Source organism: Ktedonobacterales bacterium, from assembly GCA_036557285.1.
Lineage (GTDB): Bacteria > Chloroflexota > Ktedonobacteria > Ktedonobacterales > DATBGS01 > DATBHW01.
Window position 1 is genome coordinate 1 of the sequence record DATBHW010000034.1, and the last position, 85,860, is coordinate 85,860.

The 85,860-nt window shown below is 62.6% G+C and carries 80 protein-coding genes; 47 read left to right on the forward strand and 33 right to left on the reverse strand.

Annotated features, from left to right (window positions below):
- Positions 1-250: 250 nt before the first annotated feature.
- The 3 genes from VH599_09800 (at position 251) to VH599_09810 (ending at position 4,769) form a co-directional block, all read left to right on the forward strand.
- Positions 251-1,462 (forward strand): hypothetical protein, encoded by a 1,212-nt coding sequence (locus VH599_09800; GenBank protein ID HEY7348594.1) that lies wholly within the window; start codon positions 251-253, stop codon positions 1,460-1,462.
- Between the two features lie 3 nt (positions 1,463-1,465).
- Complete coding sequence (locus VH599_09805) at positions 1,466-1,690, forward strand: hypothetical protein (GenBank protein HEY7348595.1); 225 nt, start codon at positions 1,466-1,468, stop codon at positions 1,688-1,690.
- 853 nt (positions 1,691-2,543) lie between these two features.
- Positions 2,544-4,769: a hypothetical protein gene (locus VH599_09810; protein HEY7348596.1), complete on the forward strand. Its 2,226-nt coding sequence runs from the start codon at positions 2,544-2,546 to the stop codon at positions 4,767-4,769.
- On the opposite strand, the gene VH599_09815 is transcribed toward VH599_09810, so the two are convergent.
- Positions 4,747-6,438 (reverse strand): hypothetical protein, encoded by a 1,692-nt coding sequence (locus VH599_09815; protein ID HEY7348597.1) that lies wholly within the window; start codon positions 6,436-6,438, stop codon positions 4,747-4,749. The two genes, VH599_09810 and VH599_09815, sit on opposite strands and share 23 nt — an antisense overlap.
- Before the next feature lie 368 nt (positions 6,439-6,806).
- Here VH599_09815 and VH599_09820 point away from each other — a divergent pair, with 368 nt between their 5' ends.
- Positions 6,807-8,003, forward strand: coding sequence for a crosslink repair DNA glycosylase YcaQ family protein (locus VH599_09820; protein ID HEY7348598.1), 1,197 nt, complete (start codon positions 6,807-6,809; stop codon positions 8,001-8,003).
- A gap of 142 nt (positions 8,004-8,145) precedes the next feature.
- Here VH599_09820 and VH599_09825 read toward each other — a convergent pair whose 3' ends face one another.
- Positions 8,146-8,580 carry a PaaI family thioesterase gene (locus VH599_09825; protein ID HEY7348599.1) on the reverse strand — a complete coding sequence of 145 codons (435 nt, stop codon included), beginning with the start codon at positions 8,578-8,580 and terminating at the stop codon, positions 8,146-8,148.
- Positions 8,581-8,710: 130 nt separating this feature from the next.
- Here VH599_09825 and VH599_09830 point away from each other — a divergent pair, with 130 nt between their 5' ends.
- Positions 8,711-9,970: a hypothetical protein gene (locus VH599_09830; GenBank protein ID HEY7348600.1), complete on the forward strand. Its 1,260-nt coding sequence runs from the start codon at positions 8,711-8,713 to the stop codon at positions 9,968-9,970.
- Between the two features lie 232 nt (positions 9,971-10,202).
- Here the strand turns inward: VH599_09830 and chrA are convergent, their stop codons facing one another.
- The 4 genes from chrA to VH599_09850 form a co-directional block, all read right to left on the reverse strand.
- The gene (gene chrA / locus VH599_09835) at positions 10,203-11,441 is read right to left on the reverse strand and encodes a chromate efflux transporter (GenBank protein HEY7348601.1); all 1,239 of its coding nucleotides are present in this window, start codon (positions 11,439-11,441) and stop codon (positions 10,203-10,205) included.
- 81 nt (positions 11,442-11,522) lie between these two features.
- A complete protein-coding gene (locus VH599_09840; protein HEY7348602.1) occupies positions 11,523-12,371 on the reverse strand; it encodes a nucleotidyltransferase domain-containing protein in 849 nt (282 codons plus the stop codon).
- 140 nt (positions 12,372-12,511) lie between these two features.
- The gene (locus VH599_09845; protein HEY7348603.1) at positions 12,512-12,847 is read right to left on the reverse strand and encodes a rhodanese-like domain-containing protein; all 336 of its coding nucleotides are present in this window, start codon (positions 12,845-12,847) and stop codon (positions 12,512-12,514) included.
- Positions 12,848-13,014: 167 nt separating this feature from the next.
- Positions 13,015-14,226 (reverse strand): LLM class flavin-dependent oxidoreductase, encoded by a 1,212-nt coding sequence (locus tag VH599_09850; GenBank protein ID HEY7348604.1) that lies wholly within the window; start codon positions 14,224-14,226, stop codon positions 13,015-13,017.
- Positions 14,227-14,301: 75 nt separating this feature from the next.
- Here VH599_09850 and VH599_09855 point away from each other — a divergent pair, with 75 nt between their 5' ends.
- Positions 14,302-15,276, forward strand: a complete 975-nt coding sequence (locus tag VH599_09855) for a WYL domain-containing protein (GenBank protein ID HEY7348605.1) — start codon at positions 14,302-14,304, stop codon at positions 15,274-15,276.
- 131 nt (positions 15,277-15,407) lie between these two features.
- Here the strand turns inward: VH599_09855 and VH599_09860 are convergent, their stop codons facing one another.
- The 4 genes from VH599_09860 to VH599_09875 form a co-directional block, all read right to left on the reverse strand.
- Positions 15,408-16,121: a hypothetical protein gene (locus VH599_09860; GenBank protein HEY7348606.1), complete on the reverse strand. Its 714-nt coding sequence runs from the start codon at positions 16,119-16,121 to the stop codon at positions 15,408-15,410.
- Between the two features lie 215 nt (positions 16,122-16,336).
- Entirely contained in the window at positions 16,337-17,608 is a 1,272-nt protein-coding gene (locus VH599_09865) for an MFS transporter (GenBank protein ID HEY7348607.1), read from the reverse strand.
- Between the two features lie 224 nt (positions 17,609-17,832).
- Positions 17,833-18,039: a hypothetical protein gene (locus VH599_09870; GenBank protein ID HEY7348608.1), complete on the reverse strand. Its 207-nt coding sequence runs from the start codon at positions 18,037-18,039 to the stop codon at positions 17,833-17,835.
- Positions 18,040-18,222: 183 nt separating this feature from the next.
- On the reverse strand, positions 18,223-18,777 hold the full coding sequence (locus tag VH599_09875) for an AAA family ATPase (GenBank protein ID HEY7348609.1): 555 nt from the start codon (positions 18,775-18,777) through the stop codon (positions 18,223-18,225).
- Positions 18,778-19,530: 753 nt separating this feature from the next.
- On the opposite strand from VH599_09875, the gene VH599_09880 reads away from it, so the two are divergent.
- The 3 genes from VH599_09880 to VH599_09890 all read left to right on the forward strand — a co-directional run bounded on the left by VH599_09880 (position 19,531) and on the right by VH599_09890 (position 22,233).
- Positions 19,531-20,370 carry a methyltransferase domain-containing protein gene (locus tag VH599_09880; protein HEY7348610.1) on the forward strand — a complete coding sequence of 280 codons (840 nt, stop codon included), beginning with the start codon at positions 19,531-19,533 and terminating at the stop codon, positions 20,368-20,370.
- 163 nt (positions 20,371-20,533) lie between these two features.
- Positions 20,534-20,854, forward strand: a complete 321-nt coding sequence (locus tag VH599_09885) for a DUF2752 domain-containing protein (protein ID HEY7348611.1) — start codon at positions 20,534-20,536, stop codon at positions 20,852-20,854.
- A 377-nt stretch (positions 20,855-21,231) separates the two neighbouring features.
- Positions 21,232-22,233, forward strand: a complete 1,002-nt coding sequence (locus tag VH599_09890) for an alpha/beta hydrolase (protein HEY7348612.1) — start codon at positions 21,232-21,234, stop codon at positions 22,231-22,233.
- A 159-nt stretch (positions 22,234-22,392) separates the two neighbouring features.
- On the opposite strand, the gene VH599_09895 is transcribed toward VH599_09890, so the two are convergent.
- The 9 genes from VH599_09895 to VH599_09935 all read right to left on the reverse strand — a co-directional run bounded on the left by VH599_09895 (position 22,393) and on the right by VH599_09935 (position 28,961).
- Entirely contained in the window at positions 22,393-22,950 is a 558-nt protein-coding gene (locus VH599_09895; GenBank protein HEY7348613.1) for a methyltransferase domain-containing protein, read from the reverse strand.
- A 127-nt stretch (positions 22,951-23,077) separates the two neighbouring features.
- Positions 23,078-23,416 carry a hypothetical protein gene (locus tag VH599_09900; protein HEY7348614.1) on the reverse strand — a complete coding sequence of 113 codons (339 nt, stop codon included), beginning with the start codon at positions 23,414-23,416 and terminating at the stop codon, positions 23,078-23,080.
- 51 nt (positions 23,417-23,467) lie between these two features.
- Positions 23,468-24,331, reverse strand: coding sequence for a HEAT repeat domain-containing protein (locus VH599_09905; protein HEY7348615.1), 864 nt, complete (start codon positions 24,329-24,331; stop codon positions 23,468-23,470).
- A complete protein-coding gene (locus VH599_09910; protein HEY7348616.1) occupies positions 24,321-24,911 on the reverse strand; it encodes a sigma-70 family RNA polymerase sigma factor in 591 nt (196 codons plus the stop codon). Before VH599_09910 ends, VH599_09905 begins: the two co-directional genes overlap by 11 nt.
- Before the next feature lie 218 nt (positions 24,912-25,129).
- The gene (locus VH599_09915) at positions 25,130-26,101 is read right to left on the reverse strand and encodes a hypothetical protein (protein HEY7348617.1); all 972 of its coding nucleotides are present in this window, start codon (positions 26,099-26,101) and stop codon (positions 25,130-25,132) included.
- Positions 26,098-27,015, reverse strand: a complete 918-nt coding sequence (locus VH599_09920; GenBank protein ID HEY7348618.1) for an ABC transporter ATP-binding protein — start codon at positions 27,013-27,015, stop codon at positions 26,098-26,100. Before VH599_09920 ends, VH599_09915 begins: the two co-directional genes overlap by 4 nt.
- Positions 27,012-27,410 (reverse strand): GntR family transcriptional regulator, encoded by a 399-nt coding sequence (locus VH599_09925; protein ID HEY7348619.1) that lies wholly within the window; start codon positions 27,408-27,410, stop codon positions 27,012-27,014. Before VH599_09925 ends, VH599_09920 begins: the two co-directional genes overlap by 4 nt.
- A 289-nt stretch (positions 27,411-27,699) precedes the next feature.
- Positions 27,700-28,296, reverse strand: a complete 597-nt coding sequence (locus tag VH599_09930; GenBank protein ID HEY7348620.1) for a manganese efflux pump — start codon at positions 28,294-28,296, stop codon at positions 27,700-27,702.
- A 362-nt stretch (positions 28,297-28,658) separates the two neighbouring features.
- Positions 28,659-28,961 carry a hypothetical protein gene (locus VH599_09935; protein ID HEY7348621.1) on the reverse strand — a complete coding sequence of 101 codons (303 nt, stop codon included), beginning with the start codon at positions 28,959-28,961 and terminating at the stop codon, positions 28,659-28,661.
- A gap of 53 nt (positions 28,962-29,014) precedes the next feature.
- On the opposite strand from VH599_09935, the gene VH599_09940 reads away from it, so the two are divergent.
- From VH599_09940 to VH599_09970, 7 genes are all read left to right on the forward strand, one after another.
- Positions 29,015-29,464, forward strand: coding sequence for an SRPBCC family protein (locus tag VH599_09940; protein HEY7348622.1), 450 nt, complete (start codon positions 29,015-29,017; stop codon positions 29,462-29,464).
- Positions 29,465-29,483: 19 nt separating this feature from the next.
- Positions 29,484-30,299, forward strand: coding sequence for a hypothetical protein (locus tag VH599_09945; GenBank protein ID HEY7348623.1), 816 nt, complete (start codon positions 29,484-29,486; stop codon positions 30,297-30,299).
- 99 nt (positions 30,300-30,398) lie between these two features.
- Positions 30,399-31,400, forward strand: coding sequence for a hypothetical protein (locus VH599_09950; GenBank protein HEY7348624.1), 1,002 nt, complete (start codon positions 30,399-30,401; stop codon positions 31,398-31,400).
- Between the two features lie 89 nt (positions 31,401-31,489).
- Positions 31,490-32,140 (forward strand): hypothetical protein, encoded by a 651-nt coding sequence (locus VH599_09955; GenBank protein HEY7348625.1) that lies wholly within the window; start codon positions 31,490-31,492, stop codon positions 32,138-32,140.
- An 86-nt stretch (positions 32,141-32,226) separates the two neighbouring features.
- Positions 32,227-33,684: a hypothetical protein gene (locus VH599_09960; protein ID HEY7348626.1), complete on the forward strand. Its 1,458-nt coding sequence runs from the start codon at positions 32,227-32,229 to the stop codon at positions 33,682-33,684.
- Between the two features lie 152 nt (positions 33,685-33,836).
- On the forward strand, positions 33,837-36,074 hold the full coding sequence (locus tag VH599_09965; GenBank protein ID HEY7348627.1) for a histidine kinase: 2,238 nt from the start codon (positions 33,837-33,839) through the stop codon (positions 36,072-36,074).
- A 6-nt stretch (positions 36,075-36,080) separates the two neighbouring features.
- Entirely contained in the window at positions 36,081-36,725 is a 645-nt protein-coding gene (locus tag VH599_09970) for a response regulator transcription factor (protein HEY7348628.1), read from the forward strand.
- A 481-nt stretch (positions 36,726-37,206) separates the two neighbouring features.
- Here VH599_09970 and VH599_09975 read toward each other — a convergent pair whose 3' ends face one another.
- Entirely contained in the window at positions 37,207-38,190 is a 984-nt protein-coding gene (locus tag VH599_09975) for an alpha/beta hydrolase (GenBank protein ID HEY7348629.1), read from the reverse strand.
- Positions 38,191-38,517: 327 nt separating this feature from the next.
- On the opposite strand from VH599_09975, the gene VH599_09980 reads away from it, so the two are divergent.
- Complete coding sequence (locus VH599_09980) at positions 38,518-39,273, forward strand: methyltransferase domain-containing protein (GenBank protein ID HEY7348630.1); 756 nt, start codon at positions 38,518-38,520, stop codon at positions 39,271-39,273.
- 138 nt (positions 39,274-39,411) lie between these two features.
- Here the strand turns inward: VH599_09980 and VH599_09985 are convergent, their stop codons facing one another.
- A complete protein-coding gene (locus tag VH599_09985; protein HEY7348631.1) occupies positions 39,412-39,963 on the reverse strand; it encodes a hypothetical protein in 552 nt (183 codons plus the stop codon).
- A 555-nt stretch (positions 39,964-40,518) separates the two neighbouring features.
- Here VH599_09985 and VH599_09990 point away from each other — a divergent pair.
- Positions 40,519-43,098 (forward strand): TIM-barrel domain-containing protein, encoded by a 2,580-nt coding sequence (locus VH599_09990; protein ID HEY7348632.1) that lies wholly within the window; start codon positions 40,519-40,521, stop codon positions 43,096-43,098.
- 71 nt (positions 43,099-43,169) lie between these two features.
- Here the strand turns inward: VH599_09990 and VH599_09995 are convergent, their stop codons facing one another.
- Together VH599_09995 and VH599_10000 are read right to left on the reverse strand one after the other, a co-directional pair.
- On the reverse strand, positions 43,170-44,000 hold the full coding sequence (locus VH599_09995; GenBank protein ID HEY7348633.1) for a TPM domain-containing protein: 831 nt from the start codon (positions 43,998-44,000) through the stop codon (positions 43,170-43,172).
- A gap of 214 nt (positions 44,001-44,214) precedes the next feature.
- Positions 44,215-44,784, reverse strand: a complete 570-nt coding sequence (locus tag VH599_10000; protein HEY7348634.1) for an AAA family ATPase — start codon at positions 44,782-44,784, stop codon at positions 44,215-44,217.
- A 615-nt stretch (positions 44,785-45,399) separates the two neighbouring features.
- On the opposite strand from VH599_10000, the gene VH599_10005 reads away from it, so the two are divergent.
- Positions 45,400-45,858 carry a hypothetical protein gene (locus VH599_10005; GenBank protein HEY7348635.1) on the forward strand — a complete coding sequence of 153 codons (459 nt, stop codon included), beginning with the start codon at positions 45,400-45,402 and terminating at the stop codon, positions 45,856-45,858.
- Here the strand turns inward: VH599_10005 and VH599_10010 are convergent.
- The gene (locus VH599_10010) at positions 45,807-46,106 is read right to left on the reverse strand and encodes a hypothetical protein (protein HEY7348636.1); all 300 of its coding nucleotides are present in this window, start codon (positions 46,104-46,106) and stop codon (positions 45,807-45,809) included. The genes VH599_10005 and VH599_10010 overlap by 52 nt on opposite strands.
- Before the next feature lie 55 nt (positions 46,107-46,161).
- On the opposite strand from VH599_10010, the gene VH599_10015 reads away from it, so the two are divergent.
- From VH599_10015 to VH599_10080, 14 genes are all read left to right on the forward strand, one after another.
- Positions 46,162-46,464: a hypothetical protein gene (locus VH599_10015; protein ID HEY7348637.1), complete on the forward strand. Its 303-nt coding sequence runs from the start codon at positions 46,162-46,164 to the stop codon at positions 46,462-46,464.
- Between the two features lie 89 nt (positions 46,465-46,553).
- Positions 46,554-48,362 carry an NAD-binding protein gene (locus VH599_10020; GenBank protein ID HEY7348638.1) on the forward strand — a complete coding sequence of 603 codons (1,809 nt, stop codon included), beginning with the start codon at positions 46,554-46,556 and terminating at the stop codon, positions 48,360-48,362.
- A gap of 271 nt (positions 48,363-48,633) precedes the next feature.
- Positions 48,634-49,209, forward strand: a complete 576-nt coding sequence (locus VH599_10025; protein HEY7348639.1) for a peptidoglycan recognition family protein — start codon at positions 48,634-48,636, stop codon at positions 49,207-49,209.
- Positions 49,210-49,230: 21 nt separating this feature from the next.
- Positions 49,231-50,142, forward strand: a complete 912-nt coding sequence (locus tag VH599_10030) for a methyltransferase domain-containing protein (protein HEY7348640.1) — start codon at positions 49,231-49,233, stop codon at positions 50,140-50,142.
- Positions 50,143-50,617: 475 nt separating this feature from the next.
- A complete protein-coding gene (locus tag VH599_10035; GenBank protein HEY7348641.1) occupies positions 50,618-51,313 on the forward strand; it encodes a phage antirepressor N-terminal domain-containing protein in 696 nt (231 codons plus the stop codon).
- Positions 51,314-51,904: 591 nt separating this feature from the next.
- Positions 51,905-52,972, forward strand: coding sequence for an SPFH domain-containing protein (locus VH599_10040; GenBank protein ID HEY7348642.1), 1,068 nt, complete (start codon positions 51,905-51,907; stop codon positions 52,970-52,972).
- A 367-nt stretch (positions 52,973-53,339) separates the two neighbouring features.
- On the forward strand, positions 53,340-53,603 hold the full coding sequence (locus tag VH599_10045) for a twin-arginine translocation signal domain-containing protein (GenBank protein HEY7348643.1): 264 nt from the start codon (positions 53,340-53,342) through the stop codon (positions 53,601-53,603).
- Between the two features lie 52 nt (positions 53,604-53,655).
- Positions 53,656-55,032: a DUF4331 domain-containing protein gene (locus VH599_10050; protein ID HEY7348644.1), complete on the forward strand. Its 1,377-nt coding sequence runs from the start codon at positions 53,656-53,658 to the stop codon at positions 55,030-55,032.
- A 144-nt stretch (positions 55,033-55,176) separates the two neighbouring features.
- On the forward strand, positions 55,177-55,512 hold the full coding sequence (locus VH599_10055; GenBank protein HEY7348645.1) for a hypothetical protein: 336 nt from the start codon (positions 55,177-55,179) through the stop codon (positions 55,510-55,512).
- Positions 55,509-55,793 (forward strand): hypothetical protein, encoded by a 285-nt coding sequence (locus VH599_10060; protein ID HEY7348646.1) that lies wholly within the window; start codon positions 55,509-55,511, stop codon positions 55,791-55,793. Before VH599_10055 ends, VH599_10060 begins: the two co-directional genes overlap by 4 nt.
- Positions 55,794-56,147: 354 nt before the next feature.
- A complete protein-coding gene (rplJ, locus tag VH599_10065) occupies positions 56,148-56,675 on the forward strand; it encodes a 50S ribosomal protein L10 (protein ID HEY7348647.1) in 528 nt (175 codons plus the stop codon).
- A gap of 81 nt (positions 56,676-56,756) precedes the next feature.
- Positions 56,757-57,143, forward strand: coding sequence for a 50S ribosomal protein L7/L12 (gene rplL, locus VH599_10070; protein ID HEY7348648.1), 387 nt, complete (start codon positions 56,757-56,759; stop codon positions 57,141-57,143).
- A 289-nt stretch (positions 57,144-57,432) separates the two neighbouring features.
- A complete protein-coding gene (locus VH599_10075; protein ID HEY7348649.1) occupies positions 57,433-58,095 on the forward strand; it encodes a glycerol-3-phosphate acyltransferase in 663 nt (220 codons plus the stop codon).
- A 284-nt stretch (positions 58,096-58,379) separates the two neighbouring features.
- A complete protein-coding gene (locus VH599_10080) occupies positions 58,380-60,038 on the forward strand; it encodes a glycosyltransferase (GenBank protein ID HEY7348650.1) in 1,659 nt (552 codons plus the stop codon).
- 314 nt (positions 60,039-60,352) lie between these two features.
- Here VH599_10080 and VH599_10085 read toward each other — a convergent pair whose 3' ends face one another.
- Entirely contained in the window at positions 60,353-61,129 is a 777-nt protein-coding gene (locus VH599_10085) for a hypothetical protein (GenBank protein HEY7348651.1), read from the reverse strand.
- 501 nt (positions 61,130-61,630) lie between these two features.
- Here VH599_10085 and VH599_10090 point away from each other — a divergent pair.
- Entirely contained in the window at positions 61,631-62,242 is a 612-nt protein-coding gene (locus tag VH599_10090) for a hypothetical protein (protein ID HEY7348652.1), read from the forward strand.
- A gap of 25 nt (positions 62,243-62,267) precedes the next feature.
- Here the strand turns inward: VH599_10090 and VH599_10095 are convergent, their stop codons facing one another.
- From VH599_10095 to VH599_10105, 3 genes are all read right to left on the reverse strand, one after another.
- On the reverse strand, positions 62,268-62,723 hold the full coding sequence (locus tag VH599_10095) for a PaaI family thioesterase (GenBank protein ID HEY7348653.1): 456 nt from the start codon (positions 62,721-62,723) through the stop codon (positions 62,268-62,270).
- Between the two features lie 78 nt (positions 62,724-62,801).
- Complete coding sequence (locus VH599_10100; protein ID HEY7348654.1) at positions 62,802-63,206, reverse strand: GntR family transcriptional regulator; 405 nt, start codon at positions 63,204-63,206, stop codon at positions 62,802-62,804.
- Positions 63,203-64,252, reverse strand: coding sequence for a hypothetical protein (locus VH599_10105; protein HEY7348655.1), 1,050 nt, complete (start codon positions 64,250-64,252; stop codon positions 63,203-63,205). The genes VH599_10100 and VH599_10105 overlap by 4 nt, the downstream gene beginning before the upstream one ends.
- Before the next feature lie 644 nt (positions 64,253-64,896).
- On the opposite strand from VH599_10105, the gene VH599_10110 reads away from it, so the two are divergent.
- The 4 genes from VH599_10110 to VH599_10125 all read left to right on the forward strand — a co-directional run bounded on the left by VH599_10110 (position 64,897) and on the right by VH599_10125 (position 70,890).
- On the forward strand, positions 64,897-67,101 hold the full coding sequence (locus VH599_10110) for a tetratricopeptide repeat protein (GenBank protein HEY7348656.1): 2,205 nt from the start codon (positions 64,897-64,899) through the stop codon (positions 67,099-67,101).
- A 93-nt stretch (positions 67,102-67,194) separates the two neighbouring features.
- The gene (locus tag VH599_10115) at positions 67,195-68,211 is read left to right on the forward strand and encodes a zinc ribbon domain-containing protein (protein ID HEY7348657.1); all 1,017 of its coding nucleotides are present in this window, start codon (positions 67,195-67,197) and stop codon (positions 68,209-68,211) included.
- A 271-nt stretch (positions 68,212-68,482) separates the two neighbouring features.
- A complete protein-coding gene (locus VH599_10120) occupies positions 68,483-70,564 on the forward strand; it encodes a CHAT domain-containing protein (GenBank protein HEY7348658.1) in 2,082 nt (693 codons plus the stop codon).
- 95 nt (positions 70,565-70,659) lie between these two features.
- Positions 70,660-70,890 carry a hypothetical protein gene (locus tag VH599_10125; protein HEY7348659.1) on the forward strand — a complete coding sequence of 77 codons (231 nt, stop codon included), beginning with the start codon at positions 70,660-70,662 and terminating at the stop codon, positions 70,888-70,890.
- A gap of 265 nt (positions 70,891-71,155) precedes the next feature.
- Here the strand turns inward: VH599_10125 and VH599_10130 are convergent, their stop codons facing one another.
- Entirely contained in the window at positions 71,156-73,714 is a 2,559-nt protein-coding gene (locus VH599_10130; protein HEY7348660.1) for a hypothetical protein, read from the reverse strand.
- A gap of 264 nt (positions 73,715-73,978) precedes the next feature.
- On the opposite strand from VH599_10130, the gene VH599_10135 reads away from it, so the two are divergent.
- Positions 73,979-74,251 carry a hypothetical protein gene (locus tag VH599_10135; GenBank protein ID HEY7348661.1) on the forward strand — a complete coding sequence of 91 codons (273 nt, stop codon included), beginning with the start codon at positions 73,979-73,981 and terminating at the stop codon, positions 74,249-74,251.
- Positions 74,252-74,312: 61 nt separating this feature from the next.
- Here the strand turns inward: VH599_10135 and VH599_10140 are convergent, their stop codons facing one another.
- On the reverse strand, positions 74,313-74,798 hold the full coding sequence (locus tag VH599_10140) for a YbaK/EbsC family protein (GenBank protein ID HEY7348662.1): 486 nt from the start codon (positions 74,796-74,798) through the stop codon (positions 74,313-74,315).
- A 171-nt stretch (positions 74,799-74,969) separates the two neighbouring features.
- Between VH599_10140 and VH599_10145 the strand changes: the two genes are divergently transcribed.
- Positions 74,970-75,599, forward strand: coding sequence for an RNA polymerase sigma factor (locus VH599_10145; GenBank protein ID HEY7348663.1), 630 nt, complete (start codon positions 74,970-74,972; stop codon positions 75,597-75,599).
- Positions 75,592-76,695, forward strand: coding sequence for a zf-HC2 domain-containing protein (locus VH599_10150; protein ID HEY7348664.1), 1,104 nt, complete (start codon positions 75,592-75,594; stop codon positions 76,693-76,695). Before VH599_10145 ends, VH599_10150 begins: the two co-directional genes overlap by 8 nt.
- A 79-nt stretch (positions 76,696-76,774) precedes the next feature.
- Here the strand turns inward: VH599_10150 and VH599_10155 are convergent, their stop codons facing one another.
- Positions 76,775-77,488 (reverse strand): phage antirepressor N-terminal domain-containing protein, encoded by a 714-nt coding sequence (locus VH599_10155; protein HEY7348665.1) that lies wholly within the window; start codon positions 77,486-77,488, stop codon positions 76,775-76,777.
- Positions 77,489-77,960: 472 nt separating this feature from the next.
- Here VH599_10155 and VH599_10160 point away from each other — a divergent pair, with 472 nt between their 5' ends.
- The 5 genes from VH599_10160 (at position 77,961) to VH599_10180 (ending at position 83,208) form a co-directional block, all read left to right on the forward strand.
- On the forward strand, positions 77,961-78,104 hold the full coding sequence (locus VH599_10160) for a hypothetical protein (protein ID HEY7348666.1): 144 nt from the start codon (positions 77,961-77,963) through the stop codon (positions 78,102-78,104).
- 309 nt (positions 78,105-78,413) lie between these two features.
- Complete coding sequence (locus VH599_10165; GenBank protein ID HEY7348667.1) at positions 78,414-79,634, forward strand: aspartate aminotransferase family protein; 1,221 nt, start codon at positions 78,414-78,416, stop codon at positions 79,632-79,634.
- Positions 79,634-80,134, forward strand: coding sequence for a signal peptidase I (lepB, locus tag VH599_10170; protein ID HEY7348668.1), 501 nt, complete (start codon positions 79,634-79,636; stop codon positions 80,132-80,134). Before VH599_10165 ends, lepB begins: the two co-directional genes overlap by 1 nt.
- A 1,138-nt stretch (positions 80,135-81,272) precedes the next feature.
- Positions 81,273-82,616, forward strand: a complete 1,344-nt coding sequence (locus VH599_10175) for a serine/threonine-protein kinase (protein HEY7348669.1) — start codon at positions 81,273-81,275, stop codon at positions 82,614-82,616.
- Positions 82,617-82,713: 97 nt separating this feature from the next.
- Positions 82,714-83,208 (forward strand): DinB family protein, encoded by a 495-nt coding sequence (locus tag VH599_10180; GenBank protein ID HEY7348670.1) that lies wholly within the window; start codon positions 82,714-82,716, stop codon positions 83,206-83,208.
- Here VH599_10180 and VH599_10185 read toward each other — a convergent pair.
- Both VH599_10185 and VH599_10190 read right to left on the reverse strand, forming a co-directional pair.
- The gene (locus tag VH599_10185; protein ID HEY7348671.1) at positions 83,205-83,405 is read right to left on the reverse strand and encodes a hypothetical protein; all 201 of its coding nucleotides are present in this window, start codon (positions 83,403-83,405) and stop codon (positions 83,205-83,207) included. The genes VH599_10180 and VH599_10185 overlap by 4 nt on opposite strands.
- 27 nt (positions 83,406-83,432) lie before the next feature.
- Positions 83,433-84,197 (reverse strand): hypothetical protein, encoded by a 765-nt coding sequence (locus VH599_10190; GenBank protein ID HEY7348672.1) that lies wholly within the window; start codon positions 84,195-84,197, stop codon positions 83,433-83,435.
- A 749-nt stretch (positions 84,198-84,946) separates the two neighbouring features.
- Here VH599_10190 and VH599_10195 point away from each other — a divergent pair.
- On the forward strand, positions 84,947-85,600 hold the full coding sequence (locus tag VH599_10195; GenBank protein ID HEY7348673.1) for a phage antirepressor N-terminal domain-containing protein: 654 nt from the start codon (positions 84,947-84,949) through the stop codon (positions 85,598-85,600).
- The last annotated feature ends 260 nt before the right edge of the window (positions 85,601-85,860 follow it).

Below are 85,860 nucleotides of genomic sequence, written 5' to 3' on the forward strand. Positions count from 1 at the left end.
TTCATCGAGGCGGTGTACAATACCAAGCGGCTTCATTCAAGCTTAGGCTATCTGCCTCCGGCTGAGTTTGAAGCCGCTCAGATGGTATGTATTGCTGAGTTGACTTGATCCACTGGTCCGGTGGATGGGGTGCAGTCCAGAACGCTTCTTCCTCTTCCCCACCTGCTGCCGGGAAGTATGAGCAGGAGTCCGTGGATCGACACCGCGCCAAAGAAAGACCTGATGAAACAGAAGGCCCAGGGAAGCCGGGATGAGCGACCAGAATCCTTTCTTGCAACAGAGCGCCTTGAATGGCCCGCTCGAACTGGCGTTCTGCCAGCAGATCTACTATCTGGCGTTGCATCGAGCGGTACGGGGGCGAGCTTCTGAGGTCCTTCCGGCGGGCCTGCCCATGGCCGAGTTGCGTCATTTTGCATGCCGCTATGGTGCTACGAGCCTGGTAAGCGACCTGGCAACGGTCGAGCAGGTCTTTCAAGGAGTCACGCTAGCGGTCTATCAGGCTATTGAGGCGATCTATTGCTGTCGTCCAAGTCGCAGCGCGCGCGTGGTCTGGCAGATCTTACAGGCAATGGCCAGCGATGCGGGTGTGGCGGGGCTGACCTACGAGGCTGTGTGGGCCATGTGCGAGTACCTGCAGGCCAAGCGGGAGGCTGCAGTTGCCGTCACCTGCGAGGTCAGCCCCGAGCCGTGGTGGTTGATTGAATTGCGTCCGGCGGTGCTGCTCCAGGATGAGGAGTTGGATCGCTATGCCCCTTCCCTCATGTGTATCCTGGAAGCCCACCCGCCACGGATCCTCGCTTTCTGCGTTGTGCGTCCGGAGGCCGTACAGGAAGGCGCAGCACTGGCGCTCTTCCAGGCCCTGATTGTCCAGCGCGTCCCAGCCCGCACTGCCGCTGCCGGATTACGCTGGCGGCTGCCCAGCCAGCTTCGGAGTGAAGTAGCGCTCAGCGCCCAGTGCCGACAGGCGTGTGCTACTCTTCCCCTCGCCATTGAGGAGATGGGAGCCCAGCGGTGCCCCTTGCCGACAGAACTCCAACGGCCGTGGGAGCGAGATCTGAGCGGGCGCAACCTTTCGCGGCAGCAGTTTGCCCTGCTGTTTGATAGCTACCTGGCGAAGTTTCTGGGTGGCGGACCGTTACGAACCCAACGGGCATGCGATCTCCAGTTTGTCCGGCTGAAAGGCTATTCCAGAGAACCGACCTGGCAGTTTCCTGCACTGCGCCAGCTACTTCCGCATCGCTCAGCCCACATTGGCGCAGATGGGAGCATTGTCTATGATGGACTGCATTATGTCGATGATTTGCTGACCTGCTGGCTGGAGCAAGACGTCACGTTGGTGCAATTCCCCACCGCGGAGGCGTGGGCCTGGGTCTATCAGAATGATGAGTTCCTCTGTCAAGTCGGAGCACGGGAATTGCGTCGACGGGATGGTTCCTATCGGCCGAATCGACCAGGGAGGTGAAAGGTGTACTTTGTAGCGATGCTCCTGAAGCTCCATCCAGTCGGCGAGGCACCACCTCTTTCGGTGTCTGACGGAGTTTATGCCCACGCCGCGCTCCTGCATACCATCAGCACTGCTGACGCCAAGGCAGGACGCGTGCTGCATGAGATGCACCACCAGAAGTGGATGACACTTGCGCTCTTAGAGCGTGTTATGCACTTTTACGAAGGCAGTTCACGTCCGGGCTAACAGCAATGGATCGCAGTTTGACATGGTTGCTGCAAAGCTTGGTGAAAAGCGAGTCCGCGCAAAAGTGCATAACAGACTCTAGTGGACTTCCCGCCCAATAGGCGCGGCGTTCGCCCTGGCGCAGCGGTGGCCGCCAGGATGGCGGCGCTACAGGTGCAGACGCCGCGCCGACGCGAGTGGGGGGAGCCTGCACAGGCAGGCTTGGTGGCGTAGCCTTCAGGCGCGGCCTTTAGCCGCCAGCCTCCAGGCGCGATTTCAATCGCCGGGGCGGGCGACCGCCATCACAGCACAGCCTTGACGCAGCCCAAAGCAAGCATTATACTGTTTGCAAGTGCTTTCACATGGTAAGCACGTCTCGTCGAGGCAACGGCACGGCGGCGCCAGTGCATCATCCACCGGCGACGCCGCTCATCCCCGGTCCTGATTGAGACAGGAGTTGGGGCTGAGGGCATTCTACCATTCCACTGGCAGAGACCTCTCAGCAGCCACCTTCTGGATCGGCTGAACGCCAGATGCCGAACGTTGGAGAGGCAGGAACCAGCTTGAAGTCACGCTCAAGCCAGCCGCTGGTCCTCCTCCCTTCGGCAGCGGGCATGCGGCCAGGCGCGAGGCAGAGCGGCTTCACCCATTCCACAGGTGGCTGCTCTGCTTCAGCCTGTAAGCAGAAAGGAGCGTCTCACATGCCAGCTTCCCATCCCTCTTCGATCTTCCTCCTCACCGCTTTGCAGGCGGGGCGCGACCCCCGACTTTTGCATAGCCCAATCTCTTCCTTTGGACTGGTTGACTCTCTGCTCCAGCTATGGTACGCTGCTCAAGCAACGCAGCAAGAAGTAGATCGCTGTGAGGGTAGGGCATGTACAACGATCAACTAAGCGTACTCACCAACCGGCGCGAGGCCATTGCGCTCTTTAACATGCTGCGCGGACGCGACCCCCGGCGACCCTGGCCTATCCTGCCTCTGTTTGTCCTCATGGCCCCTGGCGGCGGCGGCAAAAGCGCGCTCATGGACTATCTACGGGATCACCGATGCTGCTCGGATGGCTGCTCCGCGCTGCCCTACGCCTCCCTCGACTTCACCCAACCGCACACGCCCAAAAGCATCCTACATATCCTTGTCGCCCTGCGCAACCAGCTTCAAGGACACACCGATGGCAGCGGCAGAAACCTCGTCTTTCCCCGCTTCGACCTGGGCGCGGCCATTGCCCTGGCTGCCCCCGCCATCGAAACACTGCCACCCACCAACCTCCACGAGCTAGAAATCTGCCTGAGCGAAAGCGTCCCTTTCTTCACCGCCTTGCATCGGCTCAAGACACCGCTAGAAAGCGTTGTCCCCTCCATCCCCTACCTGCTCGAAGGCATCATCTGGCCCGCCGAACTCAAACCCTTGCAGACCATCCTCCAGCGCCTGGACAAAGAGCCGGGCTGGCGCTGGTATCGTGATTGCGCCAACGACAGCGGCCTGCACAGCGCCAGAAGCCTGCATGATGTCCTGCTGCGCCTCCAGGTCTTGAGCGCCCTCGAAGGCCAGGAACGCGAATACCTCATCGAAGAAATCCTCGCCGCCGCCTTGATCGCCGATCTGCTTGATGGCCTGGTCACGCGCACCAACCTCTACTGCTGGGATAAAGCCACTAACGCCGTCATCTTTCTCGATGGCTTCGAAGCCCTGCTCGAAAAATCCAACAATCGCGCCTATCGCCTGCTCGAAATCCTCGCCCTGGCCGAACAGCGCCTCAGCAGCGAAAGCGACCCCCTCTTGCTCGTCATAGGCACGCGCAAGCGCCTCTTTTCCGATGAGGAAGAAGGGCCGGACGCCTCGCCAGAGGAGCAGGCTGCCCCCCTTCTCGCCCGGCGCTATGCCCTGCGACGGCTTCAGGACTGGCTCTCCCTGCTGCCAGAAGACAAAAGCGCCATTCGGCTGAGCCAGTTAGCCCTGACCCTCCAACTGCCAGAGCTTGGCGCGCGCGGCACGCGCGACTATCTGGCGAAGCTCGACGAACAGCGCGGCACGCAGGTCTTTGTTGAAGAAGAACTGGTCAGCGCCATTTGCCAGCTCACCTACGGCCAGCCGCTCTGCCTGGCGCTGGCCGCCGCTGCTGCCCTGGAGGCAGAGGCGCGCGGCCATCCGCTGGACCCCGCCGAACTCAAGGAAGCCCTGCAATCCGACGCCCTCGCCTTCGGCCAGGCCGACGACTTGCTCTGCTATCTGCTTGATCTCTTTTTGCGCCAGCTTCCCGAAGGCGAGCGCCGCCAGTTCACCCTCTGCGCCGCCCCGCGCACCCTGGACGCCGCCACGCTGGGCGCGGTCCTGCAACTCCCCAGCGACGACGAAGCCGCCCGGCAGTGGGAACACTATCGCAGCCTGCCCTTCATGCGGAGCCTCAACGCGCAGCAAATCACCTTCCATCCCCTGCTGCGCGCCCTCCTGCTAAAGCGGCTGGTTCCGCAGAGAAACCCGCAGAGCGACTATTATCAGGCGCACAGTCGCCTGCGCGCCCATTTTATTCGCTTCGCCAGCATCGCCGACCTGCACCCCGGCGGCCTGAACAGCGAGCAAGCCCAGATCGAAGCCGCTCATCACGCCCTGGCCCTCGGCCAGCCCGAACTCGCCATCGCGCTCGGCCTCGCTGCCCAGCAAAGCCAATCCGCCTACTGGTCGCCCCTGCTCGAAGCCGTCTCCCAGGCTCCTGGCGACCTCATGGCCCCCGAAACCGAACAGCGCGCCTCCAGCGCCGTCAATCGCGCCAGGCAAAATCACGAAATCCAGGATACCGTCACGGCCCTGATCCTCTACCGCTGGCTGCTCACCTCCGACCCCAGGAACAAGCTGCACGTCGCCCGCATACGCCACAAGATGGCCGTTGCCTACAGCACCTTGCCGGGCGGCGAACGCCACGCCAACCTGAAGCGCGCCATCGCTTACTATCAAGCCGCGCTCAAAGTCTATCAAGCAATGCGGATGGACTTCGACATAGAGCGGGCGCAAAAAAGCCTGGAAATCGCCCAGGACGAATTGCAAAGCCTGAGCAATGGACGGGGCAGACAGCGCGACGTAATTAGCGTAGCGCCAGGTAGGTGACAACCAGCGTTGCCCCGCCCAGCAGGAACGCCATGACAAAGCAGGCCCAGACCAGCCCCCACAGCAGACGCCGCCCGTGATCTGGCTGCTCGCGTGGGGGCGCGGTTGGGCGGCGCAGCGGCGCCAGCGTTCGCGCCTCTGCTGTGGCCTGGCGGCCAGGAGCCGGGCGAGAGCGTCGTGGGCGCGTCGGCGCGGCCTCCATCTCATCTTCGCCCCATGCCGCCCAGCCCGATTCATCCAGCCTGCGCGTCGGGCGCGCCCGGCGGCGCGGCTCCGACGGATAGCCTCGCCCGCGCTGATCGGCAAGCGTTGGCTGGCGCGCCCCACACACCCGGCAGAGCCGCGCGCCCGGCGTGTTATGCCCGCCGCAGCGCCAGCAGGTAGCCGTCCGTGATCCGGCTGAGACAGCACTTTCGAGCCAAAAGTGCCGGGTTGCCAGCTTCTCATGCTGGCGCGCGGCCTCAGCCTCCGGCGCCTCCAACTCCAGCGCCGTCGCCGCCAGGTCTTCCTCCTCACTCTCCAGACGAGCCGCGCCACCATCGCCCCGGCTCTGTTCGGCCTGACGCACAATGCGGCGCTCGATCACCCAGGCGCGCATCAGCGCCGTTTCCATCGCGGCGGCTTGTTGAAAGCGCCGCCCCGGCTCGTCATGCGCCGCAATCTGAATCACCCCCGCCAGCGTCAGCGAAATCGGCGGCGCGTCACCCGCATCATCCGCCTGCAAGACTTCATCCGGGCGGCGCAGCCGATCCATCACACGCTCCACCACCTCAGCGCCGCCCGCCAGTTCGCGCAGCAGCACCCCCAGGCTGTACAGATCATCCCCTGGGCAGGGGCTGGCTGGCGCGGTGGGCAGATCGTCCATCGTTGTAATCTTCGTAATCGGCTCTGGACCCCCCAGTGTGGGCAGCGAGGTAAGACCCGGCAGCGACACCGACGACAGCGACGCCACCATGCTGAGCGCGCTCAGACTCATTAACTGCGCCGGGCCATCCGCTGGCAGCGCAATATCTTCAGGGCGCAGCCCTCCTAACGCCAGCGGCGGGCGCTGCTGATGCAGATAGCCCAGCGCGCGGACCAGTTCCAGCCCCAGTTGAGCAATCATCACCGGCGGCAGGGCAGGCACGCGCCCCTCCTGGGCCGCATCCGCCAGCGCATCCGCCAGCGTGCGCTCGGACACTTCATCCATCACCACATAGCAAGCCGCGCCTTCGCAAAAATAATCATGCACACGCGGCAGGCTGGGATGGTCCAGCTTTGCCAGCACGCGCACCTCGCGCAGAAACTGCGCCGTCGTCTCCTCGCGCTCCTCCGCAGAAGCATCAAGGTCCAGCGGCAGATAGCGTAGGGTCAGTCGTTTTTGCAGGTCCGTATGCAGTGCCGTATAGGACACGCCAACCAGCGACAACCCCGCCAGCGCGCCCGGACGCAGCGCCAGCACGCGATACTTCCCCTCCTGTAGCTCGCAGCCAACCAGCGTTTCTCCGGCCAGGTCACGCAGATCAAGCGTCTCCTCGCCCGCGCTCGCCTCGCCTGGCGCCTCATCGGCCAGCATCATATCAGCCGACCCTGGCTCTTCCAGATCAAGCGTCACATCATCCTCTGGAGAAACCGGCTGCTCGCCGTAGGGGGGTTCTGCTTCCGTGGTTGAAATCGAAGGATGGCTCATATCAGACGCTCCTGCTCCCTGCGTATAGACGTATCCCTATCTATTATATCGTTGCTGCCTACCCGAATGTGACATCGTTCATGTGGCAGAGTTGGGAAGCCAAACACTTCAGCCGCCGTACAAACGCTCCCAAGAGAACTACGTTCGTTTCGGGCAAGAAATCCCACACAACTCCATACCATCGCTCGCCTGACGTATCGTAGCAAAGCAGAACGTTTGGAACTGTGAACTACTTCACAGACTGACCTGGCTCCTGATGCTCTCCAGATGTTTCCTCTCTCTTTCAAGACTCGCGTAAAAAGGATGTATTCTGTCCTCTTTTCGTGATAGACTCGGACCAGAGCAACCGTAGAGGAGGACCAGACCATATGACACTCGCGCTCTCTCGCGCAGAAGCCCGGCGTTTTCTTGCCAACTATCACTTTACACCAACCGACATACCCGGCGTCTTTCACCGCCTGGGAACGGTACAATATGACCCGCTCAACCCCGTAGGCCGCAACCCTGATCTCGTCTTCCAGGCCCGAACCCCTGGCTATCAGGTGGACGACTGGCAGCAAACCGCCTACACAGACCGCCTCGTTTATGACGCCTGGGACAAGATGGCGTGCCTCGTACCGATCAGCGACTGGTCGAAACGCGCCTCCATCCGCGCCAATCGCTCCACCTGGAGTCCCCTGCTCCTGGCCGAAGAGGCCGAAGCCACCGCCGCCGCGCTCGCCGAGCTTGACGCGCGCGGCCCGCTCTCCAGCCTGGAGTTTGAGGACCAATCCCACTTCACCGACCGCAGCGCCTGGTATGGCCCCAAACGCATCAAACACATTCTGCGCGCCCTTTGGGATCGCGGGCTGATCGCCACCCATCACCGCCAGGGTGGCCGCCATTACTATGATCGCGCCGAGCGCGTCATCCCACCCGAACACTTCAACGCCCCGCCCCTGCTCGACCAGGCCGAGTTCACCCGCTGGATCATCGCCCGCCGCGCCCAGGCATTGGGCCTCATGCGCCCAGCAGGCGAAGTCAGCATCTGGTACGGCTGCGGCACGCCTGCTGAGCGCGCCGTCGCCCTCCAAGAACTCGTAGAGACAGGCGACCTGACGCCCGCGCAGATCAGCGAAAACGGCTCCAAAGCCTGGGCCGCCTACCTGCCCACCAGCGCCCTCCCCTTACTGGACGCCTCCGCCCCCGCGCCGCGCGTCATCTTCATCGCGCCGCTGGACAGCCTGCTCTGGGATCGCAAGGCCGTCGCGCAGCTCTTCGATTTCGATTACGTCTGGGAAGTCTATAAGCCCGAACCGCAGCGGCGCTGGGGCTATTATGTCTTGCCCGTCTTCTACGGTGATCGCTTCGTAGCCCGCCTGGACAGCCGCCTGGCTTCCTCACAGGGCGGCGGCGTCTGGACCATTTCTCGCTGGTGGTGGGAGCCAGACATCACCCCCACACCAGACCTGCTGGCCGCCCTGCGCACCGCCGCCGAAGCCTTCGCCCACTATCTGCGCGCCACCAGCGTGCGCGCCGAGGCAGGCGTCCCCCCCGAAGTGCGCCAGGCGTTCACCATCGCCTGAGAACGCCCACGCCACCCGTACCGCCGCCGTCCCTGGCGGCCACCCGTACCGCCGCCGTCCCTGGCGGCCCACTGCTGGCCCATCGCGCTGCTGGCCCTGGCCGACAACGCTTCCCGCGGAGCGCCGCCGTCTCGGCGGCCAGCTAGCCCAGCTTATACGTCACCAGACCCTTCGCCACCAGCGTCCCCGACGCGCCCGACACCTCCACATCAAGATAGACCAGATTCTTCCCACGCCGCAAAACCCTCGCCGTCGCCTGGAGGTCTTCGCTGCTCGCCGCCGACAGATAATTGACTGTCAGCCCCACCGTCGTCCCACGCGCGTTCTCCGGCAGCGCCGCGCCCGACCACGCCGCCACCATCGCCGTCGTATCAATCAACGACGCAATCGCCCCGCCGTGAACAATGCTCCCAATCGTCACCACAGACTCCGCGAACGGCAGCGTCAGCGTCGCCAGGTCCGGCTGAAGATCGGTCAGGCGCATGCCCAGATGCCCCACATAGGGCGAACGCGGCAAAAACTGGCGGATAAAATCCGCCCCCGACGTGGGGGCGCTGCTGTCGTCAGATGTACTCACGCTGTTCCTCCTTACGCTGCTCAAACTGCCCTGCATCATACGACGCGCCGCCTCAGCAGAGCAACCCTCTTGCCTTCTTGCTCAGCTTATGCTATCCTGGAGCCGGAAAGCGCAGACAAAGGAGAACGGCATGGCGCAGCACACGGACGAACCAGCGCCCGACCCTGCTGAAGACGGGACCAGCGAAAACTTACCCCTTGTCGAGCTAGAAACCATCCTCAACCGCCCCCCTTCCCGGCGCAAGCGGCTGATGCAGATCAGCTTTGTACTGCTGGCCGCCCTCATCGCGCTGGTAATCTTCTGGGGAGACATCGCGCCCGCCCGGCCAGCGGCTCCGTTGGCTGTCCCGCAGCCAGCCAACCCTCCGCCCGCGCTGCTCATCGTCAGCAACATCAACTACGGCGCCGTCACCATCAATGGCAAAAAGCAGGCAGGCCCGCTCCCGATCCTTGTCGCCATCCACGGCAATACCTACGACATCAGCCTGGACGCGCCGCCTTTTCGCCCCATATCCTGCCATGTGGCGCTCTCTCATGTCACAGCCGCAGGCGTCCAGTCTGGCGACAAACGTTGTCTCGCCTTCGCCGCTCCCAATGGCTCGATGCTGGGACTCAATGACGTGGAAGGCGTCCTGAAGTTCGAGATACTTATCTCCCTGACACCGGACAACCTGCCGCCAGGCCAGCAGAGCCAGCTTACGGCCATGCTCACCCAGGCGCTGACCACACGGCAAGCTATGACCGTTCCCGCCGGTTCCTACTTCGCCACCGGCTTCGACGCGCCCAGCGTGACCAGCCAGCGCGCCAGCGCCCCCCTGCGCGCCAGCGCCACCGTTGCCCCCGTCGTCCCCCAGAATCAAGACATCGGGCTGCCCTGCGTTGGATTTATCTGTCCGGGGATCATGTCTCCGCAGCTCCCTCTCTCCCTCACAGGCCATCAATGGGGAATTGTAGTCTTGTTAGCCTCGCGCTGGCGCTTCAGCACGCCATCCGGCGCACTGGTCAGCGATGTGGCCTTCCAGGGATTCACCGAAGTCCGTCGGACAGAAAACACCGTCCAACTCTTCCTCTCCCTCGGTGCGAACGGAAACTGGGTCATCTCACCAAACGCGACGGTGAATGACGCTGCCAGCCAGGTGAAAGATACCTTCTGCGCAGCCGGAGAAAACATCCTCCAGCAAGCCATAGGCTCTACTATCAACCTGAGTATAGCCCCCACCAGGGATCAGGGCGCGCGGGGCTGCGAACTCCAGCTTCTGGTGGATAACGCCTTCCAGGGGATGTTTCTCTGGCGCTTTGGCGTCCTGCTGGCCGTAGATCAGCAGGCGCACACCACGCGCCCCGAACTTCCGATAGCCCCGCCAGCAGAGATCGCCGCCCTTGCTGGATAATACCGAATCCGCCTGTACCGCCGCCGTCCCTGGCGGCCACTTGTACCGCCGCCTTCCAGGCGGCCCACCGCCGCGCTATTGCTACCGCCGCCCCTCCACGCGCCCGCCACTTGTAGCGCCGCCTTCCAGGCGGCCCACCGCCGCGCGCCCGCCGCTCTTACAAACGAACGCCGCGCCCATGCGGGCGGGGAGCCTGCACAGGCAGGCTTGGCGGCTCAGCCCCATCCCTACCCTAGATGCCCAGCAGCGCCCGCAGCAAACCCAGCGCCGCCGCCCCGCCTATAAGAAACACCGTGTTCACATTCCAGCGCAGCAGCAGCGCGAGGCTGGCGAGCGCGATCACCGCCGTAAAGGGATCGCTAATCGTTGCGCGCCCAAACAAAATCGCCGCCGCCGCAATCGCCCCCAGCGCGCCCGCCGTAATCCCCCGCAGAAACGCTTTGGCAACCGGCGCGTTGCGCACCCGCACCAGCAGCGGCGTCAGGCTCAGCACCAGCAGAAACGACGGCGCAAACACCGCCACCGTAGCCACCACCCCACCCGCGAAGCCATCCACCGCGTAGCCCGCAAACGTCGCAACCGTCGTCACCGGCCCCGGCGTAAGCTGACCCACCGCCAGCCCATCCACCAGTTGCCGCGTCGTCAGCCAGTGTGGCCCATCCACCAACTCTTGCTGCAAGAGCGGCGCAACCACCAGCCCACCGCCAAACATCAGCAGCCCGATCTTAAAGAACACCAGCCCCAGCGTCAGCAGCCCCGCAGCGGGCGCTGCCGCAGCCGCGAACGCCTTCGCCCCCAGCAACGGCGCGGCCAGCACACTTTTCACGCTGCCATCAGTCCTGGGCGCGTCTGGCGGAAGCGATGCAGCCTCCTCCTTCCCCGTCGCGGGCTGGTGCTGGATCGAGCGCGTAAAGAGCAGCGCGCCCGCCAGCCCCGCAGCCATCAGAATCGTGAGCAGATTGACCGAAGGCGGCAGCAGCGGGACCACCACCAGCGCGCAGGCCACCAGAGCAATAACCCAGCCTGGCACAGTCGTCAGCGTCGTCTTGCCCATGCGATACAGCGTATTCACAATAATGCCGATCACCACCGGCCCGATAGCCACAAACAGCGCGCTCACCTGCGGCAGCGCCCCATACTGGATATACGCCCAGGCCAGCAGCAGCACCAGCACAAACGCCGGGAAAATGAAACACGCGCCGCTCACCAGACCGCCTAGCGGCCCCGCGCGCAGATAGCCCAGGTAAATCGAAAGCTGCGTAGAAGTCGGGCCGGGCAGCAGATTACAGATCGCCAGTCCCTCCAGAAACTGCTGGCGCGTCACCCACTGGCGGCGCGTCACACACTGATCTTCCATCAGCCCAAGGTGCGCCAGCGGCCCGCCAAACCCCACCACACCCAGCCGCAAAAAAAGCGCCACAAGCGCCCGCAAGCGCGGCCCCAGGCCAGGCGTCTCTGAACGCATACGCATCTCTGTCCGTCCTCGCTCTGCCTACGCGGGTAGGGAGTCCACCTGCGTGGACCTGGCGGCTTACCGCTTCCAGTCGCGGTTTTAACCCCCTGCTGGATGGGGTGTCCCCTCGACGGTAGTATCGCTTTGCCCCAGCCGCAGCCGCTCAAGCCGACCAGAAACCTGGCGCGCCAGGTCAGCCGGATAGATCACCCCATGCGCCGCCGCCAGCGGAACAGCCAGCTCTTCATAGCACCGGAGCAGCCGCCCTGCCGCCTCGAACAGCGCCGCTCGTTCCAGCAGGCAAAAGGTCGCCTGCAAAGACCGCAGGCGCTCCCCTGGTACAGCCGCCTCCAATTTCTCATACCCTTCTGCGCCCTCAGTGAAATCCACGCTCAGGCGTGCCAGATTCACACATCTGACCCGCGCCCGCTCCACCTGTCCATAAGCGTACCAGAACTGCCCACGCCCCATCGCCTTAATAAACACTGACATGTCGCGCCAGAACCAGAAGATCAGCCCATGCAAGTTTTCCCCTTGTTCTGCCGGTGTTGGCCGGTACCACGGAAAAACCACCTCAGCCAGAACGCCCTGCTTATCCACCAGCGGCGTGAACGGGCCGCCATGAATATGCGTAAAGCGGCTCGCCCGCGCCAGCGCCAGTTCTCCCTCTACCCCCCCGACATACTGAAAGTTCAGCATATCGAAGCCAAAGGCATTGAAATCTTCCAGAAAAAGCGGCTCGCCCAGCCCCCGCATGAACGCCCGCCGCTCAGCAAAAAAGCCATCATACGCCTCGTCGTCAATAATCGCATACACATCAAGGTCAGAATACGCATCAGCGGTCCCCGCCGCGTGCGACCCGCCAAGAAACGCCGCCACAACGCGCGCATCTGCCTGACACATCTCCGTGAAGCGTCCGACGAAACTCTGCTGCTGGTCAGAAGTCATAAGCCCTCCCCTTTGCTGGCTCTTCGCCGCTAAAAATCAACCCCATCCAGCCGCGTGTACCGCCGCCTTCCAGGCGGCCAACCGCTCGCCAGTACAAAGGTCGGCGCTGCGTTCGTGCGCAGCGCCGATACGCCCTCTCCTCAAGCCGACGCCGCCGCCTCCACCGGCAGACCAACCTCTTTCCAGCGCGGATAGCCGCCATCCAACGCCTGCGCCTGATAGCCCTGCTCGCGCAAGAGCGCAGCCGCCTGCTCACCGCGAGAAGAGCCGCGATGGTGCATATTGCAATACGTCACCACAAGCTGATCGCGCCTCAGCTTCCCAAGCTTTTTGGGAAGCTGGCCCAGCGGAATATTCAACGCCCCCAGCACATGCCCGGCAGCATACTCCTTTGGCCCACGCACGTCAACGACCAGCGGCTTCGCATCAGCGCCCTGCGCCGCATACACCTCTTTTGGACAGATCAAATCGCCCAACGTCCTGCTCCTTTGCTCTTTCTCTCTCGCCAGGAACATCCCGGCGTATGGTCCTGTCCTCCTATCGCCCGCTCCTCGTCCTGCCTTGCGCATTTTTTCTGAAGCAGCAGTACGCCCCCCTTGCAGGCTGCAAGGGGGGCGTACAAGCATCCAACCAGATTCAGACACTATATCGCGCGCGGCGGTCCCTGCTTGACGCGAGCGCGCATCCCCTCCACCCCACCCTCAGTCTCCGGCGTCTGCCACACGCTTTCCAGCCACCACGTCACGCCAGCCTCCGCCCACGGGCGCACGATCTCAATTGCCCGCTCCTGATCGTCGCCAGGCGTCTCACCTTCCCAGACAATATCGAACGGCGTCGTCAACGTGCGCCGTTCCGCCACAAACGCCGTGATCGCCCGCACGTCATCAGGCGTCATATTCGTGTGCGCGAAGGAGCCATCAGCCCCCATCTTACAGGGCATAATGCCATCGCAGCGCAGCACCCGCCGCATAGACTTCATGCGCGGCCACGCCCCCACCACCCAGATAGGCACGCGCGGCGCTTGCACTGGCTTTGGCTCAAACCTCACATCCCGCAGATGATAGTGCTTACCCTCGTAGCTGAACGGCTGCCTGCTCCACAGCCCATCCAGAATATCCAGGCTCTCATCCAGCATCTCCGCCCGAACCTTCCGATCAACCTCCTCGCCCACCTTCGGAAAGCCGCTGTCTACATGCTCAGGGCCAGCGGCCCCCAACCCCACCGGCAGCACCACGCGACCATCGGACAAATGATCCAGCGTCACCACCTCGCTGGCAACCTTCCAGGGACGCCGCCGCGACAGCGGCGTCAGCATCGTCCCAAACTGCACCCGCGTTGTCGCCATCGCCACCGCCGCCAGCGACACCCACGGATCGATCCCCCAGATCAAATCCCACACAAACACACCATCCCAGCCCGCCGCCTCCGCATCCCGCGCCAGCCCAACCAGGGTTCGCGCATCCACAGCCGGAAAAGTCACACCATAGCGCATACCCGCCTCCTCTTTGCAAAACGCCAGCGATTGCCATCGCACCTTACTCGCACCATCACTTGTACCGCCGCCGTCTCTGGCGGCCCAACGCCGCGCTATTGCTACCGCTGCCCCTCCAGGCGAACGCCACTTGTAGCGCCGCCGTCTCTGGCGGCCCACCGCAGCGCCCGCGCGCACGCCGCCATCATAAACGAACGCCGCGCCTATAAGGAGTGGGGAGCCTCCGCAGGGAGGCTTGGCGGCGTCCGCAGACGCCTCTAGCCGCGATTTCAATCGCCAGGGCGGCTGAGCAGGCCCGATGAACAGAGAAACTCCATCAACCACCAGGCTGCCCGCTAGAGAAAAGTATAGAAGGAACTTCATGACACCTGTTGTCATATTTCCCGGGTACAATACTTACAGGCACTGCGAGCGACTACACGAAAGCGAGGGTACCCCATGCGCGCTGACCGGCTCCTCTCCATCCTCCTCCTCTTACAAACCAACCACCGCCTCACCGCCCGTCATCTGGCGCAGCGCCTCGAAGTCTCCCAGCGCACCATCCACCGCGACATGGAAGCCCTTGGCATCGCTGGCGTCCCCATCACCGCCGAACGCGGCACACACGGTGGCTGGAGCCTCCTGGAAGGCTATCGCACCAACCTCACCGGACTCAGCGAGCCTGAGATTCAGGCGCTCTTGCTCGCCAGACCCTCGCGCCTGCTCGCCGACCTCGGCTTGCGCCAGGCCGCCGATGCCGCCCTCATCAAACTGCTGGCCGCCCTCCCGGCCATATCGCGCAGCAACGCCGAATACGCCCGCCAGCGCCTGCACATAGATGGCGCGGGCTGGCACGAAGCCCCCGAAGCCGTTCCCTACCTCCTGCCCATTCAGGAAGCCATCTGGCAGGAGCGCAAGCTCCAACTCACCTACCAGCGCGGCGACGGCGCAACCGTCGAACGCCTGGCCGACCCGCTCGGCCTCGTCGCAAAGGGCAGCGTCTGGTATCTCATCGCCGCCGTCGAAGGCGAACTGCGCAGCTATCGCGTCTCGCGCGTGCAGAGCGTCCAGGTCACAGAGCAGTCCTTCGTTCGCCCGCCAACCTTCGACCTCGCCGCCTATTGGGCGCAGTCCACCGCCGACTTCAAAGCCAATCTCCCCCGCTATCCCGCCACCTTGCGCGCCGATCCCGCCATCGTCCCCTCCATGCGCCACGCAGATCGCTACGCCCGCATCGAACACATCAGCCCCCCGGCGGATACAGACGACTGGCTCACCCTCTCCATGCGCTTCGAAGAAGAACACACCGCCTGCGAGTACGTCTTACGCTTCGGCCCCCAGGTAGAAGTCATCGAACCGCCCGCCCTGCGCCAGCGCGTCATCCACGCCGCAGAAGGCATCATAGCCCGCTACGCCCACCCCAACCCCTCCTGAATGCTTGCGCGACCCGTACCGCCGCCTTCCAGGCGGCCCATCGCCGCGCCCACGCAAACGCCACCCACCTGTACCACTTGTAGCGCCGCCTTCCAGGCGGCCCGCCTCCGCGCCCACGCGCACGCTCGCCCTCAGCGCGTCCACTCCACCTCGACACTCGCAAGTGAAACATACGTCACTTCCATACGAGCGAACGCGCTGGGCAGATTCTGCCATATACACGTTCTGGTCAAAAATACATCTCCCTCCCCACGCAATCCGCTGGTGCTTGGGCCAGAGTACACGCCTAGATTGCTTGGCACCTGCTTCCCCTGGACAGGCGGGTCTTGCGCTTTATCCTCAGCCTTCCCCAGGAGCGTACACATGCCATCCGAGTCAGGCGTGTATTCGATACTGAAGCCATCCCGCGTCACAGTGGGAAGCTGCGGAGAAAGCTCGCTTCTCGCCCGAATAACGAACATTCTCACATAGGGCAGAGCGACCCCATTCTTATTGCCGCTGTACACACAGCTATAATCCCCACGCGGGACATGCAGTACATGCGACACCGAGACAGCCAACTGCTGCTTCACCGTATTACAAATCACCTCCTCGTTCGGGTTATTAAAGAGCGCCGTATTCTGCTCATCAATCGCCGTCGTACTGAACGACAGCGTAATAGTGGTCTTGTGATCGGTCGCATCCTGATTTTCCAGAATCGTAACCTCGACATCCAATGTTCCCGACGATGTATCTGCCGGCGTGACTTTGATGGGATCGGGAGGATCTGTGGCGGCTTGCACAGTGCACGCGAACAGCGCCACACAGCAAAGCGCCAGAACCAGAGCGCGCGGTTTCCTTCGCATGGCACACCCCTTCTTTTTCGTCACAGTGAGGCGCTGATGACCCAATCACAACAGGGGTAGTAATGCCCAAAGTGTAATGTGCCTGTGAACCCGACTCTGAAATGCGAGAAACAATGGTACAGGTAATGCAGCCCTAGACCACAATTTTTCTCATAAGTCTATATATACATTACCAGAAAACGATGACATTGACGAATTACCCCACCCTAACTCTCTCACCCCTTGCGCAGTTCCGTCCCCAGCGCCACCAGACCGCTCAGCGCCAGTCCCCCCGCAATCAGCCCCAGCACAGGACGCGGGCCAAGCGCCGTCAGCAGCGCGCCCCCCAGCGCCGCCCCCAGCGGCTCGCTCCCATAGGACAAAAACCGAAACGCGCTGTTGACGCGCCCCTGCAACGCGTCTGGTGTCACCTCCAGCCGATACGAAACCAGCGTCACTCCATAGACCGGCCACAACAGACTCACCAGCCCGGAGCCAACCGCCAGCACAACCGCCGAAGGCGCAGCCATCAGCGCCAGCGCCGCAGCAGACCATAGCAGCACCGATCCGATAATAATTTGTCCAAAGCGCAGCCGCCCCCGCAGCCAGGGAGCCATCAACGCGCCAAGAGCGCCGCCAACGCCGCCCGCGCTCACCACCAGCCCCAACGTCTGCACATCCAGATGCAGTTCCCTGCCAGCCAGCACAATCACCGCCAGCGTAACCGGGCTTTGCAGAAAATTGATGATCGTCGTCAGCAGCACCATCAGCCGCAGCCGCCGCTGCCCCCACAGAAAGCGCAGCCCCTCGGCAATCTCCGCCCACAGGCTGCGCTGGCTCACGGCTGCGCGCCCGCCGCCACAGGCGCGGGCGCGCTCCTTCTGAAACGAGACGCGCATAAAACGCAGCGAAACCACCGAGAACAGATACGAAACGCTGTCCGCCAGATACGCCAGCATCGACCCCAACTCAATCGCCGGAGCCAGCCCGATGAGAAAAGCGCCCAGCGCCGGGCCAAGCAAAGCGCCCACATACTCGTTCGCATTATCCAGCGCGTAAGCCCGCGACAGATGCGCGGGCACTACCACCTGCGGCAGGGCCGCGATCTGAGCCAGGCTGAAAAACACATACGCCGTCCCCTCCGCAAAGCCCACCACATACAACTGCGCCAGCGTCAGATGTCCCAGCGCAAAGGCCAGCGGAACCGACCCCAGCGCCAGCCAGCGCCCTACATCGCAGAAGATCATTACACGCTTGCGGTCCCAGCGATCAACCAGCGCCCCCGCTGGCAGACTGAAAAGCAGATAGGGAGCCTGACGCACTGCCGCCAGCGATCCAGCCAGCGCGGGCGAATGCGTCAGCGCCAGCGCCAGCAGCGGCAGGGCAAACGTCGAAATACCTGTACCCAGCGTCGAAACACTTTGCCCGCTCCACAGCAGCAGAAAATCGCGGTTGCGCCACAGCGAACGCCCAGGCTGTGTGTCCTGAGAGGGGTGAGTCTGACTCATAAAAGAGGATGCTCCTTCCACCGAATGCGATCACAAACAAACGCAGTTCCAGTGGAAAGAACCGGAGGAGCGCGCGCGCAACCCGGCGCGCCATTGAGGGTAAGCGCGTCCAGGCGCCAGTATTGAGCGAGGGTTGCCGACCAGCATTGGAAGATGCTAAATCAGCAGTCAGCAGAGCGCGTACATAATGTTCCTCTCTGAACCAGCAATGCAGAATAACACCCCTAGTATGACACAAACAGCCCGCGCCCGTCAAAATCCAAAACCCCGGCAACAACACCAGCCGTCCCTTCCAGGCGAACGCCACCTGTACCGCCGCCTTCCAGGCGAACGCCACCTGTACCGCCGCCGTCTCTGGCGGCCCAACGCCGCCCCTCCAGGCGAACGCCACTTGTAGCGCCGCCTTCCAGGCGGCTCAACGCAGCGCCCACGCACACGCTGCCCCTCTGAACAGAACGCCGCGCCTATACGGGCGGGGAGCCTGTGCAGGCAGGCTTGGTGGCGCAGCCTCCAGGCGCGGGCGCTTGCCTCGGCTGAGCCTCGGCATTCTCGCTCGCTGCGCTCGCTCGCGCGCCCGCCGCCGCAGGCGCGGTTTTAACCGCCAGACCGCTTCATCAACCCCTAGTCGGATAGAGCCGCTGAAGAACCTCCTCAACCGTCTCGTCTGGCGTCTGCTCCGAGCTATCAATCCAGCACCCGATCCCCATCATCGTCGCACGGAAAGCCTCGTCAAGATACACCGCCCAGGCTTCGCCCAAAGGCCGCTTTGCTCGCTGCTGATCGCGCTGCCGGGCCACCACCTCAACGCGCGGAGCCAGCACCACCAGCGAACAAGAAACCCCCTCCAACTGCTCCTGAACGTAGCGCCAGCTCTCCCCAAGCATAATATCATCCAGAACCACCGTAAAACCCGCCTCAAAAAACGAACGCCCCAGCGCACACATATGCTTCAGCCGCAGCCTATATTGCACAGCAGCCTCTCCCTGCGGCTCTCCTGGTTCTTGCACCCCCTCGCCCCCCGACACAATCATATGCTGAAGCACATCCGCCTCGACATGCACGCCGCGCTCAAAGCGTTGAGCAAGCAAGCGCGAAACCGTAGACTTTCCCGCAGCCTGTATGCCCGTAACAGCAATGAGCGCGCGCCGCTCCAATAAACCGCTGCTCACCAATCGCACTCCTTACCAACACGGCAGCGCCGCGCCAACCGCTCCCGCCGTCCCTTCCAGGCGAACGCCACCTGTACCGCCGTCCCTTCCAGGCGAACGCCACTTGTAGCGCCGCCTTCCAGGCGGCCAAGGCTGCGCCAGGGCGAGCGGTCGCCCTCCCATCCATCGTAGCGGCGGGCCAACGTTGAGCCGCCAGGATGGCGGCGCTACAAGTGGCGTGCGCCCTCCAGGTCAGCGTACCAGCAGGCCGGCGTTGAGCCTCCAGGCGCGGGAGCGAGAGGACGGGGCACCAGCGGCGGCCCGCGACCGAGCGCAGCGAGGGAGAATGCGGGAACTGGGCTGCGCGAGCGACCAACGGGAGCGAGAGGACGGGGCAACAGCCGAGGCCAGCAGCCCAGGCCGCAGGCCCAGGTCCCGCAAGGGGAGGCAAGCGCCCGCCGCCGCAGGCGCGGCCTTCAGCCGCCAGCCCACGCTTGCCCCCCAAATAACGCAAAACCGCTTGACACATGGACCGAAGCAGACTATACTCTCAGCATACCCGCTCGCTTGACCCACATCTCACTCTGGAGGGTCGTTCACACCCAACAACTCAAACATCTGAAGAACGACTAGCGCCAGCCGGTGACTAACACCACCGGCAGCGCCATAACCCTACATTCGGCTCATCCAGATATGGGACTGGGACTCATTGTACCATCGAGACCCCCAGCGACCATATCTGCTCCGAACTCTCCGGCCTCGTAAGGAGCCTTCATGGACACCCCCGAAACCCAAAAACAACAGATCGCCGGTCTTTATGATCGCGTAGCCGCCGCCTATGGCAGCGTCGGCCCGAACTTCTTCGCCCATGTCGGCGCGCACCTCATCGAACACATCGGCATAACTCCAGGCGCGCGCGTCCTTGATGTCGCCGCTGGCAGAGGGGCCAACCTCTTCCCCGCCGCCCGGCAAGTCGGCCCGCGCGGCCAGGTCATCGGCATTGATCTGGCTCCAGGCATGGTCCAGGAAACCACCGCCGAGCTTGCCCGTCGCGGCATCTCCCACGCCAGCATGCTCCACATGGACGCCGAACACCTCACCTTCCCCGACGCCTCCTTCGACTACCTCCTCTGTGGATTCGCCATCTTCCTCTTCCCCCATCTGGAGCAGGCGCTCGCCCACTTCTTCCGCGTCGTGCGCCCCGGCGGGAAAATCGGCATCAGCGTCGCCAGCGACCTCCACGCCCTCTCCCACTGGTTCGGCCAGCGCCTCACCGACTATCACCAGCGCCATCAGTTCCCCATACGCGCGGGCGGCGGCCAGGGCAGCAACTATGCTCAACTCCCCCAACACCTCAGCCTGGCTGGCTTTACCGCCATAGAAGTGCGCCAGGAGCAGGCCGATTTCACCTACGCCGACCCCCAGGAATGGTGGAGCGCCCGCTGGACACACGGCCCGCGCTACGCCCTCGAACACATGCCGCCCGCCGTCCTCGCGCAGTTCCAGGCCGAAGTCCTCGCCAGACTCGCCCAGGAAGCAGCATCCGGCGGCATTCACGAAACCCTCAACATCCAATATATACTCGCAAGCAAAGATGGTTCTACCAAAAAATGAGGTGTTGGCAAGCGAGACCTGTTACTGGTAGCGCCGCCATCTTGGCGGCTCAACGCTGGCCGCCTCCCAGGCGGCGCTACAAGTGGCAACCCCCGATAGTTGGTGGAACCAGCAAAGATGAAATCCTTGACACAGACCCGGCGTGCCGCTAATATAAGCATCTATGAAAAACGAATCGCTCACAGCCTTGGTGAAAGTCAGCGCCTACATCCTCCTACCCCTCCTGCTCATCCTCGTCCCCACCCCCTGGCTGGAGCGGCGGCGCTCTCTCTGCCTCTTTAAGAACCTCACCGGCAGACCCTGCCCCGGCTGCGGCATGACCAGAGCCATCTCCTCAGCCGCGCATGGCGACTTCAAGCAAGCATTCCGCCATAACAAACTCGTCATCATCGTCCTCCCCATCCTCTCCTACGAATGGCTCCAATCCCTCACCAGAGCCTACCGCCGCTACCGCGCCCTCCCCAAAAGCACCCCTCAGCCATAGACCACTTGTAGCGCCACTTGTAGCGCCGCCTTCCAGGCGGCTCAACGTCGCGCCCCCACAAACCCCGCCCTTCCAGGCAAACGCCACCCGCCTGTACCGCCGCCGTCCCTGGCGGCCCAACGCCGCGCCCGCGCACACGCTGCCCCTCTGAACAGAACGCCGCGCCAATACGGGCGGGGAGCCTGTGCAGACAGGCTTGGCGGCGCCGCCTTCCAGGCGGCTAACCGCCTGTACCGCCGCCGTCCCTGGCGGCGCACCCGTTCGCGCTGACGAACACCCGCTCCAGATACCATTTTCACAGGTACGATTTCTGCCGCATCCCCAGAGTATGCTCGAACTATCGTCGAAATTAGCCAGCAAACGAACAGGAGGCTCTCATGAGTCCCGAAAACAATACCCCCCTCATGAACCTTGACCCCGGCGTCGCAGCCTTTCTCCAGGCGCTTGCTGCTCAGGGAGGCCAGCCGCTCTACACCCTCGTGCCAACCGACGCCCGGAACATACTCCTCAACGTCCAGCGGTCCATCGCAGTTACACCGCCGCCCGCTGACATCCAGGACCGCATCATCAGCGGCGGCCCAACCGGCCAGATACCATTGCGCATCGTCCGGCCACAGGGCATCAGCAGCCCCCTGCCAGTAGTCATCTACCTGCATGGTGGCGGCTGGGTGCTTGGCGACACAACCACCCATGACCGTCTCATCCGCGAGCTTGCCAACGGCGCGCAGGCCGCCATCGTCTTCGTAGACTACGCCCGCTCTCCCGAAGCGCGCTACCCCGTCGCCCTCGAACAAATATACGCCGCAGCCCGCTGGATCGCCGATCACGGCGCATCCCTCAACCTCGACCCCTCACACCTCGCCCTCGCGGGTGACAGCGTTGGCGGCAACATGGCATCCGCCTGCGCCATACTCGCCAAAATTCGTGGTGGCCCCCGGATCGACTTCCAGGCGCTCTTCTACCCCGTCACCGACATCACCAGCTTCGACACCCCTTCCTATCGCCAGTTCGGAACCGGAGAGTATTGGCTCGCCCGCAAGGGCATGGAATGGTTCGCAGACAGCTACGCCCCCGACGCCGCCACCCGCACCGAGCCAACCGCATCGCCCCTGCGCGCCACCCGCGAACACCTTCAGGGATTGCCCCCCGCGCTCCTCATCACCGGCGAATGCGACGTACTGCGCGACGAAGGCGAAGCCTACGCCCACAAACTCATGACAGCAGGCGTCCACGTCACCGCAGCCCGCTACCTGGGAACCATCCACGATTTCGTCATGCTCAACCCCATCACCCACACCCCCGCCCCGCGCGCCGCCATCGCCCAGGCCAGCGCCGCCCTCCGCCACGCGCTCACGCGCCCATCGCCCGCCGCCGTCTAAACACACAGGCCAGAGCCTCATCGCTGAGACTCTGGCCTGATCACGCGCATCCACCCGTACCGCCGTCTCGGCGGCCCAACGCCACCCGGACCGCCGCCGTCTCGGCGGCCCAACGCCGTCCAGCGCAGACATTGCCCCGGATCAGCCGCTCCCTTCCCGTCAGGAAGCTTTGCGGCAGCAGTACACAAAGGCCGGAGGCACATTCAAAGGGACATACCTCACCTTCATCTGGTCAAAATGGCTACAAAACCGCGCGCGCATATGCAGCGAATACTGAAAGGCAATGAAGAATCCTCCCGGCTTCAGCGCCTGAAGAACGCCCGCCAGAATTGCCTGCCTGGTCTGTTCTGGCAAAGTCGTAAACGGCAGCCCTGACACCACACAATCTACCTGCTCTGTACCAGCGTTCTTGATCACCGCATACAGATGCTCCGCATTCGCCTCAACCGTGAACCCGGGATAATCCTCCCGCAGTGTTGCTCGCAGCCTGGCGTCTTGCTCAAAAATAAAGGCTTTTCCCCCCGGCGGCAGCCGTCTGAGAATTTCACGGGTGATAACTCCCGTTCCCGCGCCAAGCTCGACAATCGCGCCGGTACTGCTCCAGGGAATCGGCGCAAGCATCGCCGCGACAAGCCACGCCGAACTCGGAGTGACACTCCCTATTTTCAACGGAGCTTGCAGAAACTTCCCAAAAAAGAGAACCCGCTCTTGAACCACTACCCTGCTCCTGACCTTCTCCGGCTCTGAAGAGCCAGCAATTCCCATCCCAACGTCCTCAAAACCGATCAATAACGGTTTTAAGGACGCTTGCCAAAAGTCAATAACCACTGCTAGCCTCACAACCTCAGCGCCGCAGATTAAACGCCACATTGATAGCCACAATCGTCGTGCAGACCATCGCAAGCGCAATCAGGGCAGACACAATATAAGTGCCGCCGTAATAAGAATCCAGCGCCACCACCAGGACGATCACCGAGATCACCACCGCCGCCAATGAGCAAATGGCAAGGATCAGACGGTGACGCATCATCGTATGCTCACTCAGATTCCCCTGAACAAACAACGGCCCAAACGTCCCGCCAGCCCCCCTCGCAAACCCCTGCTGCCCCTGATACAGCGCGCCATAATACTGACTGGGAGCCTGATACCCGCTTTGCTCCCCAGCATCTATTCGCTGTGACATACAAACGTTCCTTTCATCTCATCGCACAAACCAGGCACACGCCTGCCGTGACTATCTGAAACGCACCAGCCAGTTCAGCAGACAGATCGTCAAACACACCAGCCCCAGCGCCACCAGCTTCACCACCACCAGTGATACATCATATGCGCTCGTCGCCAGAATAATCGTCACCAGCCCCAGCGTCACCAGCGAACTCAGCGCCAGCGCCAGCCGCGCCCGCGACACCGACACCTCATCAGCCATCCCCTGCCTACCAAAACGCCCCCCAAGCGCCCAGCCCACCGCCTCGCGCACCTGGCTATCCTGATCCACCTGCGCCGCCAGCAAAGGCCCAGCCGGAGCCTGCTTTCCCAACGCTCCCAACGCCAGCGCCGCCGCCTCGCGCACCGCCCACGCCCCATCGCCCAGCGCCGCCACCAGCGGCCCCACCGGCGCGCGCCTGCCAGCCGTCCCCAGCGCCCACACCGCCGCCGCCCGCACCGACTCATCCGCATCGCCCAATGCCGCCACCAGCGGCCCCACCGGCGTCCGCTGCCTCAACTTCCCCAGCGCCAGCGCCGCCGCCGTTCGCACCGGCCACGCGCTGTCACCCAATGCCGTCACCAGCGGCCCCACCGGCGTCCGCTGGCCCAGCCTGCCCAGCGCCCGCGCCGCCGCCTCGCGCACCGGCCACGCCTCATCGCCCAGCGCCGCCACCAGCGGCCCCACCGGCGCACGTTCCCCGCGCTCCGTCAGCGCCTGCACCGCCGCCGTCCGCACCGCCCACGCCGGATTACTCAGCGCCGCCTCCGCCTCCTGCCCCTGCGCCCCAGGAAAAGCACCCGACCCGCGCAGACCCACCCGCCCCAGAATCGCCGACGCCAGAGGGTCTGAAGCCTCTCCCTGATCTCGTTGCCCCTCGCTCTTATCCCGCATCGCTGCGCGCACCCCCTTTCGTCTCTAATCCCAGCCCCTTGCGCAGCAAGCCTATCCCTCGATGCGCCTGAACCCTGATCGTCCCAATCGGCTGATTGAGCATCTCAGCGATCTCCTGGTGGCTCAACTCCTCAAAATAATAGAGGCGCACCACCTCTCGATAGCGCGGCGGCAACGTCGCCACCAGCGCCTCAAGCTCGCGCCTGCGCTCCGCGCTCTCAAATACCAGCTCTGGCTGCTCCTGCGCCGCGTCCTCAGACTCCAGCCACGCCTCATCATCCCCAGCATCAAGCGAAACCGAACCAGTCGGCTGAGCGCGCCGCGCATAATTGCAATAGCAATTCCACGCGATCTTATACAGCCAGGCGCGCGCCCTCAGCGTCCGCACCCGTTCGGCGGGATAGCGATCCAGCGCGTAATAAGCGCGGATAAACGCCTCCTGCACAATATCCTCCGCATCCTGCGGATTGCCCGTCTGGCGCGAGATAAAAGCCTTGAGCGGCTGACTATAAAGCAGCGCCAGCCGCTCAAAATACCGATCTCGCTCGCTTGCCAGCCACGCCCCATCGCCGTAATCCATAGCGCCGTGCGCCTCCCTCCTCTCGCTCCTTCTGCCACATAAAACACCAGAACGCCAGAAAAAGTTACAAGAACGCAGCGCCAGGTAAAAGCCCGCTGCCTGTACCGCCACTTGTAGCGCCGCCTTCCAGGCGGCAAGCCGCCGCGCACGCGCGCACGCCGCCCTTCCAGACAACCGCTGCCTGTACCGCCGCCGTCCCCGGCGGCCAACCGCCAAAATCAACTCAGCCGACGCCGCACCAGCCAGACCGTCGCCAGCAGCGCCAGCGCCGCAACGCCTACATAAATGCCCGTCTCCATCCATTGGAATGTCCAGAAGCGGTCTGCTGGCTGATAGGTCAGGTAGTACGCTTGAAACCCCTGGCTCTGGGCGCATTGGGCGAAAGACTCCGGGTTGTCGCAATAGCTCAAGACAGCACCCTTGTACGGTTTGCTCTGGGCATCAATCAACCCGCTGTCAATGAGCCAATCCTGGACACTCACCGTCACCGGTGGGGTCGTTTGCTCAATCGGCCACGTCACGGTGATGGGCGGCAGGAAGTGGGGACGCCACCCCATCTCGACAGGCAGCCGGATTGCCAGGAAGAGGGCGAGCGTCAGAAAGATCGCCAGCACCGTCCGGCGCGTCAGCGCCCCCGCAAATACCCCCAGCGAGAGCGCCAGCAGCGCGGCTGCCGGCAACACCGGCCCGGTGAAGTCAAAAGCAGCATTGCCGCTAAAGCTGCCCTGGTACTGCGCGAACGGACCCCACCACCAGATCACCTCCGCCAGCAGCACGCCAAAGAGCAGCACCCCCGCCCCCAGCACCAGCGCCAACTTCACCCCCAGCCAGCGCACACGGCTGATGCTCTGCGTCCAGGCCAGCACAAACGTGCGCTGCTCCACCTCGCGGGCCACCAGCGGCGCACCCACCAGCGCGCCCAACAAGACCGGCAGCGGCAACAGAAAAATGGGGAACCCCACAAGCCACTGGTATTGGTCCCAAAACTCGCTCGGCAGCCCCCCCTGCACAAATCCGCAGCCGCCGGGGCGTTCCTGGAGATGGGCCATACAGTCAGCAAAACTCTCTTGATGCTGAAAGGTGTAATGCATCTCCAGCCCGGTAATCAGCAGAAAGACCGCCAGCGCCGCCAGCACGCCCAGCGTAATCAGGCTCTCAGCGCGATGCTGCCGCCAGACCACCCAGGTCATGGAACCACCTCCAGTCCACGGCGCGCCCGCGCTGCTGGCGCGGCTGGCTGCCTGGGTGCTGCCTGCTGGCTCAGGTACGCCAGCACAATATCTTCCAGCGAGACCGGCTGCGCTTCCCAAGTTGGGCCAAAGACCGGCCCGTTCGTCCGCACCAGCAGCGTTGTCTGCCGTTCGGTGTGACTCGCCTCGATGATGGTATGCACGCTGGCAAGCGCCTCCACCTCCTGGCGCGGGCCAACCAGCCGCTTATGCCCCTTCACCATCTCCTCAATATCGCCCGCAAGCTGCACCTGCGACGCGGACAGAATGACGAGATAGTCGCAGACCCGCTCCAGATCGCCAATGATATGCGACGACAGCAGCACCGTCAAACCTGATTCGGCCACCGCCTCCATCAGCGTGCGCAAAAACTCGCGCCGCGCCAGCGGATCCAGGCTCGCCAGCGGCTCATCCAACAGCAGCAGATCGGGCCGCTTCGCCAGCGCCAGCACGAGCGCCACCTGCGCCTGCTGCCCGCCCGACAGCTTGCCTGCCCGCCGCTGCATCGGAATGCCCAGTTGGTGTATGCGCGCCCGCGCCAGTTCATCATCCCAGCGCGGATTCAGCTTGCGCCCCAGCGTCAGCAACTCCTCGACGGTGAACCCCTTGTACAGCGGGTGGTCCTGCGCCACAAAGCCCAGGCGGGGCAGCGCCTCTTTTGGCTGCTCGCGCGGCGAAAAACCGAACACCTCCACACTCCCCGCCGTCGGCTCCAGCAAACCCACTGCCAGATGCAGCAGCGTCGTCTTGCCCGCCCCGTTTGGCCCCACCAGCGCCGCTACCCGCCCCGCTGGCAGCGCCAGCGTGCAATCGCGCAGCGCCCACGTCCGCCCATACCGCTTACTCAGCTTCGTCGTCTCCAGCGCGGTCCTCATGCCGTCTCCTCCCGTTCCCTCTGGGTGTCTTGAAACGTGGACATGAACAGCGCCAGCACGCTCTCACTGTCCAGCCCAGCCTCATAGGCGCTGTGCAGCCAGCGCGTCAGACTCCGCCGCAGCGCCGCGTGGCTGGAGAGCGATGTGCCTGCCAGCGTGCGCTGCACAAACGTCCCCTGCCCTGGTCGGCTGGCAACCAGCCCCTCGCGCTCCAACTCCCGATACGCCTTCAGCACCGTATTCGGATTGATGGTAATCTGCCCCACCACCTCGCGCACCGTCGGCAACTGATCGCCCACCACAAGCAGACCCAGGCGCAGCGCCTGCTTCACCTGCTGCACCAGTTGCAGATAGGGCGCAACCCCCGAATGACCATCCAGATGAAACTCGATCATCGCGCTTCCTCCACAAACCTATAGGGTTCTACCAAATCTGAGGTGTTGGCAAGCGAGGCGTGTTACTTGTAGCGCCGCCATCTTGGCGGCCAGCGTTGGCCTGCTGGTCCGCTGGCCCCCAGGGCGCACGCTCGCCAGGGCGCAGCGGTGGCCGCCTGGAAGGCGGCGCTACAAGTGACCCCCGATAATTGATGGAACCAACCTATAGAGCCATCTCACTAAATAACTAATAAGATGGTATAATAATACACGAAAAATCCCCGACTTGCCAGGCCCCTTCACCTGAACTTTAGAGCGGCAGCCCCAAAAGCTGAGCAAAGAGAATCCCCAACCCCAGCAGGCCAAGCATCGGACCTACCAGCGACTCGGCCCGTTCGCCCAATCGTTTCCCCGCGTGCTTGCCAACCCACTGCCCCGCCAGACTCACCAGCAGCGCCTGAAGCGCGAGAAGGACCAGGGCGGGAGCCAGCGGAAAGCCCAGCACCCCAAACGAAAACCCCATAACAAGCTCATCCAGGCTCACGCCCAGCGCCAGGCCCACCACACCCCAGCCAGCCCTCGTCGCAGCCGCAGCAATCCGCGCCCCCTCATCCCCCGCGCCATCCTCTCCCCCCTCCTCTCGACGCCACATCCATAGACCCACACCCACCAGCAGCCCGCCCGCCGCATACGCGCTCCACTCGCCTATCGCTCTCCCCAGCGGCAGACCCATCAGCAGGCCAATCGCAGGCATCACCCCCTCCGCAGCCGCAAACGTAAGCGCCAGACGCACCCGTCGGCGCATCGGCAGAGCCAGCGCCCCCAGCAGAAGCGAAAGCGCAAACGTATCCAGCCCCAGCGGCAGCACAAACAAAACCAGGCGAGCGATCTCCCCGCCAGTCAACACGTCCGTCTATCCCTCCTCAAATCCCATTGAACGTCAACGCCAACCCGTACCGCCGCCCTCCCTGCCACTTGTACCGCCGCCTTCCAGGCGGCCACCCGTACCGCCGCCATCTTGGCGGCCACTTGTACCGCCGCCTTCCAGGCGGCCCACCGCCTGTACCGCCGCCTTCCAGGCGGCCCACCGCTACGCCAGCGCGCCCGCTGCCCTTCCCGCCAACGCCACTTGTACCGCCGCCTTCCAGGCGGCTCACCGCCGCGCCGACGCCCACCCCTCGTCGCAACCCTCGCGCTGATCGGGTGGGGGAGCCTGCGTCGGCAGGCTTGGCGGCGGTATGCCTCCAACGCGGTTTATGTATTTTTTAGTCAGGACATCTCTCGTCCTAGCCCGCGCAGGCGGGCTTTGTGGCGTCCGCAGACGCCTCTAGCCGCGATTTCAATCGCCAGGGTGGGGCGGCTCAACGCTGCCCTTCCAGGCGCGGTTTTAACCGCCAGCCCACCCCAGCCCTCATCCCCTATCCCGACGCCATCGGGACACCTGTCCTGGAGGAACCGGGACCATCTTCCCGATACCATCAGGACGCTGCTCACATCCCAACGGGACGCCGGGTCGGCTACACTTTCCACCAGAGAGACACCAAAGAGGGAAGAACGCGGCGAGAGACTCAACCGCCTGGCCTGCCCGTCTTCTTCCCATCACGGCAATGAAAGGAGCGTCAACGATGGTTACTGTCGAACAGAGTATCACGATCAACCGCCCCATCGAAGAAATCTTTGCCTACGTGAGTGATCAGCGCAATATCCCCCAGTGGCAAGATGGCGTGGTGGAGGTGCAGCAAATCCCCGAAAGCCCGGTGGGGCTGGGAACCAGGGTCATACTGGCGCGCGTCTTCCTGGGTCGGAGGCTGGAACAACACGCCGAGATCGTCGCGTTTGAGCCTCCCACCAGGTTTGCCTTCTCCAGTACCTCCGGTCCGTCCACCACCGGGACGAACCGCTTCGAGTCAACCCCGGAGGGAACCAGAGTCACCATCTCATTTGAGATGCAGGCGGGCGGCTTATTTGCCCTGGCGGAACCGCTGGTAGCGCGCAACCTCCGACGGAGTGTGGAGGCCGGCCTGGGCAATCTGAAGGATATCCTCGAAAACCGGACCGTAGAGGTCTCGTCTTAGCAGAGAAGGAGGGATGAACATGTCAGCACTCAAGGTTTCCCCTACCGGCGCGGGAACAATCACGCCCAGTCGCGGGCGCTCCGCCCTGGATGTCGTGATGCTGGTAGGACTATTCGTCGTCGTCGTGGCCGATGCAGCTTCCCAGATTCTGGAGGGCGGGATCATCCCGCCAGTCCTGATCTTCCAGGCGCTCTATCTCATCTGTGGTATCGTCGTGGCAACCGGCTGGCGCTGGGCCATGCTCCTCCCGCTGGTCTGCTGCACACTCGGCATCATAGGAGACTTCGCTTCGGGGTTTCCCGAATATTCCCTCACCCATCCCAGCGCCAATGTCGTCGCGTTCGGCCTCTTCGTCCTGGAATACCCGCTCCTGATCCTCGTCATCGGCGTCAGCGCCGGCAAGCTCGTGCAAAAGGTGCGGCGCGAACCGTTCCACTCCCCGCGCTGGCTCTCGCCCGCGTTGGGCGTGATGGTTGGACTCACGCTCGGCGCGTTCCTGATTGGAGCCATCGCCCAGGCGCCTGCTGCGGCTGGCTCGACGGAGAGCGCCACCGTCCACCTGACGGCCACCCGCTTCGCCCCGGACATCGTGGCGCTGCATACCGGCGACCGGCTCACCCTCGTTGACGACGCCCCCGTCCCCCATACCATCACCAATGGTACCTGGAGCGCCGACAATCGGCCCGTGCCAGGCGTAGAGCCGGGCGCGCCCCTCGTCAACAACGTCGAACTCAACAACAACACTATCACCGTTGGTCCGTTCACCACGCCAGGCACATATCACCTCTATTGCACCATCCACCTCGGCATGAGCCTGACGATCCTGGTGCAGTGAGCGGCCACACCGCAGGCGGGCGCCGCAGCGGAGGAGCATACCAGGCGCCCATTGATCGGCGCTTCTCGCGCAGTAAGGATGACCAAGAGGAGATTTGCTATGAGCGTGAAAACCTTCCTGGCGACGACTGGTCACGGACTGGCCTGCGCCACACGCGCCGCGAACGGCGCGTGGTCAGTCGAGGCGCTGCTCACCGATCAGGTGTTGTGCTGCCTGGTCGCCGATCCACTGAACCCACAGGCGCTCTACGCGGGGACAGCGGGCCAGGGGGTGCTGCGTTCACAGGATGGCGGCAAGACCTGGCAGCCAGCCGGGTTAGCCGGGCAGATCGTCAAAGCCCTGGCAATCAGCCGTACCCAACCGGGAACCGTCTACGCCGGAACCAAACCAGCGCGCGTCTTTGTCTCGCGCAACGGCGGCAAGCAGTGGGACGAACTCGCGGCGTTCCGGCGCATCCCCTCGCGCTGGTTCTGGTTCACCCCTGCGGAACAGCCCCACAGCGCCTACGTCCAGGCGATTGCCCTCTCGCCCACCGACCCGCAGACCCTGCTGGTGGGCGTCGAGTTTGGCGCAGTGGTGCAAAGCCGCGATGGGGGGCAATCCTGGACCGGGCATCGCCGGGGCGCGCTGCGCGATTGCCACACTCTCACCTTCCATGCCCAGCGAGGGGAGTGGGCCTATGAAGCTGGTGGCACAGGCGCCGGGGTCTCCATCAGTCGGAATGCTGGCGCAACCTGGACCCAACCCAGGGATGGCCTGGACCGGCATTATGGCTGGGCTGTTGCCGCCGATCCTGTCCAGCCAGAAGTCTGGTATGCCTCCCTGGCTCCCAATCCCAGAGCAGCTCACGGCGGGCAAAACGCCCGCGCGATGATAGCTCGTTCCGTTGGGGGCGCGCCCTGGCGCCCGCTGGCAGGCGGGTTGCCCCAGCCCCTCACGCATATGCCCTACGCCCTGCTCACCGACCCCGGCGCTCCCGGCCATGTCTACGCCGGGTTCAGCAATGGCGAGGTCTGGCATTCGACCGATCATGGCGACACCTGGCGCTCCCTGAACGTCGGCCTGGGATGTATTCATCGCACCCTGCTGCTCTTGCCATAAAGAGGCGTATTCTATAGAAAAAACTCACACGAGCCGCCTGAGAAGGTCCGTTAAAAAGACCGTTCAGGCCGTCACAAGGAGGCATTATTATGGGAGCATTGAGCTTCTTCAACACCTACCGTCTTACCGGTATCCTGCTGATTGTCGCTGGCATCGTCTTCGGCATCGGCGCTGCCCTCCCGATCTTCGGCGAGAAGGGGAACATGGGCATCTACACCTTGCCCGTCCGAGAGCAATTGCAGGCCATCGCCAATAACCCGAACGCCTGGCGCTGGGGCAACATCTTCACAGGCACCGCTTTCGTCGTGCTCCTGGTCGGAATGAGCCTGCTTACCACGATCCTGGAAGGATCAAAGGAACAGGCATTCTCACGCCTGGGCCTGGTTGGCTTGCTCCTGGCCGCTGGCCTGTGGGTCATCTTCTCAGCCTTTCGCGGTGTGGTCGGCGGATTGGCCGCACAGGAGTTCGCCGCGACGGGGGCGGTGCCGAACTACTACGAGCCGCTGGCGAAGTTTGCCTTCGTGCTCTTCTTTACCTATGCAGCCATCGGGTTCCTGGCGCTGGCGTCTTACGGAGGGTCGCTGCTTCAGGCCGGTCTCTTGCCCGCGTGGGTCGGGTGGGCGACACTGCTCTTCAGCATCGCCATGCTGGTCCTGTTGCTCGTCATGGGGGATAATCTCCCGCTGTTCCACTACCTGCCCCCCTTATTAATCGGCATCCTGCTCCTGGCGCATGGCTGAGGACGCAGGGATGAAGCGCGCCCGTCGCACAATAGGCTGAGTTCAAGCCCATCTTTTATCAGCTTGCTGCAAGGAGGAAACCGCCAATGCCTACTCGTTTCGCCGTCGTCAGCCTGGCGCTTGGCTCCGTCTTGCTGGGCGTGGCCTTCCTCCTGCTGCACCTCATGACTCCCTTCGATGGCGCGCGCCTGACGCCCGGACCGCCCGCCTGGAAACCCGATGGCGTGCTGGTGACGCCCATCCAGGAAAAGCCACAGAGCCTCCAGTCGGGAGACGTGGTGATCGCCATCGAAGGGAAAAGCCTGGAGTCCTGGGCGCAGGCGCTCCTCGATCCAGGCATGGCGCGCCCGAACTGGCGGATCGGGCAGACGATCACCTACACCGTGCTGCGTCATGGACACCGGCTGGACGTGCCGGTGACATTAATACCCTATCCCCTGGGGACGGTCCTGCTCAACGAGTGGAGTACCGTCCTCTTTGCCCTGGTCTTCCTGCTCGTCGCCGTCTTTGTCTTTCTCCGCCGCCCCGATGACCGCGCCGCGCAGGTGCAGCTTCTCATCGGCGCGAGCATCACAGGCGCCACCACCTGGTCGCTCGGCTTGCAGGTGAGCGATCTGGTCAACGGCATCGGCTTCTGGCTGTTCAAGGCCACCACGTTCGTCGTGTTCACACTCTTCTGGGTCGGCATCCTGCACTTTGCCCTGATCTTTCCCGAACGCCACCCGATCATCCTGAGACGATCCTGGGTGATCCCCCTCATCTATAGCATTCCCTATATGTTCGCCTTCGCCTATCTGTTCAGCGTGCAGCCTGGCAGCGCCAGCGCCCTGGATTGGATCGGGCGCTTGACTTCAGGAGAAAACATCCTGCCCCCCGTCTACCTGATACTCGCCATCGTCGCCGTCATCTGGGGGTATCGCGCAACCCGGAGTGCCGTCACCCGCCACAAACTTCGCTGGCTGCTGTATGCCGCCCTGCTCTCCGGTGGAGGCAGTGTGGTAGTATGGAGCCTTCCAACCCTACTCCTGGGCTACCCGCTGATCAACTCGAATGCCCTTGGGGTACTCGTGTTGCCCTATCCCCTGGTCCTGCCCATTGCCATCTTACGCTACCGGCTCTGGGATATTGACGCGCTCATCAACAAAACGCTCGTCTATGGCCTGCTGACGGCTCTGCTGGGCGCCTTCTACGCGGGCCTCATCATCGGCCTGGAAAGCCTGGCAAGTGGTATCACCGGCAAAGAATCGGAGCAGCCGTTAGCCCTGGTCATTTCGACGCTGGCAATCGCCGCGCTCTTCCAGCCAATGCGCAGGCGTCTTCAAGCCATCATTGATCGCCGCTTCTATCGCCGCAAGTATGATGCGGAAAAGACGCTGGCCGCCTTCAGCGCCACGCTGCGCCAGGAGGTGGACCTGGAGCAGTTGAGCGCCCAGTTGCTCACGGTGGTCAACGAAACGATGCAGCCGAGCCATATCTCGCTCTGGCTGCGCGCACCGGAACCGCCCGCCAGGGAATTGCCACAACACCTGGAACCGCCCGGCTAGCTAAGCAGCTTTCTGTTCCAGAGAGCGGTTGTGTATAATCCGATCTGTGGTACGATCTCCACAGGTAAGAAAACCGCTCATCTGGTCCACGACCCTGAGATGGAGCCACACCTGTTCAACCCACTGGGGAGGCCCAAGGGATGAAACTGCCAATGCGTACTCGTTTCGCCGTCGCCAGCCTGGCGCTTGGCTCCGTCTTGCTGGGCGTGGCCTTCCTCCTGCTGCACCTGCTCACCCCGTTCGATGACGCGCGGCTGGCCCCAGGGCTGCCGGATTGGCGGCCAGATGGGGTGGTCGTGACTCCGCTTCAGGAATCGCCTGCTGGTCTGCGGCCAGGAGATGTGGTCGTGGCCGTTGATGGCAAAAGCCTGGAATCGTGGGCGCAGGCGCTCCTCGATCCGGGCAGGGCGCGCCCGAACTGGCGGATCGGGCAGACCGTCACCTACACGGTGCTGCGTGCCGGGCAACAGATACAGGTGCCGGTCACATTAGAATCCTACCCCCTGGGGACAATCCTGCTCAACGAGTGGAGTACCGTCCTCTTCGCCCTGGTCTTCCTGCTCGTCGCCGTCTTTGTCTTTCTCCGCCGCCCTGATGACCGCGCCGCGCAGGTGCAGCTCCTCATCGGCGCGAGCATCACGGGCGCGACTACCTGGTCGCTCGGCTTGCAGGTGAGTGATCTGGTCAACGGCCTTGGTTTCTGGCTCTACGCCGTCACCACCTATGGGGTCTATACCCTCTTCTGGGTCGGCATCCTGCACTTCGCGCTGGTCTTTCCCGAACCCCATCCGCTCATCGTCAGACGCCCCTGGACGATCCTGCTCCTCTACCTCGCCCCTTACACCCTCTTCTTTGCCTACCTGGCAAGTGTGTGGCCGGGCGCTGCCAGCACTCTTGATTGGATCGGTCACTGGGATGTCATCGAGAGCGTGCTTCCCACCGCCTATCTGCTCTTGACCATTGCCGTTGAGATTTGGAATTATCGAACATTGCACACCACGGCGGCCCGTCAAAAGTTCCGCTGGCTCATCTTTGCCGGCCTGGTCTGTGCGGCCAGTACCTTCTTTCTCTGGTATCTCCCGCCCTTGATCCTGGGGCAACCGCTGCTCGATGCCAACGGACTGGGACTCCTGGTGTTGCCCTATCCCCTGATATTGCCCATTGCTATTTTACGCTACCGCCTCTTCGATATTGACATCATCCTCAATCGCACGCTGGTGTACGGTATCCTCACGGTGATCGTCGTCGGCGTCTATATCCTGGTGGTCAGCCTCCTGGGCATCGTGTGGCAGACCTCCGGGAATGCCCTTGGCTCGCTGCTGGCGACGGGCCTCATCGCGGTCCTCTTCCAACCGCTGCGCCTGCGCCTCCAGCGCGTCGTCAATCGCCTCATGTATGGTGAGCGCGACGACCCCTATGCCGTCCTCTCGCGCCTGGGCCGACGCCTGGAGGCCACGCTGGCCCCGGAAGCGGTCCTGCCAACCATCGTCGAGACTGTCGCGCAGGCCCTCAAGCTCCCCTACTCGGCTATTGCCCTCAAGCAAAGCGAAGGGTTCATCCCCGCCGCCTCCTATGGGCTGCCCCAGGGCGAGCCGTTCATCCTGCCCCTGCTCTATCAAACGGAAACCATCGGGCAGTTACAACTGGCCCCGCGCGCCCCCAATGAGCCGTTTACCACCGCCGACCGACGATTACTCGCCGATATTGCCCATCAAGCCGGGATCGCCGCCCATGCGGTGCGCCTCACCAGCGAGCTACAACGCTCCCGTGAGCGCCTGGTCACGACCCGCGAAGAAGAACGCCGACGCTTACGACGCGACCTGCACGATGGCCTTGGCCCCACCCTGGCAAGTATGACCCTCAAGCTCGATGCCGCGCGTAACCTGCTCGCGCAGCAGCCAGCAGCCGTTGACCCGCTGCTGGCCGATCTCAAGGCGCAAATGCAGACGACCATTGTTGATATTCGGCGGCTGGTCTATGACCTGCGTCCGCCCGCCCTGGATGAACTCGGCCTCGTGTCGGCGCTGCGCGAGCAGGCCATACAATACTACCATCTGAACGGCGTCCAGGTGGTCATCGAAGCCCCACCCCAGCTTCCCCCGCTCCCGGCTGCGGTGGAAGTAGCGGCCTATCGCATTGTCATGGAGGCGTTGACCAACGTGGCGCGCCACGCCCAGGCGCATACCTGCTCCGTGCGCCTCACCCTCTCCGATATGCTCACCATCGAAGTGAGCGACGATGGCCTGGGTCTGCCGATCCAGCCTCAGATCGGCATCGGCCTCGCCTCGATGCGCGAACGAGCCGCCGAATTGGGCGGGACATGCGCCATCACCGCCGGAGCGACAGGCGGCGTCCGTGTCCTGGCGCAGCTTCCACTAGCAAAGGAGTAACAACCCTTGGAACGCATTCGTATCCTCATCGCTGACGATCACCCCCTCTTCCGAGACGGAGTGCGAACCTTGCTTCAATCGGTCCAGGAAACCGAAGTGGTCGGAGAAGCCTCCACAGGCGAAGAAGCGATTGCTCAAGCAGCAGCACTTCAGCCCGATGTGATTCTCATGGACCTGCACATGCCAGGACTCAATGGCATCGAAGCCACGCGGGCCATACTGCACACCAGCCCGCATATTGGCATCCTGGTCCTGACCATGTTCGAAGAAGATGACTCCGTGTTCGCCGCCATGCGCGCCGGAGCGCGTGGCTATCTCCTCAAGGGAGCCGATCAGGCGGAGATTCTGCGCGCCATTCATGCCGTCAGTCACGGCGAAGCCATCTTCAGCCCTGCCATTGCCGAGCGTCTGACCCAGTACTTCGCGGCATTGGGACAGGCTTCGCTCCCACAAGCCTTTCCAGAACTGACCGACCGAGAACGCGAAGTCCTGGGGCTGCTTGCCCAGGGATGCAGCAACAGCGAAATTGCCAGCCGCCTCGTCCTCAGCCAGAAAACGGTGCGCAACCACGTCTCCAACATCTTCAACAAACTCCAGGTCGCAGACCGGGCGCAGGCCATCATCCGCGCCCGCGAAGCGGGATGGAAGTAGGCGCGCATGCTCAAGCAGCAGTGATGGCCGCCACTTATACCGCCCCTTGTACCGCCGCCTTCCCAGGCGGCCCACCGCCGCGCCAGGGCGAGCGTTCGCTCTCCAGGCCAACAGACCAGCCGGCCAGCGTCCAGCCGCCAGGAGGGACGCGCGAGCGACCACCGGGAGCGAGAATGCCGAGGCAGAGCAGTGGCCCGCGACCGAGCGCAGCGAGGGAGAGTGCGGGAACCCCGTTCCCGCAAGGGCCGCTCCCCGCAGGGGGAGGCAAGCGGCCCTTCCCGCAGGGATGGCGGCGCTACAGGTGCAAACGCCGCGCCTATACGGGTGGGGAGTCCGCGCAGGCGGACTTGGCGGCGTCCGCAGACGCCTCCAGGCGCGGTTTTAACCGCCTGCGTGGGGTGGCGCGGGCGACTGTTGAGAAGCCCTGGACACCTGTACCGCCACTTGTACCGCCGCCTTCCCAGGCGGCCCGCCGCCGCGCCTATGCCAGCGCCCTCTCCTCCTCCCCAGCCCGAAAAGCCACCCGCAGCCACGACCCCATCTCCACAACACCCGCTCTCGCCTTCTCAACCACCGGAGCCATACCCAGGAACCCATGTGTCATTCCAGCATACCGCCTCACCACCGTTGGCACACCCCCCTCCTCCAAACGCCGCCCATACGCCTCCCCCTCATCCCGCAGCACATCATACTCAGCCGTCAGAACCAGCGCCGGAGGCAGACCGCTCACATCCTCCACACGCAAAGGCGAAGCGTAAGGATTTGCCCCCGCCGCCGTATTCGGCAGATAGTGCCTCCAGAACCAGCGCATCTCATCCCTCGTCAGCGGCCTCACGTAAGCGTTGTGTGCATACGACGGCGTATCAAACCCGTAGTTCATCACCGGATAGGCCAGCGCCTGATAGATCGGCAGATGCGCCTGGCCGTCGCGCGCCATCAGCGCAGCCACCGCAGCCAGATTGCCCCCCGAACTCTCCCCCCCAACCGCCAGGCGCGCCGCATCCCCTCCCAACGCCTGAGCCGCCGCAGCCGCCCACTGGAGCGCCATGTAGGCATCCTGCGCCGCCGCCGGAAACCGATGCTCCGGCGCCAGCCGATAAGCCACCGAAACCACCACACAGCTCACCAGATTAGCCAGCGCCCGGCACGTCCCATCGCAGCTCTCCAGACCACCCAGCACCCAGCCCCCTCCATGAAAATAGACCAGCATGGGCAGCCTCCCGCTCAACTCAGGCCGATAGACGCGCACCCCGATCTCGCCCTCTGGCCCCTGAATCGTCTCGTCACGCACAGCCCCGACCGCCTCCGGGACCATCGTCTCCCCACCTCGCTCGCGCAAAGCCTTCACCGCATCGCCAAGGCTCGGCCTCCGCCGCGCCATCTCAGGCGAAAGACTCGTCAGGGGAGCCGCGCCAAACGTCGCATATTCTTCCAGCACCCGCTGAACCTGCTCATCAACAGGCATAGCCCTCTCCTTTGCAGAACCTCGCAGAACTTCTGTCGGATAGCCGCTGCTCACACAAAGCGCCGCAACTCCTATGCCCAGGACAACACAATAGAAAAAGGAGTAGCCAGAGAGAATGAGAGTATACTTAGAGCGCCTCACACACCCTCCGCACGAGCAGGGGCGGGGTTGTAGCGCCGTCCTTCCAGGCGGCAGGGGTGGGGCCAACCGTCGGTTGTGTGAGGCATTCTAAATCATGAGCAGCCCATCGTACTGTCCTGATCCGCTGCCCTGCCAGGAAAAAGAGCGCCTATTGCTGAGGGCCTGAAGTTGGAGAAATAGTATAAAATGGACGATACTCGCTTCGATACCGAGCAGGTATTCACACTCAACCACTACTATTATTTTTTCCCCGAAGACATGCTTCCAGAGGTCATCGAAAGGGAAGTTGCCGTGATCTGGAAGCTCCTCGATCTTCGACCCGGCATGGAAGTACTCGATCTGGCCTGTGGAAACGGACGGATCACCAACGCGCTAGCCAGACGCGGCTGCCAAGCCGCCGGGCTTGACCTCATCCCTGCCTTCCTCGAACAGGCCAGCCAGCGAGCAGCAGCAGAGAATCTGACCGCCAGCTATCACCTGGGGGATATGCGCGCCCTCCCCTGGACCAACCGCTTTGACTCTATCATCAACTGGATGTCTGCCTATGGCTACTTTGCCGACGAAGAGAACCGCCAGGTACTCCGTGAAGCCTATCGCGCGCTCAAGCCCGGCGGGAAATTGCTCCTGGACTTGAATAACCGGGAACTCCTACTCAAAAACTTCCAACGCGCCTCTGTCATCCAACGCGATGGAAATTATCTGGTAGATAAGCGGCGTTACGATGTCTCCTCTGGCCGGGTGTATACAGAACGCTTGATCCTTTTTGAGGGCCACGAATCCCATATGCGCTTCTTTGTGCGCGAGTTCTCCTATCACGAATTGGCTGCGTGGCTCCGGCAGGTGGGATTCCAGCGCGTCAGTGGCTATGATTGGGAAGGACAGCCCTTCTCGCTGCAAAGCCAGCGGATGATCGTAGTCGCAGAAAAACTAACGGCGTGGTAGCATACAAGCGGAAATGTTTCACGTGAAACACTTTTTCCATCCCAGCAAGCGTTCAGATATGTTTCACGTGAAACATATCTGAACGCTTGCTATGTTCCACGTGAAACACGTTTTCACGATTCCTCACCAGCGCGCCAGCTAATGATGCGCAGCAAGCGCCGCTGGCGAAGGCGCGTCATCGGGCAGCAGCACATACATCCCCGCGTAGAACGGGCGCACATACGGCGGAATCAAACGCATATCGGCCATCATCCCACTCGCCAGCCCCGCGTACATCTCCCAATCGTTGCGGTCCACCAGCAGGCCCGCCCAACCACGCTCAGGAATCCCATGTATGTATTCGTAGGCCAGTTTCGCCATCCGCTCATAGCGCGAATCAGTCTCCTGGGAAAGCTTGATCGTCGTCTCGATCATCGCGTCTTCCTCGCCGACGCGCCGAAAGTGGCGCCAGGCATGCGCCAGTTCATGAATCGCCGCCTCATACTGCGCCGTATACAAAAAGACCTTGTTCTGCTCAGGATACCAGAAGCCACCGCCGCGCGTGCTGTGCAAATCTTCCACCTCGAAATCCACCATCGTTCGCAGCCAGTCTTTGGCCTCTTCCCGATAGGGAAACGTCGCCAGCACCTCCTCACGAAACGCCGCCACCTCTGGATTCACTACCGCTGAAAGACGTGATCGCTCTGCCATCTCGATCTGCTCCTTGAGTCGCTGCTCCTCGCGCTCCTTCCAACTTTATACAACCGATCAGATATGTTTCACGTGAAACATATCCGCACGCTTGGATAGTCAGCTCATGATGAATGGAGTGTTTCACGTGAAACATTTTTTATCAATCTGATGCTATACAACCGATCAGATATGTTTCACGTGAAACATATCTGAGTGCTTGGCACGCGCTAAAGTGTGGTTCCACCAATTATCGGGGGCCACTGGTAGCGCCGCCTTCCAGGCGGCTAACGCTGCGCCAGGGCGAGCGTTCGCCCTCCAGGCCAGCGGACCAGCAGGCCAACGCTGGCCGCCAAGAAGGGACGCGCGAGCGACCAACGGAAGCGAGCATGGCCGCGCCCAGCGCGGTCAAGCGGCTCTGGCGAAGCCCTTCCCGAAGGGAGGCGGCGCTGCAAGTACCACGCCTCGCTTGCCAACACCTCAGATTTGGTAGAACCCTAAAGTGTTTCACGTGAAACATTTTACGCCATATGCTACCATCTATACCAACAGGCCATTAAGAAGGAGAACACGTGCATGTCCGAAGCCCAACCGCCAGACTCGCCAGAAGAAGCGTCCCGCGCGCTGGCTCGCCCTGGCGCTGCCCCTCAGCCCACCTCCATTGACATCGGCCCCGCTGTCCTGACTGGCCGCGAGGGCCGCTGCTTCACCTTTACCGCCAGCGAGAGCCGCGCCCGCGTGCGCCTGACCATCCTGGCGGCTGATCTGGCGCGCGTGGACCTGCTGCCGGAGGGCCAGCAGGAGCCGCCGCGCTCCTGGGCCGTCGCTGAGCCAGAAGACGCCTGGCCGCTGGTTCCGCTGGAGGTCGAAGAAGCGCCAGATACCAGCCTGATCATTCGCGCGCCCGACATGGCGATCAGGGTTTCGCTCGCGCCCGAAGCGTTTCGCCTGGCGTTCTTCAACAGCGAAGGCGTCTTGCTCAGCGCGGATGCGCCCGACGCCCTGAGCATCACGCGGCAAGACCCAGGCCCGACACCCGCTATCGTACAGCGCGGCGAATGGGGAACGCGCTGCGCCAAAGTCCTGACGCCGGACGAGCATCTTTTTGGCTTCGGCGAACGCACCGGCCCAATGAACAAACGCGGCTCGCGCTTCCTGCTCTGGAACACCGATCCGCTGGGGCCGCACGACGATAAAACCTGGGCCATGTATGCCGCGATCCCCTTCTTCCTGAGCGTGCGCGAGCAGCCACCGCTGACCTATGGCATCTTTCTGGATAGCCCCGCCCTGACTGAGTTCGATCTGGGCGCTGCGCAGCCAGACCGCCTGACCTTTGGCGTGGGCGCGGGCGAAGGCGCGCTGACCTACTATTTCTTTGCGGGCACCGGCGAAGAGGCGTTGCAGACGATCCTGGCGCGCTACACCCGGCTCACCGGGCGCATGCCCTTGCCGCCGCGCTGGGCGCTGGGCAATCATCAGTGCCGCTGGAGCTACTATCCTGATAGCTGGGTGCGTAAGCTGGCCCGCGAGTTTCGCGCCCGCCAGATACCCTGCGACGCGCTCTGGCTGGACATTGACTATATGGACGGCTACCGCGACTTCACCTGGCATCCGCAGCGATTCCCCGACCCGCAGGGGCTGATCGCTGACCTCCACGAGCAGGGCTTTCGCGTCGTCACCATCCTTGATCCCGGCGTCAAGCAAGACCCGACGTATGCGGTCTATCAAGAGGGCGTGCGCCAGGGCTATTTCTGCGCGCTGCCGGACGGCCAGGTCTTTCATGGCCCCGTCTGGCCGGGTATGGCGGCTTTCCCTGACTTCAGCCGCCCCGACGTGCGCAGGTGGTGGGGCGATCTGCACACGGCGCTGCTGGACGTGGGGGTGGATGGCATCTGGAACGATATGAACGAGCCGTCGCTGACCAGCCAGCTTGCCCCCGAACTGAATATACCCTGGGGCAGCACGCTGCCCCCGCAGGCGCGGCATGGCCCAGAGACAGGCGCGCTGCCGCATCTGGCTTTCCACAACGCCTATGGCTCGATGATGGCGCGGGCCGCCCGCGAAGGGCTGGAACGGCTGCGGCCTGATGAGCGTCCTTTCGTGCTGACGCGCTCGGCTTACGCGGGCGTGCAGCGTTACGCCGCGCTCTGGACGGGCGATAACTCCAGCATGTGGGAGCATCTGCGGCTGGCGATACCAATGTGCCTCAATATCGGGCTATCGGGCGTGGGGTTCGTGGGCGTGGATGTGGGCGGCTTCTGGGGCAGCGGCAACGCCGAACTGCTGACGCGTTGGACACAGCTTGGCGCGCTGCTGCCGTTCTGCCGCAACCACAGCAGCGCCCACACGATCCACCAGGAACCCTGGGCATTTGGCGAACCCTATGAGAGCATCAACCGCCGCTACCTGGAACTGCGCTATCGGCTGCTGCCCTATCTGACGACGCTCTTTTACGAAGCGGCGACGACTGGCGCGCCGATTATGCGCCCGCTTCTCTGGCACGCGCTCAACGATCAGAGCGCCTGGGAGATCGAGGATGAGTTTCTGCTGGGGCGCGATCTGCTGGCCGCGCCGGTCTATGAGCCAGGAGCCAGCACGCGCCGCCTGTATCTGCCTGCTGGCGAGTGGGCCTATTTCTGGTCGGGCGAGCGTTTTCATGGTCCGGCCTGGGTCGAGGTTCGCGCGCCGCTGGATGAACTGCCCCTGTTCGTGCGCGCCGGAGCCTTCTTGCCGCTGGGGCCGGTGATGCAGCATACAGGCGAGCGCGCCAGCGACCCGTTGACGCTGGCGCTCTACGTGCCAATGACTGATGGCGCGGGGGTATCTACGCTGTACGAGGATGACGGCCTGAGCAACGAGTATCGCAATGGGGCATTCTGCCTGACACGCTCCGGCTTTGCCTGGCAGGTGTCCGGCAGGCTTTCGATTACGCTAGAGCCGCCAGACGGCTCCTACCGGACTGAGCGCCACCAGCTTCAGCTAGAGGTTCATCTGCCCTTTGCGGCCAGCCGAGCACAGCCGCGTATACGGAGTGTGCTGCTGAATAAAGAGGCGCTAGAGGGCTGGCAGGCGCGCCCGACGCGCAATGAGGTGATCGTGACGCTCTCTCTGGACGAGACCAGGGAGGCGCGAATAGTAGAGGTAATGTTAAGCTAGCGAGCAGTAGTGTTTCACGTGAAACACTACTGCTCGCTAGCTTATGGCTTCGGCAAGCTGAAATCTGGTGTTTAGAAATTGCCGCTGGCTCCGCCGCCAGCATTGCCACCACCGAAGCCGCCGCTGGCCCCACCGCCAGCATTGCCACCACCGAAAGAACTGCCCCCACTAAAGCCGCTGTGGTGGGTGGAGCCACCCCCGAAGCCGCCATAAGGTGGGTGGCCGTCGAATGGGCCGCGACGCCGGGAGCGTGAACCGCCGACAATGGCAGCGATCAGCCCTATGACGATCACGAAGCCAATACAAGGAATGAGGAGCAGATTAAAGGGGTTGAAATCGGTTCCTGTGGTGGGAACAATACCGGTGGTTGGGTCTCCGCTGCCAATGTCCCCGTTCGTGGGATCGGTTCCTGTGTTTCCGGTATTGTCTCCTGAATTGGGTGAAGAGCTTTGCAAGCTATCGCGCAGTGAATCAATGGCGGCGATGGTTGCGCCGGTATAGTCGCCTTCGCCGAAGGCGTTTCTGAAGGCGTTAACGGCGTCATTATACTGGCTGTCTGTCAATGGGAGTGCTTTGCCGCCAAAGATGGCGATGTGTCGCTGGACGGTGTCAATGTTGATCACCAGAGTGTTGACATCACTGACAGCGTCTCGCGTTTGCTGGTCAAACTCGTCAGCACTGCCAGTGAAGCTGTTAGTGGTGAAGATGCGGATAGGATCTGGCAGCGTGGCTGCCTCGTTTTGCACTTGCTCAGTATTCAAGACGTGCGCGTCATCGTGAACTTCGACGCTGGCGGCACGCGCTGTGGGCGCGGCGATGAGCAGCAGCCCCAGCGCGGCGAAGAGCGCCGACACACCCAGGACCGGCCACCAGATGCGTGGCCGTCCCGTATGAGCGATCATGGATGTCCTTTCTTTCCTTCCTTGCTCGACACCAATCAAGGCTACCGATCAGATTATAGCAGGTATCCGCCACTTTTACAGCGTCACCCTGCCCCAGAGGGGCAGCGGGCGCCTGCGCGGCGGTGGGCCGCCTGGAAGGCGGCGCTACAAGTGGCGTGCGCCTGGAAGGGCGATGGTGGCAATAGCGCGGCGGTGGGCCGCCAGGATGGCGGCGCTACGAGTGACGGAGGGCGGCGCGGATTTGGTGAAGCAGGCCAGCATAATCAAAGCTGTGCGGCGTGGTGGTGTTGATTTCGACGACCTGGCCGCCAAGGGCAAGCGGCGTAAGCCGCCCTTGTAAGAGCCGCTCTTTGTTTTGTTCAATCCATTCCCGATCCTGATGGCTGGCATGTCGTTCTAACGTTCCGGCACGCGCCAGGAAGCGATCCAGGAGAACCTGCCCATCTGCCCTGCACAGAATCTGAAACGGCTCGAAATCGTACCGGTGTTGCAGACGAAGAAACTCGGCAGTTCGTAATGCGGGGCGACCAAAAAATCCCTCGACAATGAGCGATTGGCCCGCTGCTAACACCAGGCCCGCGACGTGGTAGAGGAGGGCAAACGTGGCCGAGCCAAGCGCAGGGGGGAGGCCGTTGCTGCGACAATCAAGCGCGTCGTAGAGGGTCTCATGCAGGTCATCCCTGGAGAAGACCGGGAGCGCCGCATCTGCCGCGAGCCGTTTTGCCAGGGTGGTCTTGCCGGTTCCGGGCAAGCCGTTCACGATATATACTACTGGCTTTCTCATGCTGATCGGGCTGACTTTCGTCCGGTTCCACCAAAAATGAGGTGTTAGCAAGCGAGACCTGTTACTTGTAGCGCCGCCGTCTCGGCGGCCAACGTTGGCCTGCTGGTCCGCTGGCCTGGAGGGCGAACGCTCGCCCTGGCGAAGCGGTGGCCGCCAAGATGGCGGCGCTACAGGTACACCATCCCCGCAGCCCCCTGCCGCCTGGAAGGCGGCGCTACAAGTGGCAACCCCCAATAGTTGGCGGAACCCTTTCGTCCTACGCCGCTTGACAGAAGCGACACCGCCTGCTATACTAAGGTTGCTCGGAACAAGAAGTCTTGCTCCGAGCCGGACCGAACGGCATGACGCAGCGACGTAGTAAACATCGCCACGTCATTACCCCAACCCTGGCGAGACCAGGAGTGGGGCTTTGGGCATTCTACCATCTGGACTCTCTTCGGAGAGTGTTTGCTCCTCGGCCTCCTCCTGCAAACGGTTGGGACGCCACTTGTTATCAGGGGAACGCGCGGCTTGCGCTCCCCTGCTCTGGCAAGCCGGGTGTTTTCCACTGCATCAGGCGGGGGCCGTTTCGGCGTCTTGAGTTGTTCGCTCACGAAGTCGAAAGGAGTCTCTCTCATGGCAATCCCAGGTGGTTTCCCACCCCCTCCGCCGCGTCCACCCTTTGGCCGCTACCGTTTCTCGAACCCGCTGCGCCGCGAATACGGCATCCGCTTGCTTACGCTGACCCTGCCGGAGCCGCTGCGGCTTGTCCTGACCCGCGCCCTGCGCCGCCCTCCGCTCTTTGACGGCCAGCAGACGCCGCTGGCGGTGCAGAGCGCCCACTGCCGCCGCCTGAACGATGCCGAGTTAGCGCGCGCCAGCCAGCAGACGAAAAGCACGCTGGTGCTGACCGAGGTGGAGGTGACGCGGCGCACGCTTGAAGCGCCGCTGGGCAGTATCAGCCGGATGACGCGCAATACGCTGCTGATCGCGCAGGGCGTGCAACTACGCCGTCTGTATCTGGCGCTGGTGGCGCAGTTGGGTCAGGCGGCTGCGCTGGCGGTCTTCCAGCAGGCGCTGGAGGCGGTGGGGTAGCCGCCCCCATCCCCAGCGGTCATTACTGAAGCCGAGGTTGGCTGGCGGCTGAAGGCCGCGCCTGCGGCCTGGGCTGCTTGCCTCGGCTGGGCCTCGTCGAGCGAGAGGTCCTCGCTCCCGTTGGTCGCTCGCGCAGCCCAGTTCCCGCATTCTCCCTCGCTGCGCTCGGTCGCGGGCCGCTGCTGTTGCCCCGTCCTCTCGCTCGCTACGCTCGCTCGCGCGCCCGCGCCTGGAGGCTGCGCCGCCAAGCCTCCCTGCGGAGGCTCCCCGCCCGAATAGCGCGGGGATTGCGACGAGGGCGACGTGCACGCTGGCGCGGCGATGGGCCGCCAGGGACGGCGGCGGTACAGGCGGCGTTGGCCTGGAAGGGTAGTGGTGGCAATAGCGCGGCGGTGGGCCGCCTTCCAGGCGGCGCTACAAGTAGCGGGCGCGCGGGCGCGGCGGTGGGCCGCCAGGGATGGCGGCGGTACAGGCGGCGTTGGCGTGCAAGGGCGACGGGCGCGCGGGCGCGGCGGTGAGCCGCCAGGGATGGCGGCGCTACAAGTGGCGGCGGGTTGGCCGCCTGGAAGGCGGCGGTATAGGTGGGGGAGCAGGCGCGCTTCTTGACGTGGGCGCCGCCAGTTTGGTATGCTCTGGTTGGGCAGCTTGCTCTTGAGGGGCAGGTGTCTGTATTCTGGGCAAGGGGAGAGCCAGCGATGGGGCAGACTACTCCGGCGGGCCGCAGGGCAAGGCGCAGCCGCCAACTACGCCGCCACTATTCTGTGTGGCGGTTGTTCCGGGCGAATCTGTATGATCTGGCGCTGCTGGCGCGGGAGTCGTCAACAGTGCTGGTGGGCTTTGCGCTGGTTGCTCTGATCGGGACGTTGTATTTTCACTTTTTCTATCGCCCACGATTGGATTTGCATCTGGCGCTCTATCAGGCGGTGAAGCTGCTGCTCTTTGCGAGCGAGGAGAAGCTGCCCGCCGATCTTCCGGGGCAGGCGCTTTTCTTTGCTGCGCCGCTGCTTGGGTTGGCGCTGCTGGCGCAGGGTGCGCTCAATTTTGGGCGGCTGATTCTGGATAAGAGCAATCGTCGTGACGCCTGGCAGGTTGCGTTGGCTTCGACGTATCGCCGCCATGTGATCGTGTGCGGATTAGGGCATGTTGGCCTGCGGGTGGTGACGCTCTTGCTGGAGGCAGGCTCGGATGTGGTGGTGATCGAGCGCGATGCGGCGAGCGAGTTCATCAGCCGGGCGCTGCACTTGAAAGTTCCGGTGGTGATTGGCGACGCGCGCGAGCCAGCGACGCTGGGCCAGGCGGGGTTGAAGTACGCGCGAGCGATTGTGGCCGATGTGAATAATGATCTGCTCAATATTGAGATTGCGCTGGCGGCGCGTGCGGGGCAGCCAGGCATCAAGACGATTCTGCGCATCTTCAGTGAGGAGCTTGATCGCAATCTGGAGCGGAGCTTTGGCCTGAACACGGTTTTTAGCGTGCCGGCGCTGGCGGCGGCAACGCTGGCGGCGGCGGCGGTGAGCCATCAGATTGATTATGTGTTGACGTTGGATGACAATGCCGACTTGCTTGGTGTGTCGCATTTGACGATTCAGGCTGGCAGCGAGTTTGCGGGGCCGCTGTGGAAGTTCGAGGAGGGCGAGGGGGTGCGGGTGCTGGCGTATGAGAACGCTGCTGGCCGAGCGGGGCAGCCGCTTGCTGCGCAAGAACTGAAGGCAGGGGATCGGCTGGTGGTACTTGGTTCGCTGGATGCGCTGGAGACGCTGAGCCTGAAGGTGTTGAGCGGTGATCAGATGGGGGCGCTTTCGACGGGGCGCGGGGGCCAGCCGGGCCAGCGGCTGGATCATGTGGTTGTGTGTGGGTTGGGCAAGGTGGGTTATCGGGTGGTGCAGCGCCTGTATGGTCTTCACCCACGCCCGCAGATTACGGTGATCCATGTGGATGATGGGGAGATTTCGTTCTCGAAGCAGATCAGGGGTCTTGAGGGGGTGAGACGGATCATCGGGGATGCCCGCGATATAGAGACGCTCCAGAAGGCGGCGGTGCATCAGGCGACGACGATTGCGGCGGTGACTTCGGATGATCTGGTGAATCTTCAGATTGGTCTGGCGGCGCGGCGCGCGCATCCGCACCTGCATCTGGTGCTGCGGGTGTTCAGCGATACGCTGGCGGAGAAGCTGGGCGAACTATTTCATATTTCGACGACGTACAGTACGTCGGAACTGGCTGGCTCGACGCTGGCGGCGGCGGCGATTCTAGGTGGGGTGAGCCAGGCGTTCTTTGTTGGCAATCGGCTGCTTGCCAGTGACGGGTATGTTGTTCGCGCGGGCGCGAGGCTGGTGGGCAAGCGTGTTCAGGCGATTCGGGATGAGGAGCAGGCGCTGGTGATCGCGCTGCGGCGGGAGGGGAGGCTGATGACGCTGCCGCCGCTGGAGATGGTGGTGGCGGCTGAGGATGAGTTGACGCTGCTGGGAGGGCTGGATGCGCTGGGGCGGCTGCGCGGGGGGTGAAGGCCGCGCCCGGAGGCTGCGCCGCCCTGGCGATTGAAGTCGCGGCTAGGGGCGTCTGCGGACGCCGCCAAGTCCGTCTACACGGACTCCCCACCCGTATTGGCGCGGCGTGCGCGCTGTGGCAGCGGAAGCAATAGCGCGGCGGTGGGCCGCCAGGGATGGCGGCGGTACAAGCGGCGGTGGGCCGCCAGGGATGGCGGGGGTACGAGTGGTGGTTTGGTATGATGGGTTCAGGTCAGGTTTTCGAGTCAGGTTCTAAAGGAGGCTCCAGGTGGGGGCGCAGTATCCGCAGGCGCTCTGGATGCCGCATGAGAAGTATGGCTATCCGCAGGGGACACAGGGCCGCAATGGGCAGGCGCTGCGGTATGTGGTGGTACATGGGACGGGGATGCCGGGATCGGCGCAGGAGGTGGCGCGGTATTTTCAGAGCAGCCCGGTTGAGGCGGGGACGCATTTTGTGATCGGGCGCGATGGGGCGGTAGTGCAGTGCTGTTTGATTGAAGATGCGGCGTGGGGCAATGGGGGGCCACAGCCGGGGGCCGATCCGTTCTGGCCGAGGGGGATCAATGCGAATCTGCTGACGGTGAGCATTGAGCATTGTAAGCCGTCGCCGGATAACCGGGAGGAGTTGACGGAGGCGCAGGGGCAGGCGAGTTTCAGGCTGATCAGGTGGCTCTGCGAAAGGTTTGGTATTCCGGCGCGGGCCGCCGATGCTGCGGGTGGGATTGCGACGCACGCGAGTATTGCGCCGAATGATCGGGCGTTTTGCCCAGGGCCGTATCCCTGGGATGATCTCTACGCGTATCTGCATCGGCCCTCCGGGTTGAGGGGCGAAGGGCAGGAGTGAAGGAAAGGAAAGGACTCGTTTATGCGTTTTTGGGGTTGGTTTCGTCGCTCTCTTCAGACGCGGGAAGAGGCAGGCGCGGAGGCGCGCCGTTGGAGTGTTTTTGGTGGGCGGCGGATGTTGATCGAAAGTCCGTATGTGCTTCCGAAGGATGAGGCTGAGGGTGGGCGATTGGACCTTCAGCATCATTTGCTGAAGGTGGCATTTGGTCGCAACTATGCTGCTCGTTTGCGAGCGCCGCGCATGATTCTGGATGTGGCGTGTGGGACGGGTGTCTGGGGGCGGGAGCTGGCGAAAGAGTTTCCACAGGCGCGGGTGATGGGGTTCGATTTTGATCGGAAGCCGCTGGAGGCTTCGCTGAAGACGCTGGGACCAGGGGGGCAGTTTCCGGGGAATTTTCAGTTTCTGGAGGCTGACGCGCTCAAGCGTTTTCCGTTCGAGGATGGGACGTTTGATTTTACGTTTGCGCGCTTAATTGCGCCTTTTGTGCCGATAGACCAGTGGCCGCATGTGGTGGGTGAGATGCGGCGGGTGACGAGGCCGGGTGGATACGTGGAGGTGGGGGATTCTGGCGGGCTGCCGGTTAGCGCAAGTCCGAGTTTTACGACGCTGGCAACGACTTTTGATCGGTTGATGAAGGGGCGCAATCTGCATGCTGATCCGGCGCGCTATCTGGCGGGGTATTTGCGCGAGGCGGGGCTGATTCGGATCAAGGAGCGGACGGTTCAGATTGGTGTGCGGCGCGAGGAGGTGAGGCAGCGGCAGATGCTGGCCGCCGATATGCTGTCTGCGGCGCAGGCTATGGCTCCTATTTTTGTGAGGCTTGGTCTGTTCACTCAGGAGGAGTGTGCGACTTTGCTTGCTCATGCGCGGGAGGAGGTTCCACGCATGGGGATTACGTGGTCGTTTACGTGGGTGTATGGGGTGGTTCCGTAGCGGGGCAGGGGTTCGTTAGCTGGTTGACGGTGAGCAAAAAGCGCCTATAGTTATCCACAAGTTGTTGCGGATTGCGCAGTTGTGGATAACTACAGGCGCTATGGCATGGCGCCAGGGTGCAAAAGACACCGCAAGCGCCATTGACCCCACATCTGGTACGAGCCAGTGGACGGGGCTGGAAGATTCTATCATCTTTGAGATGATGATTTCTCAGCGGCCACCTGCTGGCAGGGCATACCGTACAGGCCAGAGGTGGCCGCTTCGTATGCGGCCACTGGGGAGAAATGCCGGGGATTGGCAGAGTTATCCACAAGCATGTGTGTGTTGGGGCAAAGGGGGTGTCGAATGGACACCCCCTTGGGCAAAGGGGGTCTATAATGTAGACCCCCTTACCATAAAAGTTGCCCGAATTACGGACCCCCTTTGGCAAAGGGGGTCTGGATTACGGACCCCCTTACACAAGAGGAGTATATTTATGTCAGAAACCGAACTCATTCCGGTGGCACAGGCTGAATTGAAGGTAGCGAGCGTATCATTGATTGCTGTTCTTTTGCCTGATGGGCAAACCGGTGCTGTCCTCTCGATGCTCTGCGAGGCATTAGACCTGCGAACTCGCAGCCAGGCACAAAAGCTACGTACCCATCCGGTACTGTCTCTGGCCCTGGTTCTGGCTAAAATAGAGACGGCAGGCGGGGAACAGGTGGTCAATGTCTTGCTGTCGTGGGGCGTTCCCTTATGGCTTGCGAGCATCCGCGCTGGAGGGCGTTCCCCCGCTTACCGAGAACGATTATTGACCATGCAGCGTGAAGTGGCCGCCGCGCTGTGTCGGCAGTTCTTCTCTAATCTGTCTACAAACACTCCAACTTCTTCCACTTCCCCTGGAGAGCCATCTGAGACACTTCTCTCATCGCCCTGGCAGGCATTGCATGCTGCTCTGTCGGCGTTAGAGGCGTCACTAGATGCCGACGCGCTGGCGGTGGGCGGACGGCTGGCGGCGCTGGAGGCGCAGGCAGCACAATCGTCAGCAAGCGAGCATAATCATGTGAGCCAAGAGCGTTTGTTGGCGGCGGCGATTGAGCGATTGCTTGTGCATGAGCGCCGGTTGAACAGGCTGAAAGGGCGAGGCCCACAGAAGAGGCGGCGCGGGAAGGCGCGCCGCTTTGGCAGGTGAGCATGCGGCGTTTGTTCAGGAGGGCAATGGCTGGCCGCTGGTTCTGGGTGGAACCTTGGTTCGGGAGAGTTCCACCACCTATCGGGGGTTGCCACTTGTAGCGCCGCCCCCCTGCGGGAAGGGCTTCGCCAGAGCCGCTTGACCCCCCCTTTGGGGAGCGGCCCTTGCGGGAACCCGGCCTGCGGCCTGGGCTGCTTGCCTCGGCTGGTGCCCCGTCCTCTCGCTCCCGTTGGTCGCTCGCGCGTCCCTCCTGGCGACTCAACGTTGGCCTGTTGGTCCGGTGGCCTGAAGGGCGCACGCTCGCGCTGGCGCAGCGGTGGCCGCCTGGAAGGCGGCGCTACAAGTGGCGGTGGCCGCCTGGAAGGCGGCGCTACAAGTACCATGCCTCGCTTGCCACCACCTCATGTTTGCTAGAACCGTTCGGGAGCGTTGACATGGGCTGGCTCCTTCTGCTATGCTATGAGGAGTAGAGGGTGATTATCATTCCCTGATTGCTAGCTTCTGTTGGCTGTGCCGACATTCGAGAAGTACGGTGTTGCTGGTGGTTCTCGGATAGAAAGCAGCCTGGCAAGCTGGCAAAAGGGGGATTGTATGATCCGTCAGGCGTCCTCAACAACCATCTTGAAGCATGTGATGGTTGTTTTTGTGTTTTTTTTCGCGGTTTTTGCGCTGCTGAATACGGGTCTTTCCTTCATTTATCAGCCGCTGTTTACCTTCCTCATGAGTGTGCCGACGTTTACGACGATTGCGCTGTTTGCGTTGATTCTGACGTTGATTATTCGGCAGACTTCGGTTGCAGACATCCCGAACAATACGATTGGTCTGGTGACGTATGCCAATGGGGCGCTGAAAACGCTTGCGCCGCCAGGCCCGACGTGGGTGTGGTTTGGGAGAGAGCAGTTGAGGGGGTTTCTTTCGCTGGAGACGGTGAGCGCGCACATGCCGTTGATGGGGCTGAGGTCGGGGGATGGGGAGGCGCTGGCTCCGCTGGTGATGATTCTTAGCTGGGGTATTCACGAGAAGATGACGACGCTGTTTTTCAGTCAGTTTCGGCAGCAGGTGGCGGAGGTGGCGCTGGAAAGTCAGTTGAAGCGCGAGCGGCGGGTGCGCGATACGGTGGCGGGGGTGATGAGGCGGCGGGTGGGGGAGCGGCTGCTGGCGGATCTGGAGGAGGATTTGGCGAATATGCACCAGAATAGTTTTGGGAAGGCGCTGGTGCGAGAGGTGAATGCGGAGCTGAACTCGATTGGGCTGAAGGTGGAGCGGGTGGAGTGCATTGGGAGCATTACGAGGCCGAGCGAGGTTTCGGGGGGGAAGCACAGGAGCGAGGCGAGCAAGACGCCATCCAGGGCGAGCGAGGCGGCTATAGAGGAGGTGCAGCGGCGCGCCGATGATGTGTTGAGTCGGGCGCGGCGGGCGGCGCCGGAAATGCTGGCGGCCACCAAGGCGGTTGAGGCGTATGTGCAGGCGGTTCTGGATGTGGCGCAGCAGGCACAGGGGGCGCTGAAGAGGCCGCTGAATATGCAGGCGGCGGGGGCGGCGCAAAAGGCGCAAAGTGAGCGGATGCGTGAATTGGCGGCGGAGATTTACGCGCTGCTGGAGGCGGCGGGTGAGTTGAAAGAGGCGAGCGAGCGGATGAACGCTCGCTTTTCGGTCTGACCACCAGGGAGGGGGCTGGCGGCTGAAGGCCGCGCCTGGAGGCGGCGCGGCCTTCAGCCGCCAGGAAGGCGGCGGTACAGGCGGCGTTGGCCTGGAAGGGCGGCGGGCGCGCGGGCGCAGCGGTGAGCCGCCTGGAAGGCGGCGCTACAAGTGGCCGCCAGGGGCGGCGGGGATGATGTTCCTCTTTGATTTTCTCCTTTTCGTTTGATTTTCTCCTCTCCATAAGAAGGTGTGTCTGTTTTTTTGTAATCCAGACACATCCGGTCGGTGTACTTAGAGTTGGTCAGCGAATGTACATTCGACTCGTGCTTTTGGATCGATGCTTTTGATGGTATGCGGTTTTGCTCTGATGTTGAGAGGAGAGCAAATGAAGAACGTCTCACGGCGCAAGTTTATTATCGGCGCTTCGGCGGGGGCGGTGGCGATTGGCGCGGGGGTCGGGGTACCGGCTGTGGTGATCGGCCAGAATCAGGCGCAGAAGGCGGCAAAGTTTGCGGCGACGCTGGAGAGGCCGCTGACGCTGTACCTGCGGGATGCTTCCAAGGGGGAGATGGTGCTGCTGGCGGATGACAAGCAGGTGATTATCCACGACAGCGATCTGGCGAACCGCTTGTTGAATGCCGCGCAGTAAGTAGTGGAGGCTGCGGGCAGTTAGCTCAGTTTCTTTTGTGTGAGGTGCATACATGTCGTCTCATCGTGAGGCCCCTGAGATTTCTAAAGATCCGGTGGCTGACAATACGGATGTGTACGCTTTTGTCAGCCCGGATAGGCCGGATACGGTGACGTTGATCGCCAATTTCATTCCGCTGGAGGGTCCGGCGGGTGGTCCGAATTTCTATGAGTTTGGCGATGATGTGCTGTATCAGATCCATATTGACAATAATGGGAACTCGAAAGATAACATTATCTTTCAGTTCCGGTTCAAGACGAAGATCCGCAACCCGAATACGTTCCTGTACAATACGGGGCAGGTGCTTTCGCTGGGTGATACGCATTGGAATCGGCCCCAGTTCTATTCGGTGACGCGGGTGGAGGGGGATGGCAGTTGGAAGGTGTTGGGAGAGAATCTGACCTGCCCGCCGTGTAATGTGGGCGTGCGCTCGATGCCCAATTATAGCGCGCTGGCGCAGGCTGCTGTTCACGATCTGGGTCATGGGATTAAGGTGTTTGCGGGGCAGCGGCGCGAGGGTTTCTATGTGGACCTGGGGTCGGTTTTCGATCTGGCGGCGCTGCGGCCTTTCCAGAGTCTGCATCTGATTCCGAATCCGCCAAACACGGCAGGGGTGGATGCGGTCAAGGGCGTGAATGTGCATACGATTGCCATTCAGATCCCGAAGAATCAGCTTACGAACGTGGGCTGGGATCCGACAGACCCGAAGGATATTCGTTCGGTGATTGGGGTGTTTGCGTCGGCCAGCCGCCACAAGGCGAAGATGCGCGAGGCGGGGAATGGTCCAGACTGGGATACGGGGCCGTGGGTGCAGGTGTCGCGGCTGGGGAATCCGCTGGTGAACGAGGTCGTCATCCCCATGAGCAAGAAGGATCGCTGGAACGCGACGCATCCGGTGAATGACGCGCAGTTCTTGAAGTATGTGCAGCGTCCAGAGTTGGCGGGTCTGCTGCCCGTGCTGTATCCGGGGGTGTTCCCGAATCTGGCGGCGTTCAAGGGGGTGCGGTCGGACCTGGTGGCGATTCTGATGACGGGGATTCCGAATGGGGTAGCGCCGGGCTTCCCTGGCAATTTTACGGGCAAGACTCCGGCGGACCTGCTGCGGCTGAATATGGCGATTCCACCAGCGTCCAATCCGAACAATCTGGGGCTGCTGGGCGGCGATATTGCGGGGTTCCCGAATGGCCGTCGGGTGGCTGATGATGTGGTGACGATAGAGATTCGGGCAGTGGCGGGGGCGACGCTGCCGCTGGTTGAGCCGAGCTTTGTGCCGGATGGGGCGGCGAGTCTGGTGACGGATATTCAGCAACCCGATCTGAGCGGGCGCTATCTGGATACGTTCCCGTATCTGGGTGTGCCGCTGGATGGCTACGATACGCCGTCGTCGTAGGGGATGGCTGCTGGAAGAGGTGAAGGGGCGCGCGCCTGGACGGGTAAAACTGCCAGGCGCGCGCTTTGCTTGCGGGGGCCAGCGCCTGGAAGCGCAGCGGTAGGAGTGGGGGAGCGTTATTATCGTATCAAAGGAGGGCAAGCGATGGGCGAGCATGGTGAGCATGGCGATTACAGCCTGCATAAGGGGGCGGCGGCGCTGGATATTGGGGAGGATGTTGGGGCGCTGATTATTTATACGGGGGCGGGGCTGCATGGCGAGGAGATTGAGGTCAGCCCGCAAGGGGAGGATGGACGCAGGACGCATACGGCGGTGCTGGAACGGCGGGTGAATGGGGGTTCGGTGTTTGCGGCGCTGTTTCTGGCGCTGCGGGAAGGGACGTATCGTATCTGGAGGAATGATGGGGATGTTGCTGAGGTGGTGACGATTGTGGGCGGGGAGGTGGCGCAGGTTGACTGGCGGGAGCGCCCTGGCGGTTGAAATCGCGGCTGGAGGCGGCGCTACAAGGGGCGGGTCGGTTGTTCCACCACCTATCGGGGGTTGCCCCTTGTAGCGCCGCCATCTTGGCGGCTCAACGCTGGCCTGCTGGTGTGCTAGCCCGCAGGGCAAACGCTCGCCCTGGCGCAGCGGTAGCCGCCTGGAAGGCGGCGCTACAAGGGGCGTTCGCGTGGATACGCGGCGGTGGGCCGCCTGGAAGGCGGCGCTACGGGCTGGCCGCCGAGACGGCGGCGCTACGAGTGGCTGGCCGTTTGTGCGCTTGACAGGGGGTATCAGGCGTGGTACGATAGGTTCACAACTTAATCAACGATGCGCCAGAGACAGCAGGCGCGCTCGATAGGGAGTGCTTAATCGAGGACCAGCGTATTCGACTCCGGTGAGGATGTTGAAAAAATTGGAGTTGGTCCGGCCCGCCGAGGCGAAGTACATACCGCGACGAATGGGATGCGCGCCTACCCAGGCAGGGCGCTCCAGGCGTTGGGGCTGCTCCTAGAGATTGGGCAGCGCGGCGGGATGGGTCTTCGAGTTCGGCAGATGGGCCGCTCGATGGCCCGTTTTTTTGTGGCTGGCGCGGGTGTTTGCTGGAGATGTTTGTTAGAAAGGAGGTGGAATCGGATATGCCAACTCAGGCAAAGGCTGAATGGATTGAGGAGCTGGCGGAGAAGCTTCAGCGCAGCAAGGCGGGGGTCTTGCTGCAAACGCAGGGGTTGAAGGTGTCGGAGATTACGGATTTTCGGCGCAAGCTGGGGGCGTCGAAGGCGGAGCTTCAGGTGGTGAAGAATACGCTGCTGCGCATTGCGGCGGAGCGGGCGAAGGTGGAGGGGCTGACGCCGCTGCTGGCGGGGCAGACGACGCTGGCGCTGGGGTATGACGATGAGGTGACGGTTGCCAAGGTGGTGAGCGATTACGCGCGCACGCAGCGGATTATTGTGATTAAGGGCGGGATTCTGGAGAATCGGCTGATTTCGCCAGCGCAGGTTGATTCGCTGGCGAAGACGCCGACACGCCCGCAGCTTCAGGCGCAGTTGGTGGGCAGCCTGCAAGGCCCGGCGGCTTCGCTGGTGAATGTGTTTATTGCGCCGCTGCGCGATCTGGCGTATGTGCTTCAGGCGCGTGTGGATCAGTTGGGCGGCGCGCAGGCGTGAGCGCGGCGCTGGTGTTTCGTTGGGATGTGCGCAGAGTTTGCGAGATTCAGAGAGATTCAGAGAGAGAAGGAGTAGATTTTCATGGCTGTTGATGACATCATTGCTGAAATTGAGAAGTTGAGCGTGCTTGATCTGGTGAAGCTGGGGAAGGCGCTGCAAGAGAAGTGGGGCGTGAGCGCGGCTCCGGTGGCGGTGGCGGCTGGCCCGGCGGCTGGTGGGACGGCTGAAGTGGCGGCGCCCGTTGAGGAGCAGACTGAGTTTAACGTGGTGCTGGCTTCTATTGCTGATCCGACGAAGAAGATTAATGTGATCAAGGTGGTGCGGGAGATCACGCAGCTTGGGCTGAAGGAGGCGAAAGACCTGGTGGATAGCGCGCCCAAGCCGGTGAAGGAGGCGGTCTCGAAGGAGGAGGCGACACAGCTAAAGGCGCGGCTGGAAGAGGCTGGCGGCGTGATCGAGGTGAAGTAAGCAGATCAGCCGCGTGCCAGTCTGGTACGACAGCAGCCCTCCGGTCAGATGGCCGGAGGGCTGCTGTTTGCTTTCGAGAGGTGTGTAGCAGCGGCCTGAGAAATTGTGGCGCGGGCGATCTGTTTGGCATTGGAGTTGCGTGCTATACAGGCGGGCGCTGCTTCTGAGGTTGTCTGGTAGTAAGGTTCCAGTGTTATAATAGGAGAGAGGAATGTGGTTGTGGCTCCTGAGATGAGGGAGCCGTTCGGCTGAAATCCAGGGTAGGAGTTTCCTAACTGGGGGTACGACGATGACGATACGCATTCTGTTTCTTCTTCTGGCGGCATACCTCCTTGGCTCCATCCCTTTCTCGCATTTCATCACCAAATGGCGCACTGGCCTGGTGATCCGCGAGGTAGGCGAGGGTAATGTGGGCAGCCGCAATGTGTGGCATGTGGTTGGGCCTCGCTGGGGTGTGCTGGCGTTTGCGCTGGATATGCTGAAAGGGTTGGCGGTGTACCTGGGGGGGCTGGCGCTGGGCGTGCCGATCTGGGGTATCGGGCTGGCGGGGATCGCGGCGGTGCTGGGCCACCAGTTTAGCTTTTTTCTGCATGGGCAGGGGGGTAAGGGGCTGGCGACGATGCTGGGGGTGATCCTGGGGCTTTCGCCGCTGGCCGCGCTTGGGGGGCTGGCGCTGCTGGGGCTGGCCTATGTGTTTTTCCGCGATTTCAATCCGAGTGTGATTGTCTCTGCGCTGGGGGTGATTTTCCTGCCGCTGGTGGTGGGGCCGTCGCCAGTGGTGACGGTCTACGCGCTGGGGATGGTGCTGATGGCGGGGGTGAAGAAGCTGCTGGATCGCCAGCATGAGACGCAGGTGTGGGGGGCGCATCCGTGGGAGGGAGGGGGGAAGCCGGGCTTTCATCATGCGGAAGGCAGCGATCAGGCGGCATCGCAGGATGCGAACGCGCACTAGGGTACGCTCCCCGACAGTTTTTTTTGCAGGGCCATATTCCTGGGGCGCGCCAGACCCCCACCGTTCGCCGCCAGGGACGGCGGCGGTACAGGCCCCCACGGCCCCCCTGCCGCCTGGAAGGCGGCGCTACAAGTGGCCGCCTGTACCGCCAGCCTCTGTGCTGGGGCGGGAGGGGACGGGGGTGGCGCCCGCCGCTCCCATGTGCGGCTCGAAAACGTGTCAGGGAAAGAGCCACGAGCGCGGGGACGAGTTGTTTCTACTGATCTAGCGGAGTCGAGGCGCGTATGCTGATCTATCAGAGTGTTATTACGGCTCTTCTGGCTGTGATGCTGGTCAACACGATCAACAATCTGCGGCTGTTCCGCCGACCTGCGAAGCGGGCGCCGCCGGTTGATGGGCCGCTGGTTTCGGCGCTGATACCGGCGCGCAATGAGGAGCGTTCGATTGGCCGCTGTGTGGAGTCGCTGGCCCAGCAGGATTATCCCCACCTGGAGATTCTGGTGTGGGACGACCAGAGCGAGGACCGGACGGCGGAGATGGTGGAGGAGTTGGCGGGGCGCTATCCGTCGGTGCGCTTGCTGCGAGGGGGGCCGCTGCCGCCGAACTGGCACGGCAAAGCCTATGCGTGCGCGCGACTGGCGCGGGAGGCGCGTGGCGATTGGCTGCTGTTTGTGGATGCTGATACGGTTCACGCTCCGGGGGCGGTTTCGACGGCGCTGGCGTTCGCGCAGGAGCAGCAAGCGGATTTGCTGACGATGATGCCGCTGGTGCTTGAAGAGAGCTTTGGCGAGGCGCTGCTGCTGCCGCTGGTGCCGATTACGTTTGGGACGTTCCTGCCGATGGGTCTGGTGGCGGGGCGCAAATATCCGCTGCTGGCGGGGGCGATGGGGCCGTTTCTGCTGTTCCGGCGCGAGTGGTATGAGCGGGTGGGGGGACACGAGGCGACGCGCACAGATATTGTGGAGGATATGAAGCTGGCGCGGCTGGTGAAGCAGCGCGGGGGGCTGGTGGTGTGGATTGATGGGACGGCGCTGACGCGGGTGCGCTTTTATCATAATTTCGTGGAGGCGTGGCACGGGCTGGCAAAAACGACGTTCGCGGCGATAAACTATTCGCTCTCTGGCCTGCTGCCAGGGATTTCTGCGTGCATCGCGCTGTATCTGGCGCCGTATGGGTTTCTGGCTGCCGGGCTGGTGAATCGGCGCTTCGATGCGGCCTGGTTCTGGCTGCCGCTGAGCCAGATTCTGCTAGGCTGGTTTGCGCGCTGGCTGCTGGCTCAACGCTTTCATATGCGGCGTTGGATGGCTTTTTTACACGGGCTGACGATGCTGATGACGATTTTGATGACTTGTTATTCTACCTATCAGGCGATCTTTGGGGCGGGCGTGACCTGGAAGGGGCGCTCATATCGGTTCCGAGGGCGCGGCGCGCGGCCTGGTGTGCAGAAACAGTTGGCAAAGACGCTGCTGACCGTTCGCCTGGGGTTGGGGTCGCTGCTGGCGGTGCTGGGCTGGCGCTGGGGGAATGAGGCGCTGGGAGTCGCGGCGCTGCTGCCGCTGGTCATCTGGACGTGCGCGATGCTGCAACACGCGCTGGCTTCTGGCGCGGAAGGGACGGGGAGCGGGACGCTGGCAAATGTGGCGGATGGTGTGAGTGGGCTGGGCAGCCTGGCGTATCTGCTGCTGAGCGGGCAGATGACGCTCTGGCTGGCGCTGGTGGTGCTGTTGATTTTGCTGGTGAGTGCCTATGCGTTCCACTGGCGCAGCCTGCCGACGGCAGGTTCGATTACGCTGGGGAGCCTGCTGCTGTTGATCGGGGGGGCGAATTTTTCGCTGATCCGTATTATTCTGTTCTGGTGGGCGCTGGGGGCGCTGTTTCTGGCGCGGCGCTCGGTTGGGCAGTTTCTGGGGGCGTGGTTTCAGCGCCTGCGCCCACCGCTGTGAGGGCTGGGGGCAGGCTGGCGGTTGATGATGTTTTCCCATTCAATCAGGACATATCGGCGGGCGAGGGACGCCCCCACCCTGGTGGTTAAAAACCGCGGCTAGGGGCTGCGCCACCAAGTCCCTCTACAGGGACTCCCCACCCGCGGCGGCGCGGCGTTTGCCTGGAAGGGCGGCGTTGGCGCGGGCGCGGCGGTGGGCCGTCGGGACGACGGCGGTACGCGCAGGCGGCGTTGGCGCGTAGCGCCAGCCTTCGCGGCTTTCGAGCGGTGGGCCGTCGGGACGACGGCGGTACGGGTGGATGCTGGCTTAGCATCCTATTGCAGACTGTCGAACCAGTCGAGGACGGCAGGCCAGGCGCTTTCGGGCAGGTCGGAAACGTCCTCGACCTCGAAGTGGTCGGCCAGCCCGGCCAGCGTTTCACCGATGGGCAGGCCCTGGCTGGCGCGCAGCTGGCGCGCCAGCAGGTAGATTTGCTTTAGCCGCTGCCCAGAATAGGCCACAATGGGCCGCGCTGGCCCGCCTTCCAGCGTGGTGACGCGCTCTTCGAGGTGTTGCTGGGTCTCTTCCACTGCCGCCAGACGGGCGCCTACCTCCTGCTGGTCTGCATGCGGCTGGCGGCGCAGCACCTCAAACTCACTTTCCAGGTGATGCAGGAAGGCATGCCCTTCCTGCCAGACGGATTGAGGCGCTGAAGCCTGGCTGGGAGGAGGCGGGACATTCGCATTGGCCGCTCGCTCGGCAAAGGCTCGTTCAATCAGGTCAACAGCCTTTTGCTGCAATGCCAACGATACTGGTTGTTTTGCCTCCGGCAACCGAGAAACTTGCAGACCAGCAGCCCAGATAGGAATCGCCCAATGGAGTAAGACGTGCATTTCTATAGTGGTACTTCCAAACGGCATTGGCACTAAGACTAGAGCCTGAGAAAGCTTGGGATGCCTTCTCACACGAGCAAGCTGGCTGCTAAAATCGATGTCTAGAATCCGACATAAGGAGCGCAGTGTGGCCCCCAGCCGTCCATCAGGAAGTTGTAGAACATCAATTGGCGGAATCGTCGCCCCAATGCGAACCGGGATGAGCGTCAGGTTCATCATAAACACCCCACTGTTATACGATAAAAATCTTGGGTCATGGTCATTATAACCATGACCTGTGGTCGTTATGACCATGACCTATGGTCATAACGGTATCCCCTTGGAGTAAAAGGATCAGCCAGACTCAGACATGTTCTCTGCCTCCTTAGTGTGATCTCGCGCAGGCGGCGCTGGAAGTGAAACGGCCATCCCCTGATGCGCGCGGGCCAGGCGATAGGCTGTTCGCCTGGGTGCTCAGGAGATGGCCGCTGAGAGGGGGAAACTCTATCGGGTGATAGAATGCTCCCAGCCCCATGCCCGGCGTTGGTCAGGAGTGGGGTGAGTGGCGCTGCCAGCGATTGGTACTGGCGGCGCTACGTGGTATAGTTGAGTTGTCAAGGTGCGCGGCGCGGTTGGTTGGGAATGCTGAGTAGAGTATACCGGCTGATTGGGTAGAAGTCAAGGGTGAAGGCAGATAACAATACACAGTACGGATGGTCGGCAGCGAAAGGAAGGTGAGTTATGGCAAGTGATGCCCAGAAGACGAGCGCCCACATTATTATTCACAGCAGCGCGATTGCGGCGGCTACGTGGTCGGGAGCGTCGGCGATTTTGCCGGGGGTGTCGGTGGTGACGGATACGGCGGGGGGGACGATTATCACGGTGGCGATGGCTTTTGCGCTGGGCAATGTGTTCAATCGCAAGCTGGATGAGTCGGCGATTATGGGGTTTGTGACGCTGGTGATCGGGCGGGAGTTGGGGATGATTGTGCTGAAGGGGGTCTTTAGCTTTATCCCGCTGTTTGGTTCGCTGACGAACGCGACGATTACGTTCGGGCTGACGGAGGCTATCGGCTGGAGTCTGTTCCTGATTTTCGATGAGGGGAAAGACCTGGGGAAGCTGACGAAAGAGGAGATCGCGGTTTTTTTGCGGCGGGGCAAGAGCTATGCCGATGAGGTGAAGAAGTCGGGGGAGTTTGCGTGGATTGAGGAACTGCCGCCGCACGTGAAGGCGCAGTATGATTATCTGACGAAGAAGCTGGGGGATAAGAATCTTTCGCAGGAAGAGCGGCAGGCGACGCTGAAAGAGATTGAAGACCTGATCGCGCCGTATAATCCGAAGAACAAAAAGTGAGGGTGAACCGCTGGCCGGGCGGCGGCTATTCGGCGGCGTTGGGGCGGTCACGGACGGCCATCATGGTGGCGAGCATGGTGGCTATAAGCAATTCGTGGCCTTCCTGCACGGCAACGACCTCGCCAGAGCAGACGGTGATGGTGCGTCCGGGTCTGGTGACGCGGCCACGCGCGGCAAAGAACGCGCCCTGGGCGGGGGCGAGGAAGTTGACTTTGTACTCGACGGTCAGGACGCCCACGTCGGCAGGCATGAGGCTGAAGGCGGCGTAGCCACAGGCGCTGTCAACGATGGTGGTGATGATGCCCGCGTGGAGGAAGCCATTCTGCTGGGTGAGGTCGGGGCGAAAGGGCAGTTGTATCTCAATTTCGCCAGGCGCGACGTGGGTCATGGTCGCGCCCAGGGTGATCATGACCTGCTGGCGCGTGAAGCTGGTGCGCACGCGGGCCTCGAACCCGGCATCCTGGGGTATAAAGTGGCTCATCTGCTGCTCTTCCCTTCTCTAAGCTCTACGATATAATGTTGTGTTGCTTGCTGGTTCATGCTGCCCTACCTCACCGGCTTACCTGCGGCTGTCGAGGGGTGGAAAGGCGTTGAGGAGCCGATCAATCTCTGCATGAATCTGGACTGGGGTGACTCCCATCTGATGGGCGGTCACCAGCAGCTGTATGACCGCCTGCTCGAACTGCTGCGCTCGCACCTTGGCTACTTGCGTGGGCGAGGGGGAAGCGATGAACACGCCCCGCCGGGCCGTGGTAGTCACCCAGCCTTCGTTTTCCAGCTCGCTGTAGGCACGAACGACGGTATTGGGGGCCACGCCCAGGTCATGCGCCAACTGACGCACCGATGGCAGCATCGCCCCCGGCAGCAGGTGGCCGGTGGCGATTTGCAACCGAATCTGCGACCCGATTTGCTCATAGGGCGGGACGGAGCTGATGGGGTCGAGCACGAGGATAGGCGTACTCATGTGACGCGCATCTTCTGCCAGGGCCACCCACCAAGGCGGCCACCAATCCGGCCAGCACACACTGGAAGGACAAACCCCAAGGAGATGCTGACCCATGCCAAGAGGCTTACAACCTCAGCGAGGGGCAGATAGGGCTGGGGGCCACCCATCTGCCAGAAGTGCTGCTGCCAAAGACCAGCATCCAGCATCCCATCTTGATTCTCCCCCAAATAGCCTAGACTGATCAGCAGCGTCGCCTGCACCAGGCCAATGGAGAGCGCGCGGAGGAAATTGTCAGCGCGCTGGGCAGTCTGGGGGTCGGACGTGACCAGCAGCCGTGGAAGCCTGACGATGTACGCCATGAGGACTTCACCTCCCACCAGCAGGAGGAACATGGTCGCTGGGAGGATTCCCAGGATCCAGAAACTGGTGGGGAGCGGGAGGAACCTCCAGTGCCCGAGACGAATGGGAACCACTGGCCCAATATGGGGTCCAAGCACGCTGGTCTCGACGATCACCAGAGCGAGCAAGGCCAGCATGAGCCAGCGGAACGCACCTGAGCGATAATCAGCGAGCCGACGCGGCTGGAGGTCGCCATAGGTCACGCGCCTGGCGCTGCTGTTTCGGAGTTGCCAGAACCCATCCGCTAAGCCCACGCCACCACCAATCAAGAGGCTTAGGTAAGGGATCACGCCGCTCAACTGCCCTGAGGTCAGCGCGGTCAGGCTCACCAGGGTTCCCGCCGCCAGGGCAAGGATGCCAGCTCCAAAAAGCAGTAGGAGCATAACCAGCCCTAGTCCCAACAGGAACGATGAGAGAAGCAGATCAAAGCTCCGGGTAAACGCTTGCAAAACCTCCCACCCTGCGCCAGCAGGGCTGAGCGCCCCCCACTTCCCCAGCCGCCCCCACCAGAGCTGATCACTTGGTCGGGGCGGGCGAGGAAGCCGGGTGAAAGCCCGACGGCGCAGATGCCACCCCCAAAGCAGGAGAAAGAGCCCATCACCAAGCCAGGGAATGGTCAGGCAAGCCATCGTGGTTCCGACATCAAAAGTGATCGAATAGCTCATTGCCTGCCCTCTTTCTGTATCACGTATATAGTACAGCAGAACAGCAGCTTGTGTCAAGAGCCTGATACAGAAAGAGGGGGAAAGCTTGCTCCCTGGATGGTGACCATCTCAGGCGAGTGGCGGCTTTGACTGGAGCCGTGGTGGTCTGGTATCATGACCGCGAGGCATTCCCGCAGCTCTGCGTCCCTTTGACGCCCAGGCTCTCTGGAACACGCTGCGATTTCTAGGATTCAGAAGGAGTTTAGCAACCTGTGCAGAGATCAGTAAATTCTGGGGAAACGTTAGCGTTCGCAGCGCCACCTTCCAGGCAGCCAGCGTTGAGCCGCCAAGATGGCGGCGCTACAAGTGGCGCCCCTGATAGGCGGTGGAACTGTGGTGGGGGGTTCTGCCAAAAAGCGGGGGCCACCTGTAGCGCCGCCGTCCCGGCGGCCAGCGTTGGCCTGCCGATACGGTGGCCTGGAGGGCGAACGCTCGCCCTGGCGCAGCGTTGAGCCGCCAGGATGGCGGCGCTACAAGTGGCGCCCCCGATAGGCGGTGGAACTGTGGTGGGAGGGGCGATTGACGTGCTGGCGCTGTTCTGCTACACTGGCTTGTAGCTCAAGAAGGTGTGACCAGCAGGCCGCAAGCGGCGGGGGAGGCAGACGGTGCAATATCTGGATGTTGATCTGGAGATTGGCCCTGGCAGTGGACGCGAGTATCCGGTGGCGGTGCTGCGCTCACCGGCGGGCGAGGCGCGGGCGCTGATGCGTTTCCCGTTTGATGAACTGGCGCTGGAAAACTATTTGCTCAAGCTGCAAAATGTGCTGGTGCGTTCGGGGGGAGTGCGCCGCAAGGCGCTTTCGCCACAGGAGCAGGCGGTGCAGGAGTTTGGGCAGAAGCTCTTTGAGGCGCTGCTGAGCAACGATGTGCGCAGCTGCTATGATGTGAGCCGACGCGAGGCGGCCAGGCTGGGGATGGGGGTGCGGCTGCGGCTGCGCATTCAAGCGCCGGAACTGGCGGCGCTGCCCTGGGAATATTTGTATGATCCGCGCCAGGCCGATTACCTCTGTTTGTCGCGCCACACGCTGCTGGTGCGCTATCTGGAAGTTCCCCAACCGATTCAGCCGCTGTTGATCGAGCCGCCGCTGCGTATTCTGGCGATGATCGCCAGCCCCAGTGAGCTAGACCCGCTGGATGTGGAGCGCGAGCAGGAACGGATGCGCCGGGCGCTGCAAGACCTGGAGGCGGCTGGGCTGGTGAAGCTGGAGTGGCTGCCGGGGCAGACGTGGCGAGACATGCAGCGGGCGATGCGCGGCGGACCCTGGCATGTGTTCCATTTTATCGGGCATGGCGGCTTTGATCCGAACGCTGATGAGGGTGTGATCGCGCTGACAAACGAGGAGGGCAAGGCGCATCTGCTGCGGGCGACGGAACTGGGGCGGATGCTTGCCAATCACGAGGCGCTGCGGCTCGTGATTCTCAACGCCTGCGAGGGGGGGAAGGGGAGCCAGCGCGACATTTTTTCCAGCAGCGCGGCGACGCTGGCGCGGCGGGGCATTCCGGCGGTGCTGGCGATGCAAGAAGAGATTACAGACCGGGCGGCAATTGAGTGTACACGCGCGTTTTATGAAGCGTTGAGCGATGGGCTGCCGGTGGACGCGGCGGTTTCGGAGGCGCGCACGGCGATCAGTGTGGGGCTGACGAATACGCTGGAATGGGGGACGCCGGTGCTGTATATGCGCGCGCCTGATGGCATGCTCTTCAATCTGACAAGGCCGTCTGGCAGGCTCAAGCCCGCGCCGACGCCCGCGCCTCCTATCACGCCCACTACGCGCGAGGCTGCGCCAGCGGCGCTGGTTAGAGAAGACGACCCGGAAGCGACGCAGATTGGGCCGGGGCTGGTCTTGCCGGAGGAGCAGGAGCCGCAAAAAACGCTGGAGGAGTGGCTGGACCTGGGATACACGGCCTATGACGCGAGGAGGTATGAAGAGGCGCTGGCGGCGTATGAGCAGGCGATACAGCTTGATCCTGGTGATGCGGAACGCTATACCGAGAAAGGGGCGGCGCTCTACGCGCTCCGGCGCTATGGGGAAGCACTGGCAGCGTATGAGCGATCTCTTGAGCTAGACCCGAACGATCACACGGCGCACTATAAGAAAGGTCTCATTCTGAGAGAACTTGGGCGAGATAAAGAGGCGCTGGCGGCGTATGAAGAGGGCATTCGGGTCTATCCCGGGTTGTCCTGGCTGCACCATGCCAGGGGTGACGTTTTGCGGGAGATGCAGCGGTTTGATGAGGCACTGGCGGCCTATGAGCAGGCGATCAAGCTGGAGGAGGGGGGGAAGCCCGACCCTGACGACGCCGCGCTCTACTATAACAACAAGGGCTGTGTGCTGCTGGACCTGAAGCGGCCAGACGAGGCGCTGGCGGCGTATAACGAAGCGATCAGGCTGAAGCCTGACTATGGGGTCGCCTGGCGCAATACGGGGGATGTGCTGTATGAGTTGGAGCGGGCTGAGGAGGCGGTAGATGCCTATAAGAAGGCTATTGAGCTAGACCCCCAGGATGGCTACGCGCTTCAGGGGCTGGGTGATGTGCTGATGCAGTTGGGGCTTTTCGGGCAGGCGCTGGCGGCCTATGAGAGCGTGATTACGATCCAGCCGAAGGAGGGGCTGGCGTATAACAACAAGGGCGCGGCGCTGGAGGCGTTGGGAAGCTACGCGGCAGCGTTGCAGGCATATGAGCAGGCGATAGTCTGCAATCCAAAGGATGGGTTTGGCTGGCGCAACAAGGGCAACGCGCTCAGGCATCTGGGCAGAACGGCTGAGGCGCAGGAAGCGCATCGAAAAGCCAGGGAGCTTGGTTTGTGAAGGCGGATGCGCTAATTTGGCCGGGCCAATCGTCTTCTAATAACAGAATCTCTGATGGGCATGCGGTGGAGAGCACGCGGGAGGGAGGGACGCATGCGGCGCTGTGCCTTTTGCCAGGGGGAGTTGGACCCTGCCACGCTGATCTGTCGAGCATGCGGGCGGGTGCAGCCGCCCACAGACGACGATATTACGCTGACGCCAGCGCCAGGGGAGAAGGGGGCGCTGACGCGGCGCTGCCCGCATTGCAACGAACGTCTTCCGGCTTCGGCGCGCTTTTGCGGGCGCTGCGGCCAGCCAATTGTCCCGCTGGCGGGGGAAGCGCCAGGGAAGGCGCTTCACGATACGAGCGCGCCGCCGGAGATCGCTCAACGCGATCCGGCCATCACTTCTGTACTGGAACAACCCGCCAGGCTGGCTGATATGCCCACAAAGCTGACCAGGCAGGGGGGAGATGCGCGCCTCCGCAGCGGGGTGGCGCACGGGCTGCGCTATCGCCTGCTGCGGCGAGCGCAGGCCAGAGTTGTGGAACCAGCGCCGCCGCCAACAGGGGTTTTTGCGCCGCCGCCAGTGCGGAGGAGGGGTGGGATGCAGGGCAGAATCGCGGTGGCGGCGCTGGTGGCGCTGCTGGTGGTTGGGGGGGCGGTGGGAACTCAGACAAGTTTGTTTACGGGGCCGGGCCATTCTGGCGGCGCCGTAGCAACTGCTACAGCTACGTCGGCTGCTTTGGCGACCCCTACTGCTACTGCTACGCCCTCTTCAGGCGTTTTTCGGGTGTCGCCAGCCAGTTTTTCGCAGATATGCGCTGGCGCTGCTGCGCTTTCTCCGCTGCAAGTGACGCTGGACAACCGCTCAGGCGGGGCTTCAGCGACCTGGCAGGCGGCGATTACGCAGACTGATCCAAAGGGGCATATCTGGGCAACAGCGAGTCCGGCGAGGGGAACTGTGCCTGCGGGGCAAACGGCGAATGTGACGATCAGGCCGATCAGTACGCTGTGCCAGGATATGCAAGGCTCAGCCGGAGCGATTACGTATACAGTTTCGGTGAAGTATTCCGAGTCCGGGCAGACTGGCAGCCTGGCTGTGACGGATACGGTGACGCCTCCAGGTTGAGAGGCAGGCGGTTGATGAAGTTTTACACATGAGGTGGGACACGTCGGCGTGCGGAGGCTCCCTGGCGGCATAGACGCGGGGGTTGCGACGAGGGCGAGCGTGCGCGCGGGCGCAGCGGTGAGCCGCCAAGATGGCGGCGCTACAAGTGGCGTGCGCCTGGAAGGGCGGCGGTAGCAATAGAGCGGCGCTACAAGTGGCGTGCGCCTGGAAGGGCGGCGGTAGCAATAGAGCGGCGCTACAAGTGGCGTGCGCCTGGAAGGGCGGCGGTGGCATGGGAGGGCGGCATGCGCGCGGGCGCGGCGGTGGCCGCCTGGAAGGCGGCGCTACAAGTGGCCTCCCCGCCCGTACAGGCGTAGCGGTGGCCGCCTGGAAGGGCGGCGGTACAGGCAGGTTGATCGGCCAGGAGGCTGCAAACGGCAAGGGGAGGCAGGCGGTGCAATATCTAGATTTTGAGCTGGCAATTGGCCCAGGCAGGGGGCTGAGTTATCCGGTGGCGCTGCTGCGCTCGCCAGCGGGCGAGGGGCGCGGAACGCTGAGTTTTCCTTTCGATGAGGCGGCGCTGCGGGATCGCTTGAAGGATTTGCAGATTGCGCTGCTGCGCTCTGGTGGGCCGCAGCGGCGGCGCATCTCTTCGCCAGAGGAAGCGGCGGTGCAGGATTTCGGGCAGCGTTTGTTCGAGGCGCTTTTTAGCGGCGATCTGCGTTCGCGCTACGACAGCAGCCTGAAGGCGGCGAGTCTGCGGGGGGCGGGTCTGCGGGTGAAGCTGCACGTTCAGGCGCCGGAACTGGCGGCGCTGCCGTGGGAATATCTGTATGATGGGCGGCAGGGAGAGTACCTGTGTCTGTCGCGCAGCACGCCGCTGGTGCGCACGCTGGATACGCTGCTGCCTGTGCAGCGGTTCAGGGTGCAGCCGCCGCTGCGTATCCTGGGGATGATCGCCAGCCCCGGCAATCTGGACCCGCTGGATATTGGCCGCGAGCAGAGGCGCATGCAGGCGGCGCTTCAGCCGCTGGAGGCGCGCGGGCTGGTGCGGCTGAAGTGGCTGGAGGGGCAGACGTGGCGCGATCTGCAACGGGCGATGCTGGGCGGTCCCTGGCATATTTTTCATTTCAGCGGGCATGGGGGCTTCGACGCTCGTATTGATGAGGGGATGCTGGCGCTGGCAAATGAGCAGGGGCAGGCGCATTTGCTGCGGGCGACGGAGGTGGGGCGGCTGCTGGCCGACCATGCTTCGCTGCGGCTGGTGGTTCTGAACGCCTGCGAGGGCGCGCGGGGCGGCAAGCGCGATATTTTCTCCAGTACGGCGGCGATGCTGGCGCGGCGGGGGATTCCGGCGGTGGTGGCAATGCAGGAAGAGATTACGGATCAGGCGGCTATCGAACTGACGCGCACGCTGTACGATACGCTGGCGGCGGGCAAGCCGGTGGATGAGGCGCTGACGGTGGCGCGCACGGCGATTAGCCTGAGCATTCAGAATACGCTGGAATGGGGGACGCCGGTTTTGTATCTGCGTTCGCCGGATGGGATGCTGTTCGATCTGCCGCCGCAGCAAACGACGACGCAGTTTCCGCCCTTTATTGCTCCACAGGCTGAGCCGGGACGGGCGCCTGTTCAGATGCCGCCCGGCGGGCAGCCAGGGGTATTGGCGCCGCCGAAGCCAACACAGCGCAAGGGCCGGGCGCGGCGCGTGGCCGCCGGGACGATGGGGACGCTGCGGGTGCTTGGGGGGGAAGGCGTTGGGCTGATCATTGGGGCTTCGCTGACAGGAGGAGAGTCCCTGGCCGCAGGCGTTGCAGGGGCGGTGCTGGGTGGGGCGAGCGGGTTTGGCCTTGCTGTTCTGGAAGAGAAGGCCAGGCAAGGGGCATCGCCCCTGGCAAGCACGATGATGCAGGTGACACGGGCTATCTTCGCGGCTACGCTGGGGTTGCTGTTGGGGCTGGCGTTTTTCGGCAAGAGTGGTGTCGGACCTGCAACACTGGCCGGAGCGAACGGGGCGCTGCTGTGCGGCGCGCTTTCCATTGGCCTGGGCTGGGTAGAAAAGCGCGCCAGGAGCGCCAGGCGGCAGGGGCCGCTCAACTTCGTTCGCACGATCCGCGCGTTTGTTAAGGGGGGCATCGGGTTGCTTGGGGGGGTAGCGCCTGGCCTCACCATTGGCTTTATCTGGCTGGCAAGCCGTTCCCCCACGAGATCATCAAGCTCGCAGTCTACAGATTTTGGGCAGGCGATTGGGCAGGCGATTGGCGAGATTATTGGGGATATAGTGGGCGTTTTGATTCTGACGGTGCTGGCGATGGTGATCGGGTTGGTTGTGGGGCTGATTGCGGGGGCGATTACCGAATTTGCGTCGGAGTGAGAGATAGGGTCAATCCTGACCACTGGCGGCGTCACACGATGCCATTTCATGCGGTATACTTGAATGGAGTAGCATACACAGGGAGGAGGAAAACTATGACTGAAGCTCTCAGGCAGATCATGGAAGAGATACAGCAGCTTGACCCTGCGCTACAGGATGAGGTAGCTGTACGGATTAAAGATATTCTCAAGGAGCTTGAGGAAGAGCGCGAGTGGGAGGCAATGGTTAGCACTCCAGAATCTCAGGCGCTGCTGGCAAAGCTGAAGGCAAGGGCGCAAGAGCAGGTCGCAGCAGGCAACATCTATGACCTGGATGAGATTCCTTGAAATCCAGTATCACCGAGGATTTCCTAAAACTTTTTCGTGTACTGCCTGCTGACGCCCAGCGTCAGACTCGCGCTGCCTATCGGCTTTTCAAAGAGAATCCTCGCCACAGCAGCCTACGAATCAAACGTATTAGTCCCTCTGACCCCAGCCTCTACTCTGCACGCATCGGAAACCACTACCGCGCGGTAGGCTTTCTGGAGGGCGATACAATGAACTGGTTTTGGGTAGGTACTCACCAGGAGTATAACAAACTCACCAACCGACTCTAAAGGGCACCGCCTGCCAATTGCTCCTCGATGTCGTCGTAGAGTTGGATGGCTGCTTCGTGGTAGGTGGGGGCGGTGTCGGGGCTGAAGACGGAGAGCGCCTCGATGATGGCGTCCTGTGCTCTGCTGAACGTCTGGCGTTTGACTTTATGCGTGCCTTTGAGGACGAGGGCGCGAGCGAAGTAGACCTGGGCCAGATTGAGGTGTGTACCCGCCCATTCTACGGGGAGATAGGTTCGCGTATAGACGGTGAGCGCGGCTTGATGCGCGGAGGCGGCCTGGCTGAGCAGGGTGAGCCGCGCGCTTCCCTGGGCGAGTTCGGCCTGGTCGCTGAGGGCGTTGCCGAGGTTGTTCTGGGTCATGGCCCAGGCTTCGGGGGTGTCCTGGCGGGTGGAGACTTTGAGGGCCAGGCGATAGGCAGCGACGGCCTGCGCCAGCAGGGCGGCTCTTTCGGTGTCGTCGGCGCATTCGGCCTGATGGCGGCAGACGTTGCCGAGGTTGCTCTGCGCGCTGGCCCAGCCCCTCGGCGTGCCTGCGGGGGTGTAGACTTCCAAGGCGGCTTCATGGGCGGCGCGGGCTTCGCACAAGAGGGCGGCGCGGGCTTCGCCTTCGGCCAGTTCGGCCTGCTGCATGAGGGCGATACCAAGATTGTTCTGGACGCGCGCCCAGTTGGCGCGAGGCGCTTCCTGGGTATATATCGTTTGCGCGGCGCGATAGGCGGCTATTGCCTGGCAGAGCAGCGCGGCGCGGGCCTGGCCTTCGGCGATATGGGCCTGTTCGGTCAACGCCACGCCGAGATCTTCCTGTGTGCGGGCTGCGGCATCCCAGGTCATGGAACGCTGATAGAGGGTGTGCGCATCCGACAACGCTTCGACGGCCTGGGCGTGGAGGGTCAGGCGCTCATCCCCTTCGGTGAGCGTGGCTTGCTGGCTGAGCGCCGCGCCAAGGTGCTGCTGGGTCATGGCACAGTAGAGAGGGATGTTCTCCCACTGGCCGACGCGCAGAGATAGACGATAGGCGGTCACGGCCTGCGCCAATAGTACGCCGCGCTCCGCTGGCTGGGCTGCCTGGGCCTGATGCCAGTGGGTCAGCGCGAGATGGCTCTGGGTGATGGCCCAGGCGGCGTGGGCGCTTTGCTGGCGGTAGGCGTGCAGGGCGGCGCGAAAGCAGGCTTCGGCATGCTGCTTGTTGAGGAGGGCGCTGCCGATGCGCCGCTCCAGAAAGGCGAGGCCCAGGTTCCTGAGAGCTTCGGCGTCGTGATGTTGTGTCAGGCTCTTTTCGAGTTCGCGCCAGCCATCGCTGATGTCGTTGCCCAGGGGGGCGTAGTCGGGTACGGCTTCATCGAGGTAGACATCGGCGACGGGGGCCAGGGTAGAGCCTTTGCCGGAGGGGGCAGGCTCCAGGTAGATGAAGCCCGCGCGCACGAGGGCATTGCGGGCGCGCCGCCACTCGCGCGGCTCCAGGCGGAAGACATCCTCTACGGTTGCGCGCAGGCGCGATTCAGGATAGCTGTAGACGCCAGCGGAGCGCAGGAGCTTCATGGCGCGCAAGATACGCTGAGCGTTTTTGGAGAGCGCGGGGTAGCGTTCAGAGGCCATGCGGGCGGCCTCCAGTATGACCGAACCAGGGGCGCCGTTGAATTGGTCGGTGCGCAGCTTGATGCCGTGATATTGGAGGGCGGCGGCGTGCCAGGCTATCTCATTTTCGCCAATTTCTGCCGGACGAATGGGTACGAGGTGCGCCAGCAAGGGGCTAAGATGTGTGGCGGCTCGCCTGGCTTCTTCGCCATCGCGGCAGGTGGCGACGACCACAAACGGTACGCCAGCCGCGCGCAGACGGCGGGGCAGGTCGTTCAGGGTGGGGGCGAGGCTGAGGTGAGCGTATTTTGCCAGGTCATCGAGCCAGAAGATGACGCGCTCACCGCGCAGGGAGGCGACATCAAAAGGGAGCGGGCCTTCGTAGGGCCAGCGCACCAGCGTCCAGTCGGCGAGTTCGGCCTGCATGGCCTCCCAGGAGAGGCGGGTTTTGCCCATCATGGCCGGACCCAGGACACAGATACCAAAGGGTTCCTGGTCGCTGGTCCGGCGAGCGGCGGCGCGCAAGGCTTCGCGGGCTTCGGCGTCGGCGACACGATAGAGATAGAACTGCTGGAGATAGCCTGGGATGACCTGCGCGGCGCGGGCAGCCAGGGTTTCGATGCGGCGGGGGCGATAGGGCGAGCCTGGCTGCTGGGCGCGATGCGCCAGGTATGCGGTGGGGGTGAGCAGGGCGATCAGCCCCAGGACCGAGGCGAGCAGCCAGGGCTGAGCGAGGGCAAGCTGAATGATCGCTAGCTGCGGCGTGCCACGCTGGCCTGCGGTGAGGAGGAGGGTGACAAAACTGGACGCCAGCCAGCTTGAGAGCAGGGTGAGCCAGAACCAGAGGAGGGGTCGCCAGAGTCTGGCGAGCAGACTGGCAAGCGGGGATGGCGTGGGGCCGCGCCAATCGCTCAGGCGTGATCCTGCGCGATTGGTCAAAGCAAGCGGTGATCCGGGCGACTGAAGGGAGGATTGGAGCATGTCAGGAAAAACCCTTCTCTATGCAAGACCCCACATCCACACAAAACGTCTCACCCACCTCTTGAGTGTATAGCCTGTGCGATGGCAAGCCGTCAATCTCTATCAGCAAAGACAGTACCAATATGCTAGTGGTGGGGGCCGAGAGATATGCAGCGTTCAAGGCGAAAGCCAGCGATGATGTTGGCGCAGCGGTGCGCCGCCAGGGACGGCGGCGGTACAGGCTCCCCGCCCAGGTAAGCGCGGCGTTCCGTTCAGAGGAACGGCGTGCGCGCTGGCGCAGCGGTGGGCCGCCTGGAAGGCGGCGCTACAAGTGGCGTGCGCCTGGAAGGGCGGCCACCGCTGCGCCTGGGCGAGCGTGCGCCCTCCAGTGCGAACGACGCCAGCAGGCCAGCGTCCAGCCGCCGAGACGGCGGCGCTACAGGCAAGGGGCCGCCGTCCCTGGCGGCCACTGGTACCGCTGCCTTCCAGGCGGCTCATCGTCGGGCTACCGGAACGCTCGCCTTCCAGGGCAGACGTTCGCCCAGGCGCAGCGGCTAGCCGCCAGGGACGGCGGCGCTACAGGCGGCTGGCCGCCGTCTCTGGCGGGGGTATGAGCAGGCTAGCGGAGGGCTTCCTGAGCGGGGTGGGCAAACTCGGCCAGGGTGGGGTTGACCAGCCGCTCGAAGTCGGTGTATTTGAGGCGCATGGTTTCGGTGTGTGTGCCAAGGGGGAAGACGATGGTGTCGTCTTCGGCCAGGCGCTTTTCGACGTAGACAGGCAGGTTATACAGGTTGCCGAAGGGGGGCATGGCGCCGACCTCGCAATCGGGGAAGGCCGCGCCGAGTTCTATTTCATCGGCCAGACGGACGTTGCTGGCCCCCAGGGACTGGCTGAGGTGGGCGAAATTGACGCGGTAGGGGGCGGGCAAGGCCAGCATGATCATCTTGTTATCGGCGAAGACGATGACGACTTTGGCGACGAGTTTCCCAGGGATATGCTCGGTGGCAGCGACATCCTGAGCGGTGAAGACTCTTGGGTGCTGCTGCACCTGGAAGGGAACCTGCTGCTTGTGGAGGTAGTCCTCCAGCCTTTCTTTGCATTGCATGGCGCATCTCCTTGTCGCTTGACCAACTGCTACCCGCTGGTCTTGCAGGAAGTGGGCCAGGGCTGGCGCTAGCCCTTTGGCGTCTCTGTTCTGCACGCGGGTGCTGCCAGAATGCAGCGGCCTCCTTCGTCTCTATGACAGAGAAGAAAGAAGCCTGACGAGGAGCCGCTGATGTCGCGCTCGGCGCAAGACCCAATGTCACCGGAGGCCAACAGATTGCCCACGGACAGCGAACTGGTCGCGCAGGCGCGCCGGGGAGACTCGCGGGCCTTTGACGAGTTGTGCCAACGCTATTACGAGCGCATCGGGCTGTTTCTGGTTCGGATGGTGGGCAACGATGAGGTGAGCCACGAACTGACCCAGGAGACGTTTCTGAAAGCCTGGCAGGGGTTGTCAGGCTTGCGCGATGACGCGCGCTTTCTGAGCTGGCTCTATCGCATCGCCACGAATATGGCGCGTGACTTTCAGCGCCGCGCGCGGCTCATCCACTGGCTGCCCTGGGAGGAGTACGCGGCGCGCGGGGGGACGGAGACGATGAGCAAAGCTGGACCGGAGCAGCAGGTGGAGGAGTCTGAACTGCTCAAGCAAGCACTGGCGCGTGTTTCGGTGATGTATCGGGCATGCCTGATCTTATACGTGGTGGAAGACCTGCCACAGCCGCAGATTGCCGAGCGATTGGGCATCAAGGCGTCCTCAGTGAGCAACTATGTGAGTCGTGGGCTGGCGGAACTGCGCCAGACGTATCTGCGGCTGGCAGCCGAGCAAGAGCATCCCACAAGAAAGGGCAAGAGCCATGACTAACCTGTTACCTTGTATGGAGTGGGCGGAAAAGCTTGCCCTGAAGCCAGCAGACCTTGCGCCAGAGGAATACGCGGCGCTGAAGACGCACCTTGCTGCATGCCCCGGCTGCGCGGCCACGTATGCCGATTATCGGATGCTGATGACGCGCCTGCGCGCGCTGCCGCGCCCGGCGCTGCCGCCGCTGGCCCCGCTGGCGGCTGACATTGCGACAGGGCCAGAGGTTCAGGGAGAGGCCGATGGCGTTTACGATGGCGCAGGCAGCCAACTGCGCTCGCTGCCAGAAGCCACGAGCGCGCGGGCGCCAGGGCCGCTGGCGCCCGCCAGGCGGAGAATCTGGCCCCAGGGGCTGAGCGCCATCGCGGCGGCGCTGCTGCTGACGGCGCTGGTTGGCTCGCTGGTGGCTGTGTTACTGAATCGGGGCCAGGGAAGCACATTTACACTTCGATCTGGCTGGGCAGAGATCGCGGTGTTCAGCGGGGTAGGGAGCAAGACATTTACTACGCCAGACCTCACTCTCCCCTATCTGTGGGGAACCTCCTTTACCTGTACAGGAAGCGACAGCGTGAGAATCCTCGCTGTCGGGCAACTATCCGGTGATTTTGGTGGAGGGCCATGTACATCTGATTCTAGCGCGCTGCTTTCCCCGCAAGATGTCCACTTTGATTTTTTGACCTTTCAGATCGTTACCCTCCAGGTAATCGCCAGCAGCGATACGCACTGGGCGCTGCAAGTGGCGCAAGCCGTGATACAGCCTACCAAGCCAGGCCCAGAATGGCTTGAAGGCATCGGCGATGCTGGCAGAGGTAACGTCGAAGCTTATGGCGTGCCAATATTCCTGGATGGTACTGGGCAGCCGCTTGAGGCGAAAACATGGGGGATCGTGTTTGGCTGTTTTGGGCCAGGCCGCAGTTCCATTCAGTTTGAGCCTGACATTGGAACGATCAGCATGCCCCCATGCGATGGGCGGGCAAAGCTCATCAAAATACAGTATCCTTCAGCCACTCATATAGAATCATATAAACTGCGCGCCACTGGCGATATACTCTGGTATGCCCTGATCGTGGGCTGCGCGGATGAGCAGAAGTGTGGGGCATAGCCACCTGTAGCGCCGCCAGGGACGGCAGCGGTACACGCGCCCCGCAAGGGACGGCGACGGGACGGGGCGGGTTGCTATGCTAGCGCAGACTGTCGAACCAGGTGAGGACGGCAGGCCAGGCGCTATCGGGCAGGTCGGAAATGTCCTCCACCTCGAAGTGGTCGGCCAGCCCGGCCAGCGTTTCACCGATGGGCAGGCCCTGGCTGGCGCGTAGCTGGCGCGCCAGTAGATAGAGATGCGCCAGGCGCTGCGGAGAGAAGGCGATCATGGCGTGCCGTGCTGGCCCGCCTTCCAGCGTGGTGACGCGCTCTTCGAGGTCTTGGTGTTCAGTTGCTAGTCTGATGAAGCTCTCGGTAAGCAGTGAAAACCCTTCTCTAATCTGGTTCACGACACCTGGAGGTGGTTCAGAGGCAGGGGCAGATGGGGCAGCCTTACGGCTGGTAAAGGCGTTCTCTATAAGCAGGACAACTTTTTGTTGCACGAAACGTATCAATGCTCGCTTTGAAGCGGGAAGACGTTTGAGTTGTATCCCAGCTAGCCAGATAGTAATGCACCAGCCTGGCAGTACGTCAGCCTCTTGGGGTCCGCCAGTGGTATCTAAGGTGATCGTATGAAGGGCTTCCATGAGGCTGGGAGTGCGGCGAATGCGTTGATATTGTCCAGGGTAATCGAGCGAAAGAGCCAGGCAGATAGAGCGCACTGTTGCCCCCCTGCTTCCATCGGGCAATTGGACTGCCTGCATGGGATAAATACATCCAGGGAGTGATACCTGGGCTAGCAAAATGTCAGACATGGTTTGCTCCTTCCAGTATGCTATCAACGACTTCCAACGAAAGGGGTTGGTGTTATACCAACCCCTTTGCTAAAGGGGTTGGTATAACACCAACCCCTTTGGCAAAGGGGCCTGCGTTATGCAACCCCCTTTGCACTCTCTGCGAGTTTCCCAGTGATCTCGCGCAGGCGGCGTTGGAAGCGCAACGGCCATCCCCCTGATACGCGGGCCAGGCGATAGGCTGTTCGCCTGGGTGGTCAGGAGATGGCCGCTGAGAGGGTAAACTCTATCGAGTGATAGAATGCTCCCAGCCCCATGCCCTGCCTTTGTTCAGGAGTGGGGTGAGTGGCGCTGCCAGTCAATCGTGCTGGCGGCGCTACGTCGGTTCGTTGAGTTGTGAAGGTGCGCGGCGCGGTTGGTTGGGGATGCTGAGTAGAGTATACCGGCTGATTGCGCAGAAGTCAAGCCTGGTGAAGAAGTGGTTCCGCCACACATGCGGTGTTGGCAGGCGAGACGTGTTACTTGCAGCGCCGTTGTCTCTTCCCGAAGGGGCGGCGGGCGCGCGGGCGCGGCGGTGAGCCGCCTGGAAGGCGGCGCTACAAGTGGCGTGCGCCTGGAAGGGCGGCGTCTGTGGTAAGGCAGCGGTTGCGCCGCCAGGAAGGGACGCGCGAGCGAGGCGCAGCCGAGCGAGCATGGCCGCGCCCAGCAGTGGCCCGCGACCGAGCGCAGCGAGGGAGAATGCGGGAACCTGGTTCCCGCAAGGGCCGCTCCCCAAAGGGGCGGTCAAGCGGCTCTGGCGAAGCCCTTCCCGAAGAGAGGCGGCGCTACAAGTGGCCGCCGGGGCGGGTTGCGGGTGGAGCGCCAGCAGGTGTACAATGGGCTGAGAGAGATGGGCGACAACGGCGCCGCCGCTTCTCTATGTTGTGCAGAAAGAGAAAGATGTGTTATGGCAACACCCACGAAACCACAGACGGAGCAGCGCGATTGGTTTGCGCTGGAAAAGCAGTATTATCAGGGGACGTTTACGCGCCAGCCGGTGGCTTTTGTGCGCGGCGAGGGCGCGCGCGTCTGGGACGCCGACGGACGCTCCTATCTTGATTTTGTGGCGGGCATCGCGGTGAATATCCTGGGCCACTGTCACCCGGCGGTGGTCAACGCGGTGTGCGACCAGGCGAAACAATTGATTCATGTCTCGAACCTGTATGTGAATACGCGCCAGGTGGAACTGGCGGAACTGCTGTATCACAAGAGCGGCGGGATGCGGGCGTTCTTTTCTAACAGCGGCGCGGAGGCCAACGAGGGGGCGATCAAGCTGGCGCGTAAGTTTGGGCGGCTGCATCGCAACGGGGCGTATGAGATCATCAGCATGAACCGCAGCTTTCACGGGCGCACGCTGGCGACGACTTCGGCGACGGGGCAGGCGAAATATCAGGAGACGTGGGTTCCGCTGGCGGATGGCTTCAAGCAGGTTGATTTCAACGATCTGGATGCGCTGAAGGCGGCGACGAGCGCGAAGACGGTTGGGGTGCTGATCGAGCCGGTGCAGGGCGAGGGCGGCATTTTCCCCGCCGATACGGGCTATCTGCAAGGGGTGCGCGCGTGGTGCGACGAGCAGAATCTGGTGATGATTGCCGATGAGGTGCAGGCGGGGATGGGCCGAACGGGCAAGTTCTTTAGCTGGGAGCATTACGGCATTCAGCCCGATATTGTGACGATGGCAAAGGGCCTGGCGGGCGGCGTGCCGATTGGAGCGATGCTGGCCGCGCCGCGAGCCGATCTGTTTGGGCCGGGGGATCACGGCACGACGTTTGGGGGGAATCCGCTGGCGAGCGCGGCGGGGGTGGCGACGATTCGGGCCATTGATGAGTTTCATCTGGTGGAGAATGCGGCGGCGCAGGGTGACTATCTGAAGGGCAGGCTGCTGGCGCTCAAGGAAACCTATCCCTTTATCACGGAGGTGCGGGCGATTGGCCTGATGAACGCGCTGGACGTGCAGGGCGATCTGGCTCCGGCCATTGTGAAGGCTGCTCTGGAGCGTGGCCTGCTGCTCAATAACGTTGGAAACACGACGCTCCGCATGATTCCGCCGCTGATCCTGAGCCGCGCTGAGATTGACGAGGGGCTTGGTCTGCTGGATGGGGTGCTGAGAGAGGTCAGCAAGGTCTGATGAGCGGGCGTCATAGGTTCATCGTCTGCCTGCTTGTTTTGCTGGCGCTGAGCGCGCTGGGGGGGTGCAATCTGACTGGCCCGGCGGCGTGCCAGAGCTTTACGATCCCGAACGCTGCGATGGAGCCGACGTATAACGAGGGGCAGCTTGTGGTGATTGATACGCAGGCGTATGCTTCGGCCAAACCAAAGCGCGGCCAGATTGTGATTGCGCAGGAGCCGCCCAACAGCGGCCAGCAGGAGGCGCTGCGCGTCATTGGCCTGCCCGGCGAGACGGTGCGGCTGAGCGAGACGCAGACGTTCATTAACGGGACGCTGCTCACCGAGCCGTTTGTGCTGCATCGCGGCACGCAGCAGCCGCAGGAAGTGACGCTGGCAGCCGATCAGTATTTTCTGATGGGCGATAACCGCCCGGAAAGCCGGGACTCGCGGGACTTCGGGCCGACGCCTCTGAAGGCGATTGCGGCTGAAGTCGGGACGAACGTGTGTCCGAATAATTAGGGAGGCTTCTATTCTGTCGCCCGCTTCTCTGGCCGCAGCGCCTGGAAGCGGGCGAGTGTTATTACAGGCAGGCGAGGAGGCAGCAGGCGGGTTGCGTTTTCTCCACCGAAAAGGGCGAAATCTCAACCGAAAAGCAAGCTAATTGTGGATAACTTTGTGGATAACCCCTACAGATTGTGGATAAGGGAGTTTTGACCACAAGATATTGAGTCCCTGGATGATTGCCACTGGTCTTACTGCTGAGTTTGGGTGCGCGGCAGGTTTTACTGTTCGTTTGTGTGGATAACTTTGGGGATAAGTGTGTGGAGAAAATGTGGATAACTTGGATAACTCTGCTCATTACTGCCTGCCTGTGTGGATATGTGGATAACTTTCAACATTCACCGGTTGTTTGTGTGGATAACTTTGGGGATAAGTGTGTGGAGAAAATGTGGATAACTTGGATAACTCTGCTCATTACTGCCTGCCTGTGTGGATATGTGGATAACTTTTCGCATGCCTGGACGGTTGTGTGGATAACTTTGGGGATAAGTGTGTGGAGAAAATGTGGATAACTCGATGTGGTGTGGATAACTTTGGCTTTCGCCGTTTGCTTGTGTGGATATGTGGATAACTTTTTTTGGTCTTACGGCTGAGTGTTGGTAACTTTGGGGATAACCTGGGGATAAAGTGGCAGTTTATCCCCAATGGGGTTGAGAAATTGTGGATAACTTTTGCAGGGGATGTGAGTGGGAGTACAGTTATCCACAGGTTTATCCACAGATTTTGGGGCTGGTTGGGGATAACTTTGGAGGTATCCACCAGCTTGCTCGTAAGCTATCAAGGCAGGCTGAAGGCGGGTCGCCTAAATTGGGGAGTGATCCAATTACAAAGTTATCCCCATTATCCACAGCCCTACTACTACTATGTATTTATATAGTTATATAAATTACTATAATAGAAGAAGCAGCAAGCAAAAAGAAAAATCTATCAAGTGGGATGGGGGGCTTTCCAGCAGGTCTATAATGGAAGTGGGGAGTGATGACCCGATTCGACCAGGCGGCCATCGGCATGTTATACTTGCGGCGACGAATACTGGTTTTGCTGCATGGGCAGGAACGTTGGTGTTCTCGAAGGAGAGCGCCGGGAGGAGGCTTCTATGGCGGGACTGGAGGGGCAGATATTGGGTGGCTGCCGGATTATCAAGCGCCTGGGGGCAGGCGGGATGGGTCAGGTGTATCTGGGGGAGCAGGTGCGGCTGGGGCGCGAGGTTGCTGTGAAGGTGGTGCGCCCGCCGCGCGGCGGCTCGTCTGAGGATGGGAACGCGCCGATGCTGGCAGATGCGCCGGAGCGTTTTAAGCTGGAGGCGCGGGCGATTGCGGCGCTGGAGCATCCGAATATTTTGCAGGTGCATGAGTTCGGTATTGAGAATGAACTGATGTATCTGGTGATGCCGCTGATGCCCGATGGGTCGCTTTTCGATGCGATGCGGCCTGGCGGCTCGAAACGCCGGTTGCATTTGCCGCTGACGCCGACGCAGGCGGCTCCGTTAATTTTCCAGGCGGCTTCGGCGCTGCAATATGCCCACCAGCACAATATTATTCACCGCGATGTGAAGCCGGAGAACTTTCTGGTGCGGGTGGGCCGCGATGGGATGCTGGAGTTGTTTCTGGCGGATTTTGGGCTGGTGAAGGAGTATAATCCAGAGTCCAATACGAATACGCTGGCGGTGGGTACCGCCGATTACGTGGCGCCGGAGCAGATCGAGGGGCATCCGGTCCCTGCGAGCGATCAATACGCGCTGGGGGTGATGGCGTATGAGATGCTGGCAGGTCGGCTGCCGTTTACGGGCGCGGTGGCGGAGGTGGCGCTGAATCATTTGCACGATGAGCCGCCGCCGCCGAGGCGTTTCAATCCGGCGATTCCGGTGGAGATCGAGCAGGTGATTTTGCGGGCGATGCGCAAGAAGGCGCAGGACCGCTGGCCGTCGGTGATGGAGTTTGCTCGCGCGTACAGCGAGGTGCTGAAGAAGTTGGAGCAGCGCAAGCAAGGGGATAAGCATATTGAGGATGAGCCGACGGTGCATCTGCCGCCGGTTGCGCTGCCGCATCAGGGCAAGCCGCCTGCGGATTATGAGACGCAGGTAACGCCGCTGCCTCCGACGCCTGCCCAGCCGTCGCGGGCGGCGCAGCAGCAGAAGCCAACACCCCAGACGAGGCCCGTTCAGAGCTATCCGTCACAGTCATATAGTCCGGCGAATCCACCGCCCGGGCCATATGCTCCGCCCGCCGGAGGGCAGCCCTGGGGGCCGCCTGGGCCTGCGAACACGCCTGCGGGCGCTGCGCCGGGCTGGGGGAATGCTCAGGCTGCTTACCAGCAGGGCAAAGCGGGGTCTGGGAAGCGCGGGTCGCCGCTGCTGCGGGTGTTTCTGGTGATCCTGGGGATTGTGATTGTGTTTGGGGTTGTTGCGGCGGTGGCGGTGGCGATCAATCTTGGGAAGTGATAGGCTGAGGGCGATGTTTTTTTTCCTGAGAGCGCCGCGTATAGCTGCCTGGCAGCATGCCAGCCCTGCGGCGCGCCACACAAGGAGATATGATTGCATGGCTGAAGACAACTTCACGCTCACGACCTTCTACACCTCCTGGAAAGCGTACCAGGATCACATCAAAGGCGCGCTCGCGCCGCTCACCGCCGAGCAGCTTGAGCTGCGCGCCGCGCCTCACCTGCGCTCCATCGGCGAGAATGCTCTGCACATTATCGGCTGCCGCGCGGGCTGGTTCACCTATACCCTGGGCGAAGACTTTGGCGCCGACGTGAAGGAGTACGCGAGTTGGGAAGTTCCCGAAGCGCCCGCCCGAACGCCCGCCGAGATAGTGCAGGCTCTCGACCGCACCTGGCAGGGCATGGCCGATTGCCTGGCCCGCTGGAGTCCCGACGATATGCGACAAACCTTCCCCGACGACTGGGACGGCAGACCAGTCCACCTGGCGCGCGCCTGGGTCGTCTGGCATGTGATGGAGCATGACCTGCATCACGGCGGCGAGCTTTCGTTCACGCTGGGCATACACGGCATCCCGGCGGATTTCCCCGGCTAGCGCCGGTAGAAGACGCGACAGGCCAGGCGAGCATGGCTGCGCCCGGCGCGGTCAAGCGGCTCTGGCGAAGCGTTTCCCGTAGGGACGGCGGCGGTAGAGGCGGCGTTCGCCTGGAAGGGCGGCGTTGATGACAGCGCAGCGTTGCGCCGCCAGGGACGGCGGCGGTACAGGCGGCAGAGGGCGCAGATACTCTTCATCTGCGCCCTCTGTTATTGTGTGGCTGGCTAGTTTTCGGATGGGGTGTCTGCGGGGTCGCTGGGACGGCTGACGGGGCGGGCGGCGTCAAGGGCGGCCAGCACGCGGTTGATGTCGCCAGCAACGTCGGCAAGGAGTCCGGGCAGCCATTCTTCGGGGTGCGGCTCGGCGGGCAGGCTGTCGTCGTCGTCGTCGCGGCGGCGGCGACGACGCTGGCCGGGCGAGGGGCTGTGGCCGTTGAGGGCTTCGTCTTCCTGGAGGTCGCGCAGGCCAGCCATGCCTTCGGGGTGCCAGAGGGGGATTTCGACGCGCTGTTGCAGGGTGAGCGCCTCGGCTTGCAGGCCGCCATCGCCAAGAACGAGGGCGACGCTGGGGCGGGTTTCGGTGGCGCGGCTGCTGTGTTCGCTGGCGCGCAGTTTGAGCGTGCGGATGAGCTGCTGCATGTTGACATCGGTGAGTGGGACGGCGGTGATATTGAGGTTATAGGCGAGTTCGAGCGCCAGCGGCGGAACTTCATCGGTATGCAGATGGGGGCAGGTGTCATCTGGCTCGTGGAAGAAATCACAGATGCCTACGGCGCCCTCCAGGCTCAAGACGGTATCGAGGGGACTCCAGGTGAAGGAGATGGTGACGGTGCTGCGATTTTCGGCTTCTTCGCAGGTGCCGGTGTGGCAGGTGCAGGCGAACTCGCGCTCCAGGGTGGTGTTGTTGGTCCAATGCTCTGGATGGGTTGCCAGTCCGACATTTTCCATTGCCCGCAGAAACAGTTGTGTCACGTCTTCATACGTTACCATAGCTGCTGCTCCTTCTGTCGTGGGCGAAGAGGCGCTCCCCTGGAGGTCTTTTCGCCCATTCTCTATGATACTGAGGGTGGGCCAGAATGTCAAACGCTGGCTCGAACAGGGGAACAGTTGAAACTGCTCCTCAGCCCGCGAGCGCGGCGCTGACGCTGGCCGCCGAGTCCCTGGCGTGGGTGACGTTGCGTTGCTTTGAGGCTTGACAGGAGGGGCGGCAGCCAGGTATGCTGTGGTGAGTATTCGGAGGCTATCGAGCGGCGCACATTGACAATGCAATCTTGACGATGCGACGACGCCAGTAATGGACTGGCGTCGTCGCTGACCCCATGCCTGGAAAAGCCAGAGATGGGGCTGGAGGCATTCTATCATCCGGGTGATGGGAGTCTTTCAGCGGCCATCTCCTGACAGGCCAGCGCGGTCAGGGGGTGGCCGTTTGGTTTGGGGAGGTGTCCATAAGGAATATGACTGCTCCTTCAGGTAGAAGGTGAGGGCGGACACATGAGTTATTCACAAATGTTTGTGCTATTTGTGGATAACTTTGCCTGGGAAGCGCGGGTTATCCACAAAATACTTGTGGATAACCCTTATCTGGGGATAACTTTGTGGGCTGTTGTCTGCCTTCGGCGGCCTGTTGGCGCAAAGGGGTAGCTATTATAACTACCTCTGGGAAAGGAGGGGTCATAATGGCCCTTCCTTAGTCAAGGAGGGGCCATTATGACCCCTCCTGTTAGTGAGAGGAATGTATCATGGCTGAGGCGCTCAATGTTCGCACTGTGTTTGTCTCTCCGACCCTGCCTCCACTTCAAGGAGTACAACTATCTGACGGCCAGATCGGGGCCACACTGCGGTCTTTATGTAGTGCTTTGCAGTTGAACCCCAATAGTCAACGGAAACGAATAGCGCGCACATCTAGCCTAAGAGTCGCTCTGGCATCAGTCACCCTGGCGACTGCTGGCGGATTGCAAGAGATGGATGTGCTACTCGCGTGGGTTATTCCTCTCTGGGTGGTTGGCATTCAGGCCAACCGTCTGGATACGGTCAGGCGCGCCCGCGTTCTCATTATCCAGACACAGGCTGTGCAAGCATTGTATCGCGCCTTCTGGGATGTGGCTCGGCCAGTGGAGGAGGCGATAGAGTCTGAGGGTGTCTCTGGGGATGGTCCAGGGGATAGATTGGAGGCTCGGCTGGCGGCCATCGAGGCGGCGGTGCGCGATCTGGCTGGAGAAGTGGCAGGGCTGACTGGTCGGGTCAAGGCAAACGAGCGGGTGCTGGCGGCGACTATCGAGCGTGTGCTTTGGCTGCAACAGTATGTGATGCAGCGCGGCATCCGGCAGGGACGGAAACAGCCTGGACGCGCTCGGCGTGGCAGGCCCCGACGCAGTGACCCTGGCAAACTATGACGCCTTCAGTTTCAGGGAAAGGGGGTTGTTATAATAACAATCCCTTTGCCAAACATGAGTCATCCCTAATTTTCTCTGCTGTGTTGTTTTGCTGGCAGGATGCGCGAAGGCCGCCTGTGTAGCGCCGCCGTCCCGGCGGCCAAACGTTGGCACGTGGAAACGCTGAACGTGCAGCCCTGGTCGCCAGTGAGGCGTTCAGCCGCCGGGACGGCGGCGCTCCGCTCGGTCCGGTGCGGCTTTCCGCCAGCGAAGCCACCAGC

Coding starts and splice junctions, on each gene's coding strand:
- VH599_09960 (HEY7348626.1), top strand. CDS start 32,227: ATGCCTACTCGTTTCGCCGTCGTCAGCCTGGCGCTTGGCTCCGTCTTG.
- chrA (HEY7348601.1), bottom strand. CDS start 11,441: ATGCGTATGCGTTCAGAGACGCCTGGCCTGGGGCCGCGCTTGCGGGCG.
- rplL (HEY7348648.1), top strand. CDS start 56,757: ATGGCTGTTGATGACATCATTGCTGAAATTGAGAAGTTGAGCGTGCTT.
- VH599_10035 (HEY7348641.1), top strand. CDS start 50,618: ATGTCAGAAACCGAACTCATTCCGGTGGCACAGGCTGAATTGAAGGTA.
- VH599_10095 (HEY7348653.1), bottom strand. CDS start 62,723: ATGAGCCACTTTATACCCCAGGATGCCGGGTTCGAGGCCCGCGTGCGC.
- VH599_10030 (HEY7348640.1), top strand. CDS start 49,231: ATGCGTTTTTGGGGTTGGTTTCGTCGCTCTCTTCAGACGCGGGAAGAG.
- VH599_10145 (HEY7348663.1), top strand. CDS start 74,970: ATGTCGCGCTCGGCGCAAGACCCAATGTCACCGGAGGCCAACAGATTG.
- VH599_10105 (HEY7348655.1), bottom strand. CDS start 64,252: ATGAGCTATTCGATCACTTTTGATGTCGGAACCACGATGGCTTGCCTG.
- VH599_09885 (HEY7348611.1), top strand. CDS start 20,534: ATGAAAAACGAATCGCTCACAGCCTTGGTGAAAGTCAGCGCCTACATC.
- VH599_10120 (HEY7348658.1), top strand. CDS start 68,483: ATGGGAGGGCGGCATGCGCGCGGGCGCGGCGGTGGCCGCCTGGAAGGC.
- VH599_10125 (HEY7348659.1), top strand. CDS start 70,660: ATGACTGAAGCTCTCAGGCAGATCATGGAAGAGATACAGCAGCTTGAC.
- VH599_10085 (HEY7348651.1), bottom strand. CDS start 61,129: ATGATGAACCTGACGCTCATCCCGGTTCGCATTGGGGCGACGATTCCG.
- VH599_10005 (HEY7348635.1), top strand. CDS start 45,400: ATGGCAATCCCAGGTGGTTTCCCACCCCCTCCGCCGCGTCCACCCTTT.
- VH599_09865 (HEY7348607.1), bottom strand. CDS start 17,608: ATGAGTCAGACTCACCCCTCTCAGGACACACAGCCTGGGCGTTCGCTG.
- VH599_10195 (HEY7348673.1), top strand. CDS start 84,947: ATGGCTGAGGCGCTCAATGTTCGCACTGTGTTTGTCTCTCCGACCCTG.
- VH599_10175 (HEY7348669.1), top strand. CDS start 81,273: ATGGCGGGACTGGAGGGGCAGATATTGGGTGGCTGCCGGATTATCAAG.
- VH599_09945 (HEY7348623.1), top strand. CDS start 29,484: ATGTCAGCACTCAAGGTTTCCCCTACCGGCGCGGGAACAATCACGCCC.
- VH599_09900 (HEY7348614.1), bottom strand. CDS start 23,416: ATGTCACAGCGAATAGATGCTGGGGAGCAAAGCGGGTATCAGGCTCCC.
- VH599_10045 (HEY7348643.1), top strand. CDS start 53,340: ATGAAGAACGTCTCACGGCGCAAGTTTATTATCGGCGCTTCGGCGGGG.
- VH599_10000 (HEY7348634.1), bottom strand. CDS start 44,784: ATGAGAAAGCCAGTAGTATATATCGTGAACGGCTTGCCCGGAACCGGC.
- VH599_09955 (HEY7348625.1), top strand. CDS start 31,490: ATGGGAGCATTGAGCTTCTTCAACACCTACCGTCTTACCGGTATCCTG.
- VH599_09810 (HEY7348596.1), top strand. CDS start 2,544: ATGTACAACGATCAACTAAGCGTACTCACCAACCGGCGCGAGGCCATT.
- VH599_10130 (HEY7348660.1), bottom strand. CDS start 73,714: ATGCTCCAATCCTCCCTTCAGTCGCCCGGATCACCGCTTGCTTTGACC.
- VH599_09820 (HEY7348598.1), top strand. CDS start 6,807: ATGACACTCGCGCTCTCTCGCGCAGAAGCCCGGCGTTTTCTTGCCAAC.
- VH599_09905 (HEY7348615.1), bottom strand. CDS start 24,331: ATGCGGGATAAGAGCGAGGGGCAACGAGATCAGGGAGAGGCTTCAGAC.
- lepB (HEY7348668.1), top strand. CDS start 79,634: ATGAGCGGGCGTCATAGGTTCATCGTCTGCCTGCTTGTTTTGCTGGCG.
- VH599_09890 (HEY7348612.1), top strand. CDS start 21,232: ATGAGTCCCGAAAACAATACCCCCCTCATGAACCTTGACCCCGGCGTC.
- VH599_10080 (HEY7348650.1), top strand. CDS start 58,380: ATGCTGATCTATCAGAGTGTTATTACGGCTCTTCTGGCTGTGATGCTG.
- VH599_09980 (HEY7348630.1), top strand. CDS start 38,518: ATGGACGATACTCGCTTCGATACCGAGCAGGTATTCACACTCAACCAC.
- VH599_10190 (HEY7348672.1), bottom strand. CDS start 84,197: ATGGTAACGTATGAAGACGTGACACAACTGTTTCTGCGGGCAATGGAA.
- VH599_09855 (HEY7348605.1), top strand. CDS start 14,302: ATGCGCGCTGACCGGCTCCTCTCCATCCTCCTCCTCTTACAAACCAAC.
- VH599_10115 (HEY7348657.1), top strand. CDS start 67,195: ATGCGGCGCTGTGCCTTTTGCCAGGGGGAGTTGGACCCTGCCACGCTG.
- VH599_10090 (HEY7348652.1), top strand. CDS start 61,631: ATGGCAAGTGATGCCCAGAAGACGAGCGCCCACATTATTATTCACAGC.
- VH599_09985 (HEY7348631.1), bottom strand. CDS start 39,963: ATGGCAGAGCGATCACGTCTTTCAGCGGTAGTGAATCCAGAGGTGGCG.
- VH599_09800 (HEY7348594.1), top strand. CDS start 251: ATGAGCGACCAGAATCCTTTCTTGCAACAGAGCGCCTTGAATGGCCCG.
- VH599_10040 (HEY7348642.1), top strand. CDS start 51,905: ATGATCCGTCAGGCGTCCTCAACAACCATCTTGAAGCATGTGATGGTT.
- VH599_10075 (HEY7348649.1), top strand. CDS start 57,433: ATGACGATACGCATTCTGTTTCTTCTTCTGGCGGCATACCTCCTTGGC.
- VH599_09915 (HEY7348617.1), bottom strand. CDS start 26,101: ATGACCTGGGTGGTCTGGCGGCAGCATCGCGCTGAGAGCCTGATTACG.
- VH599_10185 (HEY7348671.1), bottom strand. CDS start 83,405: ATGAAGAGTATCTGCGCCCTCTGCCGCCTGTACCGCCGCCGTCCCTGG.
- VH599_10165 (HEY7348667.1), top strand. CDS start 78,414: ATGGCAACACCCACGAAACCACAGACGGAGCAGCGCGATTGGTTTGCG.
- VH599_09950 (HEY7348624.1), top strand. CDS start 30,399: ATGAGCGTGAAAACCTTCCTGGCGACGACTGGTCACGGACTGGCCTGC.
- VH599_09940 (HEY7348622.1), top strand. CDS start 29,015: ATGGTTACTGTCGAACAGAGTATCACGATCAACCGCCCCATCGAAGAA.
- VH599_09840 (HEY7348602.1), bottom strand. CDS start 12,371: ATGACTTCTGACCAGCAGCAGAGTTTCGTCGGACGCTTCACGGAGATG.
- VH599_10055 (HEY7348645.1), top strand. CDS start 55,177: ATGGGCGAGCATGGTGAGCATGGCGATTACAGCCTGCATAAGGGGGCG.
- VH599_09850 (HEY7348604.1), bottom strand. CDS start 14,226: ATGAAGTTCCTTCTATACTTTTCTCTAGCGGGCAGCCTGGTGGTTGAT.
- VH599_10140 (HEY7348662.1), bottom strand. CDS start 74,798: ATGCAATGCAAAGAAAGGCTGGAGGACTACCTCCACAAGCAGCAGGTT.
- VH599_09965 (HEY7348627.1), top strand. CDS start 33,837: ATGCGTACTCGTTTCGCCGTCGCCAGCCTGGCGCTTGGCTCCGTCTTG.
- VH599_09990 (HEY7348632.1), top strand. CDS start 40,519: ATGTCCGAAGCCCAACCGCCAGACTCGCCAGAAGAAGCGTCCCGCGCG.
- VH599_09920 (HEY7348618.1), bottom strand. CDS start 27,015: ATGAGGACCGCGCTGGAGACGACGAAGCTGAGTAAGCGGTATGGGCGG.
- VH599_09995 (HEY7348633.1), bottom strand. CDS start 44,000: ATGATCGCTCATACGGGACGGCCACGCATCTGGTGGCCGGTCCTGGGT.
- VH599_09815 (HEY7348597.1), bottom strand. CDS start 6,438: ATGAGCCATCCTTCGATTTCAACCACGGAAGCAGAACCCCCCTACGGC.
- VH599_09975 (HEY7348629.1), bottom strand. CDS start 38,190: ATGCCTGTTGATGAGCAGGTTCAGCGGGTGCTGGAAGAATATGCGACG.
- VH599_09860 (HEY7348606.1), bottom strand. CDS start 16,121: ATGCGAAGGAAACCGCGCGCTCTGGTTCTGGCGCTTTGCTGTGTGGCG.
- VH599_10150 (HEY7348664.1), top strand. CDS start 75,592: ATGACTAACCTGTTACCTTGTATGGAGTGGGCGGAAAAGCTTGCCCTG.
- VH599_09830 (HEY7348600.1), top strand. CDS start 8,711: ATGGCGCAGCACACGGACGAACCAGCGCCCGACCCTGCTGAAGACGGG.
- rplJ (HEY7348647.1), top strand. CDS start 56,148: ATGCCAACTCAGGCAAAGGCTGAATGGATTGAGGAGCTGGCGGAGAAG.
- VH599_09880 (HEY7348610.1), top strand. CDS start 19,531: ATGGACACCCCCGAAACCCAAAAACAACAGATCGCCGGTCTTTATGAT.
- VH599_10020 (HEY7348638.1), top strand. CDS start 46,554: ATGGGGCAGACTACTCCGGCGGGCCGCAGGGCAAGGCGCAGCCGCCAA.
- VH599_10160 (HEY7348666.1), top strand. CDS start 77,961: ATGCGGTGTTGGCAGGCGAGACGTGTTACTTGCAGCGCCGTTGTCTCT.
- VH599_10050 (HEY7348644.1), top strand. CDS start 53,656: ATGTCGTCTCATCGTGAGGCCCCTGAGATTTCTAAAGATCCGGTGGCT.
- VH599_09925 (HEY7348619.1), bottom strand. CDS start 27,410: ATGATCGAGTTTCATCTGGATGGTCATTCGGGGGTTGCGCCCTATCTG.
- VH599_09910 (HEY7348616.1), bottom strand. CDS start 24,911: ATGGATTACGGCGATGGGGCGTGGCTGGCAAGCGAGCGAGATCGGTAT.
- VH599_10180 (HEY7348670.1), top strand. CDS start 82,714: ATGGCTGAAGACAACTTCACGCTCACGACCTTCTACACCTCCTGGAAA.
- VH599_10155 (HEY7348665.1), bottom strand. CDS start 77,488: ATGTCTGACATTTTGCTAGCCCAGGTATCACTCCCTGGATGTATTTAT.
- VH599_10100 (HEY7348654.1), bottom strand. CDS start 63,206: ATGAGTACGCCTATCCTCGTGCTCGACCCCATCAGCTCCGTCCCGCCC.